Source organism: Candidatus Gracilibacteria bacterium, from assembly GCA_041660965.1.
Classification (GTDB): Bacteria; Patescibacteriota; Gracilibacteria; order BD1-5; family JAGOOR01; genus JAGOOR01.
In genome coordinates, this window is record JBAZVH010000002.1 from 57,672 (window position 1) to 173,014 (window position 115,343).

The window sequence follows — 115,343 nt, forward strand, 5'->3', positions numbered from 1 at the left end:
GTACAGATGCCAAGTGTTGTCATCAAATGGATTGATGCCATCCGTGTGTCAACCCACGTGGAGCTCAGATATGATGCTGATTTTATCGTAGAAACTATTCGTTCTGCTCTAGAACCACTGACGAATTTTCAGAGAGATCTCTGACAATATAACAATAATACCTCATCTTCTGTTGATTTTAACCTCAGTCAAGAAGAAGGATTGCGTATACAGACATCGTCTCTTGATGAACTGCCTGCACTTATCGGGCAGCTCTATGAGGCGACCATTCATCCAAAAGATGGTATTCTTTCTACTGAACAAAATGCTCTTGGCAGGATCCTGACGCAAGTTGCTCCATCGAGTCAACCAACGAAAATTGCATCTACGATTGATACGAGTATCTATCAGAATCGTTTTCAAAAGCAAGCGCAATTAGTCACAGCAGCACTCCAAGATGACATTGATGCCAATGCTGTCTTTATAGCTGATTTGAACGAGCTTTCTCAAGGTAAAAAACAAATGAAAGATATCGCATGGATGCAAAGTCTCAATCCTTATGAATCTCATCTCTCATCCTCTACTCAGTGACTCGGAAGTTCTGCCTTACTCGATCTCATGCCTTCATTGTCTCAAAAAATACCTCTTCCAACTGCTCTCACTACTGGATTAAGCAAGACAATTGCCGTTACATCACCATCTTCCCCAACACCAGTACCAGCATCTTCTCCGTCGACCCAACAGCATATTGCCCCCGTGACTGCACCTCAAACAACCTCAACAACTACTTTACCCAAAAAATCGAAGGGGCTCTATATCACACAAAATTGAGTCACAAAACGTCTCAACTATTTCTATGAGAGCACCCAAGAAAATACTGTTATTCATCTTATGGATGATGATGGGGATGGAGATGAAGATCTTTTTTATACTCTTGGGAAAACAATTTATCGAAAAGAAAATTATACAAATAAAGCAAAAAGTGTCTTCATTACAGACGCTCCAAGAGTTTTCACGATGATGGACATAATGCATGATTTTTTTGGACAAGATTCTGCTGATATCCAAAATATTCCTCATGATATGCAGATTTTTCTCCGACAGAATCATATGTTTGAAAATATAGACGCCGAATATCTCATTCACAAAAAAACTGATCATGAACAGTTTGATATTTTTTCTCAGTGGTGACAGAGTGATGCTCAGTTTGCGAAGTATAGAGTGGATAGCATCCTCCAGCCAGCCGCCACTGCAAGCGGATATGCTCTTATTTCTCCACCAGTTCTTGCTGATATATCAGGTGATGCGACTCTGAAGCGTGCAAAAATATACCGTACTCTTTTACCAAATCGCAAATATACTGAAGGCGATGTGACCCTGCGTGATCTGCCAAATGACTTTGTGATACGTGCCAAAAAAGTAGTCTATACGAAAGAGAAAACGCAAATAGAAATTATCGCTTGAAATACAAAGAAGAATCTTGAGCTCCGCTCTGGAGAAACACTTTTGTTCGGACGCGATAGTCACATCGATATCCTGAGTGGATCACTTCTTCTGCCATCAGACGAGACAGAAGAAATCCATCTTAATCGGAGTGATATTGGCACCCCATTGTTTCCTAGTGATGTCATAAAAACTGCACATACAGGGGCAGTACAAATAAAATTTTCTGATGCTACACATACGTCTCTTTACCCAGATCAAGAGTGGTCTTTCGTCTATCATACTGGAGTTTTCAAAATCCAAGATTTTTCACTTCCTGTCAGCTCTGGATGGTATTATGTGGTTGCTCATAATGCGGCTTCCATTCGAGAACATTCCATCCCACAGGCGACACTTTTCGATGCCTATACGCACACCGAAAATGATATATTGTTTGATACACTTCCGACGACTCTCCAGCTCAAATTCGATACTCCTACCGAAGTTGATTTCCAACAGTATTTTCCAATTGATACTATCACAAAAGTGGATGTCTCGGGTCTGTCAGATACATTTTGGAGACGAGAAAGTGCTACGAAAATTATTTTTGAAACACTCCAAAAATCACAGTCGATGATTCTCAAAGTGACTGGTAAAAAAGGAACAATTTCTACGTATCCTATGACGCTTGCGACCGAGCCAGCTCGTATGATGATTTCAGGTATCAATAGTGATAAGATACTTTCTGGCACCATCTCAGAAAATACTGCACTGCCTCTCGTTATCCAATCCTACCTTGATAAAAAATCATGGACGATTTCATCCGGAATAGTCGCACAAGATAAAAAATTTTCCACCTCTTTTGCTAATTCTCTGCCAGTATGGGATATTTCTTATGGTGCCGATAAGGCGTTCTCTCTCAATAGAAATAGGGGAGTCCTCTCTTTCGATCCTACTATCACCGTAGTTTCAGATGTCAAAGTCGGATATCCGCTTACGCTCAAAACGGTCTATAATCAAAAAGACATTGCGCGAGTTCTCTACCAAGGGAACAATCTCTCATTCCAGCAGATTGCAACTACGACGGATATCGTCAAAAATACGCTCAGTCTCCTGAGTTCTACATTGCGTCTTGAGACATCGTCTCCATGAGATGTAGCATTAAAAAAATGAGCATATATTGTCGATAGTCAGTATCGTCCCTTGATAGCTTTTGATGCCAATGGTATCGTACGGTATCTGGATACCGCTATCAGATTTTCTGTTGGATATGAGGAAAATATGGTGGTCTTTACGATACTCCGAGAGGGTTCTTCCGTAGGGAAAATCTATCTTTCTGGAGATATGCTGACAGTATGGGATGCATAAAAAACTTTTGACAAAGAAGTTAGCACCTATATAATACGGGTGCTAATTAATTCTTAATTTATTTTCTCTATGGCAACGATTATCCCACTCCAAGATCGTATCGTACTCAGAAAAATGGAAGCAAAAAAAGAAACTGCTTCCGGTATCCTCCTGCCTCGCGAACAAAATGACAGTCCAAATATGTTTCTCGTAGAATCTGTAGGTCCAAAGGTTGCAGAGAAACTTGGTTATGATCTCAAACCAGGAGATAAAGTCCTCAAAGGACAATATTCGGGTGACGATATCAAGATAGAAGGAGAAGACAATCTCACGATCGTCGCAGCAGAGTATATTCTCGCGAAAGTAGAAAGCGAGTAATAGTCATAGAAAAAGTCATAGGAAGGAATTTTTTTTATCATCCGCCCTATGACTATGACTGGTTCCTATAACTTATAATTTTATTTTTAACTCAAAATTTTATGACAAAAAAACAAGTAATATTTGGAGACGTTGGTCGTCTCAGAATGCTCGATGGAATGAAAAAGCTCCATGATGCAGTCGCTGGTACTCTCGGTCCAAAAGGCCGCAATGTGGTCTTTTCAAAAAGCTATGGGCCTCCACAAGTAGCCAATGATGGTGTGACAATTGCAAAAGAATTTGATCTCGAGGATCCTGTCGAAAATATGGGTGCTGAACTTATCAAAGACGTTGCCAGTAAAACTAACGATGCCGCAGGAGATGGTACTACGACTGCGACTGTTTTGACCTATGCTATGATTGCTGAATGACTTCGAGAGATTCGTTCTGGTATCAATGCTATAGAACTCAAAAATGGTATGCGACTCGCTGCTGCTGAGGTGACGAAAGAACTCGTGGCGCAGTCTCGTCCTGTCACGACGTCTGAAGAGATCGCTTCCGTGGCGACCATCTCTGCTCAAAACGCTGAGGCGGGTCAGATCATCGCTGAAGCAATGGATAAGGTCAAACGCGATGGAGTGATCACTATCGAAGAAGGGAAGACCTTTGGAATGACAGTTACCATCACAGAAGGAATGCAATTTAAGTCAGGATATATCTCACCGTATATGATTACTGATACGGAGAAGATGGAAGCGCGCTACGCTGATATCCCAGTGCTGATTACTGATAAAAAAATTAGTTCTACCAAGGACATCATCAAACTCCTCGAAGCACTGCTCCAATCAGGCAAGAGAGAAATGGTCATTATCGCTGAAGATATCGATTCAGAAGCACTTACGACAGTCGTTCTCAATAAGCTCAAAGGTGTTTTCTCTATCCTCGCTATCAAGGCACCAGGTTTTGGAGAACGTCGAAAAGAAAATCTTGCCGATATCGCACTGCTCACGGGTGCTTCCGTCGTCTCTGAAGAGATAGGACTCAAGCTCGAACATGTCGGTCTCGAAGTTCTCGGTAAAATCGATTCTATCACCGCTACGAAAGAAACGACAACCATCGTTGCAACGCAGGCAGATAAATCTGAGATAGAGCATCGTATCGTCGAAATCCGTCGTATGATCGATAAGACTGACTCTGCGTATGATAGTGAAAAAATGAAAGAACGTCTTGCTCGACTCGGTTCTGGTGTCGCTGTCATCAAAGTAGGTGCTGCGACAGAAGTAGAAATGAAAGAACTGAAACTTCGTCTCGAAGATGCGCTCAACTCTACTCGTGCTGCGGTCGAAGAGGGGATTGTGCCTGGTGGAGGCGTAGCACTTCTCAAGGCGGGTAAGATACTCGATAAATTCAAAGCTCCAAACAGTGATCAACAAATCGGTGTCGAGATCGTGAAGCGAGCGCTCAAATATCCAACGCAAAAGATTGCTGAAAATGCTGGTCAAGAAGGTTCTGTGATTATCAATAAAATTCTTGAACACAAAGAATTTCAGTACGGTTATGATGCGGCAAAAAATGAATTTACTGATCTCGTCGCTGCCGGTATCATCGATCCGACGAAAGTCCCACGCACAGCTCTCGAAAATGCTACTTCTATTGCAGGCATGTTCCTAACAACAGAAGCCGTTATCTACGAAGTCCCAGGTACCAAAGAATCGCCTATGGGTGGTGGTATGTGAGGTATGGGATGAATGGGTGGTATGGGGATGATGTAATTTTATAGACAACAAAAAACACCTTTCAGAAATGAGAGGTGTTTTTTTGGAATGCAATATGGATGGAGAAGGGTAAAATTTACTTACCTTGTTTTTCTAGTAACAAATCACTATAAGACACCGAGATTAGGTCACTCTGAGAAATTTCTAATAAATCAAGGTATAGCTGGCATTGTTCCAGGAGTTTTTCTTTCCCGATGGTACCATCGACATCGATAGCTTCTATTTCCACAAATGTTCCGAGGTTCTCCACGATATCGATATGAAATTTTACGTTATCGATAAAATAAATTTCCCTTTTTTTGTCCACGACGACGAGTATGCCAAGCGATTTAATGAGAATTTCTTTGAGTGACGATTTTGAGCCTGGCTCAAACAAGGTAAAATCTGACTGTTTTGGTCATTTTTTATTCTCTCTTTGATATTGGACAAGATAGTTTTCGATATTACCTTCTCTGAGCTTGAGCCGCCCATGATTTACGTTGAAGTATGTATCAATTTGGTGGTCTAGACCTTTAAAAAAAGCATTCTTTGACTTTAAGATTTCTCGTATTTTTTCTTGATTTTCTGATTTTGCTTTAATCTCAATATTGGAATGTGCCATATAATTTTTATGAGAAGATATGAGTATTAATCATAACATGTTTTTATTGGCAGAGCAGCTGAGAATCGAACTCAGATCAAAGGCTTTGGAGGCCCTTATACTAACCGTTGTACTACTGCTCTATATGTTCAAATGTGATGTGATTGTAGGAAAAAAATCAAAAAAGACAAACTGATTTCAAAAACCCTGGGGATTCCCAGGGTTTTTTAAATACTAACAGGGTAGATTCCTGCCTACGCAGGAATGACGAAATCGATTAGATAGAGTATCTCTTGTAGCTAGTGATGACATCACCACCGACATATTGCTCGATAGTCACCTCTGGATTTACAACGAATGGCTGTGTCATGAGCGTGCCTTCTTCGACGAATTTCTTCATCTTTCCTTCGATGATATGAGCGAGGATATCTTCTGGCTTCCCAGCGTTTTTTGGATCCTGTTTCATCATATCGAGTTGGACTTCTCGCTCGTGAGCGATGACATCAGCAGGGAAGTCAGAGACACGGAGAGCGTTTGGGTTGGTTGCGACGGTATGCATAGCGACTTGTCGTACTTTTTCCTCATCTGTCCCAGCTTGTGCTGTGACGATAGCAGCTACTTTGCTGTTTGAGTGAACATAGGTTCCGATGACAGGTGCTTCGACGATATCGAGTGGTCCGAAGACGACATTTTCTCCTGTTTGCTGAATAATATCAGACATACGAGGTGTGAATGCTTCTTTTGCAGCTTCTACAGAGCCAGCTTTGACGAGAGCGTCGAGGAGTTCGTTGATAAATCCAGTGAAGTTGTCAGTTCGTGCGACAAAGTCTGTCTCACAGGTGAGAGAAGCGATGTATGCTTTGTTACCTTCTGTACGGATGATGATACGACCTTCGTGAGTTGCATTATCAGCTCGTTTTCCCGCTTTTGCGATACCTTTTTTGCGGAGTTCATCGATAGCAGCATCGATATTACCGCCTGTTTCTTCGAGTGCTTTTTTACATTCAGTGATAGAGACACCAGTTGCGTCTCTGAGTTGCTTGATGAGTTCGAGAGTAACCATATAAATTAAATTAAGAATAGAGGAGAGTAGGTGGTAGAGTTAGGCGGTAGAGTTAGAGCCAATCTCTGTCTCTAATATCTATCTCTATCTTCTACTGTTTTGTTTTATTCAGCTGTTTCTGTTGCTGGAGCTTCTACTTCTTGAGCTTCTTCTGTTTTTACTTCTGACTTTTTATTCATTTTTGTTGCTGCAGATACAGGACGTTCTGTCTTTTTCATAGCATCAGCGAGTTCATCGATGATAAATGTGATAGACTTCAGATTATTGACGTTTCCAGGAATAAAATGAGTACAGAGTTTTGGTTGACCAGTTGTTCCAAGAAGCGCAAAGACTGGTATATTGAGGACATTTGCTTCTTTAATTGCCTGTGCTTCGTAGTGACCATCGATTACGAAGATACCGTCTGGGCATTTCTTCATCTCTTTGATACCTTCGTAGCGCTTTTGGAGACGAGCAAGTCGCGTCATCACCATCGCTTTTTCTTTTTTGCTGAGACGATTGATTTCACCTGTTTCGATATCTTTTTGGATTTTGTTGTATTCGCGAACTTGTTTTTTGATCGTTGCGTAGTTTGTGAGGAGTCCTGGAACCCAGACACTTGTTACGCTTGAATGACCAGTTTTGAGAGCGAGATCTTCTGCGATTTTTTGGACCTGGACTTTGCTTCCTACGATGAGGAGCTCTTTTCCAGATTTACAAAATTCAGACAAAGCTGTCTTCATCTCAGCGAGCATTTTTTCAGTTTTTGTAAGATCAAAAACATGGATGCCATTTTGTACCCCATGAATATAGGGCTTCATCGTCGGTGACCAATGGCGAGTGTCACTACCGATATGTACTGCGTGGTGCAGCATGTCTTTTATGAGAGACATAAGAAAAAAATAAAAAAATAATCCTTAACCTCTTGTTTGCGTAGCCAGTTTCTGAGGCGAGAGAGGTTCTTAGTTTCTCAAGAGGACAGACTGTATCAAACGAGGAGTGGGTTGCTCATTTTCCGAGCAACGTGGGTAGTATATGGGCTTTCATTATTTTGCAACTTTTTATCACGAGAATTTGCATTGTGAGAAAAAGTGTAGCATACTATTGGTGGTTAATAATCTACTATGGCAACTATCGATACAAACCCAAATCAAAATATTTTGGATCAAAAACCTAATCCAACTGATTCTTATCAGGCGGAACGGGATAAAGATGTACTCAAAAATGAACTCCAAAAATGGTCAAAATGAGAGGATAAAGAAAAGGCACGTGAAATAGATAAGGTGGTCAAAGATATTGTTGCCTCCCCCCGTTCGCCAGCTGAATTAGAGGATATCCTCAGTAAGTTGCCAATTGATAAAAGATTTATCGTTGAAAAAATGATTCTCGACGAACAGAAACATCAGATTGCCATGATGTCACAAGAAAAATATAAACAGTATCTTCAGGCACAGTTTCCAAGTGGCGTACCGGCAAATATCTCAGAAATGGCTCTTGCGATGGTGACAGATACTTCTGAAATGTATAAAACAGCTCAGAAAGAAATAGAAAAAACGACCGCAGGAGAAAATCCTTCCGAAATCACAAAAAATGAACTTAAAACTGATCAAAGAACCGCAATAGCTGCTACACAATGAGCTGAAGAAAAAACAAAAAACATCACGAATGAAATAGGACACATTACCTAAAATATGCCAACTACTCCCTACAATAATAAACCGACCGAAGAACTTCTCCAATATAAAAAAATGGTGGCCGATCTTCAGCAAAAAAAACTCGAAGAATTCGATTTTGATGCGATATTTGAAGCAAATACTCTTGTGCGGAATTTCTTTGAAAAATGGGACAATCAAGAGGGGGTAAAACTGGTGGATCGTATGACAAATGTAATGAAAAATCTCAAGGTTTTGGTAGATTTTGTGAAGTCGCGTCGGGTAAGTGCCGAGATGGGCGAAAAGGAACTCGCAGAATTTCAAACAGAATTCAAAGAGATCAATGATATGCTCAACGCATTTACGGGAATATAATATTTGCTATGGCTACTACAGTAAATCTAGACAAAAAAAAGAATAACTGATTTGAATCAACGAATCAGATTCAATGACATGCCCCTGAAGAGTCGGAGGCAAGTAATCGTCTAGAAGAAGAAGGCCTCAGATGATCAGTCTCAAAAAAGCCAAAACCTAAGAAACTTCCTCGATTAACCGATGCAGAATTTAATCGTATAGTCCAATCAGACCCAAAACTTCGGAAAGCAATTGAAAAACGTGAAACAGCGATACGACTACAAGAAGCGGCCAATAAAAGAATAAAAAATACAGGGTATCTATGAACTCTCTGGTGAGGCATTACAGGGGATAGTGGTACCGAAGATATGCGCATTGCCAATGAAACCCGCAATGCTTCTATCCAGGATTTTTGAGATGCTCTGAACGCTAACACACAATTTTCTGATGATCTCAAAAAACAATTACGATACCATACTTCATGAGCTGAGAGGGGAGCAAATAGTGAGTCGAGCAAAGTCCTGAATGACCTCACTGATCGAACTGAAAATTATTATGCAGGAACAAAAGCGGTGAGAAATACTGCAATTGCTGCATGATTAGGCGTTTCTGCCGTGATGACTGGTGGTGCGACATTAGGTGCTGCAAGTACTATACTTGCCTGAGAAGGTTGATTGGCACTTGCCGCAGGTACTGTGGCTGGATGAGCTCTGACTGGAGAGCTTTGAGCGACAGCATATTCTATCTTACGAGATGAGGCAGGTGCCGTGGTAGAAGCATGACTAGATCCGACAAGAAGGTATGGAGAAGTGAGAAATGGAAAAGACGCCCAAATATTGGAAAATGCTACATGAGCGAGCAAAGATGGAATAAAATTCGGTGTAGCGCTCCCCCTGGCTGTGACGCCAGTTGGGCAGGTAGCCCTGGCTGGTATTGGTTCGTATGGATGAGCCAAAACTGTCCAAAATATGGGAGAAAATTTTTCACAAGCATCACAGATGTCAGAGCAAGAAAAGGCAGCACGAGCATCATGAGACACTGTACAAGCAGATTATCTCGCACAACAACGCGCTCATTATGCTACAGAGTGAGCGCTTGGCCTAGGAGACGCGGCGGCTATTTTATGAGTTGGTAGGGGTATTGCAAAAAAATCAGCATGATGAAGCAAGGTTACTCTAGAAACTCCATCATCAGCTCCATGAGACAGTGTTCGTAGAAATTCGAAACAACCAGTTGAGTGAGCGAATTTACCAGAATCATGAACAGGATTTAAAAGGGTAGAACCTATTCTCGGTAAAGATTGAATTCTATGAGGTACGCAAGGGGTTTGAGAAAATATTCGTAGAAATTCGAAACAACCAGTTGAGTGAGCGACTCTCCCAGAGGGAGGGCAGATGTTTAAAAGAGTTGCACCATCTGGTATGAGAGTAAAATATTCATCGAGAAATACTGGAATAACCGAGGACGCTTCTGGGAATGCTACAAAAATCACAAGACAATATCGTGCAGAATATGATAGAGGAAATGATAAAAATCTTGGCCACACGCAAATTGATTCAAGTGTTACTCGTGATGCACAAAAAAAATTGCTTCGACGAAGCGCGGTTACGTATTGACCGGGTGCTTATACCAATTCACCTACCCAAATAAGTCACGCCAGAAGAAAAGTCGATACTCATGGTAATGTTATTGAAGGTGTCAATCAAACTTATTTGTCTGATGGATCTAAAAGAATTATTAAGACGAATTCAGATGGAATTGAGGCGACTCGTATTTCTGCTAAATGACAGATAATAAAACAGAGACAATGGAATAAAAATTCACATCCAGCTCCTCTCGATGCTCCAGAAAGCACTCAATCATCTATACTATCTCAAAATCGACGTGTAACAGAGAGAGGTGTAGACCCAGCAGGTAATTTGGTAGGTCATAATACCACGTATTGACCAGATGGGCTTATGCGTCGTTCTGTGATGCAAGATGAAAAAGGGTTTCGAGGCGTACAGGTTTCCGCCGATGGGACTACGCTCAATCAGATAACACGTGACCCAGCATGACGCACCATTCAGCGTAAAAAATGGAATTTTTGACCAGACGGAGCGGCAACTATACATGCTCAATACCCACAGACTGGTAGAGAAACCGTCAGCAGAATCCCGTGAGGAGGTATGACTGATCTAAAATCCGAAAGACTGATCTATGATTCTGAGCATCGTAATACTAGAGAGCTTCCTACAAGAAGAATCCCAACAGATGAGGAAATCGGTAGCATCCACCCTCTACCTTCCAAAAAGAAAACATCTATTTCATCATTATAATATATGCAAGCAGAAGAAATATACGAATGATTATTACCTGATATTTTCCCTTATTTTCCAGGGGAAGCTATCAACATAGACCCAAAAAAGTCCGTCATTGCTCAACAAGGTAATAGACCGGTAGCTATTTTGTCTGTTACTCGATGAGTATCATGAAGAATATATGCCATCGCTCCATATACTGTTCTGGGTGGGGCTGTACAATGTCGAGACGTGAGCTTCCCTACGGAGGAACAAGTACGGCGCCTGAAAGAGAACAAAATATTGTCCTAGTAGAGTGTCGAGATTTACTTGCATTCCTCAGAGAAATAGAATATACTATATCTGTAATGATCTTCTTATGTCTAATGAACAACTCAAGGAAATCCAACTTGCGAAAAATGAACCCCCATTCTCGCGATCAGAGATAGTGTGAACCAATGATTCTGCAAGTGAACAGCTCAAACAGAATCTCGAGAAGTCTACAGTATCGAGGGATGCGACAAAAAAATCCCCATCCGATACTGCTTTATCGGGGGAAAAAGAAATTATTCTCCCCAAAGATACTCAATATACGACTTCTGGTGACTATAAAGTTCTCAAAGATAAGATATGAGGTATGAATGTCTCAATTACTGGAAATTCTATTCTTCTCTGAAACAAGATGACAGAAGGATCAGATAACTTTGACTATATTATCAATTTGGATAACGGAAGAATAAAAGAGGCCTACAATATGCAAGGTAATCGTGGACATATTGACGAAAACATATTAACAAAGATCGTGGAAGATTTGAAGAAACAAGGAATTGATATTGATACGGCACACAATAATTAATAGTATCTTATGGTAAAAAAATACACACCAGAAATCTATACGCCTTCAGACGTTACTGCATTTAAGCCAGTAGAGTCAGGTGATGTAGCAAAATCATTTGAAAAGTGAGCAAATAGTGCTTTCGAGGGTGACTTAGCTGCCGCTGTTATCGCAGCACAATGAGCAGCAAATCAAGCCAAAAATCATAAAAATGAAGCAGGAAAATATGCTAGCGCTGCAAAAAATTCTGAACGAATTTCATGAGTCAATAAAGATGAAACGAGTGTCCTAAAAGATACAACAGAAGTGGCCTCAAAAAACGTTAAAGAAGCAGAAAAGAAATCGAAAGAAATATTGAAAAAAAATACTCAAAAAGAAAAACAAGTTGCTGAAAATCTCGATGCCGTCTGAAATCTCGCAAAAGAAGTATTCTTGAAGGATAAAAAAACTTCCGATACCCTCAAATGAGCCGAGGAAGCAAAAGCCGCAGCTGAGAATGCTGCGAAGCAAGCAATTGCTGCCGCAAGGGCGATGGGGGAGCCACAACAAAAGCAAATGGTTTAACATTAAAGTGGTTTCGGTATTTTGTCATTCTCGTCCGCCGTGGGGCGGAGGAATATTTTTACACCATATTATACCTTTATGGATATCATAAATCGAAGTCAATATGTTCTCATAAGAGTGGCATTAAAAATAAATGTGAAATAGTTGATTTCTCAAAGAATAGTATAGGATAGAGCATATGTTTTCTCATATGAAAAAAATCTTTTTGATAGTGCCATTCCTCTTTCTCGTAGGATGTACGTGTACTATGCCGAGAACTCTTCGGATTCCTCAACCAGATTGCCAAAAAGGGCTTCCAATTTTCCAAAAGTATGTGGAAAAAAATCTTCTCAGCGCAAAGCAAAATGTATGGATAGTTGATTTGGATATGTTTTATAATGCAGAACTCCAGACCTGTATCGGAAAGTATTCTGCCTACAGAAAAGAAGGAGAAAAAGACGATATGGTACTTTTTTCGATCAGAAATATCAGAAAAAATGAAGATATTTTTTATGCAAAATATATCGGTGCGAACCTACGGGATGAACGCGAAGGACAAAAAAAATATCAAGAAATAGTACATGTATTAGGGGGGAGATAAAAAATGATATTTTCAGTTGCGAAATCAGAGATTTTGTATATCCTATGGACCGTAACAGAAATATGCCGCGATGGTGGAATGGTAGACACGCTGGACTCAAAATCCTGTGCCTTTGCGGGTGTGAGAGTTCGAGTCTCTCTCGCGGCACCAAAAAAGAAAAAATAGAGTTAGAGAAAGGAAGTATTAAGTATTAAGATGCAAGTATTAAGATGGAAGCAATAGATTCCAACTCGTCACTCTTTACTCATTATCCAACCAATTAAACGAATAAAACTCATTAAACCTTTCCCCCTTTTATGCACATAGAACTCCCTTCCGATAAGCTCTTTGAAGCCATCAAAACCGTCTCTCATGCTATCACAAATTCTCCGACGACACCTATCCTAGAAAATGTCCTTCTCAAGGTCACGAATGAGAAAATGGTCGTGGTCGCAAATAACCTCGAGATGGCTATCGAATACACTATTACAGATGATTTGAAAGTTGTCGAACCAGGGGATATCACGGTGTCTCATCGTTTTATCGCGTCCTACCTCAACTTGCTCGAACCAACACAACTCACCATCAAAACTGACACAGGAAATACGCTCCAGTTTATCGTACAAAAAAACAAAACACGCCACAAAGGACTCAGTGCAGAGGAGTTTCCGATGATACCGATGGTTCGACAAGATACTCATTGTACTCTCTCATCTGATATTCTCAAACGCGCTTTCAATAAGACTCTTTTTTCTTGTGCAAGTGGCAATATCCGTCCGACGCTTGCTGGGGTTTGTATCCAGGTCTATCCGACACATATTACATTTGCTTCAACTGATAGTTTCCGACTTTCAGAATATCGCTACACGACAGCGACATCTGTCGATAAAAAAATCTCAATCATTCTCCCGACACGAAGTGCTAATGAGATATCAAAGACTCTTCCTGATGATACCTCGGTAGAGATATTTTTTGCCGATAATCAGATACTCGTTGTCTATGACCATATCAAGATCTATTCTCGCCTGCTCAATGGTCACTTCCCAGACTATGCAAATTTCTTTCCAAAAAATACCAGCATCCATGCTCTTGTCGACCGAGAGAATCTCATCAGGTGACTCAGACAAGTGAGTCTGATTGCACGAGAAAATAATTTTAATGTCAAAATGTCTCTCGAAAAATCAGGAATAATACAACTCGAAAGTGGAGATACCGAAATCGGTAATAGCGAAATAGAAATCACTGCTGATGTCCAAGGTTCAGAACAGGTCGGACTCAATGCCACTTATTTTATCGAAGCGCTGCAGGTTATTCCGCAAGAAGAAGTTCGCATTTGATTTGAGACAAGCTTATCTCCTATCCTCTTGCATGGAGCCAATAGTGATACTCAGGAAGAAGAATTCCGACACATCATCATGCCACTCAAGATATAATACTGTTGTTTCGCGATGCAAATATCTCTCTATCATTTCAAAAATCATACAGAAAAGACTTTTACAGTATGAGACGGTATTCAGATGCTCGTCTGAGAAAACGGCGCAGGAAAATCAACCTTTTGCGAAGCTATGATGGTAGCACTCAATGCCGAAAATCCTCATCATACCAATTGGTCAGAAAAATCGAGCTTTGGGACAACTGACTGGTCGATCAGATTGCAAACTGATGAAGAATCTCATGCTGTCATCTATGATAGCACGACTAAAACGCCAAAATGGTATTATCGAGAAGCCAGTATCCCTCGCAAAAAATACAATGCTTCCCTTCCTTCTTGTGCGATATGGATACAAAGTGACCATCTCCGAGTTATTTCGTGAGAACCAGGCGAGAGAAGATGATTTCTCGACGATATGCTCTCGTCAGCTGATATGCATTATGCACATCTTCTGAAGAATTATCGAACGGCTATCTCTCAGAGAAATAAAGTGTTACAAAATATCCAAGAATGATTGATGCAAAAAAAAGATCTCGCATCCTGGAATACGCTTCTTGCCCAAAGTGCTGTACCATTGATTCTCCAAAGACGACAAATGTTTGACTGGATATCCCACCTCACGGATGAATCACTACATCTTCCTGGACCAACACGAGTAGTATTGATTGAGAGACATCCACTGCAAGAAGTCACTGTGGATAATTTTTTGAAATTGCTCAAAGAGTATGAAGATCGAGATTGTATCGTCGGGAAAACTACCGTCTGACCGCAACTCGATGATATCGAGTTTAGCGTCTCGATAGACCAAACCTGGAAACCAGCGAGATATACACTGTCCCGCGGAGAAAACAAGACCCTCCTTCTTTCCTTTATTAAAAAGATAGGAATGTATATCCAGCATCAGTCTGGAAAAGTACCCCTCTTTCTCCTCGATGATGTCCTCTCTGAGCTCGATGAAGTACATATTGGAACTCTCTTAAAACTCTTTGAAGGTACTACGACTATTATCACGACACAGCCAAATCATACGGGCACATCAACTGAATGACTGAGGAGGATTGAGTGGTAAACTCGTTTCCTTGACTTCTACTCCCCCCTTCTATACTGATATCACTTATTTCTTATTGCTCTTATGAAAAAATCGTTCCTCCTTTTTTCTCTCTTCTCTTTTATCTTTTCTCTATGAATAACCTTTGGTTATTCATCTGAAGACACTTCCAATGCAAATTATCTTGCAGATCAAGGCGTTATAACGCAACAAACCATTGCTTCCAAATATCGACTGGATGATAAGATACTGCGACAAGAGGTGATTGCAATGGCATTGAAAATAAAATGAATCGCTATACCAACGAACACTGCTTGCAAGAAATACTTCGCTGATGCAACAAAAAATGACTGGGTGTGTCGAGCAGTAGAGCTCGCTGCTGATAATGGAATTATTACGAGAAGTAATAGATATGCGAATCCAGGAAAATATGTAACACGAGCGGAGGCATTGGCGATGATGATGAAGGCGGGGGGAATGAATGGGAGTCTATCTGAAAGTGAAACATCTTCTTCGTACGATACTCCCTATATCTTCGATGATGCAAACGAGTGGCAATCAGATATCATCAAAAAATCACTCATTAGAAATATCATAGCACCTTATACTTACAATCAATCTGTCAAAGATCCTGGTATGTATGATTATATGGTCCATGTTGCTTTCTATCCTAATCGCCTCGCTACTCGTGCTGAGGTATTCGCGTTTGCGAAGAATATAATTGAGAATTCTTCAATTCAATCGTATGAAGGATTTACTGCTGATTTTTGAGGAGATGTGGATATATCAGAAGGATGGTACTGATTTGGAGATTTGGGGGATTTAGAAAATACTCCAGTACGAGACTACCATATTACTATCCAACCAAGAAAATCAGCTATCATATTTTGAGATCAATTAATGCTAGATGTATTAGGCAAAAAATATTGGAATTGAAATATATATTACACGACCATGCTATCTGGAATGTGTTATACAGGGAGACTTATTTTCTTAACAGATGAATATATTATTACTGCATCATGAGCTTGTAATCAAACAATTAAAGAAGTTGAAAGTGCACTACGTTCAGTTTCATTTGATCTCACAGCTCAGTCAAGAGCATTGCAAAATAAAGATGTATTAATGCAATATTATAAGATTTTATGAGGAGGTACTTTGCCTCAGGCCTACGAAATGCGCTCCCCATCTGGTGTCTCTCTTGAAACATTTACTTCTTGGTATAAAAATACAGAATCTGTCACTTTCCGTGAAGATACCCTGAAAGACCTCGGAAATAATACCTATGAATTCCTTGTGGACATAGCAGAAAGTGGGGTAAAATCAACCTATAAAGTAGAGAGCAAGGTGAATCTCGAGAAATTTACCATTGATAATATCTCATCAGTAAAGATTTAGTTGATTCTCACGTCAAAATCACTACAATTTCTCTGTCCTCCCCACTGGTGCATCTGACGGTTTTTTTTCCTTATAACTATTTTCTAATTGAGGAGCCGCTTGATTGCTTTACTGCGAGAGAGCACAGCACTTCGAGGATAGAGGGTATTCCCCTGTATTCATTTGATCTCATTGGAAAATTTCCGATCAAAACCTTGGGGAAGATTTACAAATAATACAGAGTACAAAATACAGAGTACAAAATAGCTGTATCCTTTCCATTTAAAAACCCTTCATTTTGTCTTTTGTATTATGTCTTTTGTATTTTAATTTATTATGTCCAGAAAGTCCTCCATCGATGCTCGTAAAATACAGATCCTCTGACTCATAGTCCGGGAGTATATTCGAAGCGGAGACTCAACAGGAAGCAAATCACTCGTTCGAGATGAACAGATGATGATCTCAGCGGCAACAGTACGAAATGATATGAAACAACTCGAAGAAATGGGGCTTATCTATCAACCATACAATTCTGCTGGACGACTCCCTACCACACGAGGCATCCGTATGTATGTCGATTATCTCATGGAAGTGACACCTCAAAAATATATCGCCCCTACTCTCGAAACGAAAAGCATTGTCTTTGAATTTCATGATGACCGTCTCTATGATATGATTTCTGATTTTTCTGATGCCACTGGAGATCTCGCTTTTATTAGTTCACCAGAAGCAGGTATTTATTGTATCTCAGGAATTTCTCATTTTCTCAAAAAACATAGTGAAGATCTGGGAGAACAAGTATTTTCCGTGCTGGACGTCGTAGAAAATCGTACACTCTTTTCTCGTACACTCGCCAATCTCACACAACCAAACCGTATCACTATCTGCATTGGTGAAGAAAATATTTTACCAGAATTAGAATTTTGTAGTCTGATGGTCGCTGACACGACTCTCGGATGACATCGGTGTCACCTTGGACTTCTCGGATCAAAGAGAACAGACTATGCCTTCAACCTCTCAGCACTCAGAGCGATCTATTAGCACCATCTTACGCTCGGATTCATACTAAAAATATTGCATTTTGAATATTGATACACTATAATCCGGGCAGTTTCTCCTCCCTCAACCAATCAAATATAAGAAACATAAGCATTTTTTATCGCTCAGGAGGAATTCAATAATACTCTAGAAGAAACGCCGAAATATCCTTAAATGCCTTAGCAGCAGAGAATTCAGCATATTGCGTACTTCGTGGACGATCAAATCGCACTATGATAACAAATTGTGGGTCTTTGGATGGTCAAAATCCTGCATAAGACGTATTGGTTCGTCCATTGGAACCTGCTTCAAATCATCATTTGCTACTCGCAATCTGTGACGTACCCGTTTTCCCAGCCAATGTATATCCTGGTACTCTTCCCGCTTTGGCAAGTCCTATTGTAGCCGATTCAGTCAACATCGCTGTTACCTTTTGCGCTGTCGTTTCACCGATAACACGCTTAATAGGTATCGGTTCAGTGACGACAGTGTCCCCATCAGGATATACTTTTTTCTGAACTGTATGTGGTTGCATCAAAATACCACCATTCGCAAAAGCAGAATATATGGATGCCATCTGTACCATATTGGCCTGGATACCTTGTCCAAATGACATCGTAAACAGTTTCGCTCGTGACCATTTTTCATAGGTATCAAGAGTTCCTATATTTTCTCCATCCAATGTAATACCAGTGATATCCAAAAATCAGAACCTTTTTAAATATTCGTAAAAAAGTGGCATTCCGATACGTTGAATGATGTTAATCATACCGACATTGCAACTATAATTAATAGCATTCCGGAAGTTATGCAGCCCCTGACAAGCACTTTTCAAAAGATCGTTGATTTCAAAATTATCAATTTTTACCGATCCTGCATCCTCATACATCGTATCGGGCTCTATCTCACCAGTATCGATACCTATCGCCACTGTTATGCCTTTAAAAATACTTCCTGGTTCGTAGGGTGATGTGACGGGGATATTTTGATGTGCTAAGAGCCCTACTTGATTTTCATAAATATAAAATACGCCGAGTGGATCCGCGAGGGCTATTTGCATCTCATCTTCTTTGGAAATTTCCTGAAGAGTAACATATTGATTTTGATAGATTTTTTTGACGTTTCAGGCAGGAGATTCCTTGAAAAGCACTTTCCCCAGAAGAGGAAATACAGGATCCGGATACTGAGTTGGGTCATAGAGCATAATAGTATCCGCATTTCCTGGTCTCTCTGGATCAAAGGAAGGATAGCTCCCTATAGCACGTATAGCTCCTGTTTTTGGATCCATCACGATGGCAGCGGCAGTATTTGCCCCCGTAGTACGTATGCCCTCTTTCAACACATCCATCATCGCATTTTGTATATTGGGATCGATAGTGAGATAGAGATCGACTCATTTTACCTCTTGTTCTTCTTTTTCATCAAAGATAGGACGTCCGAGACTATCCCTCCTTTCTTCTGCTTTTCCTGTTTTTCCTGCGAGAAGATCCTGAAAATATCCTTCAATTCCGAGCCGACCAATACCATCCCCATCGACAAACCCAGTTACTTGTGCAAGGGAAGTGCCTCCAGGATACTGTCGGACAGGATTATCAGTGAGCTTCAGACATTTATAGATAGTGTTTTCTGTGAGATATTTTTCTTGGTCCAGAAGTGTAGGAAGTGTCTGCTGTTTTATCATAGCTGCATCGGTTGAAATCCTCGCAGAAACCAGATAAGAAAGCTCTGGTTCCATTTTTTCGATAATATCAACATTGCGATTTTTACGGAGCTTGAGCGCATCATCGAGAGCCAGGGGATCGAGACGCAATATACTGAGGACTTCAGCGACACCACGAGAAGTATCAAATCGTGTCGGATCCACATACACACTATCTCCCACGATAAAAATCCCTGGATTTAAGAGAGCAGAGAGCTTATCCATATCTTGAGCAGAAACACCAGACGCAAGAGCAATTCGCGTTTTATGAAGTCTATGTGATTGCTCATGAACGGTTGGAGCGATAAATGCTAGAATCGATTCTTTTGAAAAAATAAAGTTCTCTGGCATCGTAAAAGTATTCGTATATTTCATGATATTATCGATACAGCTTACTTGTGATCGATTTTCACAGAGATGACGATAAGCAATATCCAGTAAAAATGCTTCGAGCATATCGAGATTACAGGGGCCTGATGGATCTATTTTGAGGTCCTTTGCTATCATAGTCGTTGCAATAATAGTATTCACCTCTTTCTCATACCCTGTTCGTCGGGGATCGAGTGAACCAAAAATAGTCCCCCGATTCACAGCAAGCTCTGTATTTCTGATTTGTTGCCTGTCAGCGAGTCACACATAAAATGTATGATCAACCAGCGTATATTTTCAGAGTGTCAGCACGATGCCAACACAAAAAACTCCCATTCCGCCCAGCACGAGGATCATACGTGCTACCGGAGAGAGATTATCGATAAAATTTGCGAAAGTGCGGAAACGGGGATGCATAAAAGGGGTGATAAGTTTACTAGGTTTACTAAGTTTCTTAGGTTTATTTGATTGAAAAATAGGTGCGTAAGTATGTAAGTGTTTGAGTGCTTAAGTTAATGGGTTTACAAAGTTAATGGGTTAATGGGTTGATAAGTTTATAGGTTTCCAAATCAATGATTCCTCTTTGTATTTTGCTCTTTGTACTTTGTATTCTCATTAAGTTCCTTTCTCTATCTTCTGCTCTATCTCTATCTTTTCTAGGTATTGTATTGATTTTTTCTCCTGAAGAAAGTGTGTGAGCGTACGAATGCTTGGAGTCGTCGTAATATAGTGAATAATATGTCCATGTTGTGCCAGATGTTGTGCCATAATCCAGAGAGGGATTTTCTTGAGTCAGAAGAGGATATTGTGAGAGAGATTTTCCTGCACGATGTAGATGCGTTGAAAATGTCCGAGACGCTTCAGGAGCGCTCGTCGTGTTCCAAATAAAATGTCGTGAGTACCCTGGAGTGTTTCGAGATAAATCTTCTTTTGGCGATGCACCGACTTTGGATGTGTATCGATGATAGCATCAAGTCCGCATTGCTCATACCACCATTGTGCAGAGATACCATCAGGGACAATCACAGCTCCGGGAAATTTTTGAAGTCTCTCTTTTAGATAGGTAATAATCGAGTCTGTATCTGGAGCAACGATATAGTCAGCTATACTCCCTTTTCATTTCAGACCTTTTGGTGGGGTCAGCTCGAGAAAATTCTTTTCTTCGAAAAAATCAAAAATACTCACGGGGAGAAAAAGTTGCGCAATGATATGAATACGGACAAATAAGTAGCGCGCCAGTTGTACTATCATGGCAATCTCATTGGCTGAGAGAAGGGGCATCGCCGATTGAGGTGCTTCGATAGATTTCAAAATGCCTTCATGAGGAATCTCCGCAGCAATATTCGCCACTATTCCGATGATGGTATCTTTCCCCCATGGAATCTTGACACTACTTCCTATTGCAATAAAAGGACTAAATTCTTCTGGAATATGATAGGTAACCAGACGATCATCGATGGAGCGAGAATATGGTATAACAGAGCAAAGCATGTTTTAGATGATTTCAGTATGAGGACTTTCTTCTTTGAGATAGGCAAAAGTCTTTTGGATTTCTTTTCGAGGAGAGAGTGCAAATTTTCCTGTATCAAATACAATACGACCTATCGCTTGAAAAGGAGCAAGTACAGAAGTGAGAATACCTGAAGTTGCCGTTTTATCTCTGTCCTCTGGAGAACGAGTCTCGATAGATGCCAATGATCCATATCTCCCTCTATAATTATGATCAGTTGGACCAAAGATCCTTTTAGGATATTTCAAAAGTGCTTCACGTGGATTTCCGGCTCGTAATTGTTCTTTGATATCATCCTTGAGGCCTGCGAGTTGTGATTGTGTTTCGGCAATTTTTCGTTGTGCATCGAGCTTGAGCCACTTATCAAAATCCTCTGAGAGATTGGTTTTTTTTTCAGGTATGTTTTCGGGTTGGGATATTTTTTCTTTTTCTGTCATACTCTCTATTGTATCCAAAACCATATAAAATCAACCACCAAAAAAATATCGCATTTTAGAAAAATTGCATACAATTCTTCCATATTTTACTTCATAATCCCTTCTTTATGTTCTCCAATCTCCCGCTCAATATCACCGACCCTGCTATTTTTGCAACGATAGAAGGCGAATTCCTCCGTGAAAATGAAGGAATGGAACTCATCGCATCAGAAAATTATACTTCTCCTGCTGTCCAGGAGGCACTTGGCAGCGTCTTTGTCAACAAATATGCTGAAGGATTTCCAGGTAAACGCTATTATGGTGGGCAGGAATTTACTGACGAGATGGAAACGATGACAATAGAGCGAGCAAAGAAACTCTTTCATGCTGATCATGCCAATGTTCAGGCCCTCTCTGGGGCAGCAGCGAATGTTTGCATCTATAATGCTGTTCTCGAACCAGGTGACACTATTCTCGGGATGGATCTCTCTCACGGCGGACATCTGACCCACGGAAGCCCCGTGACACTGATGAGCAAAGTGTATAATTTTGTCCGATATAAAACCAATGCTGCCAATAATCATTTTATGGATTATGATAATCTCCGAGAGATGGCACTCACACATAAACCAAAACTGATTATCGCTGGCTACTCAGCTCATCCTCGAGAACTTGATTATGAGAAATTTGTCGCTATTGGAAAAGAAGTCGGAGCCATTATGATGGCGGATGTATCTCACTTTGGAGGACTGATCGCAGCTGGTGTGATGAAAAATCCTCTTGATTATGGTTTTCACATTATGATGACCACGACTCACAAGACACTTCGTGGACCTCGTGGTGCGCTTATCCTCAGTAAAGGAATTGTGAGTAACCCTCTCAAAGCACCAGAACCAACGATGGAAAATATCCCAACTCGTATCGATCGTTCTGTCTTCCCCGGTGTGCAATGATGACCACATATGAACCAAGTTGCCGCTATCGCGGTAGCTCTTCATGAAGCCGATACAGATGAATTCCGAGAATATGGTGCACGAGTCCTCCGAAATAATCACGTTCTTGCTGAAACACTTGTTTCTCGTGGCTACAAGCTCGTGACTGGCGGCACAGATAATAATATTATTGTGATAGATTTTTCTGGTACAGATATGGATGGAAAAAAATCCGAACTTACTCTCGATGCTATCGGGATTTCGACTTCGAAATCGACGATTCCCGATGATCCAAATCCACCGTTCCGACCATCAGGACTCCGTCTCGGTCTCCCTGCTATGACAACTCGTGGTATCCGTGAAGCAGATGCAGAACAAATCGGAGACTTCATCGACCGAGCACTCAAAAATGCTGATAATGAAGAAGTGTTGAGGGCGCTTCGCGAGGAAGTGAGAACATTTTGTAGGAGGTTCCCGGTAGTGAGAGCTAGAAATTAGTATACAAGACAGAATACAGCGTGGTGGGATTATAAAATACGGAAGGGGGAGATTTTCTTCTTGTGAAACAGTAGAATGTGCTATACTCTTTTGTTCTCTTTATTTTTTCACCCATTTTTATGCGTTTTATTCTTTCTCTTCTCCTCTCTGCTTTTGCAGTTTTTGTAACGGCATATCTTGTGCCAGGAGTCTACGTCGATGGACTTATGACAGCACTTATCGTCGCAGTTGTTTTAGCCGTGCTCAATGCGACATTGGGGCTATTTCTCAAATTTATCATGGCACCACTCAACTGGCTCACACTCGGACTCGTCTCTCTAGTTATTAATATCTTTATGGTTCGCGTGACGGATAGTTTTATGTTCGGTTTTGCAACCAATGGATTCTGGGCTGCAGCAGTTTTCGCTCTGGTTCTCGCTATTATTCAATCATTTATTGGAATTAAGAAGTAAAATTTAAGTTCCCCAAAAAAACCTCCCAAATTTGGGAGGTTTTTTGAACTGAGAATTTAGATTTTCTGCAACCCAATCCTTCCTTTGTCATTATCGACTTGGTACACGCGGACTTTGACGACATCTCCTACGCGGACGACATCCTCCACGCGTTCTACACGTTTATCAGAGAGTTTGCTGATATGGATCATACCAGATTTTCCTCCACCGATATTGACGATAGCTCCCACACCTTCGAGGATTTTCACGACATCACCTTCGAATTCTTGACCGACCTCGATTTCGCGGACGATATTTTCAATCGCTCGTTTCGCACCTTCACCACCTTCTTTACTGAGTCCAGTGATGACGACCATTCCATCATCTGCGATAGAGATCTCTACACCGAAATCTTTTTGCATGGCTTGGATAGTTTCACCACCTTTACCGATGACCATACCGATCTTCTCTGGATCTATCTTCATAGAGATAAGTGCTGGAGCGAGAGGAGAGACTTCTGGGCGAGGTGTCTCGATAGACTTGAGCATTCCTTGCATGATGACTTCACGGCTACTTTTTGCTTGTGTAAAAATCTCTTTGACAATAGCGAGTGTGAGACCAGCAATCTTTGTATCCATTTGTAGAGCAGTGATACCTGCACGAGTTCCTGCGACCTTGAAATCGAGGTCTCCGAGGAAATCTTCTTGTGCCTGGATATCTGAGAGAATCACATATTTACCGGTTGTATCATCAAATATCATACCCATTGCGATACCAGCGACAGGGGCTGAGATAGGGACACCAGCATCCATAAGGGCGAGTGTCGATCCGCAGATAGAACCCATTGAGCTACTTCCATTACACGTATGAACTTCTGAGACGACACGGACGGTATACCCAAATTGTTCTTGAGATGGGAGGACAGGTGTCAGTGCTTTTTCAGCGAGATTTCCATGACCGACTTCACGACGACCTACGCCTCGCATCATACGGACTTCTCCGACTGAGTATGGAGGGAAATTATAATGATGCATATAGCGACGCTCGTATTCTGGATACATACCTTCGACGAGCTCATTATCGAGTGGTCCACCGAGAGTAGCGATAGAGAGGACAGAGGTGACACCACGTCGGAAATGACCAGAACCATGTGTTCGAGGAAGAATCCCGACTTCACAATTGATAGGACGTACTTCGTCGGCCTTTCGACCATCGAGACGACGACCTGATTCGATGACATTTTTTCGCATAATCTTTTTCACATACTTGTAGATCAGTTCTTCGATTTCCTTTCCATTAAGTTCTTCAGTATCTTCTGTATAGCCGAGAGCCGTTTTGACTTCTGCATCGAGTTCTTCGAGTTTATGATGAAAGTCGATTTTACCGATGTCATAGAGAGCTTCGATTTTTTCTGGCGAGAGTTGGGCAAAGACTTTTTCTTCGAGACCAGCGATACCGGTTTTGACTTCAAGATCGATTTTTGTAATAGGATATTTTGCATTGACGAGAGCGACGAAATCTTTTTGAGCAGCTGCGAGTTCAGCGAGTACTTTTTGAGCGTATTCAAATCATTTCACCACCATATCTTCACTGGCTTCTTTCCCGCCCATTTCTACCATCGTGATCATACCTTCTGTACCAGCCACGACGAGCTCATAGAGAGCGCTATTTACTTCTTCAAAAGTCGGATCAAAGATGATTCCACCATCAGCCATCACAGCAATTCGAACTCCAGAAACTGGCCCTTCAAACTGATGAACACCCGCGAGCTGGAGAGCAATACTGGCTCCGAGAACGCCCCAGATACCAAAGTCTTGTTTCCCAGTCGCAGAATAAATCGTTGGAATGATCTGGACTTCATTCGTCGTTCCTTTTGGAAACATCGGACGAATTGGTCGATCAATCAGTCGAGAAGTGAGAATGGCGGTCGTACTTGGTCGTGATTCACGCTTATTAAAACGTCCACCACCGATATGACCGGTAGAATAGTAACGCTCTTGGTAATCGACAGAAAGAGGGAACCAGTCAGCACCTGGTTTTCCGGTTCTGGTGACACCAGCGGTGACGAGGAGGAGATGACCCGCTTCATCAGCGATAGTGACGGCACCATCAGTGAGGAGGGCAAATTTCCCAGTTTCAAACGTATAGGTCTTACCAGCAATAGTGTAAGATTTGGTCACAGGAGTGACACTCGCGATATCGCGATCACGGAGGCCTGAAATCATAAAAAAATGATAAAAAATAAACGCTTCAGAGGAAGAGTCTAGACTTATCCCATAACTCTCTTTCAAAAGTTATCAGACAAATCCAGAGATACTTCTCTCAAAAACGGGGGAATTATATGAATTTTTCTAGAAAAAGCGAAAAAATAAACTTTTCATATTTGACATACTATAAAATATAGTGCATAATAGTGTTATGCGAAGATATTTTTATTCTTGAATTCTTGTTGTTTTGAGCATTGTATCTATCAGTGTGTATGCTGATGAATGGCTCGATCTGGCTGATGATCTCCAGCAACATATTTGAGCGGATATTATCACACCAGAGATACAGCTTCAGATGGATAAAAAGCTTGCAGAAGCGTATGCCTGTATTGATGCAAAAGGAGTTTGTTTGGCGCAGGATGAAAAGGCGTCGATTCGGGAAACGCTCACGCAACTCGAGGATATCTCTGAATATTATGCCCTGAAGGACTATCATACTTCTATTCTATGATATGTCGTTGGGAAAGCAGACCTTTTACGTGCTATGTCGCAGGAAGACGTACCACCGATGGGTCCTGTCGTGACTGATATCATCTTATCGACCTATTATCAGCATGTTTATAAGACCTATCAGAGAATATTGGGGCGTGAACAGGAGAAACAACGAAAAAAAGAAGAAGGAGCTCTGAAATATGTCCCAGAAGGTATCGTTGTCCCCAAAGCACCAGAATCAGACACGAATCAGGCCATAGTGATAGATTTGAGCGATCAGCGTCTCTATGCTTATGAGGGAGGGGAATTGATCTATACGACGCCTATCACATCAGGTATGCGATGATATAGTACCGTTCAGGGGGATTTTTCTGTAACGCATAAGCAAAAAAATAGAGTCCTCAATTCTCCATTTAAAGGTGTGAAATACAGACTTCATGTTGATTATTGGATAGAATTTTATCCAAAATATGGCATTCACGATGCCTGTAATTCTAAGAGTTGCTGGAGAAAAGAATTTGGTGGACCTGACTATGTCACCAGGGGAAGTCATGGATGCGTAAATACTCCCTATGATGCTGTGAAATGGTTGTATGAATGGAGTCTTGAAGGTACAGCTGTACGGGTTCAAAAATAATACAGTTTGCTAAGTTTCTTAGGTTTCTTAAGTTGCATAAGTTGTTCCTGGACCAATTATTCCTTCCTATCCTCCTAGGCGAATGACTGTTGCTATGACTACTCGGGTGATGATATTACATCACCAAGCTTCTCAAGAGCATTATTAAAAACTTCTCAGAGCTTCTCTTTTTCATCTTTTGTAAATTTTGAAAGTACCCAATCTGTTGGGTCCATCTTTGGATGGCGATCAATGCCGATCTTGATTCTCTGAATATCTTTGGTTCACAATGATTCAATTAAAGAGGCAATACCATTATGCCCTCATGCATTTCCGGTTGCTCGATAACGGATTTTACCAAAGGCCATATCGATATCATCGGAGATAATGATGATATTTTTTAGAGGTATTTTATAAAATTGAGCACACGCAAGAACGCTTTGACCTGAGAGATTCATATAGGTGAGTGGCTTCAAGAGGATGACTTTTTGTCATTCCAAAACGCCAGTGGCATAGACTCATTTGTAGCCAGATTGCCAATCATTTTTGATTCAGAGAGCATCTTTGAGGGCATCCAAAAAAAGAAACCCGATATTATGACGAGTTTCTCTATATGTATAACCAGGATTTCAGAGTCAGACGATAAGATGCATGACGAAAAAATTTATAGATTTTCTGTCCACGTCCCGACACCATTTGGGCTATTTCCTGTTGGAGTCGTGCTACTACCAAAATTGAGGGAACTTCCAGAGCTGGTACTACTTCCTTCAGCAGCAACAGTAAAACATGATTCGTCTGTTTTACCAAAGACACGATCTGCGACGCAACGCATCGTCTGAAAAATAGTTCCTGGTTTAAATTTTTGTCCCACGGCTTCAAAGCCAACCGCAGAGGAAAGGGCAGGGATAACGAGAATAATCACAAACATCAAAAGCAATCCAATGGCTGAGTACCGTATCATATTGATAGCGGGGCTGACTTTGTGTTCGTCGCCACCTGATATTACGAGTAAAAATCCTCCCCAGAGTACGAAGACGACAGTCAGGATAATAGCGATGAGGAGCAGGATAGCGATGCCGACGGTCATGAGTTGTTCCAGACTATAAATCTGTTGTGCAGAATCAGTAAATCACGCTGTTTGAGCGTAAACTATTGAGGTGAACATGGTTCGACAAGGTTTAGAAATAATTTCTTACTTTGTTTGATTCATATAACGCGGACGAGTGATTGCAGAGCCCGAATTGTTTTTCAGCTACGACCTATCACACGCTTCATATCGTCCGTGTGTACGGTGAGCTGATAGCGTGTAGCATCTTCGTCTTCTCGGACTTCGAGAGAGACGGCTTCGGGTTGAGAGACAATATGAGAGATACAAAAACGTATAAAATTTTCTGCCATAAAAATGGTGTTATTCTGCCCTATACCTATAATCTCTAATCAAAATGATTATACTGAGAGAGAATTTTTCTTTAATAGTCGTGCAAAAGATTCTGACATTTGAGCTCCAAGAGACACCCTCTTTCGGACACTTTCCATATCAAGCTCGTACTTTTTAGAACGAGGATCGTACCAACCGATTACCTCGATTTCGCCGCATTTAGCTGGCTTTGTGTGTTCTGTGACGACGATGCGGTAGTGAGGTGCTCTCTTTCGACCTGCTCGTGAAAAACGAATCATTAACATAAGGAATAATAGAAAAATACCCAAGTATTGTATATATTTTCAGGCGATTGCAAGTTTTTTATTGATTTTTCTTCACAAATTACACATTTTTATTATCATATGGAACATATCTCTAATATTTCTTATGTCCACCGAAAAAAGTCGTATATCTTGGGACCAGTATTTTATGGGTCTTGCCCTCCTCTCTGCGCAGAGGAGTAAAGACGCACGTACCAAGATAGGTGCTTGTGTTGTCGATGCGCATAATCGTATCATTGGTATCGGATACAACGGTTTTCCTCGCGGGTGTCCAGATGATGAATTTCCAAATGCTGGACGATTTGATGAAGGAGGAAATCCTCTTCCCCTTCAAGATACCAAGCTGGCGTATGTCGTCCATGCGGAAGCCAATGCTATTCTCAATTCTATGGGACGAGATATGCAGTGAGCGACGCTCTACTGTGCGATGCCACCCTGTAATGAATGTGCGAAACTGATTATTCAGGTTGGTATCAAACGTGTCGTCTATCTTCCAAGTCCGACCTATGAAAATGACGAGAAGTTCCTCATATCAAAAAAAATGTTTCATGTCGCCGGTGTTATATGTGAAGCATATAGTGGGTCAACGGAAACACTTCATCTCACATTCGATGATCAAAATGATGCGTATGTAAATCGGGGACAGTGTGGTTGCGGATGTGGAGATTAGATAGAATCATTATGGGGGCGGCATCTATCGATATCAATAGCATGTACCGGCACCAATGAAATACTTGTTTGTAATTTTGAGAATGCACAACAAGCACTGGCTCCGAAAATGAGTAAAATCCAGAAGAAAAAAGTTCAAAGAAAAAAGTCCTAACCAGCACTTATGACTTCTTCCCAAGTCCTGCTCCTTCTTTTTTTCCTAGGAAGACGTATTGTTAAGCGTGATAATAAATCATCTCATGCTGGGCATTCACGAATAAGTCATTCTACCTTTTCTCGTACTTCATCACTCTTTATGATAATGAGCGAATTAGAAAGCCATGTGACTTCTGGAATTTTCTCCTTATCTCGAGTAAGAACCCTATTCAGCGCTTTTTCTCGTTGTTCTGGATCGTTGTAATCTGGAACTTTTTTTAATGTAGACTGTTTTGACATAGTACATATTATATATGATATAATATCATTGTCAACTACTTCTTCAAAATATCAATAAAGATCACATAGAGAGCAAAAAACATTTTTCCTTCAAAAAAGATTTGACAAAGTTCTTTCATTAAATAAACTGTTTTAAAACATTAACACAAAAATATGAAAATTGTGAAGAAAAAAACATCTGAATTTAAAAAACTTTCTCGAGCTTTTATAGGGCTCAAAAATGAGGAAGAAGTCTTTGCGCTCTTGCGGGATATCTGTACTCTCAGTGAAATGTCGGCAATGGCTGAACGCCTTGATGTCGCTGAACAAGTAGAGAAATGAGTTACGTATAGGATGATTGCAAAAAATACCGGTGCCAGTACTGCTACCATCACTCGTGTTGCCCATTGGCTTCATCACGGAATGGGTGGTTATCATAGCGTCCTCGCACGCACAAAAACTTGATAAACTTGAGAAAGATTCACTTTCTCTTCTTCACCCATCCGCCACGGCCGATGGGATTTTTTATTTATAATTTTATTTTTATGAAATCAACTATTTTTGGAGTTCCCTCAGGGAGTCTCCAAACAAAAACAATCGCATTACTCGCAAAATCTGGGATTATCCAGACGACAGAGCTGTGACGAACATACGAAATTCAGACAGAGTATGATAATCTCATTATCCGTATACTGGATCGTCGTGATATGCCGAGAGATATTACTGATGGAATTGCTGATTTTGGTATTACTGGTTCTGATTATTATGAGGAATCCGGGTATAATACTCTTAAAAATCTTTGAGCTATCGTATATTCTCGTGCGAGTAATGCCCCCACCAGATTAGTTCTTGCTGGCCCTGATGGTAGATTTTCCTCACGAGAAGATGTAAAATGAACACCGATTTATACAGAACTCCCAAATCTCACACGAAAACAACTCACGAGTGAGTGTGGTTTTCTTGACTCTGATATCTTGATTCGTCCTTCGAATGGTAAGACTGAGACTGCTGGTGCGTTCCGGTGAGCGGCATTTACTGATATCACGGAAACTGGTAACACACTTCGTGCCAATGGGATGAAAATATTGGCAACGATTTTTGTATCTTCGCCAACTATTTATGCCCGTCCAGAGAGCTGGAAAAATCCAGACTCTCGTCGCATTATAGAGGATGTTTCTTGTCTTCTCTGGGATACCTTGAAGCAAGAAAATGCACCACAGGTGATGGTTGAGATGAATGTGCCCCGTGCACAACTCGAAGAAGTCTGTCGGATTATTCCTTCTGATGTATCACCGACAATACTTCCAGAACAAAACCCAGTATGGGTCGTGGTAAAGACTCTGATGAGCAGGAGGAAATTCATCAATATCGTTGGTAACTTAACACGTCTCGGAGTTCGTGGAATCGTATCTTCGGAATTACAATCGGTAGTTACTACTTCTAACACCTAACATTCTTTTATGATATCAAATAAACAAGACCTTTTTGTAGAGACGCAAGAACAAGGAATTCTTCGAATGTCCTCTACTGGCGATGACGGTATGTATGATACTTCTCTGGAGTCAGCACTGAAAATACTTCAAACTCAAAAAGAGAGACTTCGAGCAGCGGATTTTCCTGATGACCAAATGTGGAGAATGCTTCTTGAGAAGCCATCATACCTTTGTCTCTTTGTGGATGAAACCAGTAAAGTGTCCAAATGTATCGATGCTATTGTTCGTCAAAAAATTGACACAATATTTACTGATTCACAAACCAGCAAAATTCTCCTTAATTGTAATCAGGATGTACTTCTGATACTGCAGACATCGTCGCAAGGTGTTTCATACTCCTGGCAGATATTTTCTCAGGAAGATTTGTCCGAATTACAACCACAGAAGATGTACCCTGTAGCTATCAATAATAGTCTCACAAACGCACCATTATTTCTCGCTTCAGTCACGGATGATACTCTTCGTATGAGCATGGAGACAGGAAATCTCATTCTCTGGAGTAAGTCGAGAAACAAGCTCTGGATAAAGTGAGATACGAGTGGTGATTATCTCCGTCTTCGTGAACTTATGTGGGATCCTGAGAAAAAGGTATTTTTTGCTAAAGTATTTCCTGAAACATGATGAGTGTGCCACGAAAAAGTCGATGCGGAAGGAAATCTCGATACAAATGGTACTGCGGCGAGCACCTGTTTTCGAAGGGTGCTTTTTGAGAGGGAAACTACTTCTTCAAAATATCAATAAAGGTTGCACTGGGGATAGAGACTTTTCCGAATTCTTTCATTTTTTTCTTCCCTTTCTTTTGTTTATCGAGGAGTTTATTTTTTCGTGTGACATCACCACCATAGAGATATCCTGTCACATCTTTTCGATACGCATTGATAGTTTCTCGAGCGATAACTTTTGCTCCAATAGCGGCTTGGATAGGGATAGAGAAGAGCTGTTTTGGAATCGCTTTTTTGAGTTTTTCGCAGAGTTCTTGTCCGACATAAAATGCTTTACTTCGATGAACAATCGTAGAAAACGCAGAGATTCTCTCACTATTGACGAGGATATCGAGCTTGATGAGATCATCTCGCTTGTAATGGATGGGCTCGTAGCTCATACTCGCATAGCCAGAAGAGCGAGATTTGAGATCGTCATAGAAATCGGTGATTATTTCTGCCATCGGTATCTCGTAGGTCAGTATAGAACGAGTCTCATCGATATAGGTCTGATTTTTGTAGATACCACGATGTTCTTGTGCGAGCTTCATCATCTCTCCGACCATATCACTTCGAGCAATAATCTCGAGTTTTACAATCGGTTCTTCTATCCACTCATATGTCCCTGGCTCTGGGAGATTTTCTGGATTTTTTATCCAGAGACGAGTGTAGGTTCTTTCACCAATTTGCTCTAATTGCAGGGGGGTATTTTTGAAGTCATGGCTATGGTCACCAGGCATCATCACTTGATAGGTCACTTGTGGGGAGGTGAGGATGACATCGAGATTAAATTCTCGGTCGAGTCGTTCCTTGACTATCTCCATATGAAGCAGTCCGAGAAATCCACAACGGAAACCGTGTCAGAGGGCAGGGGAAGCTTCATTTTCATTGGTCAAGCTACTATCACTCATCTTGAGTTTCTCGATGTCGGTCTTGAGTTGATGATAGTCTTCTGTGTCTACTGGATACACTCCTGCGAAGACATAGGGTGTTACTTTTTGAAATCCTGGAATGGGGTGCTTATATTCCTCTGCCCCAGCAAATATCGTGTCTCCCACTCGTGCTTCCTGAAGCGTCTTAATACCTGTGACGATATAGCCGATTTCTCCTGATTTGAGCGAAGGGAGAGGGGAGTATTCTGGTTTAAAACATCCGACTTCGAGGATATCCACGACTGTGTCGGTGCTCATCAGTGTGATGCGATCGCCACGTTTGATTTCACCAGAGAAGAGCTTGATATAGATGACGACACCTCGATAAGAGTCATATTGAGAATCAAAGATAAGTCCGAGCTTTACGGAATCGGGAACTAAGTCTAACCCCCCGCCTTCGGCACCCCCCTTGACAGGGGGGCAAGATACAATCTCAGCGTTTCTATTGATTTTTCGTGGCTCGGGGATTCTCTCTATGACGGCATCCAGGACTTGGTCGACATTGGTTCCTACTTTTGCTGAGACGCAGATAATATCCGCTTCTTTGCAACCAATAAGAGAGATGATTTCACGAGTCACACGAGGGATATCCGCACTTGGGAGGTCGATTTTATTGAGTACTGGAATGATCACGAGATTATGCTCGATAGCCATGTAGAGATTTGACAATGTCTGTGCTTCGATTCACTGTGTGGCATCGACGACCAGCACCACTCATTCTACCGAAGCAAGACTTCGAGAGACCTCATACTGGAAATCCACGTGTCATGGCGTATCGATGAGGTTGAGTTCATATCCTTTCCATGCCATCCTGACGGGAGTGAGTTTGATTGTAATTCATCGCTCTTGCTCTATATCCATCGTATCCAGCATTTGTGCATTTTTCATCTCTCGTTTTTCTTTTGTCCCCGTGAGTTCGAGCATCCTATCAGCCAAGGTGGATTTACCATGGTCGATATGAGCGATGATGCCGAAGTTACGTATTTGCATGCGGTGTATCATAGGGAAAAGAGAAAATTTGCAAGAGAGGGGAGAGTGTGATATAATGAGGATATGCCAAGACGAAACGAAACACAAGACATCAATGACCCAGGAGAAACTCGTCGTATACTGAAACATCTGAGAAAAGATCCGCAGATTTTTTTTTCATTTCCTCCTCGATGGCAAGATTGGATTATGGCACATTATGAGATGGTCGTTTCACAGAGACCCATAGTATCACTTGAAAATATGCGAGATCTCATCTATGAAAAAATTTTAGAACTTTTCAAACCAGAAAATTCTGATAGAAAAGAGGAGGTGGCTCTCATGATCTTGTTATTAGTGAGATCTGGTTTAGATTATTTGGGAGTTTGTGCACATATAACAGATTTGATGCACCAAAAATCACCAAAAAAAATCAAAATACAACACTTGCGTTCAAAGGAAAAATAAGATAAACTGATCCTATGAAAAAAATCATCCTTCTTTCTTCTTTCTTCTTTCTCTTTTCTTTCGCCATAAGTGATACAGATAGTGATGGAGTTTCAGATGAAAAAGACCTCTGCCCTCACGTATATTCACGATCAGAGACTGGTTGTCCAGCACTTGCGAAAGTGGTCGCATTGCCAGCACTCAATGCGTGTTATCAAAAACAAAATTCCATAATGATTGTCCGTGTGCAACCGATTTGTGATATGACGACAAAGATGTGTCCTGTCCTTTCGAGTGTGTCAGGCGTTCAGACGTGTGATATTCTCTTTCCTCTGATTATGAAGGATGGAAAGCCATTTGTGCGATGAAGTGTGTTTGTGGTAGGGTTGTAAAAGAAAAATGTAAGAATTCCCTGCGATGTCGTTAGATTCGCAGGGGTTTTTTATTCTCGACAAAGACATATTTTCTCGACAAAATACGAAAAATCATATCATACCTCTATGTCGTCTCTTCTTCGTCCTCTTTTTTGTCTCCTCGCTCGGCTCTGTATCCTCCGACACAAGCCATTTGTGATAGGTATTACGGGGAGCTTTGGTAAGACGACTGCGAGACATATCGTGACGGAGATTTTCAAACAAAATAAAAGTGATGTCTGGACGCCAGAAGGGAATTATAATGGTGAATGGGGCTTGCCTCTTGCAGTGCTTCAAGCGCGAAGTGGTGGTAAAAATCCGCTCAAATGGCTGTGGGCTTTCGGTGTTGGTATTTTCTCTATTTGTCGACCACAGTATCCTCGTATCCTCGTTCTCGAATACGGTATTGACCACCCTTGAGAGATGAAAGTGCAGACTGATATCGTTGAGCCAGATATCGTACTCTTTACCACGCTGTCTCCGAGCCATTTGGAGGGGTTTTCTGATGTCCAAGAATACTATGATGAGAAGCAAAAAATCCTGTCTCGAAAAAGGAAAAATACGTTTGCTATTGGGAATAAAGATGATATTCATCAAGCTGATTTTCCTTGTCAGATGTGGTATGGACATAAGGAAGGGGATATAGTATTTTCGGACATTTGAGAAGCTATCGATAGTACGATGGCATCTATAACGTATCAAAATCAGCAATATACACTTGAGACACCGATTCTCGGGCAACACCATATTGGGCTGATCGCAGGTGCGATATTGGTCGCTGCGCAGATGAGGATAGAAATGCCTGCTATCTTAAAAGCTCTTACCACGATAGATCTGCCGTATGGTCGATGAAATGTGTTACGGGGTATTTCTGATGCGCTGATTATCGATGGCACGTATAATGGAGGATTTGAACCCATCATTGCTGGAGTGCAGATGGCACATCGTCTCGCTGAAGCGAATGATAGAACTCTGATTGCTATTATCGGTGATATGAGGGAATTATGAAGCTCTGAGAAAGAACGTCATGAAGAGCTCTGGAATGAATTAAAAAAAATCGAGCATGTCTCCTATATTTTTGTCGGAGATATCTGCCACACAGTGATTCGTCCTCTGATACCGTATGAACACATTCAGAGAGAAGTTTTTTTTCTCGACTCACGAGAAGCAGGGAAGTGTGCACAGGGTATCATCTCACAATCTCCAAAAAAATCTCTCGTATTTGCCAAAGGAAGTCAAAATACTCTCTACCTAGAGGAAGCATTGAAATATATTATTCTGCCAGAAGAACGTAGAAAACTCGTTCGACAAGATGCGATGTATATGAATAAGAAAAATACTTTTTGGAAACGACTGAATGGGCTTTAGGGCTCGAGATTTTTCATTTTTTTCTCAATTTTTTTGAGCCGAGCATCGAGATCATCTGATTCTTCTTCTATTTCATCTTCCAGATGGGCCAATCTTTTTTCTTCTCGGAGGGCTCGGATAAAACCGCTCGCGAGAATACCTGTTGGGAGTGCCACGAGTCCGATACCGAGTAACCCAAGAATCGTCGCTATCACGCGACCTGCTGCAGTCCAAGGATAGATATCACCATACCCAATCGTTGTCAGTGTCACGATAGCCCACCAGATACCATCGCCAATATTTAGAACTCTTGGATTTGTTCCCTGCTCTACGGCATAAAAAAGAACTCATGAAACGAGGATACACTGTATCGAGATAAGACAAAAAATCAGGACTTCATACCATATTTCTCGAGAGAGACCTCGAAGGAGCGAGAGCATTCTCGATGATCGATAGAATCGAAAAAGATTGAGTAAACTCGTAAAACGGAGCAGTCGAAGAATGACAAAGTCAGCATCGTGGAGATTTTGCGTCCATATCATCATAAAGAGAGGAGCGATGACGATGATGTCGATGATAGTGAGGGGTTGCACCAAAAAAAGAAGACGTGCCACCATAGGACTCTTTTTTTCTGCGTGTTGTGGCGCTGACCAGAGACGATAGAGAAACTCAGCAAAAAATACTATCAAAATACTCAGATGTGCCGAGAGGAATAATCCACGGAGCGCAGGAGTCATCAGATGATCGGCTGATTCTATAATAGTCAATAAAATACTCACAATCACGATGCATGCCATAAAGATATTCATCGTGAGATGAAGACGTTTTTTATCGAGAAATAATGACGACATATATTGATTGTATAATTCTCTTTTTATTTTCAAGGGAATGAAGTATTTTGAAGCGATTTTTTATGATTTACAACATCTGAAAATAGGGAATGAATCATAATATTTGCGAAAGCTTAATTAGTTGACAGAATAAGAATAAAAAATATAAAGGAATAGCTTAAAAAACTCTACCTATGTCTATGTGACCTATAAGAGATATTGGTATCTTTGCGACAGGAGGTAAGAATCCTAGCGAAGGATGAAGCGGGGTGAGAACACTTTTTGAGCGTTCTCCTATGACACTGAATCGTGTAGCGGTTATTGTGACAAATCACGAAAACGGGTGAGTCGCGACACTCTATAAAGAATTCAATACAGAGAGATCAATCGCACTGGAAGTAATAAAGGATTTTCCAAAAAGAGAACAAGATGGAGAATTTTCTCCAACAGCAAAAGCAGAAATCATGCAGATATATCGTGAGCTGAAAGAAAAGTATGGTCTCAAATATATATTTCTCTCTGGCTATATAAAACAAATTTTTGGTCTTGCTGCACATGAAGTCGTCAATATCCACCCTGGACCCCTCGGGAAATATGGAGGAAATGGAATGCATGGAAATCATGTGCACGAAAAAATATGGAGGGATTATTTTGATGGAAAGATCATATCAAGTGCTGTCACGATGCACTTTGTGCCATCGGATATCGATGATGATATGGATACGGGACCAATTATCGCACAGGTTCCTGTTTCGCTCGAAGGGTGTAAGAGCCCGAGCGATATCCAAAAACGAGTCAATGCTATGGAACACAGGATCCAATGGCAAGTTTCTGAATATATTATTGATGAAAAAATTACGTGGTCTGGCGTCAGAGGCGAACCAGTACATTTTGAGGAGTGACTGACTCTCGATATTGACGATATGTCATTTCTTCTTGATGGAAAAACAGTCGATCTCTCACAGGGGCTTGGTGGATATGATAATGTCGTGGTGAGGGTCGGAGACAATGCTTCTGGGAATTTTAAAGAAGAATGTGATAATGCCCTACGAGAGACGCCAGCTTTTCAGGAATGACTCTTACGACAGACTGCAACAGGTGCCTGGGAAACAATTATTCCATCGTACAAAATGCCTACTCGTGTCAAGGAAGATATCGATGGTGTAGGGACGAAAGTGCATATTTATCTCGATATGTTTGAGGATCTCTGCCAAAAATATCGTGATGGAAAAATATCTGAGGAAGCATGTATCCTACAATCAAGAGACATCTGTTGGGTACCTATGCTTCATGATCTCATCGCTATGAATGCTGATGATTTGCGTGATGGACAGATGGCAGTTTCGGTGACCAATATTATTGACATCAATCATCTGAGATGAATGAGAGGGAGGATTTTTTCACAGTCCATGGGGAAAGCTATGGGGCTGGCAACTCGTGAGATTGGTATCGGAAATGTCGCAGGAGAGACAGCTGTAGTAGAGTCGGGGACTATTCGTTCATATAGTATCGCGGTAGAGGACCTTATCAGAGTATTCAAGGAATTTCCACATCCAACCACAGAGCAACAAGAATATATCAACAAGAACCTAGCGATCCATACCAAGAAAATTGATGACATAGAAAATTGTATCGATTTTAACATCGGTGGTACTGTACAGGGACTGATACAAGGTACAAAACTTGTAACAATTCAAGAATGTCATGTATTGGTAGCCCTCTATGAAAAGCCAGATAAAAATGGTATCATCGGTCCTCGTTCAAATGGTATTACGACTATCAGAAATTCCATGAAAGATCTGACAAATACTCTACATTGGCCTTCTATGGCATTCGAAGACTTTCTCATTTTCATATGATCTGATCAGGCAGCAAAACTTCCAGAATCTCTCAAGCGAGAATGCGCTGGTTTGACACTTGGACAAATAGCGACAGGTACTACGACTGTCTTCAATTCATTTGTTTCTCGGGACCTCTTAGGTGGATTGGACTGAGTACCATCTGTACAGCTCTCATCTCTTACAAATGTGACATGAAATCCACGACACAAAATACGCAATGGACTTCGTGGAGCGGAAAATATGGTGATAGATATTGATATGACTTCTGCGAAAATTCCTCAAATTATTGAGATTATTCAGAGACTAAAAAGTATGCCAGACGAAGAAGCGATGTCTTCGTGGAATATGGGGGTGCCCTATGTCCTCGCTTGTCCTCCTTCCGAGGTTGAAAAAATTGTAGAAAAAGCACAAGTGCGATGAATACGAGCGGAAGCGATAGGGGCTGTGAAAGCAAAAACACAAGGAGACCCTGTCATACTTATTCGTGGTGTTGGCATTTGAAATTCCATTATTGCAGTCTAGCTCATTTCTTAATTTCTCTCTATGGCGGATTTAAAACAACATATTTTTGTTATAGAAGAAACTCATACAATACGTAATGCATGAGATTGAATAAAAAATTTGCAGGCACAGATGGGATTTGTAGTGCAATGAGATTTGAATGAAGCTCACATATGATTGTTGGAGAAGGTTTTGAAAGCTCAAAAAACTCAACACAGAAATATCCCGAATGGAACGAATTATTCTTTTGCCGTAGCGACTCGGTCAGGAGCTCTGAGTGCCCATGCGAGTAATATCGGTCGTATTTTGTATGATGTAGGATTGGGTGGAGATATCACGGTAGAGCCCGTGACATTTTATGATGTGACACTGAGTGATCCGAGTGATTCGCATATGAAAGATATACTTACTGCGAGACTTCATGACAGGATGACACAGGGTATTTATCGAGAAGGAAATGGACTCACAGAAATATTTACTTCTAAAAAGCCAGAAACAATAGAATACCTCGATGTAGTATGAAATAACGGGAAAGAGATCTTGAAACTCTGGTGTCAGAGGGTGGGGACATCCCTTACCGATGGTATGATAGACCGATTGATAACTGTTGCCAAAAAATACAATCGTCCTCTTACTGATGTGGAGTGTTTTGCATTTGCTCAGGCAAATTCTGAGCATTGTCGTCATCAGACATTTTGCGCCAGATGGAGTATCGATGGAGTGAAGCAGGAAAAATCACTTATGGACTTTATCAAGGATACGTATAGAGCAAATCCAGATCGAGTCGTGAGTGCCTATACAGACAATGCAGCTGTTTTTAAGCGTGAAACAGATGGAAAGATGAAAATGCTCAAAGTAGATTCAGCTACAAAACAATATTTCTTTGATGACGTCGAGGTCTATCTCACAGCAAAGGCAGAAACCCATAATCATCCAACAACTATTTCACCTTTTCCAGGTGCAGCCACGGGTGCAGGTGGTGAAATCAGAGATGAGTGAGCTGTGGGATTAGGAGGAAAAACCGCACATGGAACAGCGACCTATATAGTATCAGATAGTCTTTTCGATGATCCATACCGAGTATGACAGAATCCAGGATTGGCAACTCCTCTAGAGATCATGACTCAGGGGCCATTATGAGCTTCGAGTTTTACGAATGAATATGGGAGACCTTCCACGACAGGGACATTTACTGCATATTCCTCTCGGGCGGGTGACATTGATTTTGGTTTTGCAAAAACAACTATGGCAGCAGGGGGGATCGGGATGGTAGAAGCAAAAAATGCCTTTAAACCAAAAGACCCACTTTCTGCTGGAACGAAACTCCTCCAAATAGGAGGGCCATGTCTCCGTATCGGTCTCGGAGGTGCATCAGGATCATCGGGGTGATTGGCAGGAAAAGATATTGATTATAGTTCGGTGCAGCGAGGCAATGCAGAGATGCAACGTCGATGTCAAAAAGTTATTGACCGTTGTGCACAGATGAAACAAAATCCCATACTGGCAATCCATGATGTCTGAGCGGGTGGTATAGGAAATGCTTTTGTCGAACTCTGAGAAATGGGAAAACAAGGTGCACAATTTTGGCTCGATAAAGCTCCACTTGGCGATCCATCCCTCTCAGCTCGAGAGATCTGGTCCAACGAAGCCCAAGAGCGATATGTGCTCGCCGTATCACCTGAGAGTTATGATGAATTTATAGCAATATGTGCATCCGAATGAGTACCCTGTGCATGGATGGGTATCATTACTGAGGGGGAAGAATTTCACGTTACTTATTTTGATGATGATATAATCCGGATGAAATTTAATGAATTTTTCTATAAAGAAAGTCCAATTATCGAAGTAGAAAGTCATAAAGAGAGATATCTGGTACCCCTGAATATCACAATGAAAATAGATGATGCGATAAAAGCAGTATTGAGTCATCCTACTGTCGGGGATAAGAGTTTTCTCATCACTATCTGAGACCAGACGGTAGGAGGTCTTACGACACAAAATCAGATGGCTGGACCATGGCGCGTACCGGTTGCTGATGTAGGTGTTCAAAAAGATGGATTCTGAGAAAAAACAGGAAATGCTATGGTATCTGCTGAGGCACTTTCACTTGCTCCTATCAGCCCCGCTGCTTCTGTACGTATGGCTATCACTGAGGCATTGACAAATCTCCTGGCAGCAGATATATCCGATATAAAAAATGTGATTTTTTCTGGTAACTGGATGGCAAATCTCAAAGATAAGGCAGCATTTATAGATCTCCGTATCGCTGTAGAAGCAGCGAGTGCTTTTTGTCGCGAGCTCGGTATAGCGATACCAACTGGTAAAGATTCGTTTAGTATGGAAGCGAAATGGGAAAATACACTCCAAGAACTCAAAGAAAAGGTCCGAGTATGAGCACCTGTTGTAGGACTTTTCACAGCATTTGCTCCAGTGGCAGATGCCAAAAAAACACTGACACCCTATTTGCAACCGCGAGAAAATACAGAACTCTTATATATTGATCTTGCACGATGAAAGCAGAGGATGGGTGGATCTATCCTCGCACAAGTCCATCATCAGATAGGAGATGAATGTCCTGATATCGATGCAGAAAGTATCAAAAATCTCTCTCGAGCGATTATACAACTGAAGAGAGAAGGAAAAATTCTTGCGTATCACGATAGATCAGCAGGAGGTCTGATGGCTACTCTTTCTGAGATGGCATTTGCTTCTCATGCAGGACTCGATATTGACCTTTCTGGCATTTGTGAAAATACCGAGGAAACACATCTTCTCAAAGCCCTCTTTAACCAAGAGGCGGGTATCGTCATCCAGATCTCGCAGGAAGACAAAAAAAGAGTTATGGATGTATTGGGTGAATTTGATTTAGCACATGATACTCATGTTATTGCTCGACCACAGTTTACGGATAATCCAGATATTTCGGTGTATCATGGCAACCATGAAGTGTTCACTGATAAAACCGCAGAACTTCATAGGGTGTGGAGTACTATCAGTGATAAAATCCGTATGCAGCGAGAAAATCCAGAGACCGTCCAATCAGAGTCCCACATAACTCACGATTATTCACGAAAGGCGATTGAGTATAAGAGAACTTTTGATGTCTCGCAGCATCCCGCTCATTCCATTATTTCTGAGTATCATGCTACATGAAAACAAAAACCAAAAGTTGCGATTCTTCGTGCTCCTGGAACCAATGGCGACCAAGAAATGGCCAATAAATTCACGATGGCGGGGTTTGATGCCTATGATGTCAATATGAATGATCTGAAGTCTGAGCGATTTAAATTAAGTGATTTTCAGTGTCTGGCTGCTTGTGGGGGATTTTCTTATGGGGATACGTTGGGTGCTGGAACGGGGTGGGCACAATCTATTCTCTGTGACGAATATCTGCGCAAGGAATTTAGTGACTTTTTCAATAGACCAGACACTGCTTCACTTGGCGTCTGTAACTGAAATCAGATGATGTCTCAGATTAAAGAGCTGATCCCTGGAGCAGCACATTTCCCATCATTTCAACGGAACACTTCCCAAGTTTTTGAATCACGATCAGTCGATGTTATTGTATCAAAAAGCAATGCCGTTGTATTCCGAGGTATGGAGGGGAGTGTCCTCCCTATCGTTGTCTCTCATGGAGAATGACGAGCAGAAGGTGAACACGTAGAGACAGGCATTATGCAGTTCGTGGATACTTCAGGTACGCCGACTGACACCTATCCGTATAATCCAAATGGAACTTCAGGTGGTCACACGGCCTATGTGAACGCTGGTGGCAACCATGTCATTATGATGCCTCATCCTGAGAGAGTCGATGATTTTGATCAGATATTTTACAACTTACGTGCCTACGCTGAGGAGCACAACCATAGTACATAATTTATTTATTATTTTTCTTTTATGAGAGCTTGAGACAATAGTATTCCTGTCGTTGCCGTCGTGACCTGAAGTGATTCAGATTTTGAGAAGCTACGATCGTGTACTGATGCTATCGAAGCAACGGGAATAGGAGTATTGAGGCGCATCATATCTGCTCATAGAAGACCTGATGCACTCGCAGATTTTGCCAGAAATCTTCCAGATATTCTCTTGCCAGAAAATATACAAAACAGTATCGGTGATTCGAAACTCAAGGTTCTTGTGGCGATTTTTGCTGCAGGATGCTCAGCACATATCGCTGGTGCAGCTGCTGCTCAGACGCAGATGCCCGTCATTGCCCTCCCTGTAGCATCATCAGCATGTGGCACGCTCGATGCATTTTTGGCGATGATCAATATGCCTCCTGGAATTCCAAATTGATTTGCTCCAAGCAATGAGGTAGCGGCAGCGATGGCGTCCAAGCTTTGTCAGCTAAAACTCGAGGCAGGATATAATGGTGTGGCTGTATCCGAATCCTGTATTGGTTTTATTGATACTGCCTTATGTGAGAAACTTGGTCTCGTCATTGATCACGATAGCCCGATAGTACTCGATATCCAAAATATCGATCAACCAACTCGTTTCACAAATATTCCCACAGAGAAAATACGTATTATTATTCCTGTTATGTGACAACAGCTCACGTATGAAAATATAGCATGTTTAAAAAATGTCGATCAAGAAGCTCTCTATATGAGATTACAGCTTGCTGGAGGGAAAGTGGAAACTAGCAATGCCATGATTTTTGCGGCGCAGATTTTGGCTCAACATAATCCAGAAATATCGGAGAGACTACAGCAGTATAGGGCATGATTATGACAGGCACTCAAGGAAAAAGACGAGACACTTATGGTATCTGAGATTATGAGAATTGTCAGTACATCCTAAACTATAGTTTATTTTTAACCTTTTTTCTATGACATACAGCATACTCTGACCTGATGGTCGACCGTTTGATGGCACACTTGATGGTGCACAACAGGTAAATTTTTGAAAAACCAAAAAAGTTTATAGGTTACCTAATGGTGATTTCGGAATAGAACATAAAGATATTATTACTGCTTTTGATAATCCTGATTTTACCGGTCATGCACCTGGAAAATGAACCGCAAGTGCCTATTCCACCGCATTGCTCTATAAACGATTGGAAAAAAAATGAGTGAAGACTGCACACCGTGGAATTCTCAATGCCAATACGACTCTCGAAGAAGGGCTCGACATGCTCCCGTTTGAAATTATCTGGAGACGCTACAATGTCGAGGGGAATAGTTGGGAAAAGAGACACCCGGGTGAGGTCGAAATAGGTGCACAATATGAAGCTATCAAATATGAGGCATGTTTGAAATGGTCCGTGAAAGATACAGATGGTAAAAAAATTGATGATCCATTTTTGATCTTAGATGAAAATTTCAAACCCCTTCTTCGTGCTGATGGTATGCCTCGGCTGATGCATCCAAAAGAAGTAAACAAAGAGTTAGACTATACCTCTGTTATTCATCCCAATAAATGAGGAGAGATTCGTGTAGAAGAAGTCTCTGCAGGTATTCAACAATTTTCACAGTATGCTGGGGAGATCCGTCAGATGCTAGAAACGGTTCAAGAGACAACATTTGATACCTATGCGCAGATTGGCCGTCTCAATGCTGATGGTAAAATCGAAGTAGGTCGTAATACACAATGAGAGCTCGTTCTCGGTGACGAGCTCGAACTCGATGCTCTCCGAAATATGTCACTCAAGAAGATACGAATACATGGCCAAGAATATGAATATGAAGAAGATTTACTCGGACAAAATCTGAATGAGGTCATCACAGAATGAGCAGTTCATGTGGGCTGTATTGTCCTGGCGGAGCACTCAGGGAAACAAAGATATAGAGATCAGGTAAAAGTATGGAAAGATACTCCAATGTCATCCGCAAGGCAAGATGCAAATGATTCCGCAGCACAAAATGTTACAAAAACAGTCTATATCCCTGTAGCACAGGCCTTGTCAGACAGATTTGGTAGGGAAGTGTGATATACTTTTCAGACAACCTAAAATATCATCTTTTTTTAACCTTTCCCTATGATGCCAATCGATGAACCAAAATCTCTTCTCAATATCCTCGTAATCGGTATAGGGTGAAGAGAGCATGCTCTACTACGAAAACTAAAAGATGAAACAGGAATAGGCAATATTCATACCGTTCCAGTAAAACCGGATATACCACCAAGTCCAGGAATACTCGGTGAGTGAGCAAAAATAATTGATGCAAATCCACAAGAGGCCCCTCTGGATATCCGCGATGCCACTGCTCTGATAGCGTATATTCGAGCTCACAATATTCAGCTTGTCGTTATTGGGCCAGAAGACCCACTTTGCAATGGTACTGCCGATGTCTTACGGGCTTCAGGGATAGCAGTGTTTTGACCAGATAAAGACGCTGCAAGACTGGAGTGAGATAAATCCTTTGCTGATGCTTTCAATAAAAAACATGCTATTCCAGCACCACAAAGTGAGACGTTTTGAGATCAGGCAGTAGCTCTTCAATATCTGGAGAATACCAACCAATATCCAATCGTGATCAAATATCCAGGACTTGCAGGGGGTAAAGGTGTCACAATTGCAAAAAATGAACAAGAAGCCAAAGAAGCTATATGAAAATGTTTTGATGGGAAAACGTACAATAAAGAAGGTGCAGTGATCGTCCAGGAATACTTACGATGAATAGAAATGTCTGTATTCTTTTTTGTCGACACACACTCTGGTACTATCCAGTATTTCTCTTCTGCGCAGGATCATAAGACACGATTTGAGATCGATTTTCATGGGATCAATCCGATGACATGAGGTATGGGGACTGTCTCGCCTTCACCATTTGAAAAACATCCAGAAGTGATGGAAAAAGTACATGCCATCTGAGAAAAATTTCTTGCTGGACTTCTCTCAGACGGAATCAAATATCAATGAGCCGTATTTATGGGGCTTATGGTCACATCAGATGGATCGAAGATGCTCGAGTATAATGTGCGGTTTGGTGACCCAGAAACCCAAGCTATGCTCGCCCGTATGCAATCTCCTCTTGGGGATGCGATGATGGCAACAGCAGAGGGCTTAGGCAGATTACGAGATGTACAATTTCGATTCTACGGTAAAGCGATAAACCTCGTTCTCGCAGACCCGGGATATCCTGGTAAAACAGAGACATCATGATATACCATTCAATGACTTAAAAATCTCGATCCAGAATTAGGAGTTATCCATTCTGGTACCCGATGGGCCGTGGGAGAACAAGAGATTCTTACCAATGGCGGACGAGTGTTGTGATTGGTACTGAGATGAGATGACGATACCACCTTTGCCGGGCTGAATGCTCGTGTCTTGAAAGAAGCTACCAAAATAACTTTTGGTAATGAAAAGCCAGGATATCGTACTGATATCGGTCTTGGAAAAGACGGAGTATAGTCTTGAAGGAATCTATCTTGAAGACTTTGTTTTTTTTACCAGTATCTCAAAATTATTTTCTGGGGTAGGGTGATGAAACACTTTTTCCCATGATTTTTGTTCGTCCTTTTCCTTGTTATTTTCTTCTAGATCAATATCCCAGTTTGTGATAACTTTTTTCTTAGCTGGTTTCTCGAGGAATTCTTTGATGGCCTTTTCCCATCGCTTGATGGCTATAACACCATTTTGATGAGCAGAACGTTGGTCCATACATTTGATTACCTTTGCTTCCGGGATTTCAAATTTGATAGGTTCGAAGAAGTACTTCGCATAATCATTATGGTCAGTAATCTGACAACAGGTTGCAACTTTGTTCACATTTTGTCCTCCATGTCCTTGGCTTGTGACGTAGTGAATCGTGATATTTTGACGAGCGTCTTGCACTATCTCATCGATACTTTTGCGGAGATAGTAGGGTATTTTTTGAAATCTCATGGCGAGAGTATGCCATAATTGTTTTTGAAATGCAAATATTCCTACTGCAACCTTTCTTGATTTTTTGGTAGATGATTGTACTATGCAGACAGTATTTTTTATTTCACCCTATGTACCATATTATTTGACCCAAAAATCCTGATACGGATTCCATCTGCTCTGCTCTTGTGGCTGCTGAATATTTTCGGCTTATCGGGCAGGATGCGACACCATACTATCAGGGCGAGCTCTCTGATAAAACCGTAAGTACATTTCATGAGCTCGGGATAGAGCCACCAGAATGTATCACCTCTCTTCCTGCAGGATCAGAAATAGTGCTGGTCGATCATAATGATTTTACGCGGGCTATTGATGGTATTGAAAATATGAAATTGAGAGGCATCATCGATCATCATGCTTGTAATAATCTTACAACCTCTGGACCAATACAACTTCGGTTTGAACCTCTCTGTTCCACTTGTTCGATACTCTTCCTGATGTTTGCGGAGCAAGAGCTCGAGATGTCTGATCCTATAGCACAGCTGATTCTCGCTGGAATCATGTCTGAGAGTCGAGATCTGACCGCTCCTACGACGACGGATGAAGATCGCGAAATTGTAGAATATTTGGTAGAGGATCTCGGAGGTGAGGCGGCTTCATAATAAATACAGCTCTTTGTACTTTCAGATCACATTTTAACATAAAACACCCCCATTTTTATTCTTATTGTTCCGCCCCCTCACTGTAGTAAGGGGGAGTTTTGATGCCAACTCCCCCTCATTTATGAGGGGGGGTAGGGGGTGTGCAGTCCATCTCCAAAAATCAACTCCTGTTCTTTATTCTATAAAAAATATTATATATGAAATACTATTTTATTACATAAAAAATCGCTTCTGCTCTTGAAATGCGAGAATTTTTTTTATACTGGGAAGGTCTTTTATTTTTCTAATCTTTTTTATGTCGGACACTTATTCCTATCTGATCATATTTTGAGGTGCTCTTGCGGCTCTCGTGTATGGAATTATTTTGATACTGAGCATTTTGCGTCTTCCTACAGGGGACAAGAAAATGCGTGAGATTGCTGCTGCAATTCAGGAGGGTGCGAAGGCATTTCTCAATCGACAGTATTCAACTGTTGCCGTCGTAGCGCTTGTACTCTTCCTGATTATCGGTTTTGTACCACAGCTTGGTTGGTTGACAGCAAGTGCCTTTGCCATCGGGTCTATCCTCTCAGCGCTCGCTGGATATATCGGTATGAATATCTCTGTTCGTGCCAATATTCGCACGACTGAAGCCGCGAAGCATAGTATTGACCGAGCACTCTCTGTCGCTGTAAAAGGCGGAAATATCACCGGTATGCTCGTCGTCGGCCTGGCACTTCTCGGGGTAGCAGGGTTTTATCTCGGTGCACTCTATTTCGGAGTTCCTGTTGAAAAAGCAGTTCATGCTCTTATCGGTCTCGGATTCGGAGGTTCTCTTATTTCAGTCTTTGCTCGTCTCGGTGGTGGTATATTTACCAAAGCAGCTGATGTAGGAGCTGATCTCGTCGGTAAAGTCGAAGCTGGTATCCCAGAAGACGATCCGAGAAATCCTGCAGTTATTGCAGACAATGTCGGTGATAATGTCGGTGACTGTGCAGGTATGGCTGCGGATCTTTTTGAGACATACGTTGTGACTATTATCGCCGCGATGATGCTCGCATTTACTCTCGGTAAAAGCGAGACCTATCTCCTCTACCCACTCGTACTCGGAGGTATCTCTATTATATTTTCTATCATTGGATCATTTTTTATCCGTCTTGGAAAAAACAAGAATAAGATTATGTTTGCTCTCTACAAGGGTCTTATCATCGCAGGCGTTCTCAGCGCTGTCGGATTTTTCTACGTGACAAAATATATGATTGCTGATATCCATATTTTTTACACAACACTCGTTGGCCTCGTCTTAACAGCAGCAATGGTTATTATCACAGAATATTTCACATCGACAGATTTTAAGCCAGTTCAACAAATCGCTGAAGCATCGACCACTGGTCATGGTACCAATATCATCGCTGGTCTCGCTGTCTCTATGAAATCCACAGCACTCCCAGTTCTTGTAATTGTTATAGCTATCGTCGTCGCTTCTTCTCTTGGGGGTATCTATGGTATCGCTATAGCCGCAGTCTCTATGCTCTCTATGGCAGGTATTATCGTCACTATCGACTCATACGGTCCTATCACGGATAATGCGGGAGGTATCGCTGAGATGGCGGAGCTTCCTTCATCAGTTCGCGATATCACGGATCCTCTCGACGCCGTTGGAAATACGACAAAAGCAGTCACAAAGGGATATGCTATCGGTTCTGCAGCCCTTGCAGCGCTTGTCCTCTTTAATGAATATGCTCAAAAAGCAGGGACGGATGTATCGTTTTCTATTAGTGACCCCTATGTCCTCTCAGGACTCTTCCTCGGAGGTCTCGTCACCTACCTTTTCAGCGCTCTATGTATGCAGGCGGTGGGTCGTGCAGCAGGGTCTGTTGTCGAAGATGTCCGTGCTCAATTTCGTGAGAAAACAGGGATTATGGCTGGCACTGAAAAACCAGACTATGGTCGAACGGTCGATATCGTCACAAAGGCAGCATTGAAAGAGATGATCATACCAGCTATCTTACCAGTACTTCTTCCTCTTGTGACATTCTTTGGACTTGGTTATTTTATGAATGTTATCGTCGCAAAACAGACCCTCTGAGGTATCCTCATCGGTTCCATTCTCGTCGGTGTCTTCCTCGCTATCTCTATGACCAGTGGTGGAGGTGCTTGGGATAATGCGAAGAAATATATCGAACTTGGTAATTTCGGAGGGAAAGGTTCTGATGCTCACAAGGCAGCAGTAACAGGGGACACTGTCGGTGATCCATACAAGGATACTGCAGGCCCAGCTATCAATCCTATGATCAAGATTATCAATATTATCGCTCTTCTTATCGTTGGTTTGATGTAGTTGGGAGATAGAGGTGAGAGTGAGATATTAGAATATAAAACACCGGACGAAAGTTCGGTGTTTTTAAAAATCTATGAAACACATAAATCTACAAAAGTAAAAAATATTTTGACAAATGTATCCTAAGATATAAAATGCAGACCGTTTACCTATAATTTTTATTTTTATGGCAGAAAATTGAATCTCATCGTATAGTCTTTATGCCACAAATACATGAGCTCAGGAAGAGCTCGAAAAGGAGGCAGATCCAATGACTACATTGCGTTATGAAGGTAGTGGGTTCGTTTTGCCAGCACAATTTATCTCCCATCTAAAATTATGGGCACTTATTGTATCCAGAGAAGAAGGTGCAAGAGACTTAGACTACAGAAATGATCAACAATTGGCAATCTTACATCTTTTAGAAAATGATCCGCATTACTGACCATGTAGTCAGGAGTTGCAGAAAGTCGGCAGAATTGTTCATCGTCTAGAAGGTGAACTTACTGAACTGCGCGCTGAAGCTGATGGAAAGTAGAGTAAAATTATTTTTTCTTCGGAGGATCTTTTGAGAGATAGGTTTCGAGAGTATCAGCCCAGGTCCCTCCAGCATCTATCATTTTTGCTTTTTCTAGGAGTGGTCTTGCGATGTCTGTTTCTCATTTTTCCGCATGGATAATTCAGGCCTGTACGAGAGCGATAAGGTGATTTGGTGTTTTTTTGAGGATATCATCGAGGATAACTAGTGCTGTGTCAGAGTTTCCAGCGAGTCGTAGAGACCATGCGCGGAGTCCGAGAATATCAGGTGAGCTCGGAAATTTTTCCATTCATCGTGCGATCCATTTTTGGACAAGTGGCATTTGTTTTTCCGTGAGAGCGAGAAAGAGAGCGTTGGTGATGTCGAGCTCGGTGACATCAGGATTTTCGAGCAGATGACCGAGGACCTGAAACATAGTATCATTCATCCCGAGAACACCATAATTATATGCGAGCTTTCTCTCGACCACATTCTTGGGCTGGTAGCCACCAGTGACAGCATTATTAAAATACAAATTTGAGAGCTGATAATCATTGCGACCAAAATAGATCAGACCAAGCAGAAAATCTACTTCGGCGTCGTCTGAGTCAAGGAGCTTATATTTTTTGAGGGCATTTTCAGCACGGTCATACTGATTGGTGAGGTACGCAGAAAAACCAACAATTTTAAGGATTGGCTTGTAGTCAGGTTTACGCGAGAGAAGATTAGCTCCCACTCGTATGACGGTGCTATAATCCTTATTTTTGTAAAAAGCACCGATGAGGAGTGCTTCCTTATAATTTATATCTGTATTTTGGAGATTTTTGAAGTCTTCCAATGCCTTTTTGAGAATATTGATTGGTTCATAATTATAGGAGTATTTTTTGATGCTCGTTTCGCAATCAATAAAGGTCGTTTCACACATCCATGAAACCTCGTATGCCTGTCGAACATAGGCGGGGATATCGATTTTGGAGAGCATTTTTTGGAAATCTGGATCCTTGGTATACCGCATACCGAGGAGGAGTTCCTCTTTTTCTCGTGTGGATAAGATAGAGAGCGCCTCGGTATACCATTCGATACTTTTTCAAAACTCTCTCGCTCGAAATGCTATGGCTGCCGCCTTTTTTTTATACTCAAGATCAGAGGAGAGCCCGATAACTCGCTGATAGATAGTGAGCGCATCGTGAAATTCATTATTGAGTGCAAAATAATCTGCCTTTTTTGAGAGGAGTGTTGCCCGTTCTTTTTTTGTTTCTGCAGGGAGAAGTGCATCGCTCGCTCGTTCTCGTTCGGCCTGTTGTTCTCTTTTTTGTTCTGCTTTTTGTATCTCGGAAACTGGCTCGATAGTGACCTCAGGAGACTCAGCTGATGTGGCAGGGAATTGCTCTGACCTATACAAATATGCTATCAAGAGAGTTCAAATGGAGACGACCAAGAGAGTTCAAAAAAGTACTGTGAATTTTTGTGTGAAGAATGAGCGAGACATCTTGTTATAAGAAAAAAATAAGTACACTTAATGGTCGGTAGTAATATTTTATAACTTTTATTTTATGTACAAGCCATTTCATATTGCTCTTGTTGCCACTTTGCTTCTTGCAAGTATTTCATCAGCATTTGCTGCTATCGATGATACACAAGTTATCGATCAAGAGAAGAGTACATCAGAGTCTGAACTTTCATTTCAGACATTTTCGTCATGTCAGGATATGAATACTGTTTTGAAAAAATATTTCCGAAATGCACTTCTCGAACAAGTGAAACTGAATGGGCAAGGAAACCCAAGTATGGATAATGCAAAATGATGAGGCATGGCGGAAGGTATCGGTGGAGGTGGGGGAGACGGTATGGCTTTCAGTAGCACCAATGTACAGATAGAGGGCATCGATGAGGCAGAAGTGATAAAAACTGACGGCAAATATATCTATTATGCTTCTGGTACTCCAGAGAAAGATGGTTTTCAATATGTGACTATTACCAAAGCTTCATCTGCTCAAAATCTAGAAATCGTAAAAAAAATCAAACTTCCTTCCAATTATGGAAATATTCAACTCTATCTCGCAGATAATAAGCTCACGATTCTCGCAAATAAATGGAATCAAAATTATATCTACAATCCGAGCCCTATTTCTATAGGAAATGGGGGCATGACTGTCGTAGTCGTGTATGATGTGACTGATGTGACCGCACCAAAGCTAGATAGATTTTATACCGTGGATGGTGACTATTCTCAGTCTCGTCGCGAAGGGGAGTATCTCTATGTGGTATCACAGAACTTCATCAATCTCAATATCTGGAATACCGTATGAGTGTACACAACAGCAAACATTAATACGTATATTGATACAGATTTTTCAGTAGAAAAAGCATTTCCAAAATCAGTCGAAATCAATCGTACAAGTGATACCACCAAACAGCTCACGCTCAAGTGAAAGAAGATACCCTATTCTCTGACAAAAGATACGGTTGGTTGTGATGAGATAGAATATATCTTGCCAAAAAAACCACAAGGACTCTCCTTTCTCACGCTCTCGACTATTCCGCTCAAGAGTGCTGCACCAGCACAAAAAAAAGTCATCTCTGGTGATGCGAGTCAATTTTTTATGACCAAAGGAAGTCTGTATATCGTGAGTAATTATTGGAAACAAGGAGTGGGTGGCTCGCCTTGTCCGATTAACGCACGTTGTCTGGTACCAGAATTTCGATCCGAACAAAATTCTCTCATTCATCGATTTAGTACGAACAAATCTACTGTAAAATATGAGTATTCAGTTTTGACACCGGGTATGCCACTTTCTCAGTATGCGATGAATGAAAAAGATGGCGTTCTCTTTACTGCAAATCAGAAAGATTGGACGACCAATGGAGTCGATATATTTGCTATTGATGCGACTGGTAAGCTCCTTTCAAAACTCGAAAATGTCGGTGCGAATGAACGATTTCAAGCTGCTCGTTATATCGGAGACCGTTTGTATCTCGTGACATTTCAGCAGGTAGATCCATTTTTCGTCATCGATACAAAAGATGCAAAAGCGATGTCGATCCTCTGAGAACTCAAGATGCCAGGATATTCGACCTATCTGCACCCGTATGATGCGACACATCTTATCGGTATCGGCTATGATACGAAGACGGCTCAATGGGGTGGTACCATCAATGGAGGACTCAAGTTTGATCTCTATGATGTAGCGGATATCAAGAACCCAAAACAACAGTATTCAAAAATTATTGGCGGAATGGGGTCATCCTCTGATGCTCTCTGGAACCCACGAGCTCTCGTATGGGATAGTGCAAAAAAGACCCTTCTTATCCCAGCACAACTGATGGATCAGAATCAGGTGACTTACCAGTCAAGTTACGCATGGCAAGGCCTTCTCGCTGTCAAAATTGGTCTTGACGGTATCTCTGAAGCTGGACGTGTGACACATATCGATATGACAGGCATCGCAGAAAAACGTAAACAAGAGTGTGCTCAATATACGGCTGTTGTGACAGAAGAAAAATGCTATACACTCATCTCGACAGGGGAGAGGATATGCATGAAACCAGGGGATAATCCAGCGAACCAAAATATTCCCGCCTATTGTTTTGCTGAAAACGATGACTCATCCTATCTCGCGAATCAGATATGGAATTATTATCCATACTTTATCCAAAGAGGTCTCTCTATAGGTGATACGCTCTATACCGCGTCTCCTAGCTATATTCAGGCCAATCAATATGGTGGCTCATATGGATTTCTGAAGAAAGTAGAGAACGGCGCTATAGCTGATACTGTCCCAAAAGGGTAATATTTATGGAAATGTATACAAAAACCACCTCTGAGATGAGGTGGTTTTTCAGGGAGAGGCATATTTGCATTCCAGAAAAAAATAGACTATACTTATTTTATGGTCAACGATACATCTCTTCCAAGTCAGACAAAGCTCAATATTGATGCTGCTAAAAAATATGTTTCTACTGCTGAAGCTACTATCGAAGATTCTGCAAAAATAGCACTTCAAACATTGGAAAAAGCTCTGAGCTCCTCAGAGGAAACGAAGGAGGGGTTAATGGCGCTTGCACAAGCTGTTGAGTCAGCACAAACAGAATCTGCAAAAGAATTTACAGCATGAGAATTTGAAAAACAGATTACCACACCATCAGTTCCACAAATTGCTGAAGGTACTCCAGAAAACAATGAGACATTGCCACCCAATGCTACCGCTGAATATATCGTCGAAAAAGTCTATGAAACCAACAATGAAACACTTATCGATGGTGCCGAGCTTCTTCTCTCGACTCTCGATACACAACTCGAGGTTTTTTCTCTGAGCCCTTACGAGAAAGAGAATATCAAAATAGGTATCCTCTGATATGTGTTTGATCATTATTATGAAGTGCTCGGAGGTATAAAAATATCTGAGATTGGCAGTATATTTACTGATATTAACAACACGTTTAAGAAGGTCTGAGATGTCACAAAGTGAGGACTCGGATGAGTTATGAAAGATCCGATGGGAAAGTTTGATGCTGCAAAAAGTTTAATGGAATGATCGACTGATTCTTTTTCAAAAGTATCAAATTTCCTGGATAATAAAGCATCGATAGAGGAAAGGGTGAGTGGACATATTGCACAAAAGTTTGGTCTTATGCTCGAAATCCTCGGAACCCATAGACCAGCCGGAAAAAATATTGATGAGGCAGATGTTCTTTCAGGATTTCTCTCTGATCCACAAAATATTATCGATATCGAAAAGAAATTCCCAGCTAAAACAGCAGAAGAATTTGAACAACAAATAAAAACTGCTCCTCAGGCATGACCAGAAAGAACCGCAGAGATGGCGGGGAGGTTGAAGAGGGTATTTGAAAACAAAACCGCGATTCTCGACAAAGTCACTGGTTCGGGAAAACATATTCTCGATATGTTTGCAGATAGTCCTGACACGGGCGGTCCGATGTCTTGGTGACGTGATATGCTCAAGTGAGTGCTGAAGTTTCTCTCATGACTTCCATTTATTGGCAATTTTATCAAGATGTTTTTGGGCGTTGAACCCAGTGAGGATATCGATACCTATTTTGGTGACGAAAAACGTTTTCAACGGTTATCTGCCAAGAATCTAAAAGCACTGAGTCAATCAAAAAAATCTCCTCTTATGTCTGGCAAAAATCTGGTCAATGTGACGACGAGGCGCCTTGCTCCATTTACCAAGGCCTATATGCCCGTTTCTATGACTCCAGAACAAAAAATCCCAGCGGTATCTCCCGAGATGTGGTCGAGCATTATCGATCAGCATGAAATAATCGTTTTCGAGGATAAGAAACAAGTGAAGAAGACCATTCCTCCTACAAGCCATATTACAGAATCAGATTTTGTGAATGGGAAACCACAAGAATCATTTTTTAAAAAAATAAATGGACTCACGGATGTATTGGCATGAAAAACACCGCCAGCACCTCCTTCAAATACTGAACAAGCACCTGCCGAAACTGTATTGCCAGCATCAAAAAATGAAACACCAGCACCGACTCCCACTCCTGAGCCGACAGAATGAAAGACAAAAGCCGAGATAGCGGGGGTGATTGTGAGTAAATGAAAAGAAATGCTCTCAAGGGCTCGGGAGGGGGCAAAGGAAATTAAAGATAAAGCTACCCAGAAGCTTCTTCTGAGTACGCTCGATAATATAGAGAGTATCTTACGTGAGGGTAACATAGGTAAACTCCCAGAAGCTCTCACACTCTTAAATACTTATAAGGAGAAAATGCCATCAGAAGATCAGATATCACTTCAAACTATCAATAATTTGATTAGCGCATGGGGGAGAGCTCCAGATACGAAGCCCGCTGCTTCTCCTATTGCCTCTACAGAAAAGGTTGCTGCCAAGAAAGATACTCCCCCAACTCCCACTTCTCCAGAGTCTGATGTGGATGCGACATTTTGGAGTTCTGCAAAAGCTTGGTGGAATACGGGGGTAGATGGTATAAAAAGCTATGTTGCTCAGAAGATTTCATCGAAACCGAAACAGTAAGCAATGAAATAGATATATAAAACAATAAAAATAGATTTTTCAAGGTTAATTCATAGAAAAATAAAAAAACAATCTGATTTATTTGCAAAGGCAGAAAATATATGGTATTCTCAAGAGGATGTCATATTTCTAACCTTTATTTTATGGCTGATACTAATAAGAAACCTGCTGAAAATCCTGATCTTGAAATTCAGGAAATTATTCAAGGTTTATGACTTCCAGATGCAGAAAAGCAGAGAGTAGAGAGTTTCTTTAAAAGAGATTCTATTAAGACCATTACTCATGCTCGAGTGAATCTGGAATTTCTAAAAAAAGCTCTTAAAGAAACAAAAGATCCAGATAAACAAGTATTAGGAGCTATCACAATGATTGCCACCGGTACCCCAGAAACTCAAAAAATATTACAGGAAGCAGAAAAAACTAAAGCGTGGCAGAAAGTAAATTCTGAACGCACACCGGAACAACCAAAAACTGCTCCAGAAAAAAAAGGTAAAAAGAAATGAGATCCCGATCAAGAAGAGGAGACAGCACCGGCAGTACCAGCTCCAGCCCCAAAAAAATCTGATCCACAAAAAGCTCATGGTGGCAATTTGGATGGTGGAATTGATGATGCAGGTGTGAGTCTCTCAAGACATATTGATAATCTCAGAAAAGATCCACGAGTAAGCGGGAATCCAGTTCTTATGCTGAAACTGAAAAATATAGAAAAAGATGTACAGAAAGGGATAAATATCGAGAACGCGAGAATGATATTAAAAGATTTCTGAAAATGACTCTCTGATGCAGAAGTCATGGATACGATGCCGGGCGTCGTGGAAGCTCTACGAAATTTTGAGAAAACTGATACCATGATGGCTCCAGATGAAGGGAAGGCAGTATTTTTTATTAGTATTGTCCGACAGATTTATGCTCTCCGTGGACGACTCGTATTCCTCACAAACAATGATGTAGAGGTCAAGTGAGCACCAGAGCTCAAGAATTTTATTGCTTCTTGTAAACCAAAGACAAAGGAATGGCTCAAAAAAGGTCTGATACTCAATTCGACTCAAGCGAGCACATTTATGAGTAGTATGGGGTCCGATATGAGTAAACTCACTGTCGATACTTTTGTTGCAACGAACAAAGACCTCATAGCAAGCAATTCTCCTATTGATGCAGATATTCTCAGTTCTTCAAAGGCAGGAGGATTTAATGTGACAGAAAATGGCGTCCTGATACGTGATGGCTTTAATATCTGAAAAGAGCTCCAGACAACGCAAGATGCTATCGAACGCATGAAAAAGATAGGAGTCATATCGCCAATGCAAAAAATATGAGGAGCTGGAGTACAGATAGCTGATCTGGCGTACAATGTGGTAAAAGTATGATTTGTCGCTGGAACTATCTGGAAAGGTACAAAAGCAGTCTGGAAAACTATTTTTGGTGATGAAGCAGCTATGAAAGAGGCATGGTGAGAGTTTGGTAAGACTGCCGCATGGACAGCATGAATCTGGTATGGTGGAGAACTCGTCAAACGTACTGCCAATACTATTGTTGATCGTACACAGAATGGTGAATTTGAACCTATTATGAAAGGTATGTCGCCACATCACTCAGAAAATGTGTGGGCTATCTGGGATACGGTGTGAGGCGGTATTGTTCCAGAACGTATAAAGACAGCCAATATAATTCAGGGCCTTTCGTCCAGTACAGTAGAGTGGCATATATTCCGTTCACTGATTACAGATTGTTTCAGTGATAGAAATTCTGGACTTTCCAGGGTATCAGCAACAAAACTCGCTGATGCGGTCTGATATCGAGACCATACATCTGTTGGCTCTCATGTGGGGGATATCCGTAAGTTACTTACCGGTCCTGCCTTTGGTCCTGATAAAGGTGAAGAAATGTATCTTAAATACTTTGGTAATAGAAAAACTGCTGAACAATCATACAAAATCCTACGAGCTATTGCGAATTATCGTAGTTCTGGACCAGATGCTATTGACCGTCGAAAACCTCTATGGACTCTCTTTGCAGAACCATTGAAGGTGAAGCCAGAGGTGCCATTTAATGTAGAGAAAGAGATGGAAGAGCTCAAAGAGAGTCTCAAGGGTGCCGGTGTTTCTATTTTAGAATCTGGTATTAAATTGGGAACACTGGGAGCTACTGGTGTTCGTGTTGCATTTGAGGGCATTGAAGGTGCATTTGATATCGCAACAGATACTCTCAAACATCTTACGCCAGCCGAGTTGTGAGTATTAAAATGAGCATTGGCAGTATTATGATTGACCGTTGCGGGCGCTGGTGTTGTTTATGGTATTACCCTGATACCATGATTCGCTGCTGCTAAAGTATTGGCAATTACAGCTATTGCAGGTGCTGTTTGATATGGAGGTTATAAACTTATCGACACAGCTAAATGACTTCTTGATGACCCAGATAAACTCATTGAATTTTTGAAAAAACATGGTCCACAAAGTGTTAAAGATATTATTGCTCAAATTGAAGGCGTATGAAAACCATGACTCGATATATTAAAGGATTTACAAGAAAAAACAAAGGATATGAATCTTCCTGACTGGGTACAAAAACCCATAGATGATATGCTCAAAAAATTATCTGGCGCATCATCTGGGTGAACTAACAATTCTGGAAATAGTGATGGAGCATGAACGGGAGGGGCATGAGAAACACCCAGTACTATACCTACCGAGCTGTAATAAAATTAATTGTTTATAAAATATGAGCGAATTGCCTGTACATAAATATAGACGAGACAAGCTCGAAGGAGCTATAAAAGGTATTGATAAGCTTTCTCCTGAGATAAAAGCTAATCCTGAGGTGAGCGAAGCTATAAAAGAAGTTAGAAAACAGATCAATGAACTCAAATGAAAAGTTCAAGAGGAAAACTATGATGAATTGAAAAGGCCTACAGAAGCATCTTTATCGGACCTCAATAAGAGCATAAAAAAAGCAGAAAACGAAATATCTTCTAAAGCTGCCGAAGGACTGAATATGTTAAAGATAGATAGTATCGAAAAGGAAATTAACTCTTTCCCTGTGGAGTTTAAAAATGCACCCTATGTGAAAAATAAAATTGATACTATTTTTTGAACCTTCTTAGAGTTAAAGAATACTCCTTCTCTTTATGATGCCAAGAAAAAGGGTATAACGGATCTTGTTCATGAACTTCGTGGACTTAAGCATATCGTTGAAGCTCAATTTAATGAACTCAATAGTCTAGAAAAAAATTTCAAATCATTATCTCCTGAGATTTCTTCAGATTCTAGAATCAAGCCTCTTATTGCTGATATTTTTTGAGAAATAAATTATCTTAGAGGGAAAGTAGGGTCTGATGAATATAATAAGGATAAAATTAATGATAAATTAAAAGCATATAAATCAGTCGAACCCTTTGTAAATTCTCTTTCGGAGAGAAATAGAACTTTTGAGAAATTTCAAAAACAGGCACGAGAATTTGTTTGATCAAAAGGACCAAAAAATGCTGAGATTTTATATGATTTTTTCTCACTTGACAAAGAGGATGTATGAGATGCGGAAAAACTCGCTGCTTCTCTGGCTCAGATGATGCTAGAGGGTGATGGTCTTACATTGACACAAATACTTAAATTCGCTGATACTTACAAGGATAAAGATGAGAAAACTGTTTCTGAAGAAACAATCAAAAAATGGGTAAAAGAAATAGATGAAAATACTTCTGGTAAAGTTGATGGAACAAAAATAGAATGATCTATGCCAGTGGGCATGCAGGAGGCGATCAGGGGCCAATTAAAATGACCAAATACATTAAAGATGATGCAGGTGGCATCCGAGCGATACCAAGCTGAACTGAATGATTATTTAGCGGGTGTTGATAATGAAAAACCACTTTCGGAATTATGATTCACTGATGATGATTGGTTTCTGAATTGGAAGGATGATGCTGGGGAAGGACTTGAGAAATTAAATTTTACAAATCAAGAAGCCAAGCTCGTATTTCTGGAAGCATATACCACTCTTTTAGCTGGTGTTATCAAAGATCCTGGACAATTAGACGCCAAAGAATGGTCTCTGGGATGGTGGTGGCTGGCTATTATTGCTAGTGGCCTGCTGTGATCTGGTCTATTCACTTATCGTTGGTTTTTCTGACCAGAGAAAACTGCGAAATTATTTGAAAGATCGACAAAACCTATAAGTTCATTTGTTAAAAATTTGTGGGTAAATAATAATCTTTATAAATCAACAAATGACACATTAAGTGACGTATATAGGTCATATATTGATGGGAATATCAAACTTATCTATGCTAGAATGGCTTTAAAAAAAGGAGGAAAAGTGAGAGTTTGAGTTGACGAGTATGGTCCACTTTCTTATGAGGAGGGTTTAGCACGAATTAGTGCTATTAAAGCCGCTGTTTGAAGTTCTGAAAAAGAGGGAAGATTAACAAAAGTTGGTCTCTCATCTGTCAATGATCAAAGATATGCATGAACAATATGATTGACACGATATGTACAAAATCTAGCTCGTGCTCCTGGTGGTGTGTTTGGCATGGTATTACGCCCAAATATGTGGAGATATGAATCAAGTTGGGGCAGAAAAATTCCGTGATGAATTGGAAGATTTGCAATTCTTGCATCAGCGTACTCCACGTCTGGATCCTCATTACTACTCTTACCTTTTTCTTATCGTACAGTTTTGGGGTCTACACTCCGTCTTCCAAATACACGACTACGAGGTTATCAAATAGAGTCTGATGGAAAAAAGAGAATGCCTTTGACTGATCAAAATGCGGCAGATAAAGGTATAGAATACATTGCTAAGATGCTGGATCGTTCGCCAGAGTTAGCTCGTCTAACTTGTTCAGATGCTGAGAGAAAATCGGCCATCGAATTATTGAATAAGTACGTACAGGATGTTCCAAATACTAATCCAACAGGAAATTATACTGAAAAAGAAGCTCTTGATCTTATAGGTGATGCCCTTGATTGACGATGACCAAAGTTGAATCGAGCGGAACTCCGCATATTTACTATACAGGCTATTTATCTTCTTAAAGGCGAATCAGGTTTAGTACAAAGAAATGTGATTGATAACTTTATTGATAGAATTAATAAATATAGACTCGTATATACAGCTAGTCATGATGAACTTGATAAATTGTACGAAAGAATACTCCATCACGAAAAAGATTTATATTGACCAGAAGAATTAAAACTTCTTGTGGCTGATATTGAATCATTTTATCAATGAGAAAATATAGCGGTGACGGATATGTCATGAAGAAATATAACAAGACGTGAGGAGGTATTTTTACCTGCTACAACACGAGTAACTATAACTGCTGAAATGGCAGAAGCAATTGTTGTTGATGCTGCAGCATGGCTTAAGAGACAAACGAGCACTACTACAAAAGAAATGTTTGCTAGATATATCAATACACAACTTGCGTGACGAGGAGCCCCTGCTTCATACTCTATTTATAATCGTTTTTGTGTTGAATGGGAATCAGATGCTTTAAGACGATGAGGATTATATGAATTAGTGGAAAAAATTGATAATGGCGATATCACAAATGAGGAAGAGCTCACACATGCTATTGACGTATTAACTGAAGACCCAAAATATGCCAGTACTCCTCCGGAACGGAAGTCAGAGTTTCGTGCTCTGCTCATTGCACGACTTGCTACGCATATAAACAATGTAACAGCTGCTATACAATCTAATAACTGTTTTGAATCTGCCAAATCTCATACAGAAGCCCAAAAAGCTCTGACCGAGATAATTTCTAAACCAGCTCACCGTGCTGTAGTTATTAGTATTATACCATGATCGTATGAAGCTGATTACGGAAAGCCAGAATTAAAAGAAAGTGTCGTGCAAAATTATGTTCGAACACGCTGGGAATCTTGGATTGATACTATTATTACTGATATTAAGACAAACTGTGATTCCAATCCTTTAAGTGATGCTACCTGGATTTCAATACAGGATACTATACAGAAATGTGATGATGGTCGGCGAATACAACTTTTGCAATATTTTCAAGGTAAGCTTGAAACTCTGGCAGCTCAGAACAATGTTGATGCGGTAACTCGTGAGAATAGAAAAAAAGCAATTAAAATATTGCGAGAACAAGTACTTCCATTACTCTGATTAGATGTAAAAGACAATCTTGTTGCATTTTTGGATAAACAGGAATCAGAAATGAAAGATATGGATCTTCAGAGAGAGGTAGAACAATTGAAGAATGATATTACAGATGATCCCTTGGAAGATGAGGTTGAATCTCGATTTACGGATACAATGAAAAAATGTGGAGATAGAAGTATTCAAGGTTTGGAGTTAATAAAGCATTTTGAAAGAGAGCTCAAAGTTGTTGCATCATCACAAGATCCTCAGAGACAAATGTTACGAGAAGAAGCACTGCAACTACTAGAGCTCCATATCATGCCTCGTCTTACCAGAACACCCAAAGCAGAATTATGAATTTATATAACAACTCAGAGAAATAGTATTAATCCTAATACCTTAACTCCAACAACGACAACTATTAATGCTCCTTCCATTATTCCGCCTCCTCCACCCCGTGAGTCTGCTCCAGAGGCAACGTCAGCAGCTCCTGCTGTGCCTGCTGAATCAGGAGATACCCCAAAAGAAGATATAGTGAAATTAAAGAGCGATATAGAGAGAAGCCCAATTAAGCGCGGCATTAAAGCTCGGATCTTAAGAGTACTTGATGATAAGGCAGTAACAGATACAAAAAAGGACGAACTAGTAAATAAATATATAGGTAGTTTAAAGGCCATTATAAGAGATGAAGCTAATACTCTTGGAGATCGAAGAAGTGCGATAAGGGCTTTGCAAGAGACCATGGTGACAGGGCGGTTGCAAACTGTAGAAAATACTCAACTAACCAAGTATTGTGAACGTGCAGAAGTTGCCATAAAAGCTCTTGAAAGCACTTTGGAACGAGCAAGAGTCAATTCGGAAGCATTAGCTCAAAAAATAGAATCATTATTTAAAGACGAAACAACTTTAGACGGAAGACGTACTGCACTTCGTTCTCTTATGAGCGATGAAAGAATTAGTCCTTTTATGAAAAATGATATTGATACTATGCTCCCAGAATGAGGGGTTGTAACAGAAGCAACTATTACAGGATGTGTTCATAGAATCTTACTCTGACAACAAGGTATAGCGTTGGATGTAGGGGAAGGTATTGCGCAAGCTCATCGTCGTTTGATAGCAGATCACGACGTTTTGGCAAAAATAAATGGTTCCTTGAGATCTGCACAGGTTGCTGAGGTAACTGAAAACGTTACTGAGAATGTCACTATAAAACATTAAATATATGTCAGATCTTGAATCCTCTACATCTCAAAAAAATACAGATGAAGTTGTCCAGGATCGACTTTCAGAGCTAGATAAAATCAAATTTTATGACCAGGTAGTTGACTTTACGTGATTATCGGAAAAAATCACAGGAAAACAATTATATCATGTTGTAGAAGAAATTTTTTCTGTAGAATCCCAGATTATTGACCAGAAACTTGGGAAATGAGAAGTAGAAGGTGTGGATAATGCGGAAAAAAAGAAAGTCATAGAAGACGCTCGTAATAGATTACTTGAAACTCAACGCCTTAAGACTCTTTGGAACTCAGTCATGAATACATGTAGTGGGCTTGAGACTCTTCAGGGGTATCAAGATCGGATTACAGTAGACGACCCACATAATACTATTAGGAATCTAGTACTTGGTATTTTATGGCAATGATATGAGAAAATAGCTGTTGCACAATCTATTGATTCTCTTGCAGCTTCTCGGTTACCACAGACGACAGCCCTCATCGCTACTATAAGTAGTGAGATACTCCAAGAATACGCTGAAGAATATTTTGAAAAAGGGAGATTTCAGGTAGTGAAGAAACTCTTTGAAGTGCCAGAATTGGCATGAAAAAAAGCAGTCGAATTGGTTGAAAAGGCCAAACCATCATTGCGGGAATATTGGAAAGGTATGGAACCAGCAAAACAAGAAAAAACTTTCGCTCGCATGGTAAAGTTTTTATCTGAAGATAATGTCGGTCAAAAGATCGTCGCTATGACTGAAACTATACCATGATCGAGTATCGGAAGGGAAGTTCTAAAAAGTGGAAAATCAACTCTCTCTGGCGTGAAGGAATGACTCTTTTCACCACTCTGTGCCTGCATGATGGCAGTGATGCTCGACGGAGCACCTGATAAAGAACAAGCTCTGATACAGTACATCACTTTCTTAGTTGCTGGGCAAGTAGCGCAAGAATGAGTAAAGGGTGTGTTAACTATCATAGATAAGGTTATTCATCTCGCTCCAAAAGAATCGCCATACAGAAATAGTTTAGCAGCATTAAAAAAGAAGCTAAATAAAAAAATAGCATGATGAAAAATCAGCGGACATCTCATGCTAGGTATATCGATAATGGCTGTTATGTGATTGTTCTCATGGAAACCAGCACAAGAATTTATAGGTAATATTGCACAGTGAATCGATGAGAATTGGGATCAGGGACAATGGAGAGAGGCGACTCTTGGTGGCATCTCTGGTCTTTCATATATGATGCAGTTTACTTCCAAGCGTTTTTTACCAGTAGCTATCGGTATGGAAGTGGGGAAAATTGCTCTCGACGGAGCAAACCCATTTACAGAACAAGATGATTTTCTTCTTAAATTCGTTACAGGAGATGGAGATAATCTGAAGCAAGTAGGGGAGCAGGTAGTCCAGAGGGATCCTATCGATGCTTGGAATGCCCGAGTTGATGGGGCTAAAGGAAATATTCTGAAAGAAAATGAGCTTCAACAGAAGATTATTGATTATTATAAACTCGAAAACAAACAGGATTGGGCTCTGAGATCCATCGTGCCATTTACGTCTGAACTCACACAACTTGATGTACTACATGCACAATTGTGTGGCACACTCACACAACTCACGATCGATCCTCATTCTCAGACAACATTGGCTCAACGAGCAGAGATAGAGAAGCTTCGTTATCGAGAGTATGCTCTCGCAGGGGAGGATGTGTGGTATAAAAGAGGAGATATATGACCATCTATTTCAAGTATGGTTGCTGATAATGTGACACTGTTAAGCCCCGTAAATAAAGCAATAAAAAAACTTACTGGAACCGACCCATTAAAACCGATACGTGGTTATGTGGGGCTTGGTGAGATGGGAGATATCGCGGGTCGTAATGATAAGGCATTAAAACGGCTTGATGATCTTGGTGGTGTAGAAGATCGACTCGATGAGTTTTTCGAACATGCTGAAGCACGTATCAAGGAAGAAACAGAAAAGTGTATGAAAAGAACCGAAGTATCGCCTTGATATGCACCTATGGGGTGAGTCTATGTGCCGGCACGATATGAATATACTCGTGATGAACAAAAATATGCTCAAATAAAGTCATGGGTTGATCAGATCCAAGCAGCCAAAAAACAATGGGAGGCAATGCGATCTACTGCTGATGTTTTAGCAAAACGTGTTGTGATAGCTCGTGGTCTCGGAGTGTATGACCAGAAAAAATGGACATCACCTGATAATAATCCCTTTCGAGAATGAGCATGAGTTGGAAATGATAATTTTGCTTTTCAAGGTATGATGGGGGAAGTACAGCGTAGAGCAGAAATCATCGCCCTGACAATACCGACAGATGCAAAGAGCGCTTTTGATATCGGTGAATCTGTTGGATGGGAACGAAAATGATATGGTACCGATAATGTACCATTTACGAGCGCTCGAGCAAAAATAGATGAGGAGTATAAAAAATATAATTCTTGGAAGAATTTTTGACCCGATAATAGGAGAATCGATTACGCAGCTTTGCAATCCATGGTGCAAACTGCCTACAGTTTTTGATTAGATCCAAAATTACTCGAAAAAGTCATGGATCCTATTACCAATATTGCTCGAAATCAGCATACTGGAAATTATGTTACCCCAGAAATAGCAAATGACGTTACCGATAATCTTGGAAGATTATTGCTCGATCAAACTTGTGAAGAACAAGGGAAATCTGGCATTGTTCTCACACCAGAAAAACCAGAAATCACATTTAACAAGAATGGAGATTATGGAAAAAGAATATTTTCTATTGAATACGATCAAGATCTATGAGATGTCATAGTAGAACAAGAAGAGTTCGGAATAAGTCATGAATTATGATTTACAACACGAACCCCAACAACTAAAAAATTCCCAAGAAAAACCCCTATTGATCAGTATAATCCAAAGATTCGGAATACACTTCTGAAACCAATGATACAAAAATACTTGGTTGACCAAGCAAAAGAACGAGCCGAATCAGACGCTAAGGCAAAAATTACAGCAGAAAAAGAGAGTAATAAGGCAAATGATGAAACCGCATTTCAAAAATATTATGAGCTTCCTGATATCGAAGAACCTGGTTTTGGAAAATGGGAGAAAGTCACATCAGATGGCATTGTTCCTATAACGTATGTGAGTCGATGTTATCGTAAGGAGTCTGTACGAAATCCAAGCGTAAAGAATGTCTGGGGATGGATGGGTCCTCAGCTTGATAAGCAAATCAAGGTTGCGACCTATTGGTGACCAGGGGATGTAGCCGAATATCATCTAAAAAACTTAAAGGATTTTCGGTATGCTGGATGGACGAAAAAAGCTCAAGAAGCTATAAAAAATGCTCTTATATCTGGTGATAGTGAGAAGGCATTGGAAAGGATTCTCGGACTAACAGAACATCATAGTATTATCGAAACGCATATTATTTGAGCAGATACCAATCGTGATCTCTCTAAAGAGCTTCTTGAACGTCTCAAACCGTATCTTCATACTAGTACTGATAAAAAAGCATTTCTCACAAAAACACTCGATGTCCTCATAGAATATGGAGGTATAGCAAATGGAGAAGTGGATGATATCGTCAAGAAAATACTATAATAAAAAAACATCCGCTTAAGCGGATGTTTTTAAATAGAGATATATTATTTTAATGTGCTGGAGGAGTATGTATCTCTAATCAAATGTTTCAGGCGCAGCATCAGGATCATTATGAGGGTGCTTTTCTTTTTTTTCTTCTTCGTGAGCAGTTACATCTAGTTCTGTGGGTGCTGGCGTTGGTTCTTTGTGCGATTCTAGAGCGGGTTTCTCGGCTGGCGCATGAGCAACAGCTACTGTTTCTTTTGGATCGGGTGCCTTTCCGTGTGTAGTATCTTTGGTAGCAGTGGGTAGAGGATTATTTTTAGGAAGTACCCTTACAGGTTGGGCCTCGTTTTTTGCTGCATTACGACTAGCTTTTTTTTGCATTTTAAGAGTTTTTTTTGCTTTGCGAGCTTCTTCTGTAGTTTTTTTCCAAGCATTCAATTTCATTTTCACTCGTTTGAGATAACCGCGGGTGCCATTCCATTCACGAGAAGTCCATTGTGGTTTGATATTTGCGACGCTGTCAACCACAGATGCTACGATGCTATCTGCGGTCTTAAATGTTTTAGCCAGTGGTTGTATTTTTTTGACTTTTCCAAGGGTTAAAGCTCGGGCAACTCCAGAAAATGTCCCATCGAGTACTTTTGCTACTGGTCATCCCGCGAGGTGAAGAGTAGCACTGACTGGTTTTTTGATGAGGATATCTCCGACACGACTGACTGTTTTTTGCCAAACACTGCGTACTCCTTTTCAACTATTAGCAAGTGTATTCTTTACTGTTTTAAGAGCACCTTTCCCTATACTCGTGAGATTTCCAGGCAAAGTAAATGTTGCACCATCTGATGATCAATGTGCTGCTGCGGCATGTGCGTGTCATCCAGACATATATCTGTAGGGGTTAAAAGTTGAGAGAGATTCTAAGAGAAAAAGGAAGATTGCAAGAGGGGATTATACTGTTTCTAATATTTCGAGAGTTGGGTTTGCAGTATAATAAGCAATTAAGGCATCAGCGGTTGCGGTATCTTTGAGCGTATTTGTTCTTAATGTTTTCCATTCTGATGTTTGCCCAATATTTTGAGCAATCAGCTTATCATATCATTTTGCAATTTCTGACTGGAAAACTGGAGCTCATTTTTCACCTTCTTTCGACTGATATCACTTGATGGACTGTAGGAGTTTTTGGGCTATTTCTTTCTTTTTAGTATCTTCTCATGCCCATGTATTGATAGTTGTTTCGAGTGATTTTACTCCAGACCAAAAGATGTTTCAGAGATTTTTCTCAAGAGTGTCTGCCATGGTCTTAGGTGTTTTTTTGTTGAGTTCGGAATAATCGAGCTTGAGAAGTTTCTTGTCATCTTCGGTAATGTCTTTTCCTGTGAGTGAATCTGCAAAGTTCTCTCCGTAGGTTGCCTTTAGTTTTGAAACAATCTGGTAAAATATATACCGAGAAATCGTCGTAAGTTCTGATTCTGTGCCTTGTTTTACGGCTGTAAGACTGGATTTTGCATCAAAAGTTTTTCAGAGGATATTTTTTGCTGTTTTTTCAAGAGCTGTGTAGGCACTTATCTCTTCGGGTGTTCCAGGAATTTCTTTGTCTCATATTTTTACTTTTTCTGCGGTAGTAGGGGATGATTCTGCCTTTTTGTCTGGCGCATTGGCTGTTGGAATTTCTGCTTTTGTTGGGACGAAATTGAGAATAGCACCGAGAGCTGTCTTTGGATCAGAACTGAGAGATCGTTCCACACTTTTATCATACTGGTCTCTTCCTTCTCGGAAGAGCTGAAGAACCTTGGCAGGGACGTCTGCTTCCGTGATATCTCCATGAATAAATTGAAAGTATTTGTCACTATCCTCTAATGGTACGCCCAACTCTGCGAGTTTTTGCATCACAGATACTTTTGTATCTTTCCGATCATTTGGACTCTCACTCTTGATATTTATACCGAGAGCTTCTATGGCTGGCAATACCTTTCTGTCAAACATATTGGATTGATCGAAAGAGATACGATTATCACCAAAGATATTATGAAACCACTCAAAAAACTTCTTGAAAATACCGTCTGGAAAAATACCACTTCTGTCTATGACTTTGAGTGCTTCCTCGGGCTTACCTTCTTTCAACGCTTTGATACCTTCACCCACTGCTGCTAGAGGTGCTACCATGGCTTCTGCTGCTGTGGTGGGTTTCTTCTCAAAATCACTCTCATCAATAATGTTCGCAACCTTCTCTTCAGTCAACTTTTTCTCATCTCAAGCTCACTCTCGTGCGAGATCTGCTTTTAATTCGGCTATTTTTTCTGGTGTCAAAGTAAGTTTTGCTTCCTTATTTTTCAGCCCATCTTTTACTTTATCTTCCAGAAATTTAAGACGGGTATCAACCAGAGCAATCTCTGCCTCAGAGAAATCTCTTTTCTCAATTATACTGGATATGATTGAGTGTTCTGGTGTTTTTTTCACTTCTGGAGCATTGTTTTCAGCTGGAGCTTTTTCTGGCGTTTGACCTGTTTCTGCCATAATAATTTGGTTAAGTACTGATATACTACCTGATTTTCCTTTCGGAAGCAAATCAGAGGATACTACAAGAGCGTTTCCTATCTTTTAAATAACGAAAATAGTGTGTAGTATAACTTTAACCTCCACACGAGAATATACATATTTTTTTATGTTTTCTCAGAAATTGAGTCCTTATTCTGGCGTCGTTTTGTCTTTTGGTGCAGGTGCCGGAGCTGGAGCTGATTCTGGAGTTGGAACAGGAGTTTTTGGCACATCATCACCTTCTGGTTCAGATTCATCGGTTTTAGAGGGGGGGATAATAAGTTTATCTCCGACATTAATCTGATCATTTATACGTTTTGCAAGTAATTTAGCATTTGCTTTCTTGAGATCCTCCACCACAACATGGTGTTCCTGAGCAATTTTTGTCAGGTTATCTCATTTTTGAACTGTGTATGTCTGTTCCGCTGGTGTCTCATCGGCTTCCTTCGCCTCTGGCTTCGCTGGTGCCGTAGGTTTCTCCGTTGTCTGCGCCGGAATCCGCATGATTTTGCCCGCACGCATAACCATGTTGTCGTTCGCACGCCGCAGGTCGTCTTCAGTTATATTGTATTGGCTTGCCACATTTTCGTATGTGTCTCAAGGCACGATTACATGCGGTTTATCCTTTGATTCCGTTGGCTTCGCCCCTTCCTTAGGAGCAGGAGCCGGAGTTGGTATTTCTGTAGTTTTTGGACTAGGAGTGGACGTATTATTAGCTCATTTCGGAATATTAGGAATACGTATTGGATTTTTTTGGCTTTTAGGTGTCATAGGTTTCTCCGCTGGCTTTGCCGCTTCAGGTATTCCTATATTGGTGTTTCGTTTTGATAGCGTAGTATTTTTTGGGATATAAAACTCTGAACCTTGGTTGAAGATATCGCCACTTGAATGATTAAGTCAATTCAGCTCATTAAGTCTTTCGATAGTTGTATCGAGCTCTGTTGCGAGTTCGCCAAAACTCATTACTTTATCAAGAGTTATTTTTATTCTTACTTCAGGTTCTCAAGATTTCTCTGTATTATTAGAAGCATTATTCTCTGCCTTTTCCTCTAAAAATTGCTCCGCTATATATCCCTTTTGTATTTTTCAGTCCTTATAGGTGACGCGCACTTGTGCCCATTGGAGTTTGCTTCCTTCAGGAGCATTATCCCCAGCACTTTCATGGGCGATACGCTGAATATTTACTACTTTTTTATTATCGAGTATATCGATCGTGTCTGCTTTCGTGCTAAAACCAGTACGAAGTCGGATATTATCTCATTTGAGCTTATATGACTTCGTTTCATCCAGAGTGCCCGCTTCAAAAGTATTATCAATATATTCTTGTTTGTATCCTCCACGGAGCTTATCAGAGCGAGCAATCCATCACACAGTATCGTTTGATAATGTGACTTGTATATACTCACGTGGTCCATCTTTCACGGAAGCTACATCACCATCTTGGTCAAGAATAGGCGTAACTATATCACCTGGTTGGAGCATAATCGCCTTCTTCTTATCTTCTGTGAGAAGTGGCTTTGCGGATTTCTTTGGTCCGCTTCGTACGATGAGGTTGCTTGCGTTGATACGGATACGTTGCTTTGTATCAAGATCCGTGTCTTCTCTATCAATGAGCTGAATTTTTTCGTATGCTTCTTGTTCGGCACCTTCAGAATCTTTTTTATTTTTTTGTTCATTTGTTTTATTTCATTCTTTTTCTTTCTGGATACCTTCTGATTGACCCAGCTCTTGTGCCTTTTCTTGGGCTTTCCCTATCAATGGTTTGATAGAGTTGACCTTTTTTTGGAAAGCTTGTTTTGCTTTTTTGAGAGATACTTGGAGTGTTTTCGTTTGATCAGTTAGATCTTTCACTCTTGTATCAATAGTACTTTTAAATCTATCCTGCTCACCTTTGTTTGTAGTATGAATGGTTTGGCTTTCTTGTTTGATAGTAATAATTGTTTCTTTAAATGTCCTCAACCCTGTATTGAGTCAGTTAACCAAGGATTCAACATCTGTCTGGAAAAACACTAGGTCATTTTGTACTTCCGGAGCTGTTTTAAATGGATTATCTGAGAATACTGTCATTAGATTTTTACAGAGTAATGTGAGCTCTTGTGAAATAGCGTTTGAAGATGAAAGTGTTCCTATTTTTTCTTTCAATCATTTTGTATAGGCAACAATTTTTCATTCATCCAGAGAAGTGTCTTGAAAAATACTTTGTATAAGTGCGATAGCATTATTTTGTGCATCTATTTCTTTTTCAGCTGTGGAAATATATGTTTCAAGATCTTTTGTCAGATCTCAATTTGATGTATCCACAATATTTTTTGCTCCTTTCCATGCTTCCAGTGCACCTGCATTCTTTCCGAGTGCTGTATGGGCCTCTCAGAGCGCTCTATATTCTGCACTATTTGTGAGATTTTTTAATGCCTTAGCAGATTCTTTTGAGGCATTTTCGAGTTCGACACGTAGTGATCATATCTTCTTGCTCGTTGCCTCTATCTCTTTTTCTAAATTACTCAATGTTTTATCGAGTTCCTCAGATGTATGAGAGTGGAGACCGAGAAGTTGAGTATGGAGCTCTCTGAGCATATTCAGACGAACATAAGGCATTATATCATCCATATCGTGCAGAGTAATCATTTCTCATATATTGATTCTCATCCTACTATATGGTTCTTCGAGTTTTGCTATTTTTCAATCAATCATTCCTTTCATGTTATTTTTGAGTAACTCCTTTGGAATATTATTGTCATAGCCATCTATTATACCATTAAGTTCTTGTAATATTTTATCACGTTCTTGATTTTTATACTCAAGAGCTTTGGGGCTATGAGCGACTGATTCCGGTGTTTGTGCTCGCATATATATTTGGTTAAAAATACGACCTTTGTATTCTGCCACACTTTTTTTTGAATTGCAAGAATTATGGGGGAAATAATAGAAAATGTCTTGTTTGGATTTTATGGTGAATTGAGTATAATCCTTCTATGACTTCCTCGACCGCCTCTCATACTGATCTGGACGCCATACTACGCGATATCATCCATCGCTATGAGATGTATGGAGAGGAGGGGAAAGTGGATCAGATTCTGGCTGCCTATGAGTATGCCCAGAAGGCGCATACAGGTATCCTGAGAAAATCCGGAGACCCCTATATCGTACATCCTCTTTCTGCGACGCAAGAATTGATGATTCTTCAGCCGGATAGTACGACGATTATTGCGACACTTTTGCATGATACTGTTTCACATTGACATGCGAGTTATGAAGAAATCCAAAAACATTTTTGATCCGAAGTTCGAGCTATCGTAGAGCGTCTCGATACCATGAGCCACATCCGATACCGATGAGGAGCATCAAATGTAGATCGTACACAAAAGATGCTTTTTTCTGTAGCAGAGGATATTCGTACGTTGTTTGTCAAGATGGCTGAACGTATTCATAATCTTCGAACAATCCAGTATCATGAAGATCAGGAGAAATCAAAACAGATCGCAGAAGAATCGCTCTTTATCTATGCTCCTATAGCAGCCCGTCTTGGTCTCTATAGTTTCAAGGACACTCTTGAGACGCTTTCTTTTCGAGCACTGGATCTTGACTCGTATCTCCGTATCACGTGAGAGCTTGCTCACTATACACTGGAACAAGAGGAATTTCTCACACAATCTATCCAGAAACTGAAATCACTTTTGCCACCAGAATATCACCAGGGAATTAGCTATCGTATCAAAAAACCGTATTCCATTTATCGTAAAATGCAGGAGCGATCCTCTGAAAGCGTTTTTGATATGTATGATATCTTCGCGATTCGTATTATCGCTGAAAATATCACGGATTGTTATGCGGTTTTAGGGCATATTCATGGGTCATTCTCTCCAGTCCCTGGTCGATTTAAGGATTTTATAGCGGTGCCAAAATTAAATGGATATAAGAGTCTTCATACCACAGTTTTATGACTTGCAAGCAATAATAATCAACCTATCGAGATACAAATACGTACCAAAGAGATGGATTACCATGCTGAGAACGGTATTGCAGCCCATGTTCTCTATAAACAATTTGGTGATAGTACTCATAAAAAACAAGAGTTACAAAATGTGCTGTCAGTTCTTGCTGATGGACTGATGGAACCTTCTCAAACACTGGGGAAAAAAATACATCCGACTATTTTTGTCCTCACACCACAGGGGGATATACGGGAACTTCCACAAGGAGCGACCCCAGTTGATTTTGCCTATTCTGTCCACTCAGATATCGGATATCATATGACAGGAGCTCGCATCAATGGACGTATTGTCACGCTCGATACAAAACTCCGAAATGGTGATATGGTAGATATTATCACACATACGAATGCTCATCCATCGGCACAGTGGCTTGATTTTGTTATTTCTTCGAAAGCTCGAACCGAAATAGGCGTGGAAATAAAAAAACTCTCTGGGGATAGAGAAAGAGGAGTACAGAAGGGGAGAGAAATACTGATACATGCCTTTTTAGAGAAAGGTATCGCTTTGGATCCAGAGTGCAAGGACCTTAAAAAATATGTCGATTTTACGTTGGATATAAAAAAACTCGAAGAAATGCTCTACCAGATTGGACAATGAATTCGCAAACCATCTTCGTTTTTTCCTCACACAAAACTCCAAAAGACTCCTCATACATTTTCCCACAAAAACTCCAATGAGCCACATATGATAATTATCGGAGGAGAAAAAAAGGTACCTCATGTATTGGCACAGTGTTGTGGTCCACAGTTTCCTGATGAGATAGTAGCGGTGATGCGAAGTGGCGGGAAATGTATGGTACATGCGAGTAATTGTAAATCACTCAACCGAGTAAATCCAGCCCGTCTACTGCCTGCGTATTGGTCTGCACATGATACAGGCATTATCGTATCTCTAACTCTCGTAGCATACGATAGACCGGGGCTGATAGCAGATATCACACAGGCATTTTACCAAGCAGGGGTCAATATCGTCGAAATGCATACGAATGATCTCGAAAAAGGGATGTGTGAGATAGCGACTCGTATCGGTATCCCAAGCGATGAATGAGATTTTTTAGAACGACTCAAAGCACGCATTCATCTGAGTATTCCTGATATTCGAGAGTTTCGGTAAAAAATAATACAAGTTTCGTTCGTTTTGTTGGTTGAGAGAAATAGCGAAAAACTTTTGACAGTTCCTTTCTTTTTTCTATAATCCGCTTATCTTTACATTTCCCCCCTTACTATGGCTCGTTTTTACGCTACAAAAAAAGAAGGAGAATCCAGCGACAAAATGCTGGTACGATTCAAGAAACTTCTCTTCGGATCACGAATGATCAATACACTTCGTGCGACTCGATATAATTTTAAACAAGATACTAAACGCAAGACCCGTGAGAAAGCGATTATTTGTTCCAAGTATCGCGAACTCACTGATGAGCTCTCGTAGCTATCATTATGTTCATTTTTAGCATCTCACATATATCCCTCAGAAATGGGGGATTTCTCTTGTGCAAAATAGAAAATAGCTATAATGGAAACATAATAATTTCTTTATGATTCTCTTCTGAACTGTCTGTTTGGTCCTCGGTATAGCGATTCTTTTTAATCCTGCTATTCTCGGGTTTATTGTGTGATTTTTCCTCCTCGTATTGGGGTCATGGATTATCCTCGGTTGGTACAAGGTTAACCGTGTACTCGAGAAAAAGTTCTCCGTTTGAAAGTATAATATTGTGTTTGAAAAGAGAGATCAGCATAAAAAATAATCACCCATGTCTTTTCTTTTTATCATACTCTCTGTGTGATTTTCGCTCTTTCTCTGGATGTACCTCTTGACCTATTTTATGTCACTTGGCGCTCAGCGGGATTTTTTTGCACGTGCTCGATCGGCACTTTTAAGAGGCATAGGTATCGCTGGAGTGCTCCTCGTCATAAATACATATTTTTCAGATATCCTCGGGTATAATCAATGGTTCCTCATTCCGTGCATTTTTTTTCTCGGAGCGTTGCCGATTATTTGGCGCCGATGGTGATCTCTTTCGCTGATACCTTTCGTCTTCTCCATACTTCTTTGGGTAGCTTTTTATGTTGGAGTATTAAACAATAATGCACCTTTTTTCTCGGAGACACTCCAGACACCTTTTTATGAGGAACTAGGGAAGTGGTTCCAATCACTTGTGTATATCTACCCAGCAGTGATGAGCCCTTTTGTGGCTATCGGATTTTGATTTATCGAAAATATCGCCTATTTTACACATGATTTTACAGTCTCACAATTTATCGGTCGGACACTTTTTTCTGTGCCTATGCATATCTTTGTGGGATTTTTCTGATTTTGGTGCCTTTTTACGATTCGTCCGGTATGGCTGGGGATGACGGTGGGCATTCTCTCCGCGATTTCTCTTCACACGCTCTATAATTGGTCACTCAGTATTTCGATGATTTTCGCCATGGCTATCATGATGGCAGGATATATATTTTATGGCTGGAGTATCGAGAATGGCTGGTGGAAGAAAGGGGTGAAGAGATAAAAAATACAGAATACATCCGCCGCGGCTGACAAAGTACACAATGAAGGAATTATTGGTTCGAACAACCTAAACTTAAGAAACCTAGTAAACTTAAGCACCTAAGTACCCACATACTTACGCACTTATTTGAACCCATAAACTGGCTGCATATTTTCTTGCATTTCTCTTATTTCCATTATACTAACCTCGTTTTCCAAAATTGGTGCTATTTTTTGTGGCGGACGTAGCTCAGTTGGTAGAGCCCTAGACTGTGAATCTAGTTGTCGCGGGTTCAATCCCCGTCGTTCGCCCCATATTCCAGAGTACTAAGTCGTTAGACTTTAGTATTTAGAACGCTACAGATCATATACCTTGGTATGTTTTGTCGCTTTTATTTCTCACAAGGAAGCCAAAAGAAGACAATTAGTAGTGAGTATTAAGTAGTGAGTATTTAGACTTATCCAGGCCTAACGACTAACATCTAATGACTAACATCTAAAGCATCTTCACTTATTTCTTAACCCCCTTTCGGCTATGTCAGATTTTTTAACCCTCTTGGCACAAGAGCCAAAAGTAGCACCCCTTAAAAAAGGTGAGATCGTCAAATGTACGATCGTATTTATCGGAAGAAAACTCTTCCTCGTCGATGTAAAAAACCAATTCACGGGCATCATCTCTGGTGCCGATCTTCTCTCATCGGTTATGGATGTCCGTACTCTCAAGGTAGGAGATGAAGTAGCAGCTATGTACCGTGGACAAGATCCAGAGTCAGGACTTCTTATCTTCTCACTTCGTAAGGCAAGTCAGACGACACTGATGAGCAAGCTCCTTGAGAACAAAGAAAAAGGACTCACGATGTCTGTCATCCCTACCGAAGCAAACAAAGGTGGTCTCTTGATCGATCTCGATGGTATGAAAGGATTTATTCCTGTATCTCAGCTTTCGCCTATTCATTATCCACGTGTGGAAAATGCTGATCCAGAGCGAATTCTCGGACACCTGAAGGCACTTATCGGTAAACCACTCGAAGTCCGAGTACTCAATGTCCAAGATGATGGGAAAAAGATTATTTTCTCTGAAAGAGCAACCAATGATGGTGCTCGTGAAAGTGCTCTCAAAAATCTCAAAATCGGTGATCGTGTGGAATGAGTTGTTTCTGGTATTCTTTCTTACGGTATTTTCGTTACTTTTGATGGTCTTGAAGGTCTCGTTCATGTCTCTGAAATGGATTGGGGTCATGTCGCAAATCCGGGTAAGTATGCTAAGATCGGTGATAAGGTAAATGTCGAAATTATTGGTCTGGATCCTGAGAAAATATCTCTCTCTATCAAGCGTCTCAAGCCAAATCCATGGGCAGAACTTGCGAGCGTCTACAAGCTCAACGATATTATCGAAGTTCCTGTTCTCAAAATATCAAAATTTGGCGTCTTCGTAGAACTCAATGGTGGTATCAATGGACTTATCCATCTCTCTGAGATTTCTCACACTCCTATAAAGAATGTAGAAGATGTCGTCCAGGTCGGTAAGACAATTCGAGCGAAGATTATTACTCTCGATGTGAATGAACGTCGTATCGGTCTCTCTATCAAGGCACTTGAGCCAGCTCCAGCTGGATCTGAGACATCTATCGCCGGTGGTCAAGCTGCCAAAGTAGATCCTTCAAAAGAAGCTGACCTCGATATCGAAGGTGAGGTCGAGAAGAAAACAAAAAAAGCTCCCTCTTCGACAAGCTCCCATTCGGAGGTCTGAGTCTCAGGGTCGAAGACAGAATCGAAGACTAAAAAAGCTAAAACAGAAGAAGTAGACGAAGTGATTGCAGAAGTTCCAGTAGTCGAAACTCCTGCAGCTGAGTAATTCATCATTGAGCATTCTTAAGAAATCCCCCAGAAATGGGGGATTTATATTTTATATTGAGATATTGCCTTTTATAAAAATAATCTATAATAATTTTGTTAGAATATATTTATGAATGAATCACAGATACAAGTGCAGGAGTCAGGATTGAGGATAAAAGTCCTATGTTTACAATTGGATGGTCAAGATGTTCCAATTGGTGGACCAGTTTTGGACTGTGTTACAAAAATAAATATAGTATCAGGTTGAGTGGTTATGCGAATAGAATCACTTATTGGTTTTGATGGGATGTCTCTGAGAAAACTAGATCTAGGAGTTGTCAGAAATATGGCGACACTAAGATGAGGAGGAAAGCTAAGTATGAAGACATCAGGATGAATGTCAGAAAAAGTATCCCGAGAAGCTATAGATCTTGTATTAAAAACAACTGGTCTCAGTTTCATGCATCCTCTCTTTCGTATTGCCCAGGTGGCTAGAAGAAGAGTAGATAAACGTCTCCCAGATGATTCGAGGATTTTTATATGAACCATGCATCAGAGAAATATAGGACCAATATGAACGATACGAACATCAATTGCTAAATTTCATACTCTGAGGAAAAATTCTCTTGGGTGACACTGAGGAATTGATAATATAGAAAAACCAGCCCTTCGTATCCTTAGTCAAATTGCTTTGCGTCCAGAAGTTACTGGACGACTCCATATGAGATATAATATTCCTTTATTTGGGCTCAATCGTGATCATGCAGCAGATGTAATTATAACAGCACATACATCCGTGTCACATATTTTAGAAAACAGGAAAGAGGCACTGATTTTTGACTGAACTTCTACAGTACGTGCCGGGAGACTCATATACCACACTATACAGTCTTCATCCTCAGAATAGATAATCCAACAAGAATTGATAGGTTATTGAGATATTCCCAGGTTTATATAATTGGTATAAACTCCAATGTCCAGGCATTTTCTGGGTTTTGAGTATCGGCAATAATTTTTACTTTTAAACCGTGTTTTTTAGGATTATCTCTTTCCCCAGCGACAAATGTTTCCAATTGTTTTTGTGTTGCATGAGCATCACCAAGTGTCATCTTGAGTCTATAAGAAAAATCATCAATATAGGCATCTTGCATCACCTTGATCATACTATATGCCTCTTCTCCACTAGGAGCAAAGAGTTGTAGTTGGTATTTTCCAATCTCGACAATAACGCATGCATACCCTCGTGGAGTTGGTTGGGGTGTGATAATAGATACTGATGAGACTGGAGTAGTATGTCCTTGTTCATTGAGACGTTCAGACAGAGCTTCCCAAATATATTGAAGTGCCCATCTCTTTTTGTCGCATCTCAGACTCATCTGGACTTCCACAGCTAATCAGACCAATGCTGCATAGAGAGGATCGTCTATATCTACATTATCATCTACATTATCATTTGTTACGAGGGTTGGTGTTGGTTTTCATCTTTTTCCTGGAGATGGTTTTGAAGACATCTGCATACATCCTGTGGCCAAGAAGGCAGTCGCTAAAATGAGAGATGTACTAAGTCGCCCAAGAAAGGCATTTCTCGACCTGGTTATTTGTGCGCTATCGGATTTTTCGAGACTCATAAAAAAGTATTCGAAGCATTCTATGCGCCGATTTATAAAGTCAAATATTTTATGTATAATATATTTTTATTGAGTACCCAGAAACTCTTCAACGATTCCTCTATCACTCCACGGAATAGGACCTTGATTAGTGACCTGCACTGTCTCACATCCCTTACCAGCCACGAGGACGGTATCACCTGGTTCGGCATGTTGAAGTGCCCAATAAATAGCATCTCTTCTATCGGGGATAATCTGAAATGTATCACCGATGGAGCGCGGTATGCCTTCTCGGAGCATCGAGATGATTCGCTCGGATGATTCTGAATACGTATCATCATCAGTCAGAATAATAGTATCAGCCAATTCATGGGCTACAGCTCCCATTTTTGGACGTTTTGAGGTGTCTCTATCACCCGTTGCTCCAAAGATGAGAATCATTCTCCCATCTGTTTGAAGTGTCTGGAGGACACTTCGTAAACTGGCCTCAGTATGAGCATAGTCAATGAGTATCGTGAGTCAGAGAGCATTTGGAACTGGTTCGAGTCGTCCTGGAACACCCGTAAAATCAGCCCACGCATGGATGATGTGAGCATTGGCTACCCCGATAGAGCGAAGGAGAGTATAGGCCGCCAAAATATTTTCTGCATTAAAAACCCCTTTGAGTTGTGCTTGAATTAGCGCTTCTTCGTCAGGTCATTTGATATCGATATCCATTCCTTTTTCGGTATTTCGCAATGCCCTGAGCTGGTAGTCGGCAGGTTCCTTCATACTATAGGTGATGATATTTCTACCATCTCCTCCTGCACGAGCAGCGTTCTGAAAGAGCGAAAAATATTCACAATCTTTTGGCAGGACACATATCTTCCCTGGTTCTTTTTGGAAAATCCTTGCCTTAGTCCTCGCATACTCATCCATAGTTCCATGGAGATCGAGATGATCTTGAGAAATATTTGTGAGAACAACGGCGTTATACCGGATACCAAAATTTCGGAAATAATAAATCCCATGACTACTGGTCTCAAGCACAAGATGTGTCACACCTTTTGCTCGCGCTTTTTCGAGAGTTTTCCACATATCAAAAGGATTATCCATTGTCATCTTGGATTGGTTTTCTCTCTTTTCGCCCGCTATCCATATCTGTGCTGTGCTGAGAAGTGCGGTTTTTCTCCCTGATTCTTCGAGTGCTCGTGCTATCAGTGTCGAAGTCGTAGTTTTTCCCTTTGTCCCAGTAACGCCTATGATATACATATCTTTTGCTGGATTTCCTGAGAGTGCAAAAGCTATACGACCACGGAGATAGTGATAGGCGACACGGGCTGGATTTCTGAGCCCGATACCATGCTTGAGTTTTTGTATGAGAGTCATATCTACGATTATAATCTCTTTCGGTATTTTCCGATAAAAAAACTTTGACATTTACTGTATTTCCATATATTGTATAGGTATACATATTTTTAGTAATTTTGTTATATGAAAAAAAGTATTGGCTCTCTTCTCTGTTTAGCTCTTATCTCTACGGGGATTCTATTTGCCGCTGGTACTTCCACGACGCTCCCGCCCAGTAAAACTCCAGTATCAGCACCACCAACAAATACTACCAAAAAACCTATTCCATGACTCATTATCTTGGGCGACTACTATGCAGCAGACGAGAAAAATGCCTATGCAATCAATATAACACGCAGTGCCTGGATACTCATACGAGATGCTGACCGTGAGACATTTAAGGTTATTCAGGGAAGATTTGCTCAAGATAAGAATCATATATATTATCGCAACACCATTATCGAGAACGTAGACGTAGCGAGTTTTTCTGTGATTTCTGGACGCTATGGCTATGCGAGGGATGAGAAGAAAGTATATGGGCCATATGGTGTCATAGCAGGAGCCGATCCAGAGACATTTAAACTCTTGACGGGTATGTATGGTGTTGATTCGGGCAGTGTTTATTATGATGCAAAAAAGATTGATGCTGATTCGGCGACATTTGAAGTCCTGGAATCTGGGCCATATGCTGTGGATGCTCAGAAGGTATTTTATAATGGTCATCTCTTACGAGGCATTCCTACAGAAGGATTTGCCGTCAAAGGAGAGCGGGCATTTGCATCAGACGGGCACGTATTTTTTGAAGGGCAAGTAGAAAAAGGAGCTCCTCTTCCAGAAGATGGAGACACTTTGCCTCCTCCAACTACTGAACCAGAAGTGCCAGTAGGGGATGGAGAGACTGTCGTATCCCCCTCTTTTTTAGAAAAACTCTTCTCTGATACGGGTGTTCTCGCTCTTTATGTTGACGCGATACGTGCTGAATGGGTATTTCTCTCATTTCTCAGTTTAGTTATCATTGGTATATTTAGCGCTCTCTTTGTCTTTTTTGCTGATAGAAATAATGAGACAGCCATATGGGGAAAGGTATTTCTCAAAACGCTTATTGCTCTCGTAGTAGGAGGTGCTATCTTTTGGCTCGCATCATATCAATTTTCTCTTTTTTGGAGTGCTATCATAGGCACTGTAATAGGTATCATTGCATTTCTCTCACTCTCAAATATTGGAGGAAAGGCAAAAACATTTTTTGTAACATTACTTTCTTGTATAGTGCTTGGGTTTCTTTTCAGTATCCTCGTGATGGTACTCCGTGTCACTGATAATACTTTCCAAACTGTTCTGACATTTCTCGCAAAAGATATTCTTCAGGTAGGTGTTATTCTCGGAAGTATCGGTGTTTTCTTTGGATCTTGGCTGATTCGTACACAGCTCAATAATCATCTCTCTAGTTCTATCTCTGGCGCACTTATTGCGACATTTTTCTCGCTTTTGATTCTCGGGTTTGTGCATTGGCTCGGTCCTATTTTATTGCTTTGGTCAATTGTCCTCTTCTCTGTTCTCTTCGGTGCATTTCTGTGGGTGCTCTCCTTTCGTGCGAACCATGGACTCTTTGTCCTGAGTGTGCGAGTACTACGTATTGTGATATTCTTAGGACTTGTGATCGGACTAGTTTCTTGGCTGATATTCTAAAAAAAGTTGGCACCTGTCGGTAAAAGGAGTATACTTTACCTATGATAGTCCAAGATGCTAAAACTCTGAAGATTCTCCGTGATGCGGGGAAGATTCATTGTGAGATTATTGATGGACTCATGAGGAGTGGATTACTTGTCCCAGGACATACTGGAATTCAAGTGGAAGAATGGATAAAAAAAGCACAAAAAATACACTGAGTGGAATCAGCATTTCTCGGACAATATGGCTATCCGGCCAATATTATCCTCTCAGTCAACGATGTGGTGGTCCATGGCGTCCCTATGGATATCCCGTTTGAAGCTGGTGATGTACTCAAGGTCGACTATGGTATTCGTTATCAATGATATCTCACGGACGCAGCGACGACTCTTATTCTTGGTAAACCAAGTGACTCAAGACATCAGAAGTGTATCAATGCAGCTCGTGAGGCACTTCGATTATGACTCGCACAAGCTCGTTCGTGAAATACAACAGGGGATATAGGGTATGTCATCCAAAAATATGTCGAAGAAGCGGGATTTCATATTATCCGAGAACTCACAGGACATGGGCTCGGAACGAAGATCCATGAAAAGCCCGATATCTACAATTATGGAAAGCAGGGGAAAGGGGATATCCTCAAAAAAGGAATGTATGTCGCCATCGAACCGATTGTAGGATTTTCAACGAGAAAAATATTTGATACAGGGAAATTTGCTATCTGTATGGATGATGGTGGTATCGGCGTCCAAGAAGAACACTGCGGGATAGTCGGTGATGATGGATTTGAGATTATAGCTTAAGAAAAACGCGGAAAAACTCGTCCTTCAAACTTCAATCTCCGTTCCTCGTTCACCGTACTCGCAGTACGCCTCACTCTGGTACTCGATTTGCATTTGAATTACGTCGTTTTTGCGCGTTTCAAATCTTCTTCCCGTCATTTCAGCTCATTGTAATATGCCCCTTGATAAAGGGGGGTGGAATATTGGAATGAAATTTGGGGATTATAAAAACACAAAATCCTACCTATGACTGTTACTATGACTTTTTCTATTGTGTAAAATCCCCCCTACCCCCCTTTATCAAGGGGGCATCACTCAAATAATTTTTACCTCAACACTCTTTTTTATAACTATTTTCTTATAAAAAATTTCCCGGTCATAGCTCCTACAAGGAATGCCATACAAACCTGTGTGGTGGTGATAATGCTCGCAAATACAACTGGATCCACTGAGATTCTTTTTGACATAATACCGTAGAGGGCCCAGAGAATAACGAGAGTAAAAAATACATCTCGGTTTTTTGCGAGCATTATCAGTCCAAGAAGCGTCGCTATGATAATCATAATAATCGTCCAGGTAACCGGTGATATTCCCCAGGCACCCCATTGAACACTAATCAGCCATGCTGAGATATTTGCAATCGTCGCGACTGATATCCAGCCGAGGTAGATAGAGAAGGTGGGGAGTGTGATGTAGGTATCAGCTGCATTGAGATGGTTGGTGTTTTTTCTGATTTCCGTATAGAGACGAATCAATGTGACGAGGAATCCGAGCATGATAATGACAGAGAGTCCGACATATTGATACTGCCATGCGAGCATCCATCCACCATTGAAGAGACAGGTGAGTCCAAAGAGCCAATTGATTCTCTGGTTTGTCAGGGTATTTTTCTTATTTTTTCCACGAATGAGGTTGATAATCCCGACAATCACAAATATCAGAAGAAGTGTGTAAATAATGCTCCAGATAGAGAAAGTAAATGCTATCGGAGTAAAGAGACTATCATATTTATCTGAGAGTTCTCCTGTTGTCATACCACCGAGTGGTATGATAATCGCGAGAGTATTGACTACTATCATGACGATATACGCTACCAAGTTGAGGAGAGGGTAGAACATAAGGGGGAAAGATAGAAATAGAAGTGAGAGATAGAAATAGAAGTTAAGGCATAGGATAAGGAAGGATTTTTTATTAATTCACTTTCTTGAAAAAACAGGTCTTGAGTACCATCATAGATCCGTCGATTTTTCCTTCGATGACTTCCGGGTCATCGGTAAGCCGGATATTTTTTACTTTGGTGCCTTTCTGGATTTTCATTTTCCCAGCCATCAGATTTTGAGTGGAAATCACTGTATCGCCTGCGGTAAGGACATTTCCATTTGCGTCTATGACGACGGTATCATTCATAAAATATAGGTATTAATTATATGAAGTATAAGAACTCCCTCTAAAAAACAACCGTTGCTTTTTTACCAGGAAACTTATACTTCCCTCATGACTCGTATTACCACTCTTGAGCAATATCACGCAGATTACAAATTTAGCATTGAACATCCCGAAGATTTTTGGGATAAACAAGCGAGAGAATTCGTCTGGAAAAAACTATGGCACAGTATTCTTCAGTGGGATTTCTCTGGACCAAATATTCGCTGGTTCGAGTGAGGAGAATTAAATATTACCGAAAACTGCCTCGATAGGCATTTGCCAGAGAAGGCGAATGATATCGCATTTTATTGGGAGCCAAATACACCGACAGATATTGCAAAAAAAATCACCTATCAAGAACTCTTCGATGAAGTTTGTAAGTTTTCCAATGTTCTTAAGAAATACTGAGTAACAAAAGGGGATAGGGTATGTATCTCTATGCCGATGATTCTCGAGTCTGTTGTTGCGATGCTTGCGTGTGCTCGAGTGGGGGCGATTCATTCGGTGGTTTTTGGGGGATTTTCTGCGCAGGCGCTCTCGGATAGGATTCAGGATGCTAGCTGTAAACTCGTGATCACAACGGATGGGGCTTTTCGAGGAGCTAAAGTTATCCCTATGAAAGCAACGGTTGATGAGGCACTTCAGATATGCCCGTCTGTCGAAACGGTGATTGTTTTTGAACATACGAAGGTGCCTTATGATTTTCAGTCAGGACGAGATGTGCGATGGGGCGAAGTCATGCAAGAAGCATCTTCAATCTGTTCTGCAGAATCGATGCAAGCAGAAGACCCTCTCTTTATCCTCTATACCTCTGGTTCCACTGGTAAGCCAAAAGGAGTCGTCCATACGTGTGGTGGCTATATGGTCTACGCTCAGTACAGTTTCGAAAATGTGTTTCAATATAATTCATGAGAGGTCTATTGGTGCACAGCGGATATTGGCTGGATAACGGGGCATTCGTACATCGTCTATGGACCACTCTTATCGGGTGCGACGTCTGTGCTTTTTGAGGGTATTCCGACCTATCCAGATGCTGGGAGATTTTGGCAAATCATTGATAAGTATCATGTGAATATTTTCTACACCGCACCGACAGCGATTCGAGCCCTCGAAGCATTTGGTTTGGATTTCGTGACACCCTACAAGCTGGATTCTCTGCGAGTCCTCGGAAGTGTGTGAGAGCCCATTAATGAAAAAGCATGGCACTGGTATAACGAGAATATTGGTAAAAAACGGTGCCCTATCGTGGATACGTGGTGGCAGACAGAAACAGGTGGAATACTTATCTCGCCATTGGCAGGTATCACTCCGACGAAGCCCAGCTTTGCGACACTTCCGTTGCCTGGTATTCAACCCCTTCTCATCGATGAACAAGGAAAGGAAATAGTTGGGGATAATGTCTCAGGGAATCTCTGTATTCGCTTTCCATGGCCTGGGATTATTCGTACAATCTATGGAGACCATAAATATTGTAAGAGTACGTACTTCTCGACGTATCCTGGACTCTATTTCACAGGTGATGGATGTCTACGAGATGCTGACGGATATTATCGTATCACAGGGCGAGTCGATGATGTGATGAATATAAGCGGTCACCGTATCGGAACTGCTGAAGTAGAGAGTGCTATCAATATGCATCCTGATGTCGTCGAATCAGCGGTTGTCGGGTATCTACATGATATTAAATGACAAGGCATTTATGCCTATGTCATCACGACGAACACTGAAAAAGATTCTGAAATGCTTAAGAAAGAAATCACGGCTGAAATCACAAAAGGTATCGGACCGATTGCGAAACCTGATAAAATTCAGATAGTCTCTGGGCTCCCCAAAACTCGTAGTGGCAAAATCATGCGCCGAATCCTGCGCAAAATCGCAGAAGGGGATACTGAAAATCTCGGCGATATTTCAACGCTTCTTGATCCAGCAGTGGTAGAGGAAATCAAGAATTGAGCAGCATAGTAAAACCTATTCTGCACCAAGCAAAAAGTCTGTGCAATAATTATTTTTTAATGGAAATCTTTATCTAGATCCACAGGTTCATCGTGTCTTCGTGTACGTCATGGCGTAGAAGCAGGAGCATCTGGTTCTGTAATCTCAGGTCACGCAAGAGCGAGTGCTATACGGCTTTGCATATCATCAAATGACATGCCCTTCAATCAAGCTTCTCATACAAGATGTCTAAAGGTACTCACAACAACCGCAGCTATTAATGCTGCATTATATTGGCAGGCAGGACATTCTTCACGAAGATGTGCAATTAACGTATCAACCTTATCAACAGGGTGTTCTCACGGCATAATAAATTGATTATAATAATAAATATAGTCAAAATTCTATGTTGTCAATATCTTGTGAACAATAATTGACAATATTATAAAATAATTAAGATACATTCTATATGTCTAATAATTTTTTGAGGTCCTGTCTATGATATGAGGACCCCGACATCACTGCCTGAACAAATCATTGTATCGATACTGCACCACATTGTGTAGTTCGGAGAGAGGAAGCTATAAAATCTTCAGATCCCCAAGATATTGCTTTCGCTCTTGGAATGGAATTAGCAAGAATAATGATAACACCTGAAGGTGTTGGCTCGGGAAGCACAACAAGAGCCAGTATATTGAGACAACAGCTCGATTAAATGAATTAATGAATAGAATACCTTAGTTTATCTCATACTTAAGCGTTACATTGATAGTGACCTCTTGTGATCCTGGCTCGATAGTTGGAGCAGTAGATGAAGATACGCTATCCATCATACCTTTCGATAACATCGGTTGATTGTAGTATGGCATAGCATTATTTTCACTGATTTCGAGGAGCCGACCGAGCGTAAATCCTGCTGCATCAGCGACACTTTGTGCCTTCTCTTGTGCTTTATGAATTGCTTCTGCACGAGCAGTATTTTCTATCTTGGTGCTATCATCGATAGCGAACTGAATATTTGAGACAGAATTTGCTCCACTGGTGACCACTCCAGTGAGGAGAGGGCTGATAAGTTTAAAATCTCGTATTTTCACATGCACAGATTGTTGCACGGTGTAGCCGACGATAGTCGCAGGAGGACAGACTTTTCCAGAGCCATACACACAATTTGGTGTCTCATATCGAGGAAGGATAGTATACTGAGAGGTTGCGATATCTTTTTTATCGACTCCTTGCTTCGTGACGAAAGCAATTGCCGCGTTCATCTTATCCGCATTTTGAGATTGAAGAGCTGCGACATCGACCCCACCCTCGGTGATAACTTCAAATGAAAATCCTGCAATATCTGGCACACCGACTGCTTTACCATCTCCCTGTACGACAAAGCTTCTGAAATTTGTGGGAGAACTGACACGATCATAGCTCTGAGTAAACTTGTATCCGAGGAATAGTCCACCACCGAGTGTGATGATGATGGCCAGACCGAGAAGATTTCTAAGGAAAGAGTTCATAGAGTAAATTATAAAATAAGATCAAAAGTATAATCCTCTTGTTTCTATGCGAAAGTTTATTGGGGTTGATTATGAGAGTAAATATTCTAGGGCACAAAAACCCAACTACCATATCCTAGTAGAATGCCTTAAGGCATTCTACTAGGATATGTGAAAAAATCAATTTTTCTTCTGAAAAACATAGGGGAAAAAATAGGCATTTTTCCGCTTATTTAAGCCAAAAAACGCTTTACTTTTTTCACGATTTTCATATAATGAGAGTGATTATTGCAGTTGTAATAATTGGGGGTAAAACCTCTATTTCCTAACTTTCGCTTTTTATGCGCAAAGTCTTACCGCTCGATTCAGAATCCTGAAGAATCAGGACTATTGAATGGGCAAAAAAACACCCAAACCGTGTGGAATGGGTGAAAGCAAAAACGAGTCCGTTAAAGAAAAAGTAATTTTTCCTATCTCGTTTTAGTTTTTGAATCCGTAGCATCATGCTACGGATTTTTTACTTAAATCAAGGTCTAGCTACTTTTTCTCATCGTCCACGTAATCCCAAAGATGGTGACAATTATTGCGGCGCAGATGAGACAGAGGAGACAATAGGCATGGATATAGAGGACTTCTTGAGAGATGATGTAGCCATTGAAGAGCATACCTCAGAGAGCAACCCAGTTAATGATTTTCGCTGGTTTATTGGTACCGATAGCGAGTCCCCAGAGTGTGAGGAGGATAATAATCGGATAGACAATCAGTGCGAGGTAGGGGAAGGGGATACCGGCTATCATCGTATCTGGATGGACGATAACGCTCGTACAAGAAATGGTAGCATTGATATCACAACCACTTGAGACGATGACGCCTGGTACTGGATGCAGGAGTTGGTACGCCTTTGAGCTGAGATAAATAGCATTACCGAGAGCGATGAGCGCGAGAATCAGAATTATGAGGTATTTTTTTTTCATAGAGAAGAGAGAAAAGATAAAAAAGAAGGATTAATTTTCAGAATTGAAACCAGTTTTGTCCCCGATTTGAAGAATTATTTTTGCAAGAGGATCATGGTCTGTGCCTCGAGTGATAGCGCCGCCGAGAGCACCTACCGCCGAGAGCACGAAAAATCCTATCAGGGCGAGGAAGAGGGTGATGCGATATTTCTGGAGGAGAGCACTGAGAGAGGCGAGTTTTTGGAGGAGTTTGAAATTGATAAATTTTTGCATTTTCAGAAGGATTGGTTCGCCTGCGAGATAAATAATTGAGATGATGATAAAGATATTGCGGCACATCTCAGCGAATTCAGCGTGAAGACCAAGTGTCGATGGCCCGTCTGCAAAGTCTGTCACAAAGACGGCGTTTTCACCAGTTGCGAGCGAGAAAAAGATAAAAATAGTACCAACATAGAGGAGGAGTCTTTTTATGATATGTGCCGTTGGATTCTTCTTAAACATAAATTGCATCAGGACTTCCATCATCACATAGAGCGTGAGGAGAGCCACAGGGAAATGCACGATGAGAGGGTGGAGGGTCATGAGAGAAAGTATAGTTCTTTCTTGAAAAAATCAAAAAAGTTATGATTTTGACAATCCGTAAAAATATATTTAATATTTGTATTTTTAATATAATGTGGATATATTAAAAGGTATGATGATGGATAAAAATGGAAAATTTATACTGACTGTATCAGCATTCTCTAATACGCAAGAAATATTTTTTTATTTCAATTTTAAAGCTACGATAAAGCATTTTTATCGAAGTCGAAGAAACCTCAATATCTTATCCGGAATTTATACAACTAAAAATCCTATCCAGACCAGGTATCATCCTAGAACGATTCAGACATACCCGGCAAAAGTGAGATACGTGGGAGATAGCACTTTTTTACTCATATTGAGCATCATCTTTGGGAACATACCGAGCAGTATTCCTTTGAGAAGGGTTCCAAGTCCGAGAAGACTGACGATGACCTCTGCCAATGAATCCCAGAGAAAATGTTTCATCATGAGCACCACGCCTACTGCGATCATCCCCATGCTGGCGACGACGATGCTCAGTGGTTCATTTTCTAAACTCTTAAACGCTTTGAGATAGAACTGTGAATTCAGGAGGATACCAATACCGATTACGAGAAATGTGGGCCCAAGAATTTGGGCGAGGAAAAGAGTCATATCATTCATAATACAATATATTAGGAAATAACATTTTAGAACTAAAATGCAGAAAAAATTATAGGGATTCATGGAGGAATTCAAACAATACATATTGACAGTCTCGGAAGAGGGTTGGGATACCGATTTTGATTCTGGCGGGTCATAAATATGGTTTTAGTGTACGTAATGGTTGAGGATCAAGGATATTAACCCTCGTAGGAAAGCCATTTACGCATAAAAATAATTATTTATCAATTCTGAAAAAATCTGCTGCATTTTCGAAAAGTACTTTTTCAGAATCCCTCTGAGACAATAATCATTTAACTCTCTTTACTGAATCCCATCTCTCAGTATTCTCATCTGCGATATTATCTCTATTCCAAGGGTAGTCACTACTAAACATTACCTTTTCTGCTGGCGTCATACGAAACAAATCTGTGGTGTAGTCAGTTGTTTTCACCGAAGTACGTCCAGTACTTTCGATATGACAGTCTGGTCCATATACAATCATTGTATTGTCAGATTGTTTAATTTGATTTACCGCTTTTCTATCTAGTCTCGCACCATGATTGATAACTGTTTTTACTTTATTCTTATTGCCCCATTTAACATAATCAAGCGGATTATTTTTTTGATACAGATACTCTAAGTATGTTTGAGGTGTTCATCTGAAAAAATCTGTATGAAAAACAATAGGTAGGTTATGTTTTAGTGCCAACCGAGGGAGCCAATTAGGCAGTTTTTCTGGATAAGTTGCCGTTGCAATTCAATGCACCTTAAGAGCATAAACTCTACGCGCCGCAAGTAATCTATCAACGTCCTCGGAGTTATCTAAAGCTGGATGAATTTTCCAAACAGGGTAAAAAATAATTCCTTCTCCTTTATTATTCACGTCACTAGCAGTTGCGATGATTTCTAGGTTATCTGCAAAGTAAGGATTTCTATCAGATTCTTCCTCCTGTCCATTTTTTCCTGCATCTATAAATTTTATCTCTCTATCATTTCATACTTTCCATAATGCTTTAGTGCAAGATCCTCTTGCAAATGTTGGAGTGGGAAACAATAAAGCATCTGTTACACCCATTTGGACTGCCATTTTTATATAATATGCTAAATCTCAAATTGGGCCATGAGGAGAGATTCCGATATTTGTTTGGCAATCTATGATTCTCATAATAAAAATTATTAGTTATTTCTTACAAACATAGAAAACAGGTGGCGTATCTCGGGAATCTGTTTCGGAAATATGATTATTATTGATTTCTAAGACAGTAAGTCCAGATTTTTTAATCATATCTTTCACTTCTTTAATAGTTGGTATGTGCATGAATTGTTCAGAAGCTAATAATCACATTTCAGAATCAACTATCCTTTTGAAAAATAAATCTCAATAGTCAATTTCTCGTACCTCGAATCAGGTTGGTTTGATTATAAATAATTTAATCCACATATATATCCAGAAGAGCATTCTTGAGGAATAAAATTTACGCTCATGCGTTGTGAATATGAAAATCCCCTTATCTCTTAATACTCTTCGTACTTCTCTTAATATATCCATTCGTAATTCTTTACTTGGATTTTGTGCCCAACCTTGATTAGAAAAAAAGACATAATCAAGGGAATTTTCAGGAAAATCTAATCTTGCAGCATCTCAATCCATATATGTGATGTTAATACATTTTTCTATAGCAATCCTCCTAGCGGCATTTATCATTTCTGTTGAAAAATCTATACCAGTTACTTGAAATCATCTTTCCGAAAGAGGTAGCGAGGTTCTACCTGTTCCACAGCCTATGTCCAATAATTTACCAGGTTGACAGAAATATTTTTCTATAAAAAACTTCTCGGAATTCCACAATCCTGAATTAGCAGATCTAAAGAAATATTTTTGTGACCCTAGTCCAGAAAATTCTTTTACAATAGCATCTTTCAAATCTTGAACGTGTTCTTCATCTCGACGCTTTCGTGAATTAAGAATATTTTGTATAAATCCTTTAATTCTATTTTGACGAAACAATATACTGTTTTTACTATTAGAATTCAAAAAAGAATCATTAATTACTGGACCTCATTTTTCCAGAGACATAGCATGAAAAAAATTAGAAAATCCAATTTGATAAAAGATTAAGATAGTATTTTAAGTGCAATTTCCGATAAATATTTATCATCAGCTTTTTTATAATCATGAGATGAAATGTATCATTCATAAGTGGAAAAATATTTGTCTACATTTGATTTGAGAGGTTTCCATTTTTCCATATTTGCAGTACCATGCATTGGAAAGAGCTTTGCATGAACATGGTCTACTCAAAATCCCTCAAAAACTAAAGCTGTCCGACCCACGTCTTCGAGTTTGAGATCAAGCATTTTTGCTACCTTCTTCGTAGCTATCAATAACTCACTCAGCACCTCATCAGGGAGATCAAAAATATAACTAGAATAGTGGGTTTTTGGTATCACAACAGTGACTCATTCCGTATTTGGGAAAATAGACAAAAAAGCAATAAATTTTTCATCCTCCCAAATTACATGAGAATGAGATTTTTTATGTGCAATCTGGCAGAATATGCAGTCAGTCATAAATAGGGAGATTAGATGCGCATATGAGTATATTGGGCAAAATACATTAGTCCAGAAAATTATTGCTATCTATTAAGGATTCATCGTTCTATCAAAAATTCTTGGAAATCCATGACAATCTCTTACATGGTCATTTCATATCAACCAACGCATAAGTCTTTCCAAGCCCATTCAGAAAGCTACATGTGGAACACATCAGCTTGCATGTACTTCTCTCACGAATTCATAACGCGGATCAGTATCTCTATTTTTTTCCCTCATTCTTTCCAACAACATATCAAAATCATAGATCTTTTCAGCTACTCAAAGTAATTCACCACATCAATTACTTGTAATCAGATCTGCAACCATGCATACTTCAGTGTCTTGTGGGTCTATAGAGTATGGGAATGGCTCAATTGATCTGGGTATTCAGGTTACCCAAAAAGGATGATTAGGAAAAAAATTATGCGATAAGAATTCTTCTTCTTTTGATCCAAGACTTTTTCAAAATTCAATATCAAATCACTCTCTTGCAAGAATGTCACAGCACTCACGATATGTTATTCGTGGATATGGTGCTTTTAGCCCATCTTCACAGAGATTGACCCCTAATTCCTTCAAAAAATCTCCACCTTTTGCTTTTAACTGCCTTGTTAGAAAAGGTATAATCTCCTCAACGGCTCAGATAACTCATTCAAAATTATCCCAACACCACTCAGCTTTTATGTGCCAATATTCCATAAGGTGTCTTTTTGACCTACCCTCTTCTCATCGGAATGAGGGCCCCATATTATATACTTTCTCTAACCCATGTGCTGCAGCTTCTAAATAATATCAAACACATTGAGTCATAAAGACATTTTGTTTTGAAAGCCCTGCCTTAATAGCCGAATCATCTTCATACAATGGTACGGGGGTAAGGATAGGCGCATCGAAAGATATAAAATCATTTTTACTGAACCATGATCGCATTTCACTTTGAAGTAAATTTCTAAATTTCATCATTGCGGCCAGTTTCGGATTTCTGAGGTATAAATGCCTATTTCTTAGGAGATGATCAACGGTATTTCAATTAAAAGGATCTGACTCGGATCGCGGTTGCATGGTTATTCCTGGTTGCGAAGGGTTGATTCTTTTGATTTGATCAACCTGTATCTCTGATTTTCCGCGATGTATACTTATATGACCTCATAATTCAACTCATTCTTCCATTCTCAAACCAGAAGCCTGCTCTTTATTTAAACAACACTGAATAGTACCAGTTGAATCCATTAGATCGACAAAGATAATTGCACCATGATTGCGCAGTGATTTGACCCATCATTTTATCCATATATGTTTTCACTCTTCGCATTGTTGCAGGGAAGCGATCCGGATCCTTTTACCGAAGGTTGGATTTTTTAGACCCATAACCTTTCCGTAAAAATCTTGAAAGTCATCAAAGGATTCAAATACTCATTTCATTAATTCAGCGTTTTCATTCCAGAATGATGTAATATCGACCACTTTAGAGCTTACCGCCTTGATAAGTACTTCCTGGAGATTTGTAAGTTTGGCACCATGTTCCGTTTGTCAGCTCGGAGCGTCCATATTGGTTTAATTAGGGAGTTAACCTGTTTGGTCATCTATAGAGGTAAGTCACTTCTCTAACATTCTTTTTTCATAAAAGAATCATAAGCATTCTTGTGAGTCATAATCCAAATCATCCATGTGGAGGAGCACCATTATTGAAGAACTTTAAATAATTTTGAATTCCTTCCTGATCTAAAAGGCCTTTTTCTGCAATTTGATCACTCAAAATATCAACCCTGTGTTCTCTTTGCGCACCGGTAGTGATCTCTAATCATTTCCAGAGTAAATCAAAACTTTTTGTTACGTTGGGTTTATCCGGGTAACGCATATGATAAAATGGTCTTACTGATGTTGGATAATCTGTCACAAAAACAAAGTCGTGCCCATATTCTTCTTGAACATGTCTAAAGATTAATCTTTCACCTTCAGGGTCTAAATCCTCAGTATGTGGCATCTCGTGCTTATATTTTTCGAATACTATTCTTCTCGCATCATCAAGAGTGATCCTTGGGAATGGAGTCTCAGGAATATTTATTTTTTCTCCAAATAATTTTTCCACAGCATCACCATATCTTCACTTTAAATCTGTTAGTAATTTTCGTAACATTTCCTCTTCCACCCGCATCACATCCTCATGCGATTCTACCCAAGACATTTCTAGATCTATCATAGTAAATTCCGTGTCATGTCTCGATGTAAATGAAGGATTTGCTCTAAAAACTGGTCAGATTTCGAACACTTTATCAAAACCAGCTGTCATTGCTAATTGCTTATAAAACTGGGGCGATTGTGCTAAATAAGCAGTTTTATCTCAGAAATATTCAAGTTTAAATAACTCTGATCCAGACTCACTTTGTGATCACATAAGCTTCGGAGAATGAATCTCAATGAATCATCTTTCATTCCAATAAGATCTCAGCGATTCTTCGAGGGCGGTTTGTATTTGGAAAATAAGTCGAGATTCTGGATCACGAAGGGAAATATGTCGCCAATCCATCTTTGCCTCTAATGAGGAGGTTGGCTGAATTGGGTAGTCTTGCTTTGCTGCTCAATTTATAATGAGTCCTGTTACCTGTATTTCAACACCATTTTTTGCTTTTGCTTCGTCTCATTTTTTTAATGTACCGCTCACAGTAACTGCAGATCATTTTGAAAGTTCACTGATTTTTCAGTTTATATCATCGCCTGCTTCAGGCTTCCATACGATACACTGAGTTATTCAAGTGTGGTCCTGTAAATCAAAGAAGTAAACATTTTTTTGATTTCGTATTTTTCAAACCAGGCCTTGGAGTTTCACTGGCTGGTTATTTCATAATAAATCCACATTACCAATCAGGGTTCTGTCTGAATTGTAATCATCCACGAATAATCTCCTTTCAACAATTTTTTGAACAAAGTCTTGTATTTCTCAAATGTTCTCACTATCTGAAGCTTCTGGTATAAGTTCTCATTTTTTGTGAGCTAGGACAAGATTGTTTAAGTCTTCTTGTGATAGAGTTCAGTTTTGGAGACTAGAAATTAAGTTTGCATTATTCATATTTATGGTGTTTAATAATTATTATGTAATATATACCTATTTTATTTACTAATGCAATACAATTTTCTAATTTATGTTTGACATATATATTATATATATTTATATATAGAAGTTAATTGGTATAATTTGGTTATTGTTAATAATTTTTTAGAAATTCTCCTAGAGTAGGAAGTAGGAGACATAGGACCCCTTGAGGAAGTCAAAAAATTAATGAGAAATACCTGAAAATATGGGAATCCCAATGCTTTGAAAAGTCCTCTTAGCTTACCTTCCCATACGGATAACGGTCTAGCAATACTCTATTCAATATACAATCTCACAAAGGATTTGTAACATAAATTAAACAAAAAAATGATCCTAGGTAGTAGAGTCACAATATGGTCTTAGTGTACGTAATGGTTGGGGATGAGGGATTCGGTCGCTCTCTGCCGCGACCGGCGCTCTCATCTTCGAAGTGACGTAAGTCACTTCTCTGACTCGATTCTCACCCTCATCCAACCGGATTTTGTCATAAAAAATCCCTCAGCTGAAGCTGAAGGATGTTTTTGATGACAGTATGGTTGGGAATTAAGTATACTAACCCTTATAAGTAAGGCTAGAATGGGTACTTTGAAGAACTATTAAGATATTCCATATTGACTTGAAAGCAAAAAAGTATACAACAAGATAGAATTAAATATTTTTAATTCATCTCAAATCATTCATCTTATATGAATCATCCCAACACAAAAGATCTGAAACTTCTCTGAAAATGAGAAGCATATACTGTTTACGAATTGAATTTCGAGACGATATTACGTATTCGTTATACCTGAGAAAAGTATCAAAATTATGGCAGTGAGCAGAAATTACTTTCTTGTTTACATAATCAAGCAAAGATTTTTCCTCAACTATTAGAATATAACGAGGACTGAGACTGGTGAATATATACGAGAATTCATGGAGCATCTGCGAGTTCATATATTTCTCATGCTAGCATAGAAGAGATGCAAGATCTCACAAAAGAAATCTGTGATACTCTTCAGGTTCTACATTCCATAGCCCCAGAAACACTCTTGTGATTATGATACACTGATTTGAGAAGTACTTCTTCAGGAAATTTGGATTGGCTACGGGGTGACATAAAAAACAAATTATCATGATTTCCAGAGAACGTTGTAAAAAATATACTGCAATATATCAACGAATTAGAGACATATAACTACCCTCATCCTACCATGACACATGGCGATATATCTCTAGAAAATATCATTGTAGATCCCAATAATTGAAGACTTGCAGGTATTATTGATTTTTCGGATGCCAGAGTAGCAGATCCAGCTCTTGATTTTGATAATCTCTGACGTTTGTCAGAATATGCCTGGGCGTATTTGGGCGAACATATAGACGTATATAGTGATATAGTTTCACTTAAAAAGAGGGCAGAGTTTTACAGTAAAAGAAGGTATTTATTTAGTTATTTATATAACTTCAAACATCGCTCAGAAGATGATATATTATGGGTGTTCGGGGCAAGTTTTGAGTTAGAACCTTTACTATAAATATTCCATAATAAAAAAATCATAAAAAATCCCTCAGCTGAAGCTGAAGGATGTTTTTGATGACAGTATGGTTGGGGATGAGGGATTCTTTCACTCTCCGTCGTGAACGACTCTCCTCATTCGAAAGACCAGAGCATTGGTCTTTCTTATTTCGGATTCTCATCCCTCATCAGCGCTCAAATTATGAAAAAACAAAAACACCCCTAAAGGAGTGTTTTACTTTTTCATGGTTGGGGATGAGGGATTCGGTCGCTCTCTGCCGCGACCGGCGCTCTCATATTCGAAGTGACGTAAGTCACTTCTCTGACTCGATTCTCACCCTCAGCTAATCCGGATTTTGTCATAAAAAATCCCTCAGCTGAAACTGAAGGATGTTTTTGATGACAGTATGGTTGGGGATGAGGGATTCGAACCCCCGGAATGGCGGGATCAAAACCCGCTGCCTTACCACTTGGCTAATCCCCAACACGTAGTGAGATTGTAGATATTTTTCATTTTCTGCAAGTTTTTTGTTTTCTTCTTTTTGTTTTTTGTAATATGCTATAATCGAGTAGAGCATCTATTTTTAGAGTATTCTTATTTTGATTGTTGTATGAAAAAAATCCTTCTCTCATTTTGTTTTTTGTCTTTTGTCTTTTGTACTAATGTCTTGGCAGCATCTTCACCAGTTGTGCAGGTGGTTTCTTATAAGGAGCCACTCGGGCTCTATTATCTCCTCCAATGATGGGGGAGTGGATCTATCATAGACAACGCGGGGCATATTATCACGAATAATCATGTCGTCGATGATGGATTTGGAGGCATATCGGATGATTTTGCGATATGTATGACAGAAGATCCAGCATTGCCCCCTCAGTGTCACTACACGGCCTCTGTTGTTTCTCGTGATGCTGATGCTGATGTGGCGATTTTGCAGATAGCGCCTACTGATATTTTTGGTAAAAACGTTGATTTCAGCAAATTTTCGACTCTCCCAATCAATATGGATTATTCACCTGCTTCTGGTGATACTGTAGTGGCTCGTGGATATCCATGGGTAGGTGCCAATACTATCACTGAAACAAAAGGTATCGTCTCAGGCACAGCACAGTATAATGGAAAAAAATATATCAAAACTGACACACTGATCGCCGGTGGTAATTCGGGTGGTCCTCTTATTCAGGATGGAAAGATGGTAGGCATCAACACATTTTTGATTGGTGGCGGGTATGACCCATCCCTTGGTTATTCGCTTTTGATCAGCGAAGCAAAGGATTTTATCACAAAAGCACTCTCTCAGATAAAAACTCTGCAGTCCAATAATCCTCTGTTTCCAAAATTTCTCCAGAATATGGACATATTTTCTACACAGAAAAAAATCATCGATCCTCTGGTGACGATACATCTTCCAGAAAAATACACGATTATGTCCTACATACCGTCGACGAGTATTTCTGCGACACTTTTGGATACCAATACGACTTCCGTTGCTTCGTTTGAGTTTTTTCATACTCGGTCACCGCGCATTGCAAATAAAGGAGAACTTCAGACCTATTTATCTCATTTGTTTCAGGCAAGCAAGGAAGATATTTGACTGAATCCTGTGACTATTGGTGGAAGGACTTTTTATGAATTGGTTGATACGAAAAATCCTGAAACTACTAAGACACAGAGCTACTATGGGTATGTCTCCATTATCGATGAGACACATCTGATATTCTTGTTTTTGACAACGCCTGAGCCGACACAAAATACACTCGAAAAAATACAAAAATCGGTGAAAGATTTTCTCTGATATATTTCTTTCCCGACAGTATTTATATTTCCAAAGATACAAAACATCATTATCTCAAATGCCAAAATCAGTCTTCTCGCTACTGAGAACACGATGATATCCTATGATATTCAGGAATATAGAGGTATTTTAGAGGATCTCATTTTGGATAGGAAAGATTTTGTGATGGTACGAAATTTCCTCGGGAATGCCTCCCAATATGCACAGATATCTGTTTTCCAAAATTCTTTTGAAACAGAAGATGACACGCTCGATATGTGGATGGAAAAGAGTACACAATATCGGGATATTCCCACAATAAAAAAGAAAGTTTCCTACAAATGATATAAGTGATTTTTGGTCTGCAATAATGATTTTTACACAGATGATAGAGGGGAAACTCAGGATACTATCAGCTGTGAAGGAGTCTTTTTTGTTGGAGCAAAAAATGATAGTATTCTTTCGGCTCAATTTGTACTTCCGAGAACTCAGGGCAAAAAAATAGATACGATTATTCAGCAATACTTGAATCGAGCAGTCCAGATACCCGAGATCTGAATCACTGATTTTAATACTCAGAAATCTGTCAACATAGCCCCGTATTCTGATGTAGGCAATCAGTCTGATGCTTATAAGGAAGCTCTTAGGCAGCTTCTTTCTTATGGTGTACTCGCGAAACGACCCATGTTTGAATGAGAGAGTCCATTGACCTGGAAAGAGTATATTTCTCTCTATGTGTGGGCCATCTATCATCGTCGTATGCATGAAACTCTTGATACCACCAATTCTACCAGTCCGACTCTTGAAAAAATTCTCTCTAAACTTCCGATTGCCTGGAGTGGATATGCTGAAAGTGAGGAATTTTATCTCAACCGACTCCACATCCTCATACGATTGCTCGTTGCAGGTGGTAGTTTGCCGAGCTATGATTTTGCTACTGTTTCAGCATTTGATGCCGACGAGTACGACCACGAGATATATGGGAAAGAATGGGACACCATCAATGCATTTGAGACAAAATATTTTCCAAATAAAGTCTCCCCAAAGCATGCAAAGTACACCACAGAATTCTCTCTTACCTATAATCCCATCACATGACTTGTCAAAAAACTCAAAAAGGATGATACCGTGAAAGATAGGTTTTTACGAGATGGTGCAAAAGACAAGGCAGATGCAGAGAGAACCGCACGATGTGATATGAGCTCTGTGGCATACTTTTCGGCTGAATGTAGAGCGATGCGAAAATCTGCACTCGCAGATATGCTCTCCTATACTGTTTTGACAAAATGAAAGGCGATAGAAATAATCTTAAAAGATATGGATTATACCTTGTGGGATCCATCACTTGCTCCTAAAAATGTACCAGCAACTGTCCCCTCAGAATAATTTCTCAGAGGAAATGTTTGACAAGTGGGCAAATAGACGATAATGTCTTTTATACAACCATCTTTTTATGGATATTCATCAAAAAATCAGTATAGGTATTTTCGGAACCCTTCTTCTCTGAACGCTCGCAATGTATAGTTCTGGTTCACTCTCCAGTAGTGTGCTCAAGTCTGATGCGTTGCAAAATGGAGCCAATCCTTGTTCAGAAAGCTATATGACAGCATATGCAAAGATATATCCAGAAGACAAAGCAAGAATCCTTGAGAGACAGAGATTTATCGGACGAGATTGTGGCGCAGGTGTGGTCGAAGCAAAAAAATCATACTGTGACGCCTATGCAAAACAACTCGAAACATACACAGCTCTTGTAAAGAAATATGAGACGTGTCTTAAAGATGTTCCGGCTCCTGTGTCTACAAAAGAAGTGACACAATAATTCCTTCAACAATATTAGAGGTATTTCCATCGTGCGTAGACTCCCGTAGTAAGACTTTTTTCACTATTTTTTTGTTGTATACCGAGTTCTCCATGCTCTACGATTCCCTCCGGAAGAATGTCGGAAACTATATTGGCAAGCGATGTTGAGAAGATACTCGATGCATACGTATTCACGAGGAAAAAGAGGGGAGTTGGCGAGAGGATTTTTTTGATGTTTTCCAAGAGAATTGGAAAAGAAGTATCAAATTCCCATTTTTCTCCATTGGCACCGTGTCAGAATACAGGAGGATCCATGATAATACCATCATAGGTATTGCCACGACGGGCTTCTCGTTCGACAAATTTTATCACATCTTCCAGTATCCAGCGTATAGCATTTTCTGGTAGTCCCGAGAGTGACATATTTTTTTGTGCCCAGCCAATCGTCGGCTTTGAAGCATCGACATGCGTGACTTGTGCGCCTTCCTTTGCACAAGCTATGGAAGCGATTCCTGTGTAGGCGAAGAGATTGAGGACTTTTATTTCTTTTGTAGTTCCGAGTTCCGAGTTCCGAGTTGGAAGTTCTAAATTTTGTACTTTGTATTTTGCATTTTGTATTACTTGGCGAAGCCAAGTCCAATGCATCGCTTGTTCTGGAAACACTCATACATGACGATATGGTGACCACCTACATTGCCATTTGAGATCGCCATATTCCATCATCCAATCAGCTACATTTGGGATTTTTTTCCAAGCACCTTGTCCGCCCATACTTTTATCAAAATAAGCATCACAGGGCCAATCAGGAAGTGTACGTGACCAGAGAGCTTGGGATTCAGGCCGTACTACTTTAAAAATACCATACTGTTCATATTTCATACCGTCTCCAGAATCGAGAAGAGCGTAGTCAGGAAATGGGGGGAGTGAGAGATGGGTCATAGAAAAAATTATTCCGCAAAATCAAGAACGACTTCAAAATTTTCTTCTGAAGTTGCCCGCCTCTCATGGAGTCATCCGATGCACGTCAAAAATTCATCTCTCTCGGTATCAACCATTTTTTCACCAAAGGCATTTTGCACGAGATGCTCTCCTCATGATGTTACTCGGCACATACAAGCATGACAGACGCCAGCACGACAGGCAAAAGGGGAGTCAATACCATGCTTCTCACATTGTTCTGTAATAGAGGATTTGCTATCACCTACGAAGGTATGCCAGTTTCCGGAGGGGTCGCGGAGCTTGATGGTAATCATAAGGAAAAGAGTTTATGGATTTGAGAAATTTCTTTCTTTAATGTTTCGTTGAGTATAGTTTTTTCGGCTCAAAAGTCGAGAACAATCTCGGAAAGAGATGGAAAAAATTGTTCACGCAGTTGGTTAAGGACTACAATTCTCCTCTGTAATACTCTCTGATCAATTTCGGGAATAATATCGCGGTAGGCATATCGTGTTTTTATTTCCTGCAGTGTAATGAGGAGATATTGTCGAGCTATTCGTTGTTGTGCTTCCTGAGGATTCTCCGTGCCTTGGTCTCAAAATGTCTTCCATTCACGATAAAAAGAAAAGAAAGGGTTAAAGACGAGTGCATTTCTGAGGGGAACATATGTTTTAACACGCTCTTGAAATGCTGGAAAATCAGAAGAAATACCCTCAAGAACATGAGAAATATCGACTTTTCACGTTTTTGTGCCACAGATACAGCGTTTCCAATGAAAGAGTTCTACATCTTTTGCCTGTTCGATGAGAATTGCCTGCTCTGCTATGCCAGCATTTTTCCCAAGTCTATCTCTGAGTCATTTTTCAAGAGTCTTTGTTGCCCAATAAACTCGAACACTATCATATTGTCCTCCATCCAATTTTAGGAGATAGTCTATCTCCGCCTTTTTCGTATAAAAAAATAACCTTCCTCGAAGTTTTGAGGTAATATTTTCTACCAATCATTGTACTATTTTTACGAGTTCTTCCATTCAGTGAGGTGCAGTTTTTGTGGATAAATAATAGGATACTAATTCGGCAATCTCTGAAGAAATATCTGTGACTGTTTTTGCTCCTTGAGCGAGATGATTTCGTGCATATTGTTGAGAATCGAGCGCGCTGTATACACCGTCATGCATCGTGAGATAGGCCCTATTACTGGGGACAAGTTTTGGATTTTTTCGTGAACCTCTTCCTTGCTTTCATTTTCTCACTTCTTGAAAACGCCCAATACGACCATCTGTCCCGAGGATAATCCTCCCAGAGAGAATACGTTGTGCACTGAGGAGCCAATCTTTTACCGCGGTGATCATCTGAGTCATTTCGTCCTTATTTTTTACCTCCCGAAGAGAAAAAGTTCCATGTTGTTTTCAGAGGTTGCCAATACGAAAGGGGTCTATCACGACATAAGGGCGTTGCTCTGTCTCGAGAGACCCGGCATCGATATGCAAGAGTGCATTTTCTGGGCTGAGTGTGCGTATCGTCCATCCTGTGATAGAGTGAGGGAGAGAGACGAAAAATTTTGAAAGGTTTTCCTCAGTCGAGAGACTCGAATATTTTTGTTGATTTTCTCTTCCAGCATTGACCTGTTCTGCGACGATCTCATCTCTCCAGTATTGGAGCTCTGGGTGTTGAAGGAGGAGTTTTTGGAGTTCTTTACTGAGATGATTTGTAGCGGCATCTGCCTCAGGTAGGCCACTTACTGAATCACTATGGAGTTCTTCCAACATAAAAATAATTATTGTCCATATATCATAGAAAAAATTTGCAAAATGCAAATATCTCATACAATGTCGCTCGTTGGGAGCCCCGCTCATTTTTGTGCCAAATAAGTTTTAATACTTTATGGACACGAAAATGAGCGGGGCGCTCGCACCAATATTTCTTTATTTTTCTTTGTATGCCACGAGGCAAAAAATACACTGCTGCGCTCAAGTTTATTGAGCTCAGCAAAGCTTACTCCGTAGAAGAAGCAGTTGCTCTTCTCGAAAAGACCAACTTCGTCAAGTTTGACCCAACAGTTGAAATACATTTTCATCTTGGTATCAATCCTACGAAAGCCGATCAGATGGTTCGTATGGGTATGACCCTCCCTCATGGGACTGGTAAAACAGTAAAAATCGCAGCATTTAGTGATGCAGGTGATGAGAAAGCTCTTATTGGAGCTGGAGCATTGATAGCCGGTGGGGATGATCTCATCTCAGGTATCGAAGCTGGATCTACACCTATCAACTTTGACATCGCTATCGCTACTCCTGCGATGATGCGTAAGATGGGTAAGATTGCCAAGGTCCTCGGTCCAAAAGGCCTGATGCCAAATCCAAAATCTGGAACAGTCGGTGACGATCTCCTCGCCATCATCCAAGAGCTCAAGGGTGGTAAATTCGAAGTGAAAAATGATAAACAAGGTGATATCCATGGTATGATTGGGAAACTTTCTTTTGGAGCTAAAAAGCTCACAGAAAATCTTCAAGCATTTATCCATAGCGTCAACGATGCTCGTCCATCTGGGCTCAAAGCAAACTTAACCTATATCAAATCAATCTCTGTGTGCACTTCTATGTGACCTGGCATTTCTGTGAAGATATAATTATTTTAAATTCTTAGATAACCCCTCAGAGATGAGGGGTTATTGTTTATGGTCAAATTCAAAATGGTTAGAATTACTTTTTCAAAGCAATTCACGACATATCTATTCCATCTTATTTGAAAGCTTTCCTTCCACAAACTCTCTCTTCTTTGCAAATTTTTCACGTACAAGGGTTTGGAGTTTTTGTGAGTCTTGTAAACCATCACGAGCCACGACCATATCCATTGGGATGAGTTCTCCAGATTGGACTGACTTCTTTTTATCCTTCACTGTTTTGACTATAAAAGAAAAATTTTGCTGTTCTGTTAGAACAGGGATATCGAGAGTTTTGCTCATATTTGGAGCGAGTATTTTGGCATCATCATGACTCGTATGAAAGACGATGATATTTCCGACGTTACCGAGTATTGCTTCAACCAGTTTTTTATCGACTTGTCCGAGATATTGGTGTGCTATGATCAGTTCGAGACCATACTTTCTCGCTTCAGAAAATATGTCGGCGAAACTCTCTGTTGCAAAGTTTTGGAATTCATCGACATACAGACGAAATGGTACTCGATTTTCTGGCTCAATCGTTGCACGACTCATCACGTCGAGCTGAAATTTGCTCACGAGCATAGAGCCAAACATATCGCTCACATCTTCTCCGATTTTCCCTTTTGAGAGATTGGCGAGAAATATTTTTTTATTATCCATCACCCATCGTGGAGAAAATCCAGATTGTGGCTGACTCACGATATTGCGTATCAGCGGTACAGAGAGAAATTGTCCTACTTTATTGAGAATAGGTCCTACGACCTCTGCCTGTCGCATCTGTGACATATTCTCAAATTCTGTTGTCCAAAATTTTTGTAAGAATGGATTTTTTATTTGTGCGAGATATCGTTTGCGAAATTCTTCATCGGTGAGAAGCATCGTCAGATCAAGTAGTGTTGTCCCTGGTTTTTCGAGGAGTGTCAGCGTGGCATTCCGGAGGATATATTCGAGCCGAGGTCACCAGCTATACCCAAATATTTTTTTAAAAACGCCCACAATAGAGCTTGCTACGAGTGAAGAGAATTGTTCGTGCGTATTTTCGAGGATATTAAATCCGATGGGATAGTCGATATCAGCGAGATCAAAGAGGACGACATCGTTGCTACGAGATTTTGGGATACGATGAATAATCCTGTCATAGAGGTCTCCGTGGGGATCGATGAGCCCTACTCCTCGGCCAGCATCAATATCCTGGAGGATCATACGTTCCATCAGTGTGGATTTTCCACTTCCCGTTTGCCCGACAAGGAGTGTATGACGACGGAAAGAGTTTTGGTCGAGCGTGATAGTATCTCAGTGATCTTCAGAGAATCCGAGGAGCATAGGTGATTCTCATAAGTGATTTCACACTATTTCTCACTCTTCTTCACTATCATTTTTTTCTTCAAAAATCACATCTCATACAAGAGTATTATGATCTATCACCATCTCTTCTTCTGGCATTTCGATATTTCTTTCCCAGATATTTTTTGATTTTTTGCTCTTTTCTTCCCAAAAATTTCCTCTCTCAACCAAGACATCACGGAGACTCATGAATTTCTTATTTTTTCGAACAAGATTTTCTGTTGGTCTTTCTTTGAGTATCGATTCTGGTATATCGCTCAATGCATAGTCATAAAAGATATCTTCTGGTGTTTCTGACTGTATATGAGGAAGAGTGTCTGATATCTCTGGAGTGACATCTGGAGAATTGCCTTGAAGCGATTCTTGGAATATCTCATGGGGAATAAAGTCCTCTGATTCAGTGAGAACCCCTGTTTCACTGTAAGCATAGGTATCGATATATTCGAGTTCACCGATTTCTTCTGGTTGTATTCTGATACTTTCTTTTGGAGTTTGAAGTGGCGAAGAAATTTCTAAGGGGGTATACATAGGAACATCATCGGCTCTGTGTACTATTTCTGTTTCTTGGTTTCGATTGGTAGATTCGACAATATCCCTATTTGTGACAAGGAGGGAGAAGAAACGTTTCAGAGTATGTAAGGAAGCTGCCTTCATAATATACAATTCTACAAATTATATAAATATGTCAATACCTCACACACACAAAAAACTCTCCGTTTAGGCGGAGAGTTTTTTTAAGAGAATATTTGGTGACTTATTGGATTTTTCCATTACCAGCCAAGATGCTGAAGAGGAGATTCGTCAGAGTCCAGGCAAAGAAGATAACGACGATACCGATAACGGCATTGATAATAATTTTCTTTCCTGCTTCTTTTCCTTCATCTTCTGCCCCAGAAGTGAGGATTTTCCATCCACCCCAGAGAGCCATGGCGACCATGATCAGTCCGAGAAATGTGAGGAGTCCTGAAATAAATGTTTGAATAGTATCGATAGGTTTTCCATCAGCGCCTGGCCCTCTTAACCCAGGATCGACTGTTTCAGTCCCTGGATCTATCACAGCAAAAGTGTATTGAGCAGTGAGGAGTGCACCAACACCAGTATACATATATCGTTGAACTGTGTTCATAAAAAGGTATTAAAAAGTAAACACATTGCAAGTATAGCCTATATTAGCGAACTTTGCAATTATTTCGTCTAGACAAATGGTGGAATATTATTCAATACATTTTTTCGACCAGAAAGTGTCCGACTTCTTCCGAAGATAAAGGGTAGTAATGTGGATGTATAAGCTTTTCCTGATTTTTCACGTGAGATAGCCAAGAGTATACCTGCAGCCGTCATTGTGGAGAGAAGAGAAGACCCTCCATAGCTTACAAATGGTAGTGTCAGACCAGTGTTTGGAAAAATACTCATATTGACGCTAATATTGACTATCATCTGCCAGGATATCCATATGACAATACCAAAAGCGACATATTTACCAAAATCATCTTCACAAGCCAGCACAATAAGAAATCCACGATAGGCGATAAAGATATAGAGAGAAATGAGGACAAAAGCGCCCAGAAATCCAAGCTCTTCCGTAATGACAGAAAATATAAAATCTCACTGTGGCTCAGGGAGATATCAGAATTTTTGTATCGAATCACCAAACCCGAGACCTGTAAATCACCCACTTCCTATAGCGATAAGGGCTTGTTTGTTTTGATGGTGCATGGTATTGTTTTCGATGGCAGACTTATTTGCTGAGAAAAAAGAGTCGACACGATCGTGGATGTAGGAAAATCTACTTCTCTGATCGGGGGTGCTATAACTTCATAGCAGGTAAAAAATAGAAGCGATAAAAAGCCCTACAGTCATCAAGATACCAAGTATTCGTATATTGCCACCCGCGACAAAAAATATAGAGACAGCAATCGGTATTATGATAAGGAGTGCTCACAAATCTGGCTGAAGAAAAACGAGAATAACTGGTATGACAATACTGAGTCAAAATGGTATAAATCCCTGCTGTAAATCAGCCAGGGAATTTTTGTATCGACTGCAAAAAGAGGCGACAGTGAATATGATGGAAAGTTTCAAAAACTCTGTTGGTTGAAGAGAAAATGGAAGTCATGGAATCTCAAACCATCCTCGGGCACCATTGATTTTTATGCCAAATATCAGTACGGCTATCAGCATACCTATAACGAGTGCTGCTATGATTTTGGTATTTTTTTTCCACCAGAGGTAGGGGATTTTTATGGCGATCAGCATCGCAGAGAGTCCGATTCAGATTTGCAGGATATTCCGGAAGATAAATCTCCAATTATTTGGTGCCTCTATAGTACCAGATGTCACGAGCTGTTTCGTGATACGATATGAATCATAGACACTCACTGAGCTAATCATCACCGATCAAAAGATAACGAGTCAGAGTATCGCAAATAAGAGGGGATAGTCGATGTCCTTGTGTTCTTTCATGGGGTAATTATATGAGTTCTCTGAGTTTACTGAAAAAATAATCTATCTCTTCCTGTGTCGTCTGATAACCGATACTGATACGTACTGTCCCAGATGTTCCCCACGATGTATGGAGTGGGCTGCAACAATGATGACCGCTCCGTACGCAAATACCGTATTCTGAGAGCGCTTCGGCGATATCATTGCCGTGCTTGCCCGTGATAGTAAATGACCATATTCCGAGAGCATTTGGCGTATCTGAATGAAAGATTTTTATCTGATCGGATGTAAATGACTGAAGGCATTTGTTGGTGTAGCTTATGAGCTCTTTGTACTTGAGATGTACATCTTCACTCATGCTCGAAAGTACATTGATAGCTGCCGAGATGCTGACAGCACCAGTGATATGAGGTGTTCCTGGTTCCCATTTTTCTGGGATTCCCGCCTGTTCGTGGGTTGTTTCAGAGACAAAATTGATCGCTCCACCACCACCTATCGGTGCATCCCATGCCTTTTGGAGCACTCTCCAGAGGGCTAAAACACCGATACCAGTATCTGCCATCATCTTGTGTCCAGAAAAAACCATTGCATCAGCCGAGAGGGCTCGCATATTCATCGGACCATGTATCGCCATCTGTGTCGCATCGATGAAGAAGAGCCGATCTTTTCCGATAATATCTCTCACTTTTTCCAGTGGATGAACTGCGCCAGTGACGTTGCTCGCGTATTGGAGACTCACGATCTTGACCGTATCGTCGAGGAGCTCCTTGAGATGCTCCATATCGATTTGAAAATTTTTATCAAGTCGTACGAATTTGATAGTGACTCACAGACGTTTTGTGATAAGTTGCCAAGGGACGATATTTGCATGATGTTCTGAGAGTGAGAGCAATATGGTATCTCATTTTCCGATAATACCGTTGTGTTCGATAGCAAGTGCGAGAATATTCATCGCATAGGTGGCTGAATAGGTGTAGAGGACCTCAATGGGTTCACATCCTATCCACTCGGCAACTCTTTTTTTTGAGTTATGGTAGTACTGTTGCGCTTCCTCTGCGAGCGTGTAGAGACCTCTGCCTACATTGGCATAATGTGAGAGCTCAAATTCCTCTCGTGCCTGTATAACAAGAGGATGTCGTGGCGCTGTGGAGGCATAGTCGAGATAGACTGTTTTCATATCGCACTATTGTATCGAAAATGTGATTTTCGCAAGTTCTGAGTGAATCCTTATTGAGTATTTCGATATGAAAATAAAATTTTCTCTTGTCAAAATAAAAAAGTTTATATACTTTAGGCACAACATTACCTACAACGTTTCGTTTGTTCGCTTTTCGAGAATGAAGTTCTATCAAAAAAATTAGGACCGCATCTCACAGCGGTTCTATTTTCTTTCTCTTTTTTTATGTGAGATTTTTCAGGTTTTTCGGGTGGTGGTCGTGATGCTCGTTCTGGTTACCAGCACAAAACTGGTGGTGGATACAGCGGTGGTAAGTCAGGTGGCGGTCGCTATGGTGATCGTGATGCAGGAGCTCCAGAGGAGCGTTCTGGTTTTGGTCGTGCCAGTTTTGGTGGTGGATACAGTGGTCGGAGTGGTGGAGGAGGTGGGAGTGGATATGCTCGCCGTACCCAATGAGGTGGCGGTCGATATGGTGGGGGTGGTGGCGGTCGTGGTGGACGTTTTTCTCAGAAACAACCGAGTTACAAGCAGTATATGTTTACTCCACCTGAGACAGATGGTGAAATAAACAAGCCAGCATACGAGGTACTACGTACGTTTGCAGAATTCAATCTTAATCCGATTATTCTCAAAAATATCGAGAGAAAGGGTTATGAAAAGCCAACAGAGATCCAAGAAAAAACTATTGATGCGATTCTCGCAGGACGTGATGTCCTCGGTCTTGCGAATACTGGTTCTGGTAAAACAGCAGCATTTTTTCTCCCACTCGTACATCGTATGCTCGAGAATCCAAAAGGGAAAACGCTCGTTATGGTGCCAACGCGAGAGCTCGCAGATCAGGTACGAACTGAGTTTCAATGGATTGCTCATGGAGCGTACCTCCGATCGACTGTGGTCGTCGGTGGTGCGAGTATGCGTGACCAGATGCAGGATATCCGTCGTGGTACACATTGTATCATCGCGACTCCAGGGCGTCTCAAGGATCTCTATGATCGAGGTGTTATTGATTTTTCTGATTTCAATCATCTTGTTCTCGATGAGTTTGATCGTATGCTGGATATGGGATTTATCGATGATATCAGAGAAATCGTCGCTATGCTTCCTCAGGAGCGTCAAACTCTTCTCTTCTCAGCGACGATGTCACGAGATATCGAGCGACATGTCAATGCTATCCTCCATGATGAAGTCAAAATCCATATCACGAGTGAGCCGGTTGGTTCACGTATTGTCCAAGAAGTGATGTTTTATACGACTATGGCCGATAAACGTGATAAAATGCATAACATTCTCATCAACGATAAAGCAGGAAAATACCTTATCTTCACTCGTACAAAAGTCGATGCAGATATTCTCTGTGATGACCTCCGAGCCATCGGTGCACCAGTCGATGCATTGCACGGTGATAAATCTCAATTTCTGAGACAAAAGATTACACGAAAATTTCGTGAGAATCAGATATCTATCCTCATCGCAACGGATGTTGCGGCTCGTGGACTCGATATCCCAGATGTGACCTGCGTGGTCAACTATGGTGAACCAGCGAATCGTGAAGATTATATCCACCGTATCGGTCGTACTGGCCGTGCCGGCAAGACTGGTAAGGCAATCACGTTTGTGAAAGCTGGGGAACGATAAAAAGTTATGATGGCAAAATGCCCCCTTGATAAAGGGGGGTAGGGGGGATTTTCACTGAAAAATCTTACAATCCTCCGCTCTTGCAGGGCACCTCCTTTCTCAAGGAGGCATAGCTCAAACAGTATTTCCTCTCAGACTCTCATTTCTATTTATGAAGAGAATCAATCATTTTCTAACTCTATTTTACCAATAAATATTCCAAGAATTTCCCGTGATTCAAAAATGCTTTTCTCGGGAAACAAATCTTTTTTCCTGAGACGACTTCTGCCGTTTGTTTAGTATCATTTTTGAGAATCATTTTCATGGCTTCAATAGTTTCCGTGCCTTCTCGTGCCCATTCGAGGGTATATTTTCCGAGCTGCATATTCACACGTCGGATGCCGAGGGCGGAGAGATGGAGGCGGACACGTATGAGGAGAAAGAGGTGATCAATCGACGATTGTTTTACATCGATACGACTCTTGAGAGCATCGATAATTTCTTGAAGTTCCTCATCATTGCGAACACTTTCGAGTTCGCGATAAAAATGAATTTTTTCCACATCGGAACTAAATGCTTCATCTGGGATATAGGCAGTAATAGGCAGGTCAATCACGGTATCAACTTTTGTGACTTTTTTCCCAGACTGGAGTTCTTCGATTTTTTCTTCGAGGAGCTTGAGATAAAAACTCACACCCACATCACGTGTCTTCCCAGATTGTCGCACACCGAGCACATCACCGACTCATCGGATTTCCATATCACGAAGCGCGATCTCAAATCCAGCACCGAGATGCGTATGATTGGCTATCGTCATTAGTCGTTCACGAGCATCGTCTTTGAGTTCATTATTGCGATAGAGGAGATAGCAAATACCTGAGACTTTTCCTCGACCGACTCGTCCACGGAGCTGATGGAGTTGTGCAAGGCCAAAATCTTCCGCTTCATCAATAATAATAGTATTCGTATCCAAGAAATTAATCCCATTTTCTATCACGGTCGTCGTGAGGAGGACATTGTGCATTCCGAGTTTGAATTCCATAATTCTATCCTCAAGTTGGTCTCCTGGGAGTTGCCCATTGGTGATAACTACTTTTGCCTTTGGAACGAGCGATTCAATTTCTTTTTTGATAATCGGGAGTGTTTCAATGGTATTGTGCACAAAAAATACTTTGCCACCACGAGCGAGCTCTTCCTCTATCGCTTTTTTGATAATCGTCGTTTCATAGTGTCCGACGACGGTCTGAATCGGCGTCTTACCAACGGGCGGTGTCGCGAGAATAGAGAAATGTTTCACACCAGAGAGTGCGAGATTTAAGCTTCTTGGAATCGGTGTTGCAGAGAGAGCTAGGGTATCGACTCCTGACTTGAGCTTCAGGATTTTTTCTTTATCGGTCACGCCAAATTTATGTTCTTCATCGACGACAACCAGTCCCAAATCAGCAAATTTGACATCAGGGGAGAGCAGACGATGTGTCCCAATAACACAATGAATTGATCCATCTTTGAGCCCTTTGAGTACTTCTTTTTCTTCTTTGGTCGTACTCATACGAGTCAGGAGTGCGACATTGATACCAAACGCTTTTACCCGTTTTGAAATCTCCTCAAAATGTTCGTAAGCAAGCACGACAAGAGGGGAGAGGAAGATAGTTTGTTTATGATTGAGAAATGCACGATATACCGCATGAAGCGCGACCTCCGTTTTACCAAATCCCACATCACCTGAGAGAAGCCGATCCATCGGATGTTCACTCTTCATATCAGTTGTAATGTCGAGAATAGCGCTCTCTTGGTCGGCAGTATGTCGGTAGGGAAATGCAATATGAAATGTCTCTTCTTTATCAGGAAAATCAGGCATTGCAATCCCTCCTGCCATCCGACGAGCAGCGTGATTTTCGAGGAGTTCTTCTGCGATTTTTTGTATCTCATCTTGTGTTTTTGCGAGTGTTTCTTTCCAAGCAGGCGAACCAAGTCGTGTGAGTTTCGGAGCATTTTCTCCGACATATTTACTGATACGATGGAGTTCGTCGACAGGCACAAAGAGTTTATCATCATCAGCATAATCTATCTGGATATATTCTCGCTCCATACCAGATAAACTGTGGCGAATAATACCTCGGTATATTCAAACTCCGTGAAAAAGATGTACGACCGGATCGCCTGATTTTATCTGTACCAGGAGGTCGAGTTTTGGACGTTTTTTCCTGCGAAAGATACCACCAAGCAGGGGTCAGAGCACTTCATCGGTGATGACGAATTCTGAGTCCTCGTTTATTTCGTTTAGTTGGTTTTGTTTGTTTCATTGGTTATCCGAACCGATATTTCCTTCACTTTGCATTTTGCATTTTGCATTTTGCATTTTTGTGCGAAGCACAAACGAAGGTCCTCAGAGTTTCCACTCATATATGCTTACATCAAGTGAATTATCCTTGCAAAATTTCTCTATGACACTCGGTTGCTTCGTGATAATCGTCACTTTTTTTTGTTTTTTCACCGCATCCACGAGCTCTGTGAGCGTATCAAATTCTAGTTGTTCTACGAGCACCTCCTCACTCGCATCTCGTCGTATCTGGTTAATCTCTATCGGGCGGTATACCTCTCGTATCGCGTCAAAATCTGGCGAAAAATCCAGTCCCAGAGCCACTGTCTTCATCCCCTGAATCGCTGTCAGAGTTTCATTTTTTTCTGGTTTTTGCATATCACCTTTTCGTGCCATAAACAGTAGCACTATACTATGGGAAATAGGGAGAAAGCAAGAACATTGTATCCTCAGAGAAATCCCTATACTATTCATATGAAATTCTTTCAGAAAATCAAAAACATATCTTCCATTGTTCGAGAAATCAAAATACTGTACTTGGCATATACCGATAAACGGACACCGCTCAGCACCAAGATAGTCGCTGGTGTTTTTTCTGGAGCGTACTTATTGTATTTTCTCGACTTGATTCCAGACTTTCTCCCTGTTATCGGGATTCTCGATGATATCGTTATTATACCTCTGATAGCTGCATTTATCTCTCGATGGATCCCCCAGGATATTCTCGATGAAGCACGCAAGCTGATTGTAAAAAATGAACAAAAATAATATATGAAAAAAATAATCCTTCTTTCTTCTTTCTTCTTTCTTCTTTCTTCTTTTTGAAATATCTTCGCAGCATTTACCGACACACAGTACTCGTGGTATCGAGATGCTATCACTACGCTCGAAAAAGATGATATTATTGCAGGTACGAGTCCGTGAGTTTTTAGTCCTGATCTCCTCGTCACTCGAGCAGAGATACTGAAGATGCTCCTCAAAACGGCTGAGGTGAAACTCCCTGATGTTCCAATCGAAAAATGCTTTCCTGACGTGGAAATAGATGCCTGGTATCATCCATTTATTTGTGGGGCGCACCAGCTCGGTATCGCCAATGGTTTTGAATCTGGAAAATTTGGTCCAAATGATACGGTTACTGTTCTTGAGGCGCTCGCTTTTGGTCTCAAGACATTTGGTCTAGAAATCAAGCCAGATACAGATAGGCCATGGTATATCCCATTTCAGGATTTTGCAGATACCAATAATATTCTTCAGACCCACGGATACACGCTCGGGACAAAAATCTCTCGAGCAAAAACAGCTGAACTCATCATTCGCTTGCGAGAATACAAGGTGAAAAATTCCACCCTCAATTACAAAAGTAATGGATGTGCGGTCAATGGAAATCTTGGCACAAAAAATATCATCAATATCAATGATAAAGAGAGAGAATACAATCTCGCAGTGCCGAGTAATTATTCTCGTGACAAAGAATATGGGCTCATTATCTGAGTGCATGGTCGGACGAATAGCAAGGATCAGGTACAGGCATATATGGGTCTACAAGGTCGCTCACAGGATGATTTT

General features: G+C 40.5%; 94 protein-coding genes and 4 tRNA genes (2 of these 98 cut by a window edge). 55 read left to right on the forward strand and 43 right to left on the reverse strand.

Annotation, left to right across the window (positions count from 1 at the left end; all coding sequences use genetic code 25):
* From WC753_03720 to groL, 3 genes are all read left to right on the forward strand, one after another.
* On the forward strand, window positions 1-2,769 hold the end of the coding sequence (locus WC753_03720; GenBank protein ID MFA6080556.1) for a VCBS repeat-containing protein. The gene continues 9,315 nt to the left of window position 1, outside the view; only the last 2,769 of its 12,084 coding nucleotides appear in the window; the start codon falls outside the window, past its left edge; the stop codon is at window positions 2,767-2,769.
* A 69-nt stretch (window positions 2,770-2,838) separates the two neighbouring features.
* Entirely contained in the window at window positions 2,839-3,126 is a 288-nt protein-coding gene (locus WC753_03725) for a co-chaperone GroES (protein MFA6080557.1), read from the forward strand.
* Between the two features lie 101 nt (window positions 3,127-3,227).
* The gene (gene groL, locus WC753_03730) at window positions 3,228-4,877 is read left to right on the forward strand and encodes a chaperonin GroEL (GenBank protein ID MFA6080558.1); all 1,650 of its coding nucleotides are present in this window, start codon (window positions 3,228-3,230) and stop codon (window positions 4,875-4,877) included.
* A 79-nt stretch (window positions 4,878-4,956) separates the two neighbouring features.
* On the opposite strand, the gene WC753_03735 is transcribed toward groL, so the two are convergent.
* From WC753_03735 to rpsB, 4 genes are all read right to left on the reverse strand, one after another.
* Complete coding sequence (locus WC753_03735; GenBank protein MFA6080559.1) at window positions 4,957-5,481, reverse strand: class IV adenylate cyclase; 525 nt, start codon at window positions 5,479-5,481, stop codon at window positions 4,957-4,959.
* Between the two features lie 47 nt (window positions 5,482-5,528).
* Window positions 5,529-5,603, reverse strand: a tRNA-Trp gene (locus tag WC753_03740).
* Window positions 5,604-5,737: 134 nt separating this feature from the next.
* Window positions 5,738-6,523, reverse strand: coding sequence for a translation elongation factor Ts (gene tsf, locus WC753_03745; protein MFA6080560.1), 786 nt, complete (start codon window positions 6,521-6,523; stop codon window positions 5,738-5,740).
* 104 nt (window positions 6,524-6,627) lie between these two features.
* Window positions 6,628-7,395 carry a 30S ribosomal protein S2 gene (gene rpsB, locus WC753_03750; protein ID MFA6080561.1) on the reverse strand — a complete coding sequence of 256 codons (768 nt, stop codon included), beginning with the start codon at window positions 7,393-7,395 and terminating at the stop codon, window positions 6,628-6,630.
* A 231-nt stretch (window positions 7,396-7,626) separates the two neighbouring features.
* Between rpsB and WC753_03755 the strand changes: the two genes are divergently transcribed.
* From WC753_03755 to WC753_03805, 11 genes are all read left to right on the forward strand, one after another.
* A complete protein-coding gene (locus tag WC753_03755; GenBank protein ID MFA6080562.1) occupies window positions 7,627-8,190 on the forward strand; it encodes a hypothetical protein in 564 nt (187 codons plus the stop codon).
* A 3-nt stretch (window positions 8,191-8,193) separates the two neighbouring features.
* Window positions 8,194-8,529: a hypothetical protein gene (locus WC753_03760; protein MFA6080563.1), complete on the forward strand. Its 336-nt coding sequence runs from the start codon at window positions 8,194-8,196 to the stop codon at window positions 8,527-8,529.
* Window positions 8,530-8,537: 8 nt separating this feature from the next.
* A complete protein-coding gene (locus WC753_03765) occupies window positions 8,538-10,826 on the forward strand; it encodes a hypothetical protein (GenBank protein ID MFA6080564.1) in 2,289 nt (762 codons plus the stop codon).
* A 340-nt stretch (window positions 10,827-11,166) separates the two neighbouring features.
* A complete protein-coding gene (locus tag WC753_03770; protein ID MFA6080565.1) occupies window positions 11,167-11,643 on the forward strand; it encodes a hypothetical protein in 477 nt (158 codons plus the stop codon).
* 9 nt (window positions 11,644-11,652) lie between these two features.
* Window positions 11,653-12,186 carry a hypothetical protein gene (locus WC753_03775; protein ID MFA6080566.1) on the forward strand — a complete coding sequence of 178 codons (534 nt, stop codon included), beginning with the start codon at window positions 11,653-11,655 and terminating at the stop codon, window positions 12,184-12,186.
* Between the two features lie 190 nt (window positions 12,187-12,376).
* Window positions 12,377-12,766, forward strand: coding sequence for a hypothetical protein (locus tag WC753_03780; GenBank protein ID MFA6080567.1), 390 nt, complete (start codon window positions 12,377-12,379; stop codon window positions 12,764-12,766).
* A gap of 64 nt (window positions 12,767-12,830) precedes the next feature.
* Window positions 12,831-12,916 (forward strand) — tRNA-Leu (locus tag WC753_03785).
* A 146-nt stretch (window positions 12,917-13,062) separates the two neighbouring features.
* A complete protein-coding gene (gene dnaN / locus WC753_03790) occupies window positions 13,063-14,178 on the forward strand; it encodes a DNA polymerase III subunit beta (protein MFA6080568.1) in 1,116 nt (371 codons plus the stop codon).
* Window positions 14,179-14,193: 15 nt separating this feature from the next.
* Window positions 14,194-15,246: an AAA family ATPase gene (locus tag WC753_03795; GenBank protein ID MFA6080569.1), complete on the forward strand. Its 1,053-nt coding sequence runs from the start codon at window positions 14,194-14,196 to the stop codon at window positions 15,244-15,246.
* A gap of 63 nt (window positions 15,247-15,309) precedes the next feature.
* A complete protein-coding gene (locus tag WC753_03800; GenBank protein ID MFA6080570.1) occupies window positions 15,310-16,623 on the forward strand; it encodes an S-layer homology domain-containing protein in 1,314 nt (437 codons plus the stop codon).
* Between the two features lie 315 nt (window positions 16,624-16,938).
* Window positions 16,939-17,643: a hypothetical protein gene (locus tag WC753_03805; protein ID MFA6080571.1), complete on the forward strand. Its 705-nt coding sequence runs from the start codon at window positions 16,939-16,941 to the stop codon at window positions 17,641-17,643.
* A 115-nt stretch (window positions 17,644-17,758) separates the two neighbouring features.
* On the opposite strand, the gene WC753_03810 is transcribed toward WC753_03805, so the two are convergent.
* From WC753_03810 to WC753_03820, 3 genes are all read right to left on the reverse strand, one after another.
* Window positions 17,759-20,125 carry a penicillin-binding protein 2 gene (locus tag WC753_03810; protein MFA6080572.1) on the reverse strand — a complete coding sequence of 789 codons (2,367 nt, stop codon included), beginning with the start codon at window positions 20,123-20,125 and terminating at the stop codon, window positions 17,759-17,761.
* Window positions 20,126-20,323: 198 nt separating this feature from the next.
* Window positions 20,324-21,199, reverse strand: coding sequence for a hypothetical protein (locus WC753_03815; protein ID MFA6080573.1), 876 nt, complete (start codon window positions 21,197-21,199; stop codon window positions 20,324-20,326).
* A 3-nt stretch (window positions 21,200-21,202) separates the two neighbouring features.
* Window positions 21,203-21,655, reverse strand: coding sequence for a hypothetical protein (locus WC753_03820; GenBank protein MFA6080574.1), 453 nt, complete (start codon window positions 21,653-21,655; stop codon window positions 21,203-21,205).
* Window positions 21,656-21,762: 107 nt separating this feature from the next.
* On the opposite strand from WC753_03820, the gene glyA reads away from it, so the two are divergent.
* Complete coding sequence (gene glyA / locus WC753_03825) at window positions 21,763-23,064, forward strand: serine hydroxymethyltransferase (protein MFA6080575.1); 1,302 nt, start codon at window positions 21,763-21,765, stop codon at window positions 23,062-23,064.
* Window positions 23,065-23,183: 119 nt separating this feature from the next.
* A complete protein-coding gene (locus WC753_03830; protein ID MFA6080576.1) occupies window positions 23,184-23,516 on the forward strand; it encodes a phage holin family protein in 333 nt (110 codons plus the stop codon).
* A 56-nt stretch (window positions 23,517-23,572) separates the two neighbouring features.
* On the opposite strand, the gene WC753_03835 is transcribed toward WC753_03830, so the two are convergent.
* Window positions 23,573-25,720 (reverse strand): polyribonucleotide nucleotidyltransferase, encoded by a 2,148-nt coding sequence (locus WC753_03835; protein MFA6080577.1) that lies wholly within the window; start codon window positions 25,718-25,720, stop codon window positions 23,573-23,575.
* Window positions 25,721-25,913: 193 nt separating this feature from the next.
* Here WC753_03835 and WC753_03840 point away from each other — a divergent pair, with 193 nt between their 5' ends.
* Window positions 25,914-26,831: a L,D-transpeptidase gene (locus tag WC753_03840; protein ID MFA6080578.1), complete on the forward strand. Its 918-nt coding sequence runs from the start codon at window positions 25,914-25,916 to the stop codon at window positions 26,829-26,831.
* A gap of 98 nt (window positions 26,832-26,929) precedes the next feature.
* Here the strand turns inward: WC753_03840 and pth are convergent, their stop codons facing one another.
* From pth to rpsP, 4 genes are read right to left on the reverse strand one after another with little or no spacing between them, the layout of a single operon-like run.
* Window positions 26,930-27,463, reverse strand: a complete 534-nt coding sequence (gene pth, locus WC753_03845) for an aminoacyl-tRNA hydrolase (protein ID MFA6080579.1) — start codon at window positions 27,461-27,463, stop codon at window positions 26,930-26,932.
* Between the two features lie 11 nt (window positions 27,464-27,474).
* Window positions 27,475-27,975, reverse strand: a complete 501-nt coding sequence (locus WC753_03850; GenBank protein MFA6080580.1) for a hypothetical protein — start codon at window positions 27,973-27,975, stop codon at window positions 27,475-27,477.
* Complete coding sequence (locus WC753_03855) at window positions 27,960-28,208, reverse strand: KH domain-containing protein (GenBank protein MFA6080581.1); 249 nt, start codon at window positions 28,206-28,208, stop codon at window positions 27,960-27,962. Before WC753_03855 ends, WC753_03850 begins: the two co-directional genes overlap by 16 nt.
* Before the next feature lie 48 nt (window positions 28,209-28,256).
* Entirely contained in the window at window positions 28,257-28,493 is a 237-nt protein-coding gene (rpsP, locus tag WC753_03860; protein MFA6080582.1) for a 30S ribosomal protein S16, read from the reverse strand.
* Between the two features lie 124 nt (window positions 28,494-28,617).
* On the opposite strand from rpsP, the gene WC753_03865 reads away from it, so the two are divergent.
* The gene (locus WC753_03865; protein MFA6080583.1) at window positions 28,618-29,181 is read left to right on the forward strand and encodes a dCMP deaminase family protein; all 564 of its coding nucleotides are present in this window, start codon (window positions 28,618-28,620) and stop codon (window positions 29,179-29,181) included.
* A gap of 149 nt (window positions 29,182-29,330) precedes the next feature.
* Here WC753_03865 and WC753_03870 read toward each other — a convergent pair whose 3' ends face one another.
* Window positions 29,331-29,615, reverse strand: a complete 285-nt coding sequence (locus WC753_03870) for a hypothetical protein (GenBank protein MFA6080584.1) — start codon at window positions 29,613-29,615, stop codon at window positions 29,331-29,333.
* 153 nt (window positions 29,616-29,768) lie between these two features.
* Between WC753_03870 and WC753_03875 the strand changes: the two genes are divergently transcribed.
* The 3 genes from WC753_03875 (at window position 29,769) to WC753_03885 (ending at window position 31,828) form a co-directional block, all read left to right on the forward strand.
* Complete coding sequence (locus tag WC753_03875; GenBank protein ID MFA6080585.1) at window positions 29,769-30,062, forward strand: YerC/YecD family TrpR-related protein; 294 nt, start codon at window positions 29,769-29,771, stop codon at window positions 30,060-30,062.
* Window positions 30,063-30,139: 77 nt separating this feature from the next.
* The gene (hisG, locus tag WC753_03880) at window positions 30,140-31,045 is read left to right on the forward strand and encodes an ATP phosphoribosyltransferase (GenBank protein ID MFA6080586.1); all 906 of its coding nucleotides are present in this window, start codon (window positions 30,140-30,142) and stop codon (window positions 31,043-31,045) included.
* Window positions 31,046-31,054: 9 nt separating this feature from the next.
* Window positions 31,055-31,828, forward strand: coding sequence for a phosphoribosyl-AMP cyclohydrolase (locus WC753_03885; protein ID MFA6080587.1), 774 nt, complete (start codon window positions 31,055-31,057; stop codon window positions 31,826-31,828).
* Here WC753_03885 and WC753_03890 read toward each other — a convergent pair.
* Window positions 31,806-33,722 (reverse strand): GTP-binding protein, encoded by a 1,917-nt coding sequence (locus tag WC753_03890; protein ID MFA6080588.1) that lies wholly within the window; start codon window positions 33,720-33,722, stop codon window positions 31,806-31,808. The genes WC753_03885 and WC753_03890 overlap by 23 nt on opposite strands.
* 51 nt (window positions 33,723-33,773) lie before the next feature.
* Between WC753_03890 and WC753_03895 the strand changes: the two genes are divergently transcribed.
* The 3 genes from WC753_03895 to WC753_03905 all read left to right on the forward strand — a co-directional run bounded on the left by WC753_03895 (window position 33,774) and on the right by WC753_03905 (window position 35,914).
* Window positions 33,774-34,154 (forward strand): hypothetical protein, encoded by a 381-nt coding sequence (locus tag WC753_03895; protein ID MFA6080589.1) that lies wholly within the window; start codon window positions 33,774-33,776, stop codon window positions 34,152-34,154.
* Window positions 34,155-34,168: 14 nt separating this feature from the next.
* On the forward strand, window positions 34,169-34,525 hold the full coding sequence (locus WC753_03900; protein MFA6080590.1) for a hypothetical protein: 357 nt from the start codon (window positions 34,169-34,171) through the stop codon (window positions 34,523-34,525).
* Window positions 34,526-34,633: 108 nt separating this feature from the next.
* Window positions 34,634-35,914, forward strand: coding sequence for a Mur ligase family protein (locus tag WC753_03905; protein ID MFA6080591.1), 1,281 nt, complete (start codon window positions 34,634-34,636; stop codon window positions 35,912-35,914).
* Here the strand turns inward: WC753_03905 and WC753_03910 are convergent.
* On the reverse strand, window positions 35,911-36,744 hold the full coding sequence (locus WC753_03910; protein ID MFA6080592.1) for a potassium channel family protein: 834 nt from the start codon (window positions 36,742-36,744) through the stop codon (window positions 35,911-35,913). The two genes, WC753_03905 and WC753_03910, sit on opposite strands and share 4 nt — an antisense overlap.
* 179 nt (window positions 36,745-36,923) lie before the next feature.
* On the opposite strand from WC753_03910, the gene WC753_03915 reads away from it, so the two are divergent.
* The 5 genes from WC753_03915 to purD are packed head-to-tail and all read left to right on the forward strand — an operon-like array spanning window position 36,924 to window position 46,425.
* Window positions 36,924-39,086 carry a formyltransferase family protein gene (locus WC753_03915; GenBank protein MFA6080593.1) on the forward strand — a complete coding sequence of 721 codons (2,163 nt, stop codon included), beginning with the start codon at window positions 36,924-36,926 and terminating at the stop codon, window positions 39,084-39,086.
* 21 nt (window positions 39,087-39,107) lie between these two features.
* The gene (gene purL, locus WC753_03920; GenBank protein MFA6080594.1) at window positions 39,108-42,941 is read left to right on the forward strand and encodes a phosphoribosylformylglycinamidine synthase; all 3,834 of its coding nucleotides are present in this window, start codon (window positions 39,108-39,110) and stop codon (window positions 42,939-42,941) included.
* 21 nt (window positions 42,942-42,962) lie between these two features.
* On the forward strand, window positions 42,963-43,868 hold the full coding sequence (locus WC753_03925) for an AIR carboxylase family protein (GenBank protein MFA6080595.1): 906 nt from the start codon (window positions 42,963-42,965) through the stop codon (window positions 43,866-43,868).
* Window positions 43,869-43,896: 28 nt separating this feature from the next.
* Window positions 43,897-45,018 carry a phosphoribosylaminoimidazolesuccinocarboxamide synthase gene (locus WC753_03930; protein MFA6080596.1) on the forward strand — a complete coding sequence of 374 codons (1,122 nt, stop codon included), beginning with the start codon at window positions 43,897-43,899 and terminating at the stop codon, window positions 45,016-45,018.
* Window positions 45,019-45,045: 27 nt separating this feature from the next.
* Window positions 45,046-46,425 carry a phosphoribosylamine--glycine ligase gene (purD, locus tag WC753_03935; protein MFA6080597.1) on the forward strand — a complete coding sequence of 460 codons (1,380 nt, stop codon included), beginning with the start codon at window positions 45,046-45,048 and terminating at the stop codon, window positions 46,423-46,425.
* Between the two features lie 12 nt (window positions 46,426-46,437).
* Here the strand turns inward: purD and WC753_03940 are convergent, their stop codons facing one another.
* Window positions 46,438-46,899, reverse strand: coding sequence for a peptide chain release factor-like protein (locus WC753_03940; GenBank protein ID MFA6080598.1), 462 nt, complete (start codon window positions 46,897-46,899; stop codon window positions 46,438-46,440).
* Window positions 46,900-47,009: 110 nt separating this feature from the next.
* Here WC753_03940 and WC753_03945 point away from each other — a divergent pair, with 110 nt between their 5' ends.
* The 3 genes from WC753_03945 (at window position 47,010) to WC753_03955 (ending at window position 50,377) form a co-directional block, all read left to right on the forward strand.
* Window positions 47,010-47,540: a DHH family phosphoesterase gene (locus WC753_03945; protein ID MFA6080599.1), complete on the forward strand. Its 531-nt coding sequence runs from the start codon at window positions 47,010-47,012 to the stop codon at window positions 47,538-47,540.
* A 295-nt stretch (window positions 47,541-47,835) separates the two neighbouring features.
* Entirely contained in the window at window positions 47,836-49,860 is a 2,025-nt protein-coding gene (locus WC753_03950) for a sodium-translocating pyrophosphatase (protein MFA6080600.1), read from the forward strand.
* A 166-nt stretch (window positions 49,861-50,026) separates the two neighbouring features.
* Window positions 50,027-50,377, forward strand: coding sequence for a hypothetical protein (locus WC753_03955; GenBank protein MFA6080601.1), 351 nt, complete (start codon window positions 50,027-50,029; stop codon window positions 50,375-50,377).
* 7 nt (window positions 50,378-50,384) lie between these two features.
* Here WC753_03955 and WC753_03960 read toward each other — a convergent pair whose 3' ends face one another.
* Window positions 50,385-51,845 (reverse strand): hypothetical protein, encoded by a 1,461-nt coding sequence (locus WC753_03960; protein ID MFA6080602.1) that lies wholly within the window; start codon window positions 51,843-51,845, stop codon window positions 50,385-50,387.
* 64 nt (window positions 51,846-51,909) lie between these two features.
* Between WC753_03960 and WC753_03965 the strand changes: the two genes are divergently transcribed.
* From WC753_03965 to WC753_03985, 5 genes are all read left to right on the forward strand, one after another.
* Window positions 51,910-54,147, forward strand: coding sequence for a beta-propeller domain-containing protein (locus WC753_03965; protein MFA6080603.1), 2,238 nt, complete (start codon window positions 51,910-51,912; stop codon window positions 54,145-54,147).
* Window positions 54,148-54,246: 99 nt separating this feature from the next.
* The gene (locus WC753_03970; protein ID MFA6080604.1) at window positions 54,247-56,364 is read left to right on the forward strand and encodes a hypothetical protein; all 2,118 of its coding nucleotides are present in this window, start codon (window positions 54,247-54,249) and stop codon (window positions 56,362-56,364) included.
* Window positions 56,365-56,507: 143 nt separating this feature from the next.
* Complete coding sequence (locus tag WC753_03975) at window positions 56,508-59,063, forward strand: hypothetical protein (protein ID MFA6080605.1); 2,556 nt, start codon at window positions 56,508-56,510, stop codon at window positions 59,061-59,063.
* Between the two features lie 22 nt (window positions 59,064-59,085).
* A complete protein-coding gene (locus WC753_03980) occupies window positions 59,086-63,690 on the forward strand; it encodes a hypothetical protein (GenBank protein ID MFA6080606.1) in 4,605 nt (1,534 codons plus the stop codon).
* Between the two features lie 4 nt (window positions 63,691-63,694).
* The gene (locus WC753_03985; GenBank protein ID MFA6080607.1) at window positions 63,695-67,294 is read left to right on the forward strand and encodes a hypothetical protein; all 3,600 of its coding nucleotides are present in this window, start codon (window positions 63,695-63,697) and stop codon (window positions 67,292-67,294) included.
* 75 nt (window positions 67,295-67,369) lie between these two features.
* Here the strand turns inward: WC753_03985 and WC753_03990 are convergent, their stop codons facing one another.
* From WC753_03990 to WC753_04000, 3 genes are all read right to left on the reverse strand, one after another.
* Window positions 67,370-68,161: a hypothetical protein gene (locus tag WC753_03990; GenBank protein ID MFA6080608.1), complete on the reverse strand. Its 792-nt coding sequence runs from the start codon at window positions 68,159-68,161 to the stop codon at window positions 67,370-67,372.
* 63 nt (window positions 68,162-68,224) lie between these two features.
* Entirely contained in the window at window positions 68,225-69,790 is a 1,566-nt protein-coding gene (locus tag WC753_03995; protein ID MFA6080609.1) for a hypothetical protein, read from the reverse strand.
* A 171-nt stretch (window positions 69,791-69,961) separates the two neighbouring features.
* Window positions 69,962-72,697, reverse strand: a complete 2,736-nt coding sequence (locus tag WC753_04000; protein MFA6080610.1) for a LysM peptidoglycan-binding domain-containing protein — start codon at window positions 72,695-72,697, stop codon at window positions 69,962-69,964.
* 86 nt (window positions 72,698-72,783) lie between these two features.
* Between WC753_04000 and WC753_04005 the strand changes: the two genes are divergently transcribed.
* From WC753_04005 to WC753_04035, 7 genes are all read left to right on the forward strand, one after another.
* Entirely contained in the window at window positions 72,784-74,916 is a 2,133-nt protein-coding gene (locus tag WC753_04005; protein MFA6080611.1) for a RelA/SpoT family protein, read from the forward strand.
* 111 nt (window positions 74,917-75,027) lie between these two features.
* Window positions 75,028-75,231, forward strand: coding sequence for a hypothetical protein (locus WC753_04010; GenBank protein MFA6080612.1), 204 nt, complete (start codon window positions 75,028-75,030; stop codon window positions 75,229-75,231).
* Between the two features lie 106 nt (window positions 75,232-75,337).
* Window positions 75,338-75,547, forward strand: coding sequence for a hypothetical protein (locus WC753_04015; protein ID MFA6080613.1), 210 nt, complete (start codon window positions 75,338-75,340; stop codon window positions 75,545-75,547).
* A gap of 6 nt (window positions 75,548-75,553) precedes the next feature.
* Window positions 75,554-76,312: a PrsW family glutamic-type intramembrane protease gene (locus WC753_04020; GenBank protein MFA6080614.1), complete on the forward strand. Its 759-nt coding sequence runs from the start codon at window positions 75,554-75,556 to the stop codon at window positions 76,310-76,312.
* A gap of 217 nt (window positions 76,313-76,529) precedes the next feature.
* Window positions 76,530-76,605 (forward strand) — tRNA-His (locus WC753_04025).
* 220 nt (window positions 76,606-76,825) lie between these two features.
* The gene (locus tag WC753_04030) at window positions 76,826-78,145 is read left to right on the forward strand and encodes a S1 RNA-binding domain-containing protein (GenBank protein MFA6080615.1); all 1,320 of its coding nucleotides are present in this window, start codon (window positions 76,826-76,828) and stop codon (window positions 78,143-78,145) included.
* 111 nt (window positions 78,146-78,256) lie between these two features.
* Window positions 78,257-79,033 (forward strand): hypothetical protein, encoded by a 777-nt coding sequence (locus WC753_04035; GenBank protein ID MFA6080616.1) that lies wholly within the window; start codon window positions 78,257-78,259, stop codon window positions 79,031-79,033.
* A 43-nt stretch (window positions 79,034-79,076) separates the two neighbouring features.
* Here the strand turns inward: WC753_04035 and WC753_04040 are convergent, their stop codons facing one another.
* Together WC753_04040 and WC753_04045 are read right to left on the reverse strand one after the other, a co-directional pair.
* Window positions 79,077-79,754, reverse strand: coding sequence for a hypothetical protein (locus WC753_04040; protein ID MFA6080617.1), 678 nt, complete (start codon window positions 79,752-79,754; stop codon window positions 79,077-79,079).
* 66 nt (window positions 79,755-79,820) lie between these two features.
* Window positions 79,821-81,101, reverse strand: a complete 1,281-nt coding sequence (locus tag WC753_04045; protein MFA6080618.1) for a UDP-N-acetylmuramoyl-L-alanyl-D-glutamate--2,6-diaminopimelate ligase — start codon at window positions 81,099-81,101, stop codon at window positions 79,821-79,823.
* Between the two features lie 105 nt (window positions 81,102-81,206).
* Between WC753_04045 and WC753_04050 the strand changes: the two genes are divergently transcribed.
* On the forward strand, window positions 81,207-82,748 hold the full coding sequence (locus tag WC753_04050) for a DKNYY domain-containing protein (GenBank protein ID MFA6080619.1): 1,542 nt from the start codon (window positions 81,207-81,209) through the stop codon (window positions 82,746-82,748).
* Window positions 82,749-82,789: 41 nt separating this feature from the next.
* Window positions 82,790-83,533, forward strand: a complete 744-nt coding sequence (gene map / locus WC753_04055; GenBank protein MFA6080620.1) for a type I methionyl aminopeptidase — start codon at window positions 82,790-82,792, stop codon at window positions 83,531-83,533.
* 329 nt (window positions 83,534-83,862) lie between these two features.
* Here map and WC753_04060 read toward each other — a convergent pair whose 3' ends face one another.
* Together WC753_04060 and WC753_04065 are read right to left on the reverse strand one after the other, a co-directional pair.
* Window positions 83,863-84,630: a hypothetical protein gene (locus tag WC753_04060; protein MFA6080621.1), complete on the reverse strand. Its 768-nt coding sequence runs from the start codon at window positions 84,628-84,630 to the stop codon at window positions 83,863-83,865.
* Window positions 84,631-84,703: 73 nt separating this feature from the next.
* Complete coding sequence (locus WC753_04065; protein ID MFA6080622.1) at window positions 84,704-84,919, reverse strand: PhnA domain-containing protein; 216 nt, start codon at window positions 84,917-84,919, stop codon at window positions 84,704-84,706.
* A gap of 87 nt (window positions 84,920-85,006) precedes the next feature.
* Here WC753_04065 and acs point away from each other — a divergent pair, with 87 nt between their 5' ends.
* Window positions 85,007-86,899 carry an acetate--CoA ligase gene (gene acs, locus WC753_04070; protein MFA6080623.1) on the forward strand — a complete coding sequence of 631 codons (1,893 nt, stop codon included), beginning with the start codon at window positions 85,007-85,009 and terminating at the stop codon, window positions 86,897-86,899.
* Window positions 86,900-86,946: 47 nt separating this feature from the next.
* Here the strand turns inward: acs and WC753_04075 are convergent, their stop codons facing one another.
* Complete coding sequence (locus WC753_04075; protein ID MFA6080624.1) at window positions 86,947-87,237, reverse strand: hypothetical protein; 291 nt, start codon at window positions 87,235-87,237, stop codon at window positions 86,947-86,949.
* Window positions 87,238-87,338: 101 nt separating this feature from the next.
* Here WC753_04075 and WC753_04080 point away from each other — a divergent pair, with 101 nt between their 5' ends.
* On the forward strand, window positions 87,339-87,584 hold the full coding sequence (locus WC753_04080) for a hypothetical protein (protein MFA6080625.1): 246 nt from the start codon (window positions 87,339-87,341) through the stop codon (window positions 87,582-87,584).
* A gap of 22 nt (window positions 87,585-87,606) precedes the next feature.
* Here WC753_04080 and WC753_04085 read toward each other — a convergent pair whose 3' ends face one another.
* From WC753_04085 to aspS, 9 genes are all read right to left on the reverse strand, one after another.
* The gene (locus tag WC753_04085; protein ID MFA6080626.1) at window positions 87,607-88,380 is read right to left on the reverse strand and encodes an SIMPL domain-containing protein; all 774 of its coding nucleotides are present in this window, start codon (window positions 88,378-88,380) and stop codon (window positions 87,607-87,609) included.
* 512 nt (window positions 88,381-88,892) lie between these two features.
* The gene (locus WC753_04090) at window positions 88,893-89,333 is read right to left on the reverse strand and encodes a vitamin K epoxide reductase family protein (protein MFA6080627.1); all 441 of its coding nucleotides are present in this window, start codon (window positions 89,331-89,333) and stop codon (window positions 88,893-88,895) included.
* Between the two features lie 30 nt (window positions 89,334-89,363).
* A complete protein-coding gene (locus tag WC753_04095) occupies window positions 89,364-89,894 on the reverse strand; it encodes a hypothetical protein (protein MFA6080628.1) in 531 nt (176 codons plus the stop codon).
* A gap of 255 nt (window positions 89,895-90,149) precedes the next feature.
* A complete protein-coding gene (locus WC753_04100) occupies window positions 90,150-90,530 on the reverse strand; it encodes a hypothetical protein (protein MFA6080629.1) in 381 nt (126 codons plus the stop codon).
* A 226-nt stretch (window positions 90,531-90,756) separates the two neighbouring features.
* Window positions 90,757-91,686, reverse strand: coding sequence for an amidohydrolase family protein (locus WC753_04105; GenBank protein ID MFA6080630.1), 930 nt, complete (start codon window positions 91,684-91,686; stop codon window positions 90,757-90,759).
* A 15-nt stretch (window positions 91,687-91,701) separates the two neighbouring features.
* Entirely contained in the window at window positions 91,702-92,598 is an 897-nt protein-coding gene (locus WC753_04110) for a class I SAM-dependent methyltransferase (GenBank protein MFA6080631.1), read from the reverse strand.
* A gap of 38 nt (window positions 92,599-92,636) precedes the next feature.
* Window positions 92,637-93,092, reverse strand: a complete 456-nt coding sequence (locus tag WC753_04115; protein MFA6080632.1) for an HIT family protein — start codon at window positions 93,090-93,092, stop codon at window positions 92,637-92,639.
* Window positions 93,093-93,164: 72 nt separating this feature from the next.
* Window positions 93,165-94,664 (reverse strand): asparagine--tRNA ligase, encoded by a 1,500-nt coding sequence (locus WC753_04120; protein MFA6080633.1) that lies wholly within the window; start codon window positions 94,662-94,664, stop codon window positions 93,165-93,167.
* A 10-nt stretch (window positions 94,665-94,674) separates the two neighbouring features.
* Window positions 94,675-96,183, reverse strand: coding sequence for an aspartate--tRNA(Asn) ligase (gene aspS / locus WC753_04125; protein ID MFA6080634.1), 1,509 nt, complete (start codon window positions 96,181-96,183; stop codon window positions 94,675-94,677).
* A gap of 710 nt (window positions 96,184-96,893) precedes the next feature.
* On the opposite strand from aspS, the gene WC753_04130 reads away from it, so the two are divergent.
* The gene (locus WC753_04130; protein ID MFA6080635.1) at window positions 96,894-97,724 is read left to right on the forward strand and encodes a phosphotransferase; all 831 of its coding nucleotides are present in this window, start codon (window positions 96,894-96,896) and stop codon (window positions 97,722-97,724) included.
* Window positions 97,725-98,113: 389 nt separating this feature from the next.
* Here the strand turns inward: WC753_04130 and WC753_04135 are convergent.
* A tRNA-Gln gene (locus tag WC753_04135) sits at window positions 98,114-98,189 on the reverse strand.
* A gap of 127 nt (window positions 98,190-98,316) precedes the next feature.
* Here WC753_04135 and WC753_04140 point away from each other — a divergent pair.
* Both WC753_04140 and WC753_04145 read left to right on the forward strand, forming a co-directional pair.
* Window positions 98,317-100,863 (forward strand): serine protease, encoded by a 2,547-nt coding sequence (locus WC753_04140; GenBank protein MFA6080636.1) that lies wholly within the window; start codon window positions 98,317-98,319, stop codon window positions 100,861-100,863.
* 67 nt (window positions 100,864-100,930) lie between these two features.
* A complete protein-coding gene (locus tag WC753_04145) occupies window positions 100,931-101,299 on the forward strand; it encodes a hypothetical protein (protein ID MFA6080637.1) in 369 nt (122 codons plus the stop codon).
* A 14-nt stretch (window positions 101,300-101,313) separates the two neighbouring features.
* On the opposite strand, the gene WC753_04150 is transcribed toward WC753_04145, so the two are convergent.
* Genes WC753_04150 through WC753_04160 form a run of 3 tightly spaced genes read right to left on the reverse strand, consistent with a single transcriptional unit; the run spans window position 101,314 to window position 103,984 of the window.
* Window positions 101,314-102,219, reverse strand: a complete 906-nt coding sequence (locus WC753_04150; GenBank protein MFA6080638.1) for a class I SAM-dependent methyltransferase — start codon at window positions 102,217-102,219, stop codon at window positions 101,314-101,316.
* An 8-nt stretch (window positions 102,220-102,227) separates the two neighbouring features.
* Window positions 102,228-102,533 carry a 2Fe-2S iron-sulfur cluster-binding protein gene (locus WC753_04155; protein MFA6080639.1) on the reverse strand — a complete coding sequence of 102 codons (306 nt, stop codon included), beginning with the start codon at window positions 102,531-102,533 and terminating at the stop codon, window positions 102,228-102,230.
* Window positions 102,482-103,984, reverse strand: a complete 1,503-nt coding sequence (locus WC753_04160) for a hypothetical protein (GenBank protein MFA6080640.1) — start codon at window positions 103,982-103,984, stop codon at window positions 102,482-102,484. The genes WC753_04155 and WC753_04160 overlap by 52 nt, the downstream gene beginning before the upstream one ends.
* Window positions 103,985-104,154: 170 nt before the next feature.
* On the opposite strand from WC753_04160, the gene rplA reads away from it, so the two are divergent.
* A complete protein-coding gene (gene rplA, locus WC753_04165) occupies window positions 104,155-104,844 on the forward strand; it encodes a 50S ribosomal protein L1 (protein ID MFA6080641.1) in 690 nt (229 codons plus the stop codon).
* A 102-nt stretch (window positions 104,845-104,946) separates the two neighbouring features.
* On the opposite strand, the gene WC753_04170 is transcribed toward rplA, so the two are convergent.
* The 4 genes from WC753_04170 to WC753_04185 all read right to left on the reverse strand — a co-directional run bounded on the left by WC753_04170 (window position 104,947) and on the right by WC753_04185 (window position 109,843).
* Entirely contained in the window at window positions 104,947-106,878 is a 1,932-nt protein-coding gene (locus WC753_04170) for a type IV secretion system DNA-binding domain-containing protein (protein MFA6080642.1), read from the reverse strand.
* A 100-nt stretch (window positions 106,879-106,978) separates the two neighbouring features.
* Entirely contained in the window at window positions 106,979-107,350 is a 372-nt protein-coding gene (locus WC753_04175; GenBank protein ID MFA6080643.1) for a pilin, read from the reverse strand.
* 68 nt (window positions 107,351-107,418) lie between these two features.
* Window positions 107,419-108,687, reverse strand: a complete 1,269-nt coding sequence (locus WC753_04180) for a putative peptidoglycan glycosyltransferase FtsW (protein ID MFA6080644.1) — start codon at window positions 108,685-108,687, stop codon at window positions 107,419-107,421.
* A 7-nt stretch (window positions 108,688-108,694) separates the two neighbouring features.
* Window positions 108,695-109,843 carry an aminotransferase class V-fold PLP-dependent enzyme gene (locus WC753_04185; GenBank protein ID MFA6080645.1) on the reverse strand — a complete coding sequence of 383 codons (1,149 nt, stop codon included), beginning with the start codon at window positions 109,841-109,843 and terminating at the stop codon, window positions 108,695-108,697.
* A gap of 225 nt (window positions 109,844-110,068) precedes the next feature.
* Between WC753_04185 and WC753_04190 the strand changes: the two genes are divergently transcribed.
* Window positions 110,069-111,478, forward strand: coding sequence for a DEAD/DEAH box helicase (locus WC753_04190; GenBank protein ID MFA6080646.1), 1,410 nt, complete (start codon window positions 110,069-110,071; stop codon window positions 111,476-111,478).
* Between the two features lie 178 nt (window positions 111,479-111,656).
* Here WC753_04190 and WC753_04195 read toward each other — a convergent pair whose 3' ends face one another.
* Window positions 111,657-114,173, reverse strand: coding sequence for a DEAD/DEAH box helicase (locus tag WC753_04195; GenBank protein ID MFA6080647.1), 2,517 nt, complete (start codon window positions 114,171-114,173; stop codon window positions 111,657-111,659).
* Between the two features lie 78 nt (window positions 114,174-114,251).
* Here WC753_04195 and WC753_04200 point away from each other — a divergent pair, with 78 nt between their 5' ends.
* Window positions 114,252-114,545, forward strand: a complete 294-nt coding sequence (locus WC753_04200; protein ID MFA6080648.1) for a DUF1232 domain-containing protein — start codon at window positions 114,252-114,254, stop codon at window positions 114,543-114,545.
* Window positions 114,546-114,548: 3 nt separating this feature from the next.
* On the forward strand, window positions 114,549-115,343 hold the 5' portion of the coding sequence (locus tag WC753_04205; GenBank protein ID MFA6080649.1) for an S-layer homology domain-containing protein. 522 nt of this gene lie beyond the right edge of the window; the window shows 795 of its 1,317 coding nt (coding positions 1-795); its start codon is at window positions 114,549-114,551; its stop codon lies beyond the right edge, outside the window.